The organism is Longimicrobiales bacterium, from assembly GCA_029245345.1.
Classification (GTDB): Bacteria; Gemmatimonadota; Gemmatimonadetes; order Longimicrobiales; family Gaopeijiaceae; genus CALFPJ01.
Genome location: JAQWPM010000021.1, coordinates 57,672 through 173,014, shown reverse-complemented (window position 1 = coordinate 173,014; position 115,343 = coordinate 57,672). Strand labels below are relative to the sequence as shown.

The 115,343-nt window shown below is 61.0% G+C and carries 110 protein-coding genes, 1 tRNA gene, 2 pseudogenes and 1 riboswitch (2 of these 114 cut by a window edge); of the genes and pseudogenes, 81 read left to right on the top strand and 32 right to left on the bottom strand.

The features are described from left to right. Nucleotides 1-334, top strand: partial view of a class I SAM-dependent methyltransferase gene (locus P8L30_11930; GenBank protein MDG2240901.1) — the 3' portion only. 398 nt of this gene lie to the left of the window's left edge; 334 of the gene's 732 nt are visible here — the last part of the coding sequence; its start codon lies off the left edge, out of view; its stop codon occupies nucleotides 332-334. 13 nt (nucleotides 335-347) lie between these two features. Here P8L30_11930 and P8L30_11925 read toward each other — a convergent pair whose 3' ends face one another. From P8L30_11925 to P8L30_11895, 7 genes are all read right to left on the bottom strand, one after another. Continuing rightward, a complete protein-coding gene (locus tag P8L30_11925; GenBank protein MDG2240900.1) occupies nucleotides 348-1,790 on the bottom strand; it encodes a pitrilysin family protein in 1,443 nt (480 codons plus the stop codon). Then, nucleotides 1,787-3,292 carry a pitrilysin family protein gene (locus P8L30_11920; protein MDG2240899.1) on the bottom strand — a complete coding sequence of 502 codons (1,506 nt, stop codon included), beginning with the start codon at nucleotides 3,290-3,292 and terminating at the stop codon, nucleotides 1,787-1,789. The genes P8L30_11925 and P8L30_11920 overlap by 4 nt, the downstream gene beginning before the upstream one ends. Continuing rightward, nucleotides 3,289-4,116, bottom strand: a complete 828-nt coding sequence (gene mutM, locus P8L30_11915; protein MDG2240898.1) for a DNA-formamidopyrimidine glycosylase — start codon at nucleotides 4,114-4,116, stop codon at nucleotides 3,289-3,291. The genes P8L30_11920 and mutM overlap by 4 nt, the downstream gene beginning before the upstream one ends. Before the next feature lie 18 nt (nucleotides 4,117-4,134). Further along, nucleotides 4,135-4,455: a heavy metal-binding domain-containing protein gene (locus tag P8L30_11910; protein MDG2240897.1), complete on the bottom strand. Its 321-nt coding sequence runs from the start codon at nucleotides 4,453-4,455 to the stop codon at nucleotides 4,135-4,137. Further along, nucleotides 4,452-5,735 (bottom strand): phosphoribosylamine--glycine ligase, encoded by a 1,284-nt coding sequence (gene purD / locus P8L30_11905; protein MDG2240896.1) that lies wholly within the window; start codon nucleotides 5,733-5,735, stop codon nucleotides 4,452-4,454. Before purD ends, P8L30_11910 begins: the two co-directional genes overlap by 4 nt. 84 nt (nucleotides 5,736-5,819) lie before the next feature. Then, nucleotides 5,820-6,827, bottom strand: a complete 1,008-nt coding sequence (locus tag P8L30_11900; protein MDG2240895.1) for a M48 family metallopeptidase — start codon at nucleotides 6,825-6,827, stop codon at nucleotides 5,820-5,822. Between the two features lie 119 nt (nucleotides 6,828-6,946). Further along, the gene (locus P8L30_11895; GenBank protein ID MDG2240894.1) at nucleotides 6,947-8,110 is read right to left on the bottom strand and encodes a PLP-dependent aspartate aminotransferase family protein; all 1,164 of its coding nucleotides are present in this window, start codon (nucleotides 8,108-8,110) and stop codon (nucleotides 6,947-6,949) included. 175 nt (nucleotides 8,111-8,285) lie between these two features. Here P8L30_11895 and glmM point away from each other — a divergent pair, with 175 nt between their 5' ends. From glmM to aroF, 40 genes and pseudogenes are all read left to right on the top strand, one after another. Continuing rightward, nucleotides 8,286-9,671 carry a phosphoglucosamine mutase gene (gene glmM, locus P8L30_11890; GenBank protein MDG2240893.1) on the top strand — a complete coding sequence of 462 codons (1,386 nt, stop codon included), beginning with the start codon at nucleotides 8,286-8,288 and terminating at the stop codon, nucleotides 9,669-9,671. A gap of 23 nt (nucleotides 9,672-9,694) precedes the next feature. Continuing rightward, nucleotides 9,695-11,530, top strand: a complete 1,836-nt coding sequence (gene glmS, locus P8L30_11885) for a glutamine--fructose-6-phosphate transaminase (isomerizing) (protein MDG2240892.1) — start codon at nucleotides 9,695-9,697, stop codon at nucleotides 11,528-11,530. After that, nucleotides 11,527-11,970, top strand: coding sequence for a D-aminoacyl-tRNA deacylase (gene dtd, locus P8L30_11880; GenBank protein ID MDG2240891.1), 444 nt, complete (start codon nucleotides 11,527-11,529; stop codon nucleotides 11,968-11,970). Before glmS ends, dtd begins: the two co-directional genes overlap by 4 nt. Continuing rightward, nucleotides 11,967-12,566: a Maf family protein gene (locus P8L30_11875; GenBank protein MDG2240890.1), complete on the top strand. Its 600-nt coding sequence runs from the start codon at nucleotides 11,967-11,969 to the stop codon at nucleotides 12,564-12,566. The genes dtd and P8L30_11875 overlap by 4 nt, the downstream gene beginning before the upstream one ends. A 159-nt stretch (nucleotides 12,567-12,725) precedes the next feature. Further along, entirely contained in the window at nucleotides 12,726-13,166 is a 441-nt protein-coding gene (locus tag P8L30_11870) for a cytochrome c maturation protein CcmE (protein ID MDG2240889.1), read from the top strand. After that, nucleotides 13,163-15,229: a heme lyase CcmF/NrfE family subunit gene (locus P8L30_11865; protein ID MDG2240888.1), complete on the top strand. Its 2,067-nt coding sequence runs from the start codon at nucleotides 13,163-13,165 to the stop codon at nucleotides 15,227-15,229. The genes P8L30_11870 and P8L30_11865 overlap by 4 nt, the downstream gene beginning before the upstream one ends. Nucleotides 15,230-15,238: 9 nt before the next feature. Further along, nucleotides 15,239-15,676, top strand: a complete 438-nt coding sequence (locus P8L30_11860; protein MDG2240887.1) for a zinc ribbon domain-containing protein — start codon at nucleotides 15,239-15,241, stop codon at nucleotides 15,674-15,676. 62 nt (nucleotides 15,677-15,738) lie between these two features. After that, complete coding sequence (ccmA, locus tag P8L30_11855) at nucleotides 15,739-16,443, top strand: heme ABC exporter ATP-binding protein CcmA (protein MDG2240886.1); 705 nt, start codon at nucleotides 15,739-15,741, stop codon at nucleotides 16,441-16,443. Continuing rightward, entirely contained in the window at nucleotides 16,443-17,120 is a 678-nt protein-coding gene (locus tag P8L30_11850) for a heme exporter protein CcmB (protein ID MDG2240885.1), read from the top strand. Before ccmA ends, P8L30_11850 begins: the two co-directional genes overlap by 1 nt. After that, nucleotides 17,120-17,815, top strand: a complete 696-nt coding sequence (gene ccsA / locus P8L30_11845; GenBank protein MDG2240884.1) for a cytochrome c biogenesis protein CcsA — start codon at nucleotides 17,120-17,122, stop codon at nucleotides 17,813-17,815. Before P8L30_11850 ends, ccsA begins: the two co-directional genes overlap by 1 nt. A gap of 1 nt (nucleotide 17,816) precedes the next feature. Further along, nucleotides 17,817-18,059 (top strand): CcmD family protein, encoded by a 243-nt coding sequence (locus P8L30_11840; GenBank protein MDG2240883.1) that lies wholly within the window; start codon nucleotides 17,817-17,819, stop codon nucleotides 18,057-18,059. 261 nt (nucleotides 18,060-18,320) lie between these two features. Then, on the top strand, nucleotides 18,321-19,760 hold the full coding sequence (locus P8L30_11835) for a hypothetical protein (GenBank protein MDG2240882.1): 1,440 nt from the start codon (nucleotides 18,321-18,323) through the stop codon (nucleotides 19,758-19,760). A 706-nt stretch (nucleotides 19,761-20,466) separates the two neighbouring features. After that, on the top strand, nucleotides 20,467-21,588 hold the full coding sequence (gene recA, locus P8L30_11830) for a recombinase RecA (protein MDG2240881.1): 1,122 nt from the start codon (nucleotides 20,467-20,469) through the stop codon (nucleotides 21,586-21,588). A gap of 164 nt (nucleotides 21,589-21,752) precedes the next feature. Continuing rightward, nucleotides 21,753-24,389, top strand: a complete 2,637-nt coding sequence (gene alaS, locus P8L30_11825; GenBank protein MDG2240880.1) for an alanine--tRNA ligase — start codon at nucleotides 21,753-21,755, stop codon at nucleotides 24,387-24,389. Nucleotides 24,390-24,433: 44 nt separating this feature from the next. Then, complete coding sequence (locus P8L30_11820; GenBank protein ID MDG2240879.1) at nucleotides 24,434-24,670, top strand: hypothetical protein; 237 nt, start codon at nucleotides 24,434-24,436, stop codon at nucleotides 24,668-24,670. Next, nucleotides 24,667-25,494, top strand: coding sequence for a hypothetical protein (locus P8L30_11815; GenBank protein MDG2240878.1), 828 nt, complete (start codon nucleotides 24,667-24,669; stop codon nucleotides 25,492-25,494). Before P8L30_11820 ends, P8L30_11815 begins: the two co-directional genes overlap by 4 nt. Then, nucleotides 25,491-26,075, top strand: a complete 585-nt coding sequence (locus P8L30_11810; GenBank protein ID MDG2240877.1) for an SIS domain-containing protein — start codon at nucleotides 25,491-25,493, stop codon at nucleotides 26,073-26,075. The genes P8L30_11815 and P8L30_11810 overlap by 4 nt, the downstream gene beginning before the upstream one ends. Nucleotides 26,076-26,106: 31 nt before the next feature. Then, nucleotides 26,107-26,871: an SDR family NAD(P)-dependent oxidoreductase gene (locus P8L30_11805; GenBank protein MDG2240876.1), complete on the top strand. Its 765-nt coding sequence runs from the start codon at nucleotides 26,107-26,109 to the stop codon at nucleotides 26,869-26,871. Beyond that, nucleotides 26,868-28,136 (top strand): hypothetical protein, encoded by a 1,269-nt coding sequence (locus P8L30_11800; protein ID MDG2240875.1) that lies wholly within the window; start codon nucleotides 26,868-26,870, stop codon nucleotides 28,134-28,136. Before P8L30_11805 ends, P8L30_11800 begins: the two co-directional genes overlap by 4 nt. Beyond that, a complete protein-coding gene (locus P8L30_11795) occupies nucleotides 28,133-28,567 on the top strand; it encodes an AAA family ATPase (protein MDG2240874.1) in 435 nt (144 codons plus the stop codon). Before P8L30_11800 ends, P8L30_11795 begins: the two co-directional genes overlap by 4 nt. 90 nt (nucleotides 28,568-28,657) lie before the next feature. Then, a complete protein-coding gene (locus P8L30_11790; GenBank protein ID MDG2240873.1) occupies nucleotides 28,658-29,515 on the top strand; it encodes a hypothetical protein in 858 nt (285 codons plus the stop codon). Then, nucleotides 29,463-30,815: a GTPase HflX gene (gene hflX / locus P8L30_11785; protein ID MDG2240872.1), complete on the top strand. Its 1,353-nt coding sequence runs from the start codon at nucleotides 29,463-29,465 to the stop codon at nucleotides 30,813-30,815. Before P8L30_11790 ends, hflX begins: the two co-directional genes overlap by 53 nt. Nucleotides 30,816-30,939: 124 nt before the next feature. Next, nucleotides 30,940-31,665 (top strand): pyridoxine 5'-phosphate synthase, encoded by a 726-nt coding sequence (locus tag P8L30_11780; protein MDG2240871.1) that lies wholly within the window; start codon nucleotides 30,940-30,942, stop codon nucleotides 31,663-31,665. Next, on the top strand, nucleotides 31,662-32,732 hold the full coding sequence (locus P8L30_11775) for a lysylphosphatidylglycerol synthase transmembrane domain-containing protein (protein MDG2240870.1): 1,071 nt from the start codon (nucleotides 31,662-31,664) through the stop codon (nucleotides 32,730-32,732). The genes P8L30_11780 and P8L30_11775 overlap by 4 nt, the downstream gene beginning before the upstream one ends. Next, nucleotides 32,729-33,604 (top strand): 4-(cytidine 5'-diphospho)-2-C-methyl-D-erythritol kinase, encoded by an 876-nt coding sequence (ispE, locus tag P8L30_11770; protein ID MDG2240869.1) that lies wholly within the window; start codon nucleotides 32,729-32,731, stop codon nucleotides 33,602-33,604. Before P8L30_11775 ends, ispE begins: the two co-directional genes overlap by 4 nt. A gap of 48 nt (nucleotides 33,605-33,652) precedes the next feature. Then, nucleotides 33,653-33,723 (top strand) — tRNA-Gln (locus P8L30_11765). 42 nt (nucleotides 33,724-33,765) lie between these two features. Further along, entirely contained in the window at nucleotides 33,766-35,574 is a 1,809-nt protein-coding gene (locus P8L30_11760) for a hypothetical protein (GenBank protein ID MDG2240868.1), read from the top strand. A gap of 79 nt (nucleotides 35,575-35,653) precedes the next feature. Beyond that, nucleotides 35,654-36,664, top strand: coding sequence for a ribose-phosphate pyrophosphokinase (locus tag P8L30_11755; protein ID MDG2240867.1), 1,011 nt, complete (start codon nucleotides 35,654-35,656; stop codon nucleotides 36,662-36,664). 60 nt (nucleotides 36,665-36,724) lie between these two features. After that, nucleotides 36,725-37,387 carry a 50S ribosomal protein L25 gene (locus P8L30_11750; GenBank protein MDG2240866.1) on the top strand — a complete coding sequence of 221 codons (663 nt, stop codon included), beginning with the start codon at nucleotides 36,725-36,727 and terminating at the stop codon, nucleotides 37,385-37,387. Between the two features lie 15 nt (nucleotides 37,388-37,402). Then, a complete protein-coding gene (pth, locus tag P8L30_11745; GenBank protein MDG2240865.1) occupies nucleotides 37,403-37,972 on the top strand; it encodes an aminoacyl-tRNA hydrolase in 570 nt (189 codons plus the stop codon). A gap of 70 nt (nucleotides 37,973-38,042) precedes the next feature. Next, nucleotides 38,043-40,166, top strand: a complete 2,124-nt coding sequence (locus tag P8L30_11740) for a sodium-translocating pyrophosphatase (GenBank protein MDG2240864.1) — start codon at nucleotides 38,043-38,045, stop codon at nucleotides 40,164-40,166. 110 nt (nucleotides 40,167-40,276) lie between these two features. Continuing rightward, nucleotides 40,277-41,473, top strand: coding sequence for a M20/M25/M40 family metallo-hydrolase (locus P8L30_11735; protein ID MDG2240863.1), 1,197 nt, complete (start codon nucleotides 40,277-40,279; stop codon nucleotides 41,471-41,473). Between the two features lie 303 nt (nucleotides 41,474-41,776). Beyond that, nucleotides 41,777-42,037: pseudogene (gene rpsF, locus P8L30_11730) on the top strand (30S ribosomal protein S6). 219 nt (nucleotides 42,038-42,256) lie between these two features. Further along, a complete protein-coding gene (gene rpsR / locus P8L30_11725) occupies nucleotides 42,257-42,451 on the top strand; it encodes a 30S ribosomal protein S18 (protein ID MDG2240862.1) in 195 nt (64 codons plus the stop codon). A 4-nt stretch (nucleotides 42,452-42,455) separates the two neighbouring features. After that, entirely contained in the window at nucleotides 42,456-43,391 is a 936-nt protein-coding gene (locus P8L30_11720) for a hypothetical protein (protein MDG2240861.1), read from the top strand. A gap of 25 nt (nucleotides 43,392-43,416) precedes the next feature. Beyond that, the gene (gene rplI / locus P8L30_11715; protein ID MDG2240860.1) at nucleotides 43,417-43,872 is read left to right on the top strand and encodes a 50S ribosomal protein L9; all 456 of its coding nucleotides are present in this window, start codon (nucleotides 43,417-43,419) and stop codon (nucleotides 43,870-43,872) included. A gap of 7 nt (nucleotides 43,873-43,879) precedes the next feature. Continuing rightward, nucleotides 43,880-44,260, top strand: a complete 381-nt coding sequence (gene rsfS / locus P8L30_11710) for a ribosome silencing factor (GenBank protein MDG2240859.1) — start codon at nucleotides 43,880-43,882, stop codon at nucleotides 44,258-44,260. 181 nt (nucleotides 44,261-44,441) lie between these two features. Further along, nucleotides 44,442-45,950 (top strand): SPOR domain-containing protein, encoded by a 1,509-nt coding sequence (locus P8L30_11705; GenBank protein MDG2240858.1) that lies wholly within the window; start codon nucleotides 44,442-44,444, stop codon nucleotides 45,948-45,950. A 16-nt stretch (nucleotides 45,951-45,966) separates the two neighbouring features. Next, nucleotides 45,967-49,446: an AAA family ATPase gene (locus P8L30_11700; protein ID MDG2240857.1), complete on the top strand. Its 3,480-nt coding sequence runs from the start codon at nucleotides 45,967-45,969 to the stop codon at nucleotides 49,444-49,446. A 183-nt stretch (nucleotides 49,447-49,629) separates the two neighbouring features. Beyond that, nucleotides 49,630-50,676, top strand: a complete 1,047-nt coding sequence (gene aroF / locus P8L30_11695) for a 3-deoxy-7-phosphoheptulonate synthase (GenBank protein ID MDG2240856.1) — start codon at nucleotides 49,630-49,632, stop codon at nucleotides 50,674-50,676. 131 nt (nucleotides 50,677-50,807) lie between these two features. Here aroF and P8L30_11690 read toward each other — a convergent pair whose 3' ends face one another. After that, complete coding sequence (locus P8L30_11690) at nucleotides 50,808-51,374, bottom strand: hypothetical protein (GenBank protein ID MDG2240855.1); 567 nt, start codon at nucleotides 51,372-51,374, stop codon at nucleotides 50,808-50,810. On the opposite strand from P8L30_11690, the gene dnaX reads away from it, so the two are divergent. The 9 genes from dnaX (at nucleotide 51,366) to dnaJ (ending at nucleotide 58,825) form a co-directional block, all read left to right on the top strand. Next, nucleotides 51,366-53,078 (top strand): DNA polymerase III subunit gamma/tau, encoded by a 1,713-nt coding sequence (gene dnaX, locus P8L30_11685; GenBank protein ID MDG2240854.1) that lies wholly within the window; start codon nucleotides 51,366-51,368, stop codon nucleotides 53,076-53,078. The genes P8L30_11690 and dnaX overlap by 9 nt on opposite strands. A gap of 23 nt (nucleotides 53,079-53,101) precedes the next feature. Beyond that, the gene (locus P8L30_11680; protein ID MDG2240853.1) at nucleotides 53,102-53,428 is read left to right on the top strand and encodes a YbaB/EbfC family nucleoid-associated protein; all 327 of its coding nucleotides are present in this window, start codon (nucleotides 53,102-53,104) and stop codon (nucleotides 53,426-53,428) included. A 19-nt stretch (nucleotides 53,429-53,447) separates the two neighbouring features. Next, the gene (gene recR / locus P8L30_11675) at nucleotides 53,448-54,041 is read left to right on the top strand and encodes a recombination mediator RecR (GenBank protein ID MDG2240852.1); all 594 of its coding nucleotides are present in this window, start codon (nucleotides 53,448-53,450) and stop codon (nucleotides 54,039-54,041) included. Nucleotide 54,042: 1 nt separating this feature from the next. Continuing rightward, on the top strand, nucleotides 54,043-54,333 hold the full coding sequence (locus P8L30_11670) for a hypothetical protein (protein MDG2240851.1): 291 nt from the start codon (nucleotides 54,043-54,045) through the stop codon (nucleotides 54,331-54,333). Nucleotides 54,334-54,504: 171 nt separating this feature from the next. Next, nucleotides 54,505-55,083, top strand: coding sequence for a hypothetical protein (locus P8L30_11665; protein ID MDG2240850.1), 579 nt, complete (start codon nucleotides 54,505-54,507; stop codon nucleotides 55,081-55,083). 19 nt (nucleotides 55,084-55,102) lie between these two features. Continuing rightward, nucleotides 55,103-55,747, top strand: a complete 645-nt coding sequence (gene pgsA, locus P8L30_11660; GenBank protein MDG2240849.1) for a CDP-diacylglycerol--glycerol-3-phosphate 3-phosphatidyltransferase — start codon at nucleotides 55,103-55,105, stop codon at nucleotides 55,745-55,747. Nucleotides 55,748-55,757: 10 nt separating this feature from the next. Further along, nucleotides 55,758-56,957 (top strand): nicotinamide-nucleotide amidohydrolase family protein, encoded by a 1,200-nt coding sequence (locus tag P8L30_11655; GenBank protein MDG2240848.1) that lies wholly within the window; start codon nucleotides 55,758-55,760, stop codon nucleotides 56,955-56,957. Nucleotides 56,958-57,017: 60 nt separating this feature from the next. Beyond that, nucleotides 57,018-57,701 carry a nucleotide exchange factor GrpE gene (locus P8L30_11650; protein ID MDG2240847.1) on the top strand — a complete coding sequence of 228 codons (684 nt, stop codon included), beginning with the start codon at nucleotides 57,018-57,020 and terminating at the stop codon, nucleotides 57,699-57,701. An 8-nt stretch (nucleotides 57,702-57,709) separates the two neighbouring features. Further along, nucleotides 57,710-58,825, top strand: a complete 1,116-nt coding sequence (gene dnaJ, locus P8L30_11645) for a molecular chaperone DnaJ (protein ID MDG2240846.1) — start codon at nucleotides 57,710-57,712, stop codon at nucleotides 58,823-58,825. 26 nt (nucleotides 58,826-58,851) lie between these two features. On the opposite strand, the gene mnmA is transcribed toward dnaJ, so the two are convergent. The 10 genes from mnmA to P8L30_11595 form a co-directional block, all read right to left on the bottom strand. Then, entirely contained in the window at nucleotides 58,852-59,943 is a 1,092-nt protein-coding gene (mnmA, locus tag P8L30_11640; GenBank protein MDG2240845.1) for a tRNA 2-thiouridine(34) synthase MnmA, read from the bottom strand. Then, nucleotides 59,940-61,103: a cysteine desulfurase family protein gene (locus P8L30_11635; protein MDG2240844.1), complete on the bottom strand. Its 1,164-nt coding sequence runs from the start codon at nucleotides 61,101-61,103 to the stop codon at nucleotides 59,940-59,942. Before P8L30_11635 ends, mnmA begins: the two co-directional genes overlap by 4 nt. Before the next feature lie 78 nt (nucleotides 61,104-61,181). Then, a complete protein-coding gene (locus P8L30_11630; protein ID MDG2240843.1) occupies nucleotides 61,182-61,400 on the bottom strand; it encodes a hypothetical protein in 219 nt (72 codons plus the stop codon). Nucleotides 61,401-61,548: 148 nt separating this feature from the next. Then, nucleotides 61,549-62,274, bottom strand: a complete 726-nt coding sequence (bshB1, locus tag P8L30_11625) for a bacillithiol biosynthesis deacetylase BshB1 (protein ID MDG2240842.1) — start codon at nucleotides 62,272-62,274, stop codon at nucleotides 61,549-61,551. Beyond that, nucleotides 62,271-63,560 carry an ABC transporter permease gene (locus P8L30_11620; protein MDG2240841.1) on the bottom strand — a complete coding sequence of 430 codons (1,290 nt, stop codon included), beginning with the start codon at nucleotides 63,558-63,560 and terminating at the stop codon, nucleotides 62,271-62,273. The genes bshB1 and P8L30_11620 overlap by 4 nt, the downstream gene beginning before the upstream one ends. Continuing rightward, nucleotides 63,553-64,740 (bottom strand): ABC transporter permease, encoded by a 1,188-nt coding sequence (locus P8L30_11615; protein ID MDG2240840.1) that lies wholly within the window; start codon nucleotides 64,738-64,740, stop codon nucleotides 63,553-63,555. The genes P8L30_11620 and P8L30_11615 overlap by 8 nt, the downstream gene beginning before the upstream one ends. Before the next feature lie 73 nt (nucleotides 64,741-64,813). Further along, the gene (locus P8L30_11610; protein MDG2240839.1) at nucleotides 64,814-66,061 is read right to left on the bottom strand and encodes an efflux RND transporter periplasmic adaptor subunit; all 1,248 of its coding nucleotides are present in this window, start codon (nucleotides 66,059-66,061) and stop codon (nucleotides 64,814-64,816) included. Between the two features lie 14 nt (nucleotides 66,062-66,075). After that, entirely contained in the window at nucleotides 66,076-67,569 is a 1,494-nt protein-coding gene (locus P8L30_11605) for a TolC family protein (GenBank protein ID MDG2240838.1), read from the bottom strand. A gap of 197 nt (nucleotides 67,570-67,766) precedes the next feature. Then, on the bottom strand, nucleotides 67,767-68,462 hold the full coding sequence (locus P8L30_11600; protein ID MDG2240837.1) for a hypothetical protein: 696 nt from the start codon (nucleotides 68,460-68,462) through the stop codon (nucleotides 67,767-67,769). Nucleotides 68,463-68,471: 9 nt separating this feature from the next. Beyond that, nucleotides 68,472-69,203, bottom strand: a complete 732-nt coding sequence (locus tag P8L30_11595; GenBank protein MDG2240836.1) for a creatininase family protein — start codon at nucleotides 69,201-69,203, stop codon at nucleotides 68,472-68,474. Between the two features lie 191 nt (nucleotides 69,204-69,394). Between P8L30_11595 and P8L30_11590 the strand changes: the two genes are divergently transcribed. The 3 genes from P8L30_11590 to P8L30_11580 all read left to right on the top strand — a co-directional run bounded on the left by P8L30_11590 (nucleotide 69,395) and on the right by P8L30_11580 (nucleotide 75,463). Further along, nucleotides 69,395-73,261: an ATP-binding protein gene (locus P8L30_11590; GenBank protein MDG2240835.1), complete on the top strand. Its 3,867-nt coding sequence runs from the start codon at nucleotides 69,395-69,397 to the stop codon at nucleotides 73,259-73,261. A 224-nt stretch (nucleotides 73,262-73,485) separates the two neighbouring features. Further along, complete coding sequence (locus P8L30_11585) at nucleotides 73,486-74,004, top strand: hypothetical protein (protein ID MDG2240834.1); 519 nt, start codon at nucleotides 73,486-73,488, stop codon at nucleotides 74,002-74,004. Then, the gene (locus tag P8L30_11580) at nucleotides 73,991-75,463 is read left to right on the top strand and encodes a pyridoxal-dependent decarboxylase (GenBank protein ID MDG2240833.1); all 1,473 of its coding nucleotides are present in this window, start codon (nucleotides 73,991-73,993) and stop codon (nucleotides 75,461-75,463) included. Before P8L30_11585 ends, P8L30_11580 begins: the two co-directional genes overlap by 14 nt. Nucleotides 75,464-75,496: 33 nt before the next feature. Here P8L30_11580 and P8L30_11575 read toward each other — a convergent pair whose 3' ends face one another. The 3 genes from P8L30_11575 to P8L30_11565 are packed head-to-tail and all read right to left on the bottom strand — an operon-like array spanning nucleotide 75,497 to nucleotide 78,344. After that, a complete protein-coding gene (locus tag P8L30_11575; protein MDG2240832.1) occupies nucleotides 75,497-76,879 on the bottom strand; it encodes an NAD(P)(+) transhydrogenase (Re/Si-specific) subunit beta in 1,383 nt (460 codons plus the stop codon). 6 nt (nucleotides 76,880-76,885) lie between these two features. Further along, entirely contained in the window at nucleotides 76,886-77,164 is a 279-nt protein-coding gene (locus P8L30_11570; GenBank protein ID MDG2240831.1) for an NAD(P) transhydrogenase subunit alpha, read from the bottom strand. 49 nt (nucleotides 77,165-77,213) lie between these two features. Continuing rightward, nucleotides 77,214-78,344: a Re/Si-specific NAD(P)(+) transhydrogenase subunit alpha gene (locus tag P8L30_11565; GenBank protein MDG2240830.1), complete on the bottom strand. Its 1,131-nt coding sequence runs from the start codon at nucleotides 78,342-78,344 to the stop codon at nucleotides 77,214-77,216. Between the two features lie 151 nt (nucleotides 78,345-78,495). Here P8L30_11565 and P8L30_11560 point away from each other — a divergent pair, with 151 nt between their 5' ends. The 6 genes from P8L30_11560 to P8L30_11535 all read left to right on the top strand — a co-directional run bounded on the left by P8L30_11560 (nucleotide 78,496) and on the right by P8L30_11535 (nucleotide 86,204). After that, on the top strand, nucleotides 78,496-80,028 hold the full coding sequence (locus P8L30_11560) for a YifB family Mg chelatase-like AAA ATPase (protein ID MDG2240829.1): 1,533 nt from the start codon (nucleotides 78,496-78,498) through the stop codon (nucleotides 80,026-80,028). A gap of 46 nt (nucleotides 80,029-80,074) precedes the next feature. After that, the gene (gene yedA / locus P8L30_11555; protein ID MDG2240828.1) at nucleotides 80,075-81,061 is read left to right on the top strand and encodes a drug/metabolite exporter YedA; all 987 of its coding nucleotides are present in this window, start codon (nucleotides 80,075-80,077) and stop codon (nucleotides 81,059-81,061) included. A 200-nt stretch (nucleotides 81,062-81,261) separates the two neighbouring features. After that, nucleotides 81,262-81,819, top strand: a complete 558-nt coding sequence (gene thpR / locus P8L30_11550) for an RNA 2',3'-cyclic phosphodiesterase (GenBank protein ID MDG2240827.1) — start codon at nucleotides 81,262-81,264, stop codon at nucleotides 81,817-81,819. 16 nt (nucleotides 81,820-81,835) lie between these two features. Further along, nucleotides 81,836-82,507: a hypothetical protein gene (locus P8L30_11545; GenBank protein ID MDG2240826.1), complete on the top strand. Its 672-nt coding sequence runs from the start codon at nucleotides 81,836-81,838 to the stop codon at nucleotides 82,505-82,507. Continuing rightward, entirely contained in the window at nucleotides 82,507-83,868 is a 1,362-nt protein-coding gene (locus P8L30_11540; GenBank protein MDG2240825.1) for a sigma-54 dependent transcriptional regulator, read from the top strand. Before P8L30_11545 ends, P8L30_11540 begins: the two co-directional genes overlap by 1 nt. A 6-nt stretch (nucleotides 83,869-83,874) precedes the next feature. Beyond that, nucleotides 83,875-84,093, top strand: a riboswitch (cobalamin riboswitch). Nucleotides 84,094-84,254: 161 nt separating this feature from the next. Beyond that, complete coding sequence (locus P8L30_11535; GenBank protein MDG2240824.1) at nucleotides 84,255-86,204, top strand: TonB-dependent receptor; 1,950 nt, start codon at nucleotides 84,255-84,257, stop codon at nucleotides 86,202-86,204. A 27-nt stretch (nucleotides 86,205-86,231) separates the two neighbouring features. On the opposite strand, the gene P8L30_11530 is transcribed toward P8L30_11535, so the two are convergent. Continuing rightward, complete coding sequence (locus tag P8L30_11530; protein MDG2240823.1) at nucleotides 86,232-86,456, bottom strand: hypothetical protein; 225 nt, start codon at nucleotides 86,454-86,456, stop codon at nucleotides 86,232-86,234. Nucleotides 86,457-86,989: 533 nt separating this feature from the next. On the opposite strand from P8L30_11530, the gene lepB reads away from it, so the two are divergent. The 14 genes from lepB (at nucleotide 86,990) to P8L30_11460 (ending at nucleotide 98,599) form a co-directional block, all read left to right on the top strand. Continuing rightward, complete coding sequence (lepB, locus tag P8L30_11525) at nucleotides 86,990-87,793, top strand: signal peptidase I (GenBank protein MDG2240822.1); 804 nt, start codon at nucleotides 86,990-86,992, stop codon at nucleotides 87,791-87,793. Nucleotides 87,794-87,911: 118 nt separating this feature from the next. Then, nucleotides 87,912-88,763, top strand: a complete 852-nt coding sequence (locus P8L30_11520) for a sigma-70 family RNA polymerase sigma factor (GenBank protein ID MDG2240821.1) — start codon at nucleotides 87,912-87,914, stop codon at nucleotides 88,761-88,763. Nucleotides 88,764-88,952: 189 nt separating this feature from the next. Beyond that, nucleotides 88,953-89,384, top strand: coding sequence for a 50S ribosomal protein L13 (rplM, locus tag P8L30_11515; GenBank protein MDG2240820.1), 432 nt, complete (start codon nucleotides 88,953-88,955; stop codon nucleotides 89,382-89,384). 16 nt (nucleotides 89,385-89,400) lie between these two features. Next, nucleotides 89,401-89,799, top strand: coding sequence for a 30S ribosomal protein S9 (rpsI, locus tag P8L30_11510; GenBank protein MDG2240819.1), 399 nt, complete (start codon nucleotides 89,401-89,403; stop codon nucleotides 89,797-89,799). 80 nt (nucleotides 89,800-89,879) lie between these two features. After that, nucleotides 89,880-90,887, top strand: a complete 1,008-nt coding sequence (rpsB, locus tag P8L30_11505; protein MDG2240818.1) for a 30S ribosomal protein S2 — start codon at nucleotides 89,880-89,882, stop codon at nucleotides 90,885-90,887. Nucleotides 90,888-91,022: 135 nt separating this feature from the next. Then, nucleotides 91,023-91,628, top strand: coding sequence for a translation elongation factor Ts (gene tsf, locus P8L30_11500; protein ID MDG2240817.1), 606 nt, complete (start codon nucleotides 91,023-91,025; stop codon nucleotides 91,626-91,628). Nucleotides 91,629-91,677: 49 nt separating this feature from the next. Then, nucleotides 91,678-92,403, top strand: coding sequence for a UMP kinase (pyrH, locus tag P8L30_11495; GenBank protein MDG2240816.1), 726 nt, complete (start codon nucleotides 91,678-91,680; stop codon nucleotides 92,401-92,403). Between the two features lie 36 nt (nucleotides 92,404-92,439). Next, nucleotides 92,440-92,991 (top strand): ribosome recycling factor, encoded by a 552-nt coding sequence (gene frr, locus P8L30_11490; GenBank protein MDG2240815.1) that lies wholly within the window; start codon nucleotides 92,440-92,442, stop codon nucleotides 92,989-92,991. Between the two features lie 24 nt (nucleotides 92,992-93,015). Further along, a complete protein-coding gene (gene uppS / locus P8L30_11485; GenBank protein ID MDG2240814.1) occupies nucleotides 93,016-93,759 on the top strand; it encodes a polyprenyl diphosphate synthase in 744 nt (247 codons plus the stop codon). Beyond that, nucleotides 93,756-94,661, top strand: coding sequence for a phosphatidate cytidylyltransferase (locus tag P8L30_11480; GenBank protein ID MDG2240813.1), 906 nt, complete (start codon nucleotides 93,756-93,758; stop codon nucleotides 94,659-94,661). The genes uppS and P8L30_11480 overlap by 4 nt, the downstream gene beginning before the upstream one ends. Further along, nucleotides 94,658-95,827, top strand: a complete 1,170-nt coding sequence (dxr, locus tag P8L30_11475; protein ID MDG2240812.1) for a 1-deoxy-D-xylulose-5-phosphate reductoisomerase — start codon at nucleotides 94,658-94,660, stop codon at nucleotides 95,825-95,827. The genes P8L30_11480 and dxr overlap by 4 nt, the downstream gene beginning before the upstream one ends. Then, the gene (gene rseP, locus P8L30_11470; protein ID MDG2240811.1) at nucleotides 95,824-97,179 is read left to right on the top strand and encodes an RIP metalloprotease RseP; all 1,356 of its coding nucleotides are present in this window, start codon (nucleotides 95,824-95,826) and stop codon (nucleotides 97,177-97,179) included. Before dxr ends, rseP begins: the two co-directional genes overlap by 4 nt. 75 nt (nucleotides 97,180-97,254) lie before the next feature. Continuing rightward, complete coding sequence (locus P8L30_11465) at nucleotides 97,255-97,848, top strand: DUF922 domain-containing protein (GenBank protein ID MDG2240810.1); 594 nt, start codon at nucleotides 97,255-97,257, stop codon at nucleotides 97,846-97,848. A gap of 1 nt (nucleotide 97,849) precedes the next feature. Beyond that, nucleotides 97,850-98,599 (top strand): carboxypeptidase-like regulatory domain-containing protein, encoded by a 750-nt coding sequence (locus tag P8L30_11460; protein ID MDG2240809.1) that lies wholly within the window; start codon nucleotides 97,850-97,852, stop codon nucleotides 98,597-98,599. A gap of 25 nt (nucleotides 98,600-98,624) precedes the next feature. Here P8L30_11460 and P8L30_11455 read toward each other — a convergent pair whose 3' ends face one another. The 4 genes from P8L30_11455 to P8L30_11440 are packed head-to-tail and all read right to left on the bottom strand — an operon-like array spanning nucleotide 98,625 to nucleotide 102,105. Next, on the bottom strand, nucleotides 98,625-99,446 hold the full coding sequence (locus tag P8L30_11455) for an MBL fold metallo-hydrolase (GenBank protein ID MDG2240808.1): 822 nt from the start codon (nucleotides 99,444-99,446) through the stop codon (nucleotides 98,625-98,627). Between the two features lie 16 nt (nucleotides 99,447-99,462). Further along, nucleotides 99,463-100,680 carry a putative sugar nucleotidyl transferase gene (locus P8L30_11450; protein ID MDG2240807.1) on the bottom strand — a complete coding sequence of 406 codons (1,218 nt, stop codon included), beginning with the start codon at nucleotides 100,678-100,680 and terminating at the stop codon, nucleotides 99,463-99,465. Next, on the bottom strand, nucleotides 100,677-101,729 hold the full coding sequence (locus tag P8L30_11445) for a sugar phosphate nucleotidyltransferase (protein ID MDG2240806.1): 1,053 nt from the start codon (nucleotides 101,727-101,729) through the stop codon (nucleotides 100,677-100,679). Before P8L30_11445 ends, P8L30_11450 begins: the two co-directional genes overlap by 4 nt. Beyond that, nucleotides 101,707-102,105 (bottom strand): response regulator, encoded by a 399-nt coding sequence (locus tag P8L30_11440; protein MDG2240805.1) that lies wholly within the window; start codon nucleotides 102,103-102,105, stop codon nucleotides 101,707-101,709. Before P8L30_11440 ends, P8L30_11445 begins: the two co-directional genes overlap by 23 nt. 187 nt (nucleotides 102,106-102,292) lie before the next feature. On the opposite strand from P8L30_11440, the gene P8L30_11435 reads away from it, so the two are divergent. Genes P8L30_11435 through gatB form a run of 7 tightly spaced genes read left to right on the top strand, consistent with a single transcriptional unit; the run spans nucleotide 102,293 to nucleotide 110,765 of the window. After that, nucleotides 102,293-102,889 carry a hypothetical protein gene (locus P8L30_11435; GenBank protein ID MDG2240804.1) on the top strand — a complete coding sequence of 199 codons (597 nt, stop codon included), beginning with the start codon at nucleotides 102,293-102,295 and terminating at the stop codon, nucleotides 102,887-102,889. Then, nucleotides 102,889-104,169 carry a serine--tRNA ligase gene (serS, locus tag P8L30_11430; protein ID MDG2240803.1) on the top strand — a complete coding sequence of 427 codons (1,281 nt, stop codon included), beginning with the start codon at nucleotides 102,889-102,891 and terminating at the stop codon, nucleotides 104,167-104,169. The genes P8L30_11435 and serS overlap by 1 nt, the downstream gene beginning before the upstream one ends. Nucleotides 104,170-104,185: 16 nt before the next feature. Continuing rightward, a complete protein-coding gene (locus P8L30_11425; protein ID MDG2240802.1) occupies nucleotides 104,186-105,367 on the top strand; it encodes a HAMP domain-containing sensor histidine kinase in 1,182 nt (393 codons plus the stop codon). Further along, complete coding sequence (locus tag P8L30_11420) at nucleotides 105,360-107,633, top strand: UvrD-helicase domain-containing protein (protein ID MDG2240801.1); 2,274 nt, start codon at nucleotides 105,360-105,362, stop codon at nucleotides 107,631-107,633. The genes P8L30_11425 and P8L30_11420 overlap by 8 nt, the downstream gene beginning before the upstream one ends. Continuing rightward, nucleotides 107,630-107,944 carry an aspartyl/glutamyl-tRNA amidotransferase subunit C gene (locus P8L30_11415; GenBank protein ID MDG2240800.1) on the top strand — a complete coding sequence of 105 codons (315 nt, stop codon included), beginning with the start codon at nucleotides 107,630-107,632 and terminating at the stop codon, nucleotides 107,942-107,944. Before P8L30_11420 ends, P8L30_11415 begins: the two co-directional genes overlap by 4 nt. Continuing rightward, nucleotides 107,941-109,338 carry an Asp-tRNA(Asn)/Glu-tRNA(Gln) amidotransferase subunit GatA gene (gene gatA / locus P8L30_11410; protein ID MDG2240799.1) on the top strand — a complete coding sequence of 466 codons (1,398 nt, stop codon included), beginning with the start codon at nucleotides 107,941-107,943 and terminating at the stop codon, nucleotides 109,336-109,338. Before P8L30_11415 ends, gatA begins: the two co-directional genes overlap by 4 nt. Next, nucleotides 109,335-110,765 (top strand): Asp-tRNA(Asn)/Glu-tRNA(Gln) amidotransferase subunit GatB, encoded by a 1,431-nt coding sequence (gatB, locus tag P8L30_11405; GenBank protein MDG2240798.1) that lies wholly within the window; start codon nucleotides 109,335-109,337, stop codon nucleotides 110,763-110,765. The genes gatA and gatB overlap by 4 nt, the downstream gene beginning before the upstream one ends. A 70-nt stretch (nucleotides 110,766-110,835) precedes the next feature. Here the strand turns inward: gatB and P8L30_11400 are convergent, their stop codons facing one another. From P8L30_11400 to P8L30_11375, 6 genes and pseudogenes are all read right to left on the bottom strand, one after another. Continuing rightward, entirely contained in the window at nucleotides 110,836-111,096 is a 261-nt protein-coding gene (locus P8L30_11400; GenBank protein ID MDG2240797.1) for a hypothetical protein, read from the bottom strand. Between the two features lie 241 nt (nucleotides 111,097-111,337). After that, nucleotides 111,338-111,508: a hypothetical protein gene (locus tag P8L30_11395; protein MDG2240796.1), complete on the bottom strand. Its 171-nt coding sequence runs from the start codon at nucleotides 111,506-111,508 to the stop codon at nucleotides 111,338-111,340. A gap of 10 nt (nucleotides 111,509-111,518) precedes the next feature. Then, complete coding sequence (locus P8L30_11390; protein MDG2240795.1) at nucleotides 111,519-112,109, bottom strand: DUF948 domain-containing protein; 591 nt, start codon at nucleotides 112,107-112,109, stop codon at nucleotides 111,519-111,521. A gap of 8 nt (nucleotides 112,110-112,117) precedes the next feature. Continuing rightward, nucleotides 112,118-113,419: a cation:proton antiporter gene (locus P8L30_11385; GenBank protein MDG2240794.1), complete on the bottom strand. Its 1,302-nt coding sequence runs from the start codon at nucleotides 113,417-113,419 to the stop codon at nucleotides 112,118-112,120. A gap of 22 nt (nucleotides 113,420-113,441) precedes the next feature. Continuing rightward, complete coding sequence (locus P8L30_11380) at nucleotides 113,442-113,816, bottom strand: hypothetical protein (protein MDG2240793.1); 375 nt, start codon at nucleotides 113,814-113,816, stop codon at nucleotides 113,442-113,444. Beyond that, nucleotides 113,813-114,263 (bottom strand): annotated as a pseudogene (locus tag P8L30_11375) (PTS sugar transporter subunit IIA). Before P8L30_11375 ends, P8L30_11380 begins: the two are co-directional and overlap by 4 nt. A gap of 290 nt (nucleotides 114,264-114,553) precedes the next feature. Between P8L30_11375 and murA the strand changes: the two are divergent. Continuing rightward, nucleotides 114,554-115,343, top strand: partial view of a UDP-N-acetylglucosamine 1-carboxyvinyltransferase gene (murA, locus tag P8L30_11370; protein MDG2240792.1) — the 5' portion only. Its footprint extends 500 nt past the window's final position; only the first 790 of its 1,290 coding nucleotides appear in the window; it begins with the start codon at nucleotides 114,554-114,556; its stop codon lies off the right edge, out of view.

Sequence of the window (115,343 nt, the reverse complement as noted above, 5' to 3'; positions counted from 1 at the left end):
CGGGGTCCGGAACCTGAGTGACTTGCCACGGGGTTTGTCGGACCTCCACCGAGTCCTCAAGCCCGGCCGCCGCCTTGTGGTCCTCGAGTTCACCGTACCGCCGAATCCTCTGATGAGGGCCGGGTACCTCTTCTACTTCAACAGGGTGCTGCCGCTCGTCGGAAGGCTCGTTTCGGGCCACCCCTGGGCCTACACCTATCTGCCCAAATCCGTGAAGGAGTTCCCAGGGCCTGATGAACTAGGAGCGCTCTTCGAGGACGTAGGATTTGAGGACGTGGGTTGGAAGTTGCTGACCGGTGGGATCGCAGCGCTGCACTGGGGCACGGCTACTTAAGCGCGGCTCGCAATCAGCGGCTTTCGCCGATCTCGAGGTGAGTCACTGGGCCGAACTCCCTGAGAGCGTCCAACCCAATCCGCTCTGAGTCTCCTACGATCAGGATCATCATGTCCTCGGGGCGCAGGTGGCTCGCAAAAGCGTTGTGCACGCTATTCGCGTTCACTCCCTGAACACCCTCGACGTAACGCTCAAGCCAATCCTGCGGCAGGTCCTCAGCGAGATAGAACATCGTTCGCGACACGATTTGGCCGGCAGTTTCGAAGTTGAAAACAAAGCCGTTTACGACCTGATCCACCGCGGTTTCGACTTCTTCCGATTCGGGTGGAGCATCTCTCAGTTCCTGCATGGTCTCTAGAATTAGAGCGATCGCCGGTGCAGTGTTTTCCGGTCGTGTCCGAGTAACCGCGCCCAAAAGACCGTCGTACCTCCGCGGCATCGTCCATAATGAAGACGCTGAGTAGGCGTACCCTTCTTCGGTCCGCACTCTCGCCATGATGCGGCTTGAGAAGCCTCCTGCACCGAGAATGGAATTTGCGATCGTCGCCGCGAAATAGGCGGGCTCATCCGCCAGGTGGACACCGGTGGTGTGCGCCATCACGATGACGCTCTGTTCCGTTTCCTTCTCGATGAGAAAGACGCCGGGTTCTCTTCGGATGTCCGGGACTGGCGACGCAGGCAACGAGTCGGGGCATGCGGGGACCCTGTCTACAAGCGAGGCCAAAAGAGGCTGGACGGTAGGCCAGTCCGTGTCGCCACTCACGCCGAGCACCAGGTTCTCTCGACAGGCGATTCGGGCGTGAAGCTCGTGGAACCTGCTCTGATCGACGAGAGTCGGGCTAAGGTCGGCGTCTTCCATTTCCCACCCGACTGGGTGGTCGCCATAGAGAAGTCGATTGTACTCGGAGAAGGCCAGCCTCCCCGGATCATCGCTTCTGCGTCGGATGCTCTCGAGCTGACGCCCTCGCCAAACTTCGATCTCATTCTCGTCGAAGGCCGGATCGACGAGGAGAGAGCCCCACAGCTCCAGAGCTGCTGGGAGGTGCTCGGAAAGGGTGTTCATTGTCGAGGACACTGCTGCACCGGCGCCGCCGAAGGACGTTTGGATGGCGTAATACTCCAGAAGGCCATCGACGGAATCGGGAGCCATCGAAGACGTCCCACCGTATCGGAGAAGGGACGGCATCGCTGTGCCAACCGCGTAGTACTCTCGACCGAACAAACCGTAACCGCCGCGGAAACGTGCGTAGACAGAAGTCAGCGGCAGCGTGCCGTCTTCAAGGATCAGGACGAGAACGCCATCGATCGAGTATTCATCCGGCACCGGCGGATCGAAGGACAGGTCGGCAAAGCGCATCGTTTCGATGGCCTCGCGGCCGCTCGGTTGTTGGGCTATGGCCTGAGTAGGAGTCCATGCCCAAGTGGCGCAAACGCAGATTGCAGTCAGGAGTTTCACCGGGTCTCCTTTTTCACGAGCGTCGCGACGGTGCGGTTTTCACGCAGGAGGTACTGCCCGGCGACCCGCTGAATATCCCCCGTCGTCACGGTTCTCAGGCGGTCAGAGAATCGGAACGTCTCCCTCCAATCGTCGAACACGGCTTGAGATTCGGCGAGCTGGAACGCCAGTCCAAGGCTCGACTGCATACGCCTGATCGACCCAGCCGCAATTTGGTTTCTTACCCTCGTCAGCTCGATCTCCGTCGGACCGTCTGAGGCGAGCCGAGCGATCTCTTCGTAGATGGCAGTCTCGACGGTGGCGGTCGTAGCCGGGGCCAACGGGGTGGCATCGATCTGGAGGAGTTGTGGATAGAGGCTTCCTGGACCCAGAGAGGAGAAGACACCCGTTGCGATTCGGTCCTCTAGAATCATGCGGCGGTACAGCCTCGAGGTACGGCCGCCCGTCAGGAGTGAGGTGAGGATTGCGAGGGCGGGTGCATCGTCATCCATGCTTGAGGGCACGTGCCACCCGAGGCGGAGTTGCGGTTCTGCGTCCCACTCCACTTCGATTCGGCGTTCGCCTCTCTGCTCGGGTTCAACCGCCAGGACCGGGGGTGGGTCGTCACCCCGGGGGATGCTTCCCAGATACTGACGTGTCCATCCCTCTACTTGATCCGGATCCAGGTCGCCGACGATCGCCACTACCGCGTTGTTCGGCCCGTAGAAGCGACGGTAGTACGATTCGACATCACGGCGGCTGAGCGTCTCCAGGTCAGACATGTATCCCACGACTGGGACGCCATACGGATGCATCGTGAAGGCAGTCGCGAGGTGGGTCTCGTAGAGCACCCCTCCGGGCACGGATTCAATTCGCATGCGTCGCTCTTCCGTCACTACGTCACGCTCCGAGTAGTACTCTCGGAACACTGGATTCGACATGCGGTCAGCTTCGAGTGCGAACCAGAGTTCGGTGCGATTCGACGGCAGTTCCACGAAGTAGATCGTTGCTTCGTTCGTTGTCGTGGCGTTTAGTCCCTGGGCCCCGGCCCGTGACAGAATGCGATCGAACTCGTTGCTCTCAACGAAAGCCCGGGCACTGTCTTCCAGAGCATCAACGCGGGCTACTAGGCGCTCTTTTTCTGCTCGGTCATCACGGACTCTCGCAAGCAGCAGAGAATCATGAGCGGCATCCATCAAGGGGAAGAGGCGCTGTTCGGCCTCCGGATCTCGAGTCCCGATGGTGGTAGTGCCCTTGAAGAGCATGTGTTCGAGAAGATGGGCGATGCCCGTCGTCCCGAGTCGTTCGTGCACTCCGCCTAGGCCAAAACGCACAGTAAAGGAGACCGTGGGGGCTCCTTCGCGAGGCAGGATCAGAATCCGCATCCCGTTCTCGAGCAGAATTTCTCGCACTTCGAGATTCTCGCCGGGGGTCGCTTGGCCTCCAGCCGGTGCCGCGAGACATGCCGAGACGAGCAGCGCCAAGATGCCCAGCCGTGGCCATCGCGCGTGGAAGCGTATCATTGAGGCTGGCACCTGGGACAGAAGAAGGCGGATCGATTGCTGAACACGACCCGCACGATGGTTTCGCCGCAGGTCAGGCACGGCTCACCGTCGCGGCCATAGACCCACAGTTTTCTCGCGTATTCGCCACTTCCCCCCTCAGCGTTCCGATAATCCTTGATCGTGGTGCCCCCAGCGTCGATCGCGGCGTTCAAGACGTCGCGAAGATGGCCATGTAGCGCGCCCGCCCGCTCGGGCGGGACATTACGCGCCGGCTCTTGCGGGTGCACGCCGGATAAGAAGAGCGCTTCGGCCGCATAAATGTTCCCGACACCCGCGATCTTCTTTTGATCCAGCAACCAGGACCGCATGGGAGCCCGGGATCGCTGCGTTCTCTCAAAGAGGTGCTCGGGCGTGAAGTCTGCAGACAGCGGTTCGGGGCCCATACGACCTGACCGCTCGGCCCACTCATCGGTGGTAAGCACCTCCACAGTCCCAAAGCGCCGGGTGTCGTTGAACACCAGGATGCCGCCGGATTCGAATGTAAAGACGACCGCCTGGTGAGACGGGCGGGCGTTCCTCTTGGGGGGGGAGGGGAAGGGCAGCAGGCCACCTGTCATCCCTAGGTTGACTGCGATCAACCCCCTCTCGCCTACTTCGATGAGAACGTTCTTCCCTCGGCGGCCTACGCCTGAGATGGTCGCGCCGATCGCTCTGCTGCGTACGAGTCGAGTAGGCTGCCGGAGGACGTCCGAATGAATGACCCGCACGCGTTGGATGGTTCTGCCAACGACGGGTGTTCTGATGCCTCGAACGATCGTCTCAGCCTCAGGGAGTTCAGGCATTTCTTACGCGTCTCGGACTCACCCGAGTTTCACGGCCGTCCCGGCTGAGGTCACCATCAACATGCTGCCAGCTTTTCCAAGGACTTCGTAATCGATGTCCACTCCGATCACCGCGTATGCGCCGAGTTCCTGAGCTTTGGGCGACATCTCTCGGAGGGCGCGCGCTCTCGCGGTGCGCAACGCCTCTTCGCACGCGCCCGTGCGTCCACGAACGACGTCGCGTACCCCCGCGAAAAGATCCTTGATGATGTTGGCTCCGATAATGGCTTCACCCACGACGATCCCAAGATAAGCTGTGACCACCGTTCCTTCGATCGAATGGGTTGTTGTTGTGATCATCTTTCTCCCCGGCGTTCGAGTTCTCTCCACCCAATGTCGTTACGGTGGAAGGCTCCCTCGAATTCAATCGCATTGGCACCTGCACGACTGTTGGTGCTCGCTTCTGCGAGCGTGGCTGCAACCGAGGTCACCGCGAGGACTCTGCCGCCTGACGTGAGCAGGCCCTCCTCGCTTGGCTTGGTTCCCGCATGGAATACCACCAAGTCGTCGGACTCCAGATCGGAGGGCAGCGTGATGGGTTTGCCTTTTTCGTACGATCCGGGATAGCCACCGGAGGCGACGACGGTCGATACCGCTGCACCAGATCGGGCTGGCGCGAAGCCTGAGTGGAGGAGGCTGCCACGGGCGACAGCCAGCATCGGTTCAAGGAGTGAGCCCTCCATCATGGGGAGCACCACTTGAGTTTCAGGGTCACCGAACCGGCAGTTGAACTCGACGACCTTGATGCCGTCGGCTGTCTGCATGAGCCCCGCGTACAGGAGCCCTTTGAACGGAGAGCCCTCAGCCGCCATCGCCCGGAGCGTGGGGAGGATCACGACGTTGCGCGCCTCCTCCATCAGTTCTTTAGTGGCGATGGATACAGGAGCGTAGGCGCCCATACCTCCGGTGTTCGGTCCGGTGTCTCCCTCTCCCACCCGTTTGTGATCTTGGGACGGGGGGAGGATGAGAGCGTTGACTCCGTCCGTTACTGCGAAGACGGAAATCTCTTCACCCTCCATGAACGCCTCGATCACCACTTCGCGCCCAGCTTCGCCGAAAGTGAGGTCGCCCAACATCGACCGGAGTGTTTCCAACGCCTCGCCCTCGGTCATGCACACTACGGCGCCTTTCCCTGCCGCCAAGCCGGAGGCTTTGACAACGATAGGTGCTCCCTGGCTCCGCACCCATTCCTCTGCGCCTGCGAGGTTCGTGAAGGTCCGGTACTCCGCGGTCGGGATCCCTGAGGTGCGCATCAGGTCCTTAGAGAACGCTTTGCTCGATTCGATACGAGCGGCCGCCTGCGAAGGCCCGAAAATCGGGAGACCTTTTCGCTCGAAGCGGTCGACGATACCCGCCGCCAACGGCGCTTCCGGACCGACCACGGTAAGGTCGATGTGGTGTGCCGCCGCCCAGCCGGAAAGGGCTGTGATGTCCCCAGGGGCGATCTCCACCGGGGTGCACAGGTCGGCCATGCCGCCGTTCGGTTGAGTTGCGAAGAACTCGGCGCTCGGGGCATCCCGGCGGAGTTTCCAAAGAAGGGCGTGTTCGCGCCCGCCATTACCAACGATAAGAATGCGCATGGGCCAGAGTCTACGCTTCGGCGGACGAAAAAAAAGGGGTGGCCGGGCTCTTACCCGGTCACCCCTCACCTTGGCCTGTCACGCCTACTGCTTGAAGCCGCTCACGAAGTCCGAGCCCATACGCTTCGCGGCGTCGCCGATAGTGTCCAGGAAGTCCTTGGCGTCCTCTGCGTAGGCAGACGCGGCCTGTTTCAGGTCCTCCTGGTAAGCGGGATCTGCCTCGCCCCGACGTGCGTACTCCCCTCGGATGATCCGGTCGTAATCGCCCGATTCGATCCACGCACGTAGCTCGTTCACACGGATCGTGTAGAAGGGGTGGGTCTGGGCCAGGAGATTCAAGACTTTGAAGACCTGGTCGACGACGTCGCCGCCCTCGCGGTACTCCTCCGCCTGAACGATGTACTCCTGGAGGTCTGTCTCTGCATCGTCTCCGCCACCGGCCATCTTGAGCATGGTACCGAGTACGATCTCGGGATCCTGCACGGTGAGGAGGCCGGCGCGATCCGAAGACAGCTCTGATTTACGCTGCCATTCAAGAAGCGCAACCAAGATGGCACGTGCCGCCAGGCCGACAATGGGGAAGCCCATTGTCGCCAGGTTGAGCAGGATCACGGTCATCGACTTGTAGAGAACGTGATCGCTGACGATGTGACCGATCTCGTGCCCGATCACGTATGCGAGTTGGTCGTCGTCGAGAAGGCGGACGGTACCCGAGTTCAAAATGATGAACGGCTTTTCCATGCCCCATGCCCCAGCGTTTACGATCGGGGTTTGGGAGATGAAGAGCGGATACTCCTCGTGGACGTCGAGCGTCTTGAGGCTCTCCTTGTAGATCTGATAAACCTTCGGAAACTGCTTCTCGCTGACCTGTACTGCACTTGCCTGAAACGCGAGTCGAAACGCGCGTTCGGTCATAAAGCCGAAGATCTTACGAAGGATGTCGTCGAATACAGGAATGCGCCTGAGCGCCTGCAACGCGGCCTTGTCGGCCGGGTGCTCCCATGAATGTGGGGCAATGTCGGTCAGGATTCGGCGAGCCTTCGCTCCGCCGTTCTCTACCTGCTCCACAGTGCCGTCCTGGTCTTCCGCCATGTCTATAATCCTCTTGCGTTTGATTTCCCTCACGCGCCTGGTGGGAGGGATGCCGACGCTCGCAGCCCCCTACGGGGCCTATACGGTGTCAGTTTCAGGCGCTGAGCGCCGTGCTGCAACTAGCTGAGCACCCGGTCTAAGTCGTTGATCAAATCCGCCTCGTCCTCGACCCCCACGGAGAGCCGCACGAGTCCCTGGGTGATCCCCATCGCTTCACGTCGGTCCTCCGGTACAGAGCCATGGGTCATGAGCGCCGGAACACTGATCAGGGATTCGACACCGCCGAGACTCTCTGCGAGTGCGAAGAAGCGGAGGTGTTCGGTAAGGGCCTTTGCACGTTCGAGCGTGCCGACGTCGACGGATACCATTCCGGTGAACCCGGTCATCTGTCGCTTTGCGAGATCGTGTTGGGGGTGTGACTCGAGACCGGGGTAGTGCACGGCGTCGACCGCACTGTGGGCTTCGAGGAACTTCGCAATGGCCATTCCGTTCGCATTGTGTTGCCGCATGCGGAGGTGGAGGGTCTTGGTTCCGCGGAGGGTTAGCCAGCAGTCCATCGGGCCGGGTACCGCACCCGAGGATTTTCGGATGAACATCAGCTCGTCATAGAGCGTCTCGTCTCGGACGGACACCAGTCCGCCGATGACGTCGGAGTGACCGTTGATGTACTTGGTCGACGAATGGACCGTGAAGTCCGCGCCGAGTCCCAGTGGCTGCTGGTTGTAGGGGGAGGCGAACGTGTTGTCGACCGACAACAGTGCCCCCGCACCATGAGCAAGCTCCGCCGTCGCGCGAATGTCGCACAGGCGCATCATTGGATTGGTCGGCGTCTCGACGTGGATCAGCTTCGTCTCCGGGCGGAGCGCGGCCGCGATCGCGTCCTGATCGCGTGTGTCCACATAGGAGAATTCGATCCCGAACCGACTCAGCACGTGGTTGAACATGCGCGTCGTGCCGCCGTAGGTGTTTTCCTCACTGACGACGTGATCGCCCGCCGACAGCCGTTTGACGATGGCTTCGATGGCCGCGAGTCCGGACGCGAAGGCGACTCCCTGTGCGCCTCCCTCCAGTGCAGCAAAATTAGCCTCGAGCGCTTCCCGCGTAGGATTCGCTGTTCTTCCGTAGTCGTAGCTCCCACCAAGTGGTTCGCCCACGGCTGGTTGCACGTACGTGGACGTTTGGAAAATGGGCGTCATGATCGCGCCAGTGGTCGGCTCTGGGGAGACGCCGGCGTGCACCGCGCGGGTGCCGAATCCGAGGCCTTCGAAGGACCGTTTGCTCATGGATGCTATCCTGGGAGGTTGGGGCTATGTGGCGCGCCCAATCTACCCCATCTCCGCGCCCTCGCCAGCGGCTTCGATCCGTGTCTGTTGACGCCGTCTGCTGGGTTGCGTGAAGTTCTCGTGTCGGGCGCAACTCCTGAAACAATGCGCATTTCCAGCGAATTCGAGACATCCCGTGCCAATCGATCTCCCCGAGAATCTCATGGTCAGCGTCTCCGGCGTTCGAGGCCGTGTCGCCGACCCACTGACGCCGGAACTCATGGCGGGTATTGCTGCTTCTTTCGGGACATTCATGCTGGGCGAACGTGGTGACGGTCCGATCTGCGTCGCTCGCGACTCCCGCACTTCTGGCCCGATGTTCTCAAGGGCTGTCATCGCGGGTCTCCAGTCGGTTGGTGTCGACGTCGTCGACTTGGGCGTGGTGCCTACGCCCACCTTGTTATTGGCCGTAGAGGACAGTGAGGCGATCGGCGGCATGTGTGTTACTGCGAGCCACAACCCGGCGCAGTGGAACGCGCTCAAGCTCGTCGATAGTGAGGGCATCTTTCTGGATGCTGATCTGTCCGGACGTTTCCGGGTGGCGTTGACGTCGAGGGAACCGAAGCGAGCTGCGTGGGATGCCTTGGGCGAAGTCACCACCGACGCTGATGCATGGGCGCGTCATCTCGAAGAGATCTTGGCTCTGCCGCATCTAGACGTGCCAGCGCTACAGGCGCGCAAGCTGAAGGTCGCCGTTGATTGCGTCAGAGGTGCCGGCGGCCCTGCGATGCAGGATCTGCTGGAAAGACTCGGCTGCGAGTTCGAAGGAATCGGGATGGAGCCGGATGGCCGTTTCCCCAGAGATCCGGAGCCGACTGCCGCGAACTTGGCGGATCTGGGAGCATTGGTCCGAGACATTGGGGCCGACATCGGTTTGGCGGTGGACCCGGATGCCGACCGTCTCTCGTTGGTGGACGAAACCGGCACTGCGATGGGCGAGGACCTCACGTTGGCGCTTGCTTCTGCTGCCGTGCTACGTCGCTCGCCGGGGCCGGTTGTGACGAATCTTTCTACGAGTCAGGTGGTGGAAGACGTGGCCCGCGCCTTTCATGCCCCGATCTTTCGGTCGCCGGTCGGCGAGGTCAACGTCGCCCGCCGCATGCAGGCCGAAGATGCGGTCGTGGGGGGTGAAGGGAATGGCGGTGTGATTCTGTCCGCGCTACACCACACTAGGGATGCACCCCTTGCAGCGGCCCTCGTCTTGCAGCACTTGGTTGATGAAAACGTGACGGCCTCGGAAGCCGCCGCACGGTGGCCGAATTATGAGATCGTCAAAGTGAAGGTGGACTTCCCGCGCGAAGCCTTGGCATCGGCTTACGAAGCGCTTGAAGCCGATTTGTCGGGCAGTACCGTGGACCGGGCCGACGGACTCCGGCTCGCGTGGGAGGACCGATCGGCCTGGCTTCACGTGAGGCCTTCGGGTACCGAGCCGATCGTCAGGCTGATTGCGGAGGCGCGCGAGCGCTCGGTCGCCCAGGAACTCGTCGACCGGGCTGCTCAGTTGCTCGACGGCGTGGCCTAACCAGCCCCTTAGGAGAACCAAACATGTGTGGAATCGTTGGATACATCGGGCCGAAGGCCGCGGCGCCGGTCCTCCTCGAAGGCTTGAAGCGTCTGGAGTATCGTGGATACGACTCAGCAGGGGTCGCGCTCCTCGATAGCGACGGGTTGAAGGTCGTGAAGCGGACCGGGAAGCTGGGGGTCTTGGAAGCGGCGCTCGGGGCGTTACCTCTGAACTGTGGCTGCGGCATCGGCCACACACGTTGGGCGACACACGGAGCGCCCACCCAGCCCAACGCACACCCCCACACCTCGCGTGCCGGTGACATTGCGATGGTCCACAACGGGATCTTCGAAAACGCCGAGAGTATCCGAGCCCAACTCCTCGCTGAGGGCTTCGCGTTCGTGTCGGAGACCGACACGGAAGTCATCGTCCATCTCATTGATCATCTGTGGGTTGACGGTGACCCAATGGAGGACGCAGTGGCTGCTGCGCTGCGGCTGGTCGAGGGCGCCTACGGTATTGCGGTCGTTTCGAGCCGCGATCCCGACAAGATCGTTGTCGCGCGCAACGGAAGCCCTCTTCTGATCGGGGTGGGGCACAACGGTGAAATGCTCGCCGGTTCGGATGCTGCAGCCGTTATCGCCCACACGCGGGAAGTCGTCTATCTGGACGATGGTGACTACGCGGTTCTCACATCCGACGGGTATCGCACTTATCGGCTAGAAGGATCCGAGGTCGATCGGGGTAGCCATCAGGTGACCTGGGATCTGGAATCGATCGAGAAGGGTGGGTACGAGCACTTCATGTTGAAGGAGATCTTCGAGCAGCCCTCCTCGCTGCGAGATGTGATGCGAGGACGACTACTCGAAGATGAAGGTGACGCGCGGCTCGGGGGGATCGTGGACCACCATTTCGAGCTGGACCAGATGCGTCGAATCGTGGTGACCGCGTGCGGGACGAGTTGGCACGCGGGACTCGTCGGCGAGTACATGCTTGAAGAGCTTGCCCGTATTCCGGTGGACGTCGAGTACGCGTCAGAATTTCGCTACCGAAATTCGGTTCTCGAAGAGGGCACGATGGCCCTCGCGATCAGTCAGTCGGGTGAGACCGCGGACACTCTGGCGGCGATGAGGGAAGCGGCCCAACGCGGCGTACCGACCATGGGGGTCGTGAATGCGGTTGGGTCGACGATCGCTCGAGACACGGACTTCGGGGTGTACCTCCACGCGGGCCCGGAAATCGGGGTCGCGTCGACTAAGGCCTTCACCAGTCAGATTGTGGCGCTTGCGCTCTTCACGCTTTACATAGGCCGCCGCCGGCACATGTCGGTGCTGCAGGGTCGAGAGATGGTCCAGGCGCTGAAGGCGCTTCCTGATCAGGTGGAGGAGGTTCTCGCCCTCAACGATGAACTCCGCGACTTGGCCGCAGTGTACTCGGACGCCCGCAACTTCCTCTATCTCGGCCGAGGGTATCAGTTCCCTGTCGCGCTCGAGGGGGCGTTGAAGTTGAAGGAGGTCAGCTACATCCATGCGGAGGGTTACCCTGCGGCGGAGATGAAGCACGGGCCGATCGCGCTCATCGACAACGACATGCCGGTAGTCGTCTTGGCCCCGCGCGATGCGGTGTATCAGAAGGTGGTATCGAACATCGAAGAGCTTAAGGCGAGGAACGGTCGGATCATTGCTGTGGTGAGTGATGACGCCCCGGAGTTGGCGGGGAAGGTGGATCACCTGATTCGGGTACCGCAGACGATCCCGTCGTTGCTACCGGTCCTGACGACGGTGCCCCTCCAACTGCTGGCCTACCACATGGCGATCTTGCGAGGCACTGACGTCGACCAGCCGCGAAACCTCGCGAAGTCGGTCACAGTGGAGTGAGGGTCGTACTCCAACGAGTAGAGAAAGCCTCGGTCTCTGTGGGCGGGGTCCGTATTGGTGAGGTGGGTCGAGGGCACCTTCTCCTCGTCGGGTTCACTCAGGGTGACGGGCCGGATCAAATCGCGTGGATGACCGAGAAGATCATGGGTCTGAGAGTGTTTCCCGACGATGCCGAAAAAATGAACCTCTCTCTGGATGACATTTCCGGAGATCTCCTCGTGGTCAGCCAGTTCACCTTGTACGGCGACACGACCAAGGGTCGGCGGCCGAGCTTCGTGCGAGCGGCTCCGCCTGATATAGCGATTCCCTTGTACGAGTCCTTTGTGCAGCAGTTGAAAGGCAGGAGCTTTGGGCGAGTCGAGACGGGTGAGTTTGGTGCGAACATGGCTGTCGAGCTTGTCAACGATGGTCCAGTCACCCTCGTGTTGGAGCGCGAATGACCGGCCCCAGACTCGTACTGGCCTCGGCCTCACCACGCCGGGCGGCCGTTCTACGCCAGCTCGGACTCGATCCGGTGATTCGCCCCGCGGACGTCGACGAGACGTACGAGCCCGGTGAGGCACCCTCTAAGCACGTTGAGCGACTCGCACGTGCGAAGGCAGACGCCCTTGTTGTTGTGGAATCAGATGCGCTCATCATCGCAGGGGACACTGTTGTCGTAGATGGGGATGTGGTCCTGGGGAAACCCGCGGGGCCGGAAGAAGCCGTTGAGATGCTGCTCTCTCTGTCGGGGAGAAGCCACGTCGTCATGAGCGGGATCGCGATCGCCGGTGCTCACGGCGTCGTGAGCCGAGTCGTCGAAACCGTCGTGCGATTTCGAGAGCTCTCAGCCGAGGACGCCGCGCGTTATGTGGCGACCGAGGAGCCGCTCGATAAAGCCGGCGCCTACGGAATCCAGGGACTTGGAGCCGCGTTGGTGACGGGTCTCGAGGGAGACTACTATTCGGTTGTGGGCTTCCCGGTGGTAGCGTTCGTTGATCTCTTGGCCGAAGCTGGTTGGAGGTACGACTTCGGAAGGCTCACCCCGACGGCTTGAATTCCCCGCGCACTGCGACGCGATGGCTTTCCCGCTGCCTGTGGGGAATACGCCTCGCTTGGTCGGGAGGTCTGTGTAGGTGATTTTCCGGACTGGTAGTGGCTCCAGTGACTCGACTAGATTCCGGGCTTGAGAACAAGCCCTGGCAAGGATTGAGAGATGAAAAAGCACGGACGATTCATGGTGGGTCTGGTGGGTGTGGCTGCCATTGTGTCCTATCTGATGTGGACGGGGGTCAGTCAGAGCATGGTCTACTACCTCACTCCCATCGAACTCCTAGCGCGAGTCGAGGTCGACCCGACGTTCCACGAGGTGGGGGTAAAGGTGAGTGGCGAGGTCATTCCTGGGAGCTACGCCAGGGTGGATGGCGAACTGCTTCACACCTTCTTGGTGCGAGACCTCGTCGACGAATCGGTGAGCTTCCCGGTCGAGTACCGTGACGCGCTCCCAGACACGTTTTCCGACGACGTGGAGGTTGTGCTCGAAGGGCGGCTCCGCCCCGACGGAGTGTTTGCGGCCGCGACGCTCCTCACTAAGTGTGGCAGTCGTTATGAAGCGGCTCCAGAAGATCTCGAGCGGCAACAGGACCTGATCGGGTGACCACCCTCGGCGAGTTCGCCCTATGGGTCGCGCTTCCCGTGGCGGCTTGGGGTACGGTGCTCGGATTCGCAGGAGGACGGTCGCAAAGGGGCGACTTGGTCCTGAGCGCAGAACGCAGCATTTACGCCGTGTTCTTCTTACTCGTTCTGGCAGCCGCGGGCGTAATGAACGCCTTCCTGACGGATCAGTTCCAATACTGGTACGTGGCCAGCTACTCGAACCGTGAACTTGAGCTCTTTTACAAGATCACGGGGCTGTGGGCCGGGCAGCGGGGTTCGTTGTTGTTCTGGGCTCTGTTGTTGGGCTTCTTTTCCAGCATCGCTGTGTTTGGGAATCGGAAGAAGCACCGTGAGTTCATGCCCTATGTGGCCGCTGTCCTCCAAGCAGTACTCCTGTTTTTCATTGTGGTGCTTCTGTTCGCTAACGTGAATCCGTTCGAGCAGCTCGCATTCACGCCTGCCAATGGGCAGGGTCTGAATCCACAGCTCCAGAACTACTGGATGACGATTCACCCGCCCACGCTTTATCTCGGCTTCACCGCGTTCACGATTCCGTTCGCGTTCGCAGTGGCGGCCCTGCTCAATGGTCGACTGGACGCTCGCTGGATTCAGCTGACTCGACGGTGGATTCTCACGTCGTGGCTGTTCCTGTCGGTCGGAATCATCTTTGGAATGCGGTGGGCATACCTTGAGTTAGGGTGGGGTGGCTACTGGTTCTGGGATCCGGTCGAGAACGCGTCGCTCTTGCCGTGGCTGACCGCGACGGCGTTTCTGCACTCCATACAGATCCAAGAAACACGTGGGATGCTGAAGGTCTGGAACATGTCATTGGTGCTCATGACGTTCCTCCTCACCCTCTTCGCAACGTTCCTGACCCGCTCAGGGCTTATCGAGTCGGTGCATTCGTTCGCAGAGGAACTGACGATCGCCTTCATCTTCCTCGGGTTCATGGGGTCGGTGCTGGCGGGATGTATCATTCTTATCCTTTACCGACTTCCGGAGCTGCGGAGTGAGAACCGGATCGAGTCGTTCTTGTCTCGAGAGTCTGCGTTCCTCTTCAACAACCTGATGCTGATCGGTGCGGCCTTTGCCGTCTTCTGGGGCACCATCTTCCCGCTCGTGGCAGAAGCAGTGACCGGAGAGAAAATCAGCGTGGGGCCTCCGTTCTTCGAGAAGGTGAATTTCCCCATTGGACTGGTCTTGCTCGCCCTGGCCGGCATCGGGCCGGTGATTGCCTGGCGAAGGGCCTCAAAGCGCAACCTGCAGAAGAACTTCTTTCTGCCTACCGCGATCGGTCTGGTGGTCGCGATCGGCTTGTGGATTGCGAATGCTCGACACCCCCTTGCGCTCATTACGTGGAGCATATGCGCGTTCGTGACCGCGGTCATCGCAATCGAGTTCTGGAAGGGCACAAGAGCGAGGGCCCGAATCGAAGGTGAAGGGCACGTGCTCGCCTTGTTCCACCTCGTGTCGCGCAACCGGCGCCGGTGGGGTGGCTACGTCGTTCACATCGGAATGGTGATGCTGTACTTCGGGTTCGCCGGGTCAGCGTACAATGTGGACGAACGTGCGCATCTCAGCCCTGGTGAGATGATCCAGGTAGCTTCGCCGTTCGGGCATGTGTACGACCTGACGTATGAGGGGATCTCAATATCGGTCGGGCGTGGTCAGCGGAATCTCATGTGGCAGGCGATCGCCACGGTGTCGGTGGTTCGTGAAGGCAAGTCCTTAGGCATTCTCACGACCGAGAAACGCCAGTATGTCACGGCGGACAATCTCATGACGGAGGTAGGCGTCCGATCGACCGTCCAGGAGGATCTGTACCTGATTCTCTCTGCAATGGACGACATCAACGGGGCGCTGAGTGCCGACTCGGACGCCCAGGGCATCGACCTCCAGGTGCTCATCAAGCCGTTTGTGAGATGGATCTGGTACGGCGGCTTGATGCTCACTGGGGGCACCATCATCGCCCTTTGGCCGAGCGTGGATAAGAAACGGCTCGCTCTCGAAGAAGCTACGGACGAACAGGAAGCCGAGCCCGCGCTGGCTGGCGCTGGCGACTAGGTTCAGCCCATGACCCTCCTGATTGGTGCCCTACTCGTTTCTGCCGCAGTCGTGCTGTTTATCTTGCAGCCGATCGTGAAGGGACTGCACGCCTCGCTCGATCGCGACGAGGACGAGCTCACGGATACGGAGGCCCGCAAGCGAGTGGCGCTGCTGGCGCTTCGTGATGTCGAGTATGACTACCTCGCAGGTAAGCTCGACGAAGAGGATTATCGCGCATTGAAGAGCGAGTTGACGGCAGAGGCGTTGGCTGCACTCGAAGCTGATGAAGCTGCGCGCGACGGATCGGACGCGACCGCTGAAGAGGACCTCGAGGCCGAGATTGCTCAGATTCGGGCAGGGCTCAATAGCGGTGATGCATGCACCACCTGCGGGTTCGCCAACGAGCCCGGCAGTCGTTTCTGCTCGTCGTGCGGCACGTCCGTCGGCGCCGGAGTATCGGGCTGAACGGCCCGGGCGTCGCAACCCTACCCGAAGCGGCCTCGCCCTCTAAGACCGTATCGGAGGTCGTGATCAAGGCGACGGGGTTGGTGCGAGAATTCGGCTCCGTCGTAGCGGTGGCGGGGATCGACCTGGAGTTAGGGGCAGGAGAATTCCTCACGGTCTTTGGGCCGAACGGAGCAGGGAAGTCTTCGCTACTGGGGCTATTGGGCGGTTCGGCGAGGCCCACTCGGGGGACTGTATCCGTGCGGGGCGAGGAACTCGACTTCGGCGTTGAGAGTTGGCGTCACCGAATCGGGGTACTTTCTCACAAGAGCTTCCTCTACTCCGAGTTGACGGCCGCCGAGAACCTCCGGTTTTTCGGTCGCCTCTTCGGCCTGACCGATCTCGCGACCCGTGTTCCGGAGCGGCTGGAGCAAGTGGGATTGACGAGTCGGGCCCATCTCATGGTCAGCCAACTCTCGCACGGTATGCGACAGAGGTTGGCGCTTGCGCGGGCCCTTCTCCACGACCCCGACGTCGTCCTCTTAGACGAGCCCTACACCGGCCTGGATCCTTCAGCTGCGGCGGTGCTGCGCGGTGTGCTCACTGAACTCAAGGATGGACGACGCACTGTGATTATGGTGACGCACAACCTTGGTGAAGGACTTCACCTCGCCTCGCGCGTGGGGATTCAAGTCAGCGGACGATTCGCCTGGGAGGGCGAGGTCGCCGAGTTGGATGCGGCGAACTTCGAGCGTTTCTACCACTGTGTGGTCGAGGGACGGACGTGATGGCCTATCTCGGTCAGATCCGCGCGATCGTGTGGAAGGACTTGCTGCTCGAGTTGAGGACACGCGAACGGTTGGTTTCCATGGGGGCGTTCGCTGTGCTAGCAGCGGTCCTGTTCAACTATGCGATCGACAAAACGATCGTGAGGCCTCAGGACGTGGCGGCTGGCTTGATTTGGATGACGATCATCTTCGGGGGGCTCCTCGGAGTCGGCCGGACGTTCCACCTAGAGGCGCAGAATGGGGCGTTCCAAGGCGTACTGATGAGCCCCACCCCCAAGGACGCGGTGTTTCTTGGAAAGGCTATCTCGAATTTTCTCCTCCTCTACCTCGTGTCGCTGCTCGTGGTTGCGGTCTTCATGCTGTTCTTTGACCTGGAGTTGGGGTCGAGTCCGACCGCTCTCGCGTTGGCGCTTGGCTTCGGGTCCTTGGGTTTCGTTTCGCTGGGGACGCTGTTTGCCGCAGTCTCTTCAGGGACGCGCATGGGGGAAACACTACTCCCCGTTCTTGTTTTTCCGCTTTTGGTGCCTATGGTGATCTACGGCGTCGGTGCGACCGGACGCCTCCTAGCACTGAGGCCGGTCACTGAAGTAGCGGGGAGCATTCGCATGCTTGCAGCATTCGCCGTTATGGCGCTCGGTGCGGGTGCCTTTCTTTTTCGATTCGTCTTGGAGGACTGATGTCAGGCAACGGACTCCGAAAGGGGGGCGTGGCGCTGACGGTGCTAGGCCTGACCGGACTGCTGGCTGTGTACTGGCTTGCGTTTTTTTGGGTCTCGACCGAGATCCGTCAGGGTGTCGCCCAACGCATTTTCTATGTGCACGTCCCGGCCGCATGGACCGCCTTCCTGGCTTTCGGGATCGCGGCGCTCACGAGCGCCATGTACCTATGGTTGCGGGATGAGCGTTTGGACCGAGCGGCCGTTTCGGCTGCTGAAGGTGGCATGGTCTTTGGTACGATCATGCTCATCACGGGCCCGTTGTGGGGGAAAATCGCTTGGGGGACCTACTGGAATTGGGAGCCCAGACTGACGCTTACACTCCTGCTGTGGTTCATCTTTTTGGGGTACTTCATGGTGCGCAGTGCCACGGACAATCCTGAGAAAGGCAAACGATTCGCGGCGGTCGTGGCCATTGTAGGGGCTCTAGATATTCCATTCATCCACCTGAGCGTGGTGTGGTTCCGGTCTCTTCACCCTGAGCCAGTGGTTCTGAAGCCAGAGGGACCGTCTCTCCCGGGGGACATGCTGATCCTGCTGCTGGCGAGCGTGGCGGTGTTCCAGATTCTGTTCTTTGGGCTCTTTCTCTTCCGGTATTCCATCGAAAACGTACGCGGGGAAGTTGAGTCCCGTGCCCGCGAAGCCACGGTAGCGTGATATGAAATCGACGATACAATCTGCATTATCTGTGTTCGTTCTGCTCCTTGCCGCAGGCGCCCTGGGTGCGCTCGGCGCCCAAGAGATGACTAATCTCCCGCAAGGCACACGGATCGCGGCGCAGAGCCTCAAGCCGTATTGGCACGTTTTTATTGCCTATTCGGTCGTGATCTTGGCTGTCCTCGGGTGGGTGATTTCCATGTCTCGACGCTTGGCTCGTCTCGAGGCGCAGCTCAGCGACTAGACGGACCGGACGCCGGGAAACTTACTTTCGAAGGAATTCGACATTTCTTCCTCACTGCTGTGGCTCGTGGGTAGGCACAGATCGCTCCCTAGGTATAGGCTTTAGCTCCCTTTGGGTCCTCGGGCGTGATGCTGTAAACATTTGATTATTCTGTTGGCACAATTCTCGCATTACCCTAGTTTTAAGGAGATTTACGCCATCGATGGGTCCGAACGCGCCGGAGCCGTCGGGCGCCAAACCAACTCAGGAGGCATCCTCATCATGAAGACAGTACGGGGTCGCACCGGATGGCTCGCTGGACTCGGACTCGCTGCCCTCGTCAGCGCACCGGCACTCGAGGCCCAGACGACCAACTCGCCCAGCACACTTCGCTACGGCTCGGGACTGATAGACATCCCCGTCGCGAGTGTCCTGTCGCATTTGACGGTTACAGGCACGTACTCAGGCTTCTTCATGGACCTGGGTCGCACGCTCGAAATCGACGGCGGCGGAAACGGCGTTGGCCTTGGGGCGGGATACGACAAGTTTTACTCGGATGCGTCAGTGGCTGTTGGCCTCTTCGACCGTGCTGAGTTCGGGCTTTCTGTCCAATCTCTCAACGATGCCGCCGCGGGCGGTAACGTCTGGGGTCTCTTCGGACGTGTGCAGTTGGTGCAGCCCACGAACCAGGGCATTGGGTTCGCGGTGGGTGGTCGATATGTCACCGCGCCTGGGTTCGGCGACGGTACTGCGTATCAGCCGAACCGACTGGGCTTTGCGGACAGGCGCGTGCGCGAGTCCTACACTGGACTCTCGGACCTGAACACTGAGTTATCCCTGTACGGTGTCGCCAGCGCCCACATTCGCGGTTTCGATGAGGGCTTCCTGCCCGAGCACGACATGACGTTCGCGCTTGGTTACGGCACCGGCATGTTCCAGGACGGGGACGCGCTACCCTTCTACAACTTCGCCGATTCGGAAGGTTGGTTCTTCGGCTCTGCGATCCACATGCTTCTCGGTGGCTCGTCGGTTCTCACGCTGATGGGTGAATACAACGGCTTCGACGTGAACATCGGTGCGCAGCTCGATGCTGGCGGCATCCGGCTTGGGGTTCACTACTTGGCGGTGAACTATGGTGAGCCAACGGGTGGCTACTTCTCGGAGTACCGGAAGCCGAAGTTCGGCATTCTTGCATCCATCGCTGTGAATCCAGAGAGCGATCAGGGCTTGATGTCCAGGCCGCGGCTCATGGAACGCCCGGCGCCAGACACCATCATGCTGCCCGCACCGCCGCCTGACACGATTCGTATCACGCGTGAGGTCGGGACGCCTCTGCCGGATGGCGCACCGGCCAGTGTCTGTCTCGCTACAGGGGAAGCGGTTCAGGTTCGGATCTCCGCCCAGGGCGACACGCTTGTGGGCCCGAGTCGGGTGTCCATCGAGTCGCTCCGACCGGGTGTCGTGTTCGCGGGCAACTATGCCGGCGCAGCGCCGTGGTTCCGGAACGACGAGGCGGTCACGTTCGAGGAGCGTCGCTACGACAAGTCAGGCAACGAGTCACGCCTGGACTGTGGACAGATCATGCGCGTGGGTGAGCACATGAGCGTAGGACTGTTCGCCATGAGGAATGCCGACAGGCCTTTCGAGATGGTGTACGTTGCGGTGCGGCCTGGCGTGTGGCAGGCGTACCAGTACGGATTGCGGAGGACGCGCGGTCAGTAGCCGCTCAACTCGGCGCGATTTTGACGGGAGGCCCGTCCGGCGAAAGCCGGGCGGGCCTTCTCGCATTATACGAAGTGGGCTCGGCGGGCACTTGGCCCATGCGTAGAAGCCACCTTTCGATACACTACACCCCGGCCAGTTCCCGCTAAAGCGCCAGGAGTTCCTGGCGCTCGAGGTACACCGGACCCTGTAAAGGCTTTCCCACCACCCTCGTACTTGCGCCGCCATCGAGCAGCAGCTTCGAGCCGACGCCGATATCCCGGGCGACCTGACTCATGCCCGCACCGGCCTGCCGCGTCAGGCCTACCGCCTCTCGCTTGAACTCCTCGCTCTACTTCCTTCGCGTTGCTATGACACTCCTCCATAGCCTCCAATGGGCCCTCTCTGAAGTGTCCGCACTCTCGGGGTAAGAACCACGCGGGCAGTTCAGCGTTCGAGGGATTCTCCCCGGGATGCAGTCGATTGTTGTGACGGTCGGGGGCCAAGAGCTCTTTCGGCGATCGGACTCAATCGGCTCGAGCCCGACTTGCGCGGGCGGTAGCCCTGTCAGGCAGGTTGTCTCATTGGGCCATCGGCCTGTTGGGATACCCTCACTAACGTTCCCGTCGTGAACATGGGGCCCGGAGGGACTTTCGCTTTCTCTTCGGGTTCTGTACTTTGAGAGCTGAACCCCCGATTATCGGGGCATCGCAAGGACGGAGGCCATATGACCACGGCGCAAATGACCGAAAATAAGAAGACCGACAGTAAGAAAGTCGACCAGAAGCAAAAGGCTCTGGATACAGCTCTCACCCAGATTGAACGCTCGTACGGCAAGGGCTCGATCATGCGGATGGGCGAAGACGGCGGGTTCACTAAGATCGAGGCGATCTCCACCGGTGCCATCAACCTCGACGCTGCCATCGGTATCGGTGGCGTGCCTCGCGGTCGGATCAGCGAGATCTATGGTCCAGAGTCGTCTGGTAAGACAACGCTTTGCCTCCAGGTCATCGCTAATGCTCAGGCAGGGGGTGGGGTTGCTGCCTTCATCGATGCCGAGCATGCGCTGGATATTGGATACGCCCGAAAGCTCGGCGTCGACGTGGACAATCTCCTCGTGTCGCAGCCAGACACGGGCGAACAGGGTCTTGAGATCGCTGAGGTCCTCATCCGCAGCAATGCCGTGGACGTCGTAGTGATCGATTCCGTCGCCGCACTCGTGCCGAGGGCTGAGATCGAAGGCGAGATGGGTGATACGCACGTCGGGCTTCAGGCCCGGCTCATGAGTCAGGCACTCCGCAAACTCACCGGAGCGGTCAACCGGTCGCACGCGTCTGTCATCTTCACCAATCAGATCCGTGAGAAGATCGGCGTCATGTTCGGGAGCCCCGAAACGACATCGGGTGGGCGAGCTTTGAAGTTCTATGCTTCACTCCGACTCGATATTCGTCGTATTGGGGCGATCAAGGACGGGCAGGACGTGATCGGGAACAGGACACGTGTAAAGGTCGTGAAGAACAAGTGCGCTCCGCCGTTCAAGCAGGCCGAGTTCGACATCATGTATAACGAGGGCGTGAGTCACGCTGCGCTGCTTGTGGACATCGGGTCGGAGCATGAGATCGTGGATAAGTCGGGTTCGTGGTTCTCCTACGGAGATCTGCGCCTGGGCCAGGGTAAGGAGAACTCGAAGCAGTTCCTCCTGGACAACCAGGATATTGCGGACGAAATCGAGGCGAGGGTGCGTGTCGTACTCGGACTCGACGAGGAGCCTTCGAGTGACCTGACTGAAGGTGAAGATCCGGCTGGAGCGGCGGCTGCAACGGCACCTGATGAAGCGGCGACCGACTGATTTGCGAGCTGTTCAGAGGGAAGGCCCCGGACCCTTGGGTCCGGGGCCTTTGTCGTAGATACACGGGCCGGCATACGCCACACCTCGCCGGACCCTCCATCGGCGCGCGATGCGGCGTTATCCTTAGCATTGCCCAATAACCACGCGGGTTCCCGAGCAGAGTCATGAAGACCGCAGAAATCCGACAGAGATTCATCGACTACTTCGAAGAGAGGGGTCACGAGATCCGCCCGAGTTCGTCCCTGGTACCGGGAGACGACCCGACGCTGCTGTTCACGAATGCCGGGATGGTGCAGTTCAAACGCATCTTCCTGGGTCACGACCAGGTGGGCTACAATCGCGCGGTGACGTCGCAGAAGTGCGTCCGGGCCGGTGGGAAGCACAACGATCTGGAAGAAGTCGGACGGACGACGCGCCACCACACGTTCTTCGAGATGTTGGGCAACTTCTCGTTCGGGGACTACTTCAAGCGGGACGCGATCGCTTTCGCTTGGGAGCTGATGACCGACGTGTACGGGCTCGATCCCGAGCGCTTCTATGCCACGGTACACCATACCGATGATGAAGCAGCGGACCTTTGGGCGACCGAAATCGGCCTCCCTGCGAATCGGATCTACCGGCTTGGTGACAAAGACAATTTCTGGCAGATGGCCGACACCGGGCCGTGCGGTCCGTGCTCGGAACTGCACTATGACATGCGGGATGATCGTGCACCCATCACCAGCACTGAAGAATTCGTAGAACTCAATGAGTCCGGAATCATCATTGAGCTGTGGAATCTCGTCTTCATGCAGTTCGATCGAGACGCCTCGGGTGAATTGACGCCTCTGCCTGCGCAATCTGTGGATACTGGTGCTGGACTCGAGCGGATCGCCTCCGTGCTCCAAGGAGTCGATTCGAACTTCCACATCGATCTGTTCGAACCAATGCTCGAACGAGTGGCGGAGTTGGTCGGCCGCCCATACGACCGCGACTCAGAAGAGGGTGTCAGCTACCGAGTGCTTGCAGATCACGCCCGGTCCGTTGCCTTCCTGTTGGCTGATGGTGTTTTTCCGGCGAACGACGGACGCGGATACGTGCTACGCAGGATTCTCCGGCGCGCGGTCCGACATGCATGGCTCATGGACCGACGTGAGCCGACGCTCGTCGGGGTCGTGGAAGCCGTAATCGATTCGATGTCAGAAGTGTATCCGGATCTCGGTCGGCGTCGGGAGCATATCCTACGAACCACCCGGGCCGAGGAGGAGCGCTTCCTCGACACCATCGAAGGCGGCATGAGCCGCTTCGACGAGCTGGCCTCGGGAGAGGAGAGGATGATCCCCGGGAGTGAAGCGTTCAAGTTGTATGACACGTTCGGCTTTCCGCTCGACCTCACGCAGTTGATGGCGGAGGAGCGCGGTTATTCGGTGGATATTTCAGGGTTCGAGTCGGCCCTGGATGAGCAACGTGAGCGATCCCGCGCCAATCGGAGAGCCTCCGGTCCAGTGGTGGACGGTGCCTCCAACGAAGAAGGATGGACCCACGTCTCCGATGGGGATTATGCATTCGTTGGGTATGACGAATTGCGGGTGGAAACCAATGTCCTCGCGTATCGTCAAGACGCTGATGTGACTGGACTGATCCTTCAGCGAAACCCCTTTTACGTGGAGAGCGGTGGCCAGATCTCAGACTTGGGGTCGGTAACAGGTGAAGGGTGGAGCCTCGATGTGACGAGCCTCGCCAAGGTCGGTAACCGGACAGCCGTATTCGGCGCCGTGGGAGAGGGCTTTCCTTCGGATTTCTCCGAACTGACCGTCCTGGCTGAGGTCCCAACTCGGGTTCGCCGTGACACGGTCCGGAATCACACCGCCACACATCTTCTGCATGCCGCGCTGCGCCAGGTGCTCGGTGAGCATGTCGTGCAGCGAGGCTCACTGGTCTCGGCGGAGAAATTGCGTTTCGATTTCGCCCACACGGCTCCGATGACCGAGGAAGAGCGGGGCCGGGTCGAGAAGATCGTGAATGAGGGTATTTGGGCCGATCATCCCGTAGAAATCGCCCAGCGGAGCTACGACCAAGCCGTCGAGTCCGGGGCGATGGCTCTTTTCGGGGAAAAGTACGGCGACGAAGTGCGTGTGGTGAACATCCCGGGTGTCAGCATGGAACTGTGCGGTGGAACCCACGCGCGTCACACTGGTGAAATCGGACTCTTCCGCATGGTTGGGGAGTCAGGAGTGGCCGCGGGCGTGCGTCGCGTCGAGGGGCTGACGGGTCGAGGCGCATACGACTATCTGCGTGGGCGTGAAGACGCACTTGGGCACGCTGCGGCCGTCCTCAAGACGCAGCCAGACAATTTGAGCCACCGCGCTGAGCAGTTACTTGAAGAAAAGGCAGAACTTGAGGGCTTGCTTGACGAACTCCGGTCTGATGCCGGATCGGGTGAGACGAGGGTCGTTTCCGAGTCTCTCAGTGCCGAAGAAGGCGGCCCACGATACCTCGGGATCCGCCTGAAGGCACGAGATGCGGACGATGCCCGGAAGTGGGGTGACCGATTCGTTTCCCAAGGCTCGGGCGTTGCCGTACTGGTGGCTGAGATGCCTGGTGACAAACGATCGATGTTCACGTTTGTGACCGATGATCTGATCTCGAAGGGTGTGCGCGCGGATGCGGTCGTGCGAGAGGTCGCCGCCGTGGTTGGCGGTCGAGGTGGCGGGCGCCCGCATATGGCGCAGGCCGGCGTCGAGGAACCGGAGCGCATCGATGAAGCACTCGAGGCCGGACTGTCTGTGGTGCGCGATCTCATGGCGAGCCCGAAGGCATGAACCGTCCCCGGGCCTGGCTCCGTCAACGCATTCCCCTAGCCCCTATGGATCTGGCCCCATGGCTGGGTGCGTGGGACGACCCAGCCGGCGTGCATCTCACGCAAACAGGGCGTGAGGCGTTGAAACGGGCGCGGGCGAATCCGGGTCGGGTGCGGCAGAGTGCGTTTGATCTTCTCGCGGCTGACGCGGTACTCAGCTACGCATGCGAAGCGGCTCTGGAAGCTGCGGACCCGAACGAGGCGTTGCTGACTCTGGTGCGAACAGTGGCGGAGGCCGAGTGACTGAGCAGGACGCGGCAGCTTACGTCGACTTCCACAGTCACCTTGTTCCAGGTGTGGACGACGGCGCTCGGACAATCGAGGACACCTTGGCTGCGGTACAGCGAATGACCCGGATGGGCATTCGCAAGATCCTGACAACACCCCACCTCGATGGCTCGATCACCAAAGACCCAGAGGCTCTCGAGGCACGCCTGACCGAGGTCACGCGAGCGTGGGAAGAGGCTGCCGATGCGATCGGGCGTGACTTCCCGGAGGTAGAATTCAAGTGTGGCCACGAGGTCATGCTCAACATTCCCGACGTCGACTTCTCGGACCCCCGAGTACGGTTGGACGGGACGTCGTTTGTTCTGATCGAATGGCCCCGACTCCAGGTTCCGCCTGGGACGGTTCAGGTGCTCGAGCGGATAATCGCCGAGGGTTATAAACCCATCGTTGCACATCCCGAGCGGTATATTGGGATTGACCGATCCGCTGACGTGATCCGTGAATGGCGCGAGACAGGCGCCCATCTGCAAGTCAATTATGGGTCGCTGTTTGGGCGCTACGGAGCGGCGGCGCGCTCGATTGCAGGGCACATTCTAAAGCGGGGGTGGGCGGATTACCTCGCGTCAGATTTCCATGGGCAGGGGGAGCAGAAAATCTACTTCGAAGAGATTGCGACGCGACTCGAGGATCTTGGAGCCGCGGAAGCGCTCAAGGCGCTGTGCGTCACGAATCCGGGTCGCATCTTTCGTGACGAGGAGCCCCTTCCTGTTCCTCTTCTTCCGCCCGAGACGGGATTCTGGGCGAAGATGAAGGGCATCGTGAACCAGGGGGGAGTGTGAATGACGCGACTTTGACCATCCGGGATCACCTGACCTCTTTAGCTGACCTGTCTGTTCTCGTCTCAGACGAAATGAGCGAAGACATAGCGGCACTGGCCGCCTTGGTCCTCTCTACAGTAGAGGCAGGCGGGAAGATCATGTTCTGCGGGAACGGCGGGTCCGCGGCCAACGCCCAGCACCTCGCGACCGAATATGTGGTTCGTTTCGCTCGCGAACGCAGAGCTGTCGCGGCGCTCGCGCTAACGACGGACACGTCGTTGTTGACCGCAGGAGCGAACGACTACGGCTTTGACACGATCTTCTCGAGGCAAATCGAGGCGTTAGGGCGGCCCGGTGACATCCTTGTGTTGCACTCGACGAGTGGGGATTCTGAGAACCTGATCGCCGCGGTCGAAGCTGCGAAGGTACTGGACATCCGGACTGTGGCGTTGCTCGCCAAGGGTGGAGGTCGGCTGAAGTCGGTCGTTGATCAGGCGCTCGTTGTGCCTACCCAATCGACGGCACGCGCCCAGGAACTCCACCTGGCAATTGGACATATCGTCTGCGAGATCGTCGACAAAGCGGTCGCAGGCGACAGCTAGCTTTTCATGTGATACGAACGACTGGACTCAAATGAACAACCTGATTGATCTGACCGGGAAGAACGCACTCGTGACGGGTGGTTCCAGGGGTGTCGGCCGAGCGACGGCGCTCATGCTCGCTCGAGCCGGAGCCGGTGTTGGAATCGCCTATCGGAGCCGCGCGGAGGAGGCTGCCGGTGTGGTCGAAGAACTCCGTGCTCTGGGTGTGCATGCTTGGGCCCAGGCCGGGGACTTGTCGTCTCCTGATGCTGCGAACGCGCTCTTCGAACGCGCACAGGAGGAGTTCGATGGCCTAGATCTTTTTGTGGGCAACCACGGAATTTGGCCCCCAGTAGATGCGCCGGTGTCGGAAATGACGGATGAGCAGTGGCACAGCACCATCGGTGCGAATCTGCATTCCGTCTTCTACACGTGCAGAGCCGCGGCGCGTGTCCTGCGGGACCATGGCCGGGTCGTATTGGTCGGCTCCACAGCGGGGCAGCGAGGCGAGTCGTTCCACGCGGATTATGCTTCGACGAAGGGAGCGATGATCTCGTTCGTTAAAGGCTTTTGCCTCGAGCTCGCGCCGAGAGGGATCACAGTGAACTGCGTGGCGCCTGGTTGGATTGACACGGAAATGTCCGAGAGTGCGTATCGAGGTGATGAGCGCGATCGTGTGGCAGCGGCGATCCCGATCGGCCGGATTGCGACGGCTGATGACGTCGCGGGACCGATCGTGTTCTTGTGCTCCGAACTTGGGCGCCACCTGACAGGAGAGATCATGAACGTGAATGGGGGCGCGGTACTCGTGGGGTGACCACTTTACGCCCCTCTCCGCCCGATTCAGTTCTCTGGATCGTAAAGACCCTCGAAGAAGCAGGCCACGAGACTTGGGCTGTCGGTGGTGCTGTCAGGGACACCTTCGCGCGTCGTCCGGCGGGCGATTGGGACCTGACTACACATGCACGACCTCAGGAAGTACGGAAGATATTCAAGCGTACTGTGCCCATCGGAATTGAGCACGGAACGGTTGGGGTGCTCGACCGAGATGGGACCATGTTCGAGGTGACAACGTTCAGAAAGGACGTGGAAACGGACGGGCGTCACGCCGTGGTTGCGTTTGCCGAGTCAGTCGAGGAAGACCTCGCCCGACGCGACTTCACGATGAACGCCATCGCGTGGCATCCGCTTCGCGGTGAACATCTCGACCCTTTCGGTGGGCTTGCGGATCTCGAGGCCGGGATCCTACGAACCGTCGGTGAACCGGAGGAACGCTTCTCCGAGGACTATCTCAGGATCTTGCGAGCGTTTCGGTTCGCCGGGCGATTCGGTCTGGATATCGATCCACTGACGTGGGCTGCGATGACGTCGTTCGCCGAGTACCTCAGCGGGTTGTCTGCGGAACGGATACGCGAGGAGTTACTCAAGGTCTTATCTGCAGACCCTTCACCGTCTGTCACGCTTGGGCTGTATGCGGAAGCCGGCGCGATTGCGGTGCTCTATCCGGAGTGGGAAAACATCCGCCGAGACCGACCCGGGGAGTGGAAAGCCGCGATGGCGACGGTGGACCGTTTGCCGCTCGGCAATGCGCCATTGCGACTCGCAGCGCTCCTGCGTGGAGTGGATCGCTCGGCAGCTGCTCATCTACTAGGGCGACTCAAACTTTCCAACGCTCAAACGGACGAGGTGGCCCATCGAGCGGCCGCGGACCCATTGCCGGGGCCTGGAGAGGACGACGAGGTCTTCCGACGCTGGCTGTCTCGGACAGGACCCGAGCGGCTGGGCGTCGTGGCTCGACTGGACCTGGCTGGCGCGCGCACTCAGGTATCTGGAGAAGCGGCTTACGAGACGGTGGCGTCGTGGCAGCGAGCCCGCCACGTGCGCAGAAGCGGGGTGCCGTTGTGCACCGCGGATCTTGCAGTCGACGGACGCGACTTGATCGCTTCGGGACTCCGGCCGGGGCCCCGATTCGGCGAGCTTCTCGATCAGGCCCTGGACGTGGTGTTAAGAGATCCGGACCAGAACACTCGTGAGGCGCTTCTATCGCACATCCGTGAGTGGACTCGGGAGCCGACGGCGTGAGCGACCTGAGCCTGTTTGAGGACTCTGAGGAAACGGAAGCGACCGTCGGTGTGACGTCGGGGGAAGCCGAGGGCGCGGCTGACCCCATCGATCTCACCGCGCCCCTGGCTGCACGTATGAGGCCTCGAGCGATGACGGAGTTTCGGGGTCAAGAGCACCTACTCGGTAAGGGCCGTGCCATCCGGGCGATGCTGGATCAAGCGGCTCCGAAGAGCATGATCCTCTGGGGACCGCCGGGGAGCGGAAAGACCACGCTTGCTCGCATTATCGCGCGGGAGACGGGCGTCAGATTCGTGCCGTTCAGTGCGGTGACGGAGGGGATCGCCCGAGTGCGGGAGATCATCAAGGAGGCGGCAGCGCGCCTGAAGACCACCGGACGGCGCACGATTCTGTTCTGTGATGAAATCCATCGTTTCAACAAGGCTCAGTAGGACGCGTTCCTTCCGCATGTCGAGGCGGGGACGGTCATTCTCATTGGCGCGACCACGGAGAACCCGTCGTTCGAGATTGTCCGTCCGCTGTTGTCGCGGGCTCCAGTCTACGTGTTGAATGCCCTCACTGAGGATGATCTGCGGGTCATCCTAACGGACGCAGTCGAAACCTCAGATCGGGGGCTTAAGGACTCAGGGGTGATATTCGATGCGGAGGCACTCGACTTCATCGCGGTGGCCTCTGACGGAGATGCTCGCCGCGCGCTCGGAGTCCTCGAAGCCGCATGCGACCTCGTCGGAAACGGCGGTGCTGTGGGGTTGGAGGAGGCAAAGGAATCGCTTCAGCATCGGTTCGCCACATACGATAAGGGTGGCGAGGAGCACTTCAACCTCATCTCGGCGCTTCACAAATCGATACGGGGTAGCGATCCGGACGCGGCGCTCTATTGGTTCGCTCGCATGATCGAGGGAGGAGAGGATCCTCTCTACATCGCTCGGCGCCTAGTCAGAATGTCCGCAGAAGACATCGGGATGGCGGATCCACAAGCCTTGCAGGTGACCATCGCGGCCCGGGACGCGTTTCACTTTCTCGGCAGTCCTGAAGGGGACTTGGCGCTTGCGGAGGCGATCATCTATTTAGCGACCGCTCCCAAGTCGAACCGGGCTTATGCTGCCTGGGGTGCGGCGCTCGCGAAGGCCCGGGATACGCCCAGTGCCGGAGTGCCGCTGCACATCCGAAACGCGCCGACGGGGCTCATGAAGGACTTGGGCTACGGGAAGGGGTATCAGTACGACCCGTCGGAAGAAGACGGCATCTCGTCCCAATCCTATCTGCCCGAGGGGTTGGAAGAGACGCACTTCTACGAGCCAGGGCACTTCGGTTACGAGAAGACGGTTGCAGAACGACTCAAATGGTGGGCCGAGCGCCGCTCGCGCGGAGGGGACTGACATTCCGACTCAACTGATCGACTTACAGACTCCCGTGGACCGCACGGTGCTCGTGGGGGCGCCACCTCGTGGTATGGACCAGAGGTTGGTTGATGAACATCTCATTGAGATGGAGCGGCTTACTGACACGGCAGGCGGCGAAGTCGTGGGTACGCTCACGCAAAGGGTTGACCGGCCCCACCCTCGCTTTTTCATAGGGAAGGGGAAGGCCGAGGAATTGAAGACCCTCGTGGATGAGAGCGAGGGGGATCTAGTGATCTTCGATGAGGAACTCAGTCCGGCTCAAGGGAAGAACCTCGAAGAACTACTCGGTGTTCGTGTCATGGACCGCTCGGAGTTGATCCTCGACATCTTCGCGACTCGGGCTCGCTCGCATGAGGCGCGAATGCAGGTCGAGCTCGCTCAGCTCGAATACTTGTTGCCGCGGCTGCGCAGGATGTGGAGTCACCTCTCACGAATCCGCGGAGGAATCGGACTGCGGGGGCCCGGAGAAACTCAGCTGGAGACTGACCGTCGACTCATCGGAAAACGAATCGGGGATCTCAAGTCGAATCTCCGTGACGTTGCCAAGGCCCGTGAGATCCAACGCCGGGTACGTCAGGGCGCGTTCCGGGCGGCGCTGGTCGGATACACGAACGCGGGAAAATCATCACTTTTGCGCGCGCTGTCGGGGGCGGACCTCTTCGTGGAAGATCGCCTCTTCGCCACTCTGGATTCAGCCACCCGAGCGGTCGATCTCGGGTCCGGGCATGAGGCGTTAATAACGGATACGGTTGGGTTTATCCGCAAGCTTCCACACCACTTGGTGGCCTCGTTCCGGTCCACGCTCGAGGAAGCGCGAGAGGCCGATGTGCTGATGCACGTGATCGACGCCTCCCATACGGATTGGGAGGAGCAACGCGAGGTCGTGATCGGGGTGCTTGAGAGTCTCGACCTTGGTGAAGCGAACAAGATTCTGGTGTTCAACAAGGTCGACCGGATCACCCACGCCGAACAGGACGCCCTGCAGGCGAGGATCCGCGCCCTTGAAGGCATTCCCGCGGTTTTTGTGTCCGCTCACGATCCACAGAGCCTTGATGCGATCCGTGAGACGCTCACGGCGCGTATCCGAGCGAAGCTGTCGGAGGTCGTCGTTCGGATTCCGGTAGCCGACGGCAGTACAATCGCGGCCCTGTATCGGGAGGCCGAGGTCATTGAACGCGTGGATGATGCCACAACGGTTGCACTGACTGCCCGGGTCCCCGTCCCATTCCTTGGACGCCTGCGTTCTAAAGACGGAATCCGAATTGAAGAGGCCTAATCGTTGCTATTCTTTGGAGCACTGGCCCGGAGCAATCGGGGCCTATCCGCTAGCGAACCCGGCGCAGCAACTTTGCCGCGCCCGACCACATCATAGGGTCTGACCCTAAAACACTGCCGACATCATGCGCCTTTACGTCAATATTGATCATGTGGCCACCGTCCGTGAGGCCCGTAAAACGGATGAGCCCGACCCGGTACTCGCCGCCGCTGCTGCGGAGGCAGGTGGGGCGGATGGGATCACGGTCCACCTTCGCGAGGATCGTCGTCACATTCAGGACCGTGACGTCGAGCTCCTCATGAAGTCAGTGTGGACGGTGGTGAACCTCGAACTTGCGGCGGTTCCAGAGATGGTCGGTCTCGCCTGTGCCTGGCAGCCCATGCAGGCGACTCTCGTTCCAGAAAAGCGAGAAGAAATCACGACTGAGGGCGGTCTCGACCTCATGAATGATGGGCCCCGGTCGGCCTTGGTAGCGGGACTTGAGCGGCTCAGGCAGTCGGGGATCCGCACGGCCCTTTTCATCGACCCTGACGAAGAGTCCATCCGGGCCTCTCATGATCTTGGGGTTGATGCAGTAGAGCTTCACACGGGCGAGTTCGCGAACACACGCGGCAGTGAGCGCGATGAGCAGGTGGCGCGGCTGCGGGCTGCTGCGGAATTGGGCAGACACCTCGGACTCGCGGTGCATGCCGGCCATGGGCTTACCTATGAGAACGTGATGCCGCTCGCCGCCATTTCGGAGATCGAAGAACTGAACATCGGACACAGTATCGTATCGCGCGCGGTTTTCGTGGGAATGGAGTCTGCCGTGAGAGAAATGGCCGGCATCCTGGCTGAGGTCCGTGGGTGAAGCACTGGGGAAAGGCACTCATCGGTGGCGGAGTCACGGTTGTCGCTCTCTGGTGGGCGCTTCACGATGTGCCGGTGGCCGATGTGGGCGAGAGCATGCGGAGAGCCGACCTTACCCTGCTCGCGGCCGCGACTTTCGTCGCGACCTTCGGCTTCTTGATCCGAGCGCTGCGTTGGAGGTTCCTCCTGACGCCGGTGGCTCCCGGCACCACCTTGCGATCCCGCTTCGGCAGTGTCTCGATCGGATTCATGGGGAACAACATCCTGCCCGCACGAGCGGGGGAATTCGCCCGGCCCTACGCGCTTAGCAAGATGGAGCCGGTGAGTATGAGTGCTGCGTTCGGAACCCTCGTGGTCGAACGCTTCCTTGATGGCATCATGCTTCTAGTGTTTCTAGTGATTCCTGTGCTGACGCCAGGGTTCCCCTCGTCGGAAGCGCTCACCAGCGGTACAGGCGCATTGGTATTAAAGGGTGGTATCGCGGGGGTCATCGTGGTGCTTCTCGCGTTGGTGTTTATGGCGGCTATGCCGAGCCGTTTCGTTCGGGTGGCAGAGTACTGCGCACGGTTCCTGCCGAGTCGCATCGCGGGGCCACTCGTGGAGGCGCTCCAGTCGTTCCTCGACGCGATGGCGATCATGCGCGACCCGAAGCTTCTGACGTACGCCATGGTGTGGACCGCCATCTTCTGGACGTGGCACGGGCTGTCGTTCTGGTTAGGTATGATGGCGTTCGGAATCGATACCGGCTTCGTCTCCGCGATCTTTACGGAGGCCGTGGTCGGCTTCGCCGTGGCAGTCCCGGCCGCCCCAGGGTTTCTCGGCACGTTTCAGGTCGGGGCCGACTTCGCGTTGGGCACCGTGTACGGAGTGGATGCCGGAGACTCACTCGCATTCGGCTTCGGATATTGGGCGGCTGGCTGGTTCCCGATCACAGCAATCGGACTGTACTACGCGTGGTCCATCGGTATGTCGTTCGGCGACATGGGTGCTGCGGAAGAACGGGTTCAGGATGTCGTTGAACTCGAGGGTCCCCACGCGACAGAAATTCTAGGTGGAGGGGACGAGTGATACGAAGTGCTTCCCTGCTCGCGCCCGCAAAGGTCAACCTTCTTCTGCAGGTACTCGGGCGCCGGGCGGACGGCTTCCATGAGATACGGACTGAGTTCCAGTCGGTGAACTTCGGCGACCGGGTCAGTGTTTCCCTGGAGGGAATCGGGATCACGTTGGACGTTGACGGGCCGGATCTCGGGCCTCTCGATGAAAACTTGGCGCACCGTGCGGCTGTGGAATTCGCGGAAGTGGCTGGACTCAGCAGTGGGATACGAGTGCGACTGGAGAAGCACATCCCGGCCGGGGCTGGCCTCGGCGGCGGGTCCTCTGACGCATCCGCCGTTCTCCGTCTTCTCAATCATCTCACGGGTCATCCGCTGAGCATTAAGACGCTGATGGAAATTGGTGCGCATCTCGGATCTGACGTCCCGTTTTTTCTTACGAACAGCCCGCGCGCACGAGCTTTTGGAAGGGGCGATGCACTAAGGTCGCTTGCGCCGCTCCCGGCATGTGCGGTCACTCTGCTCGTGCCCCCCACGCACGTAGCGACTGGGCCCGCGTACGAAGCACTGGGAAGAGGGCCGGTCCCCGAAGGGGACTCACAGATGGATACGAATCATGCGGATTCGTGGGCCGAGGTGATCGTCCGGGCGAAGAACGATTTCGAGGTGGTGGTGTCCGGGCTTCACACCGAGGTTCGACGAGCTCTGGATCGGCTCGCGGCGGAACGTCATGCCCTCGTGATGCTGTCTGGGAGTGGAGGCGCTTGCTTCGCGCTCGATCCGGCGGCCGGGGTTCCGGTCGAGGCAGAAGTGACCGCGGACGCCGCCGACGGCTGGCTGTTGGTCAAGACGAGTACGCTGATGACGGTGCCTTCCGTCATGGAGTAACTGTAGGGACTTGAATCCGCCCCCCCACAGCGGGTAGGATTGGCGCGCTGGCCCGTCGTCCAATGGCAGGACACCGCTCTTTGGCAGCGGCGATGATGGTTCGAATCCATCCGGGCCAATGGTAGGACTCAGAGAGGGGGCGGCGACGCTTCTCGTACCGAATGAACGGTCCGCTTTTCGCAGGCGCGCTAATCGCGTTGGGGCTTCCAGCCGCACCCATGGGCCAAGTCGCGACAGGTGCGCGCGACACCACCATCCTGGTAGCGGACTCATCGGACCTCAGAAGCCAGGCCAGGGCTGCGCAGGCGCGATTCGAGCGGAGTCGTACCCGGCATTTGCCCGCCACCATCGAGACGTTCGGATCGGTGTGCGACGAGCATGTGGGCCGTTTCTGTTCGTGGTACGAAGAGGGGGACTGGTATCCCACCCCAGAATCTCCCCAGATCCGAGAGCTCAGAGCCGATCTCCTCGCGACGCTCGACTCGATTCAGGCGGGACTTCCCGGCGACGATTGGGTGCTCGGGCAGCGCGTCTGGTATCTGTCGGAAGGGGGGCAGTGGGATAAGGCTCTGCACGCGGCTTCCGAGTGTGGTGGTGCCCAGCCTTGGTGGTGTGCCGCACTCGAGGGATTCGCACTGCATGGGCTTCAGCGCATTCCAGAAGCGGAGTCTGCTTTCGCCCGCGCTCTCCGACAAATGGAGCCGGGACAGGCTCTCGAATGGCGACTTCCTCGGAGGGCAGTGGACTCTGAAAGCAGTGGCCTCCTTTCCGATCTAGGAGACATTGCTGAGGTCGCCCCGGATTCGATCGATGGGGTCTTAGGTCGCATGTGGCGCCTGGCGGATCCTCTTTACCTGGTGGACGGGAATGACCGCCTGACAGCCCACTACGCTCGATGGACGGTCTCCACCCTCCGGGAACGAGCCCGAAATCCTTTCCATATCGCGTGGGGGAGGGATATGGAGGAGCTGACAATTCGGCATGGATGGGAGATCGGTTGGGAGCGCTCTCCGCGGGGGAACTTCGCTTCTCTCGATAATGTCATCGGGCACAAGCACCCGGAGGGCCGTGATTTTATGCCGTCGGCCGGGGCGCTCAGGGAGCCAGGACTCGCTTCGTCCGAAGACCTCCGCCCAGATCGATCCAGGCCTCGGAGTCTCTACGCTCCTGCATATGCACCCGTCATGCTCCCCATGAACGGGCAGGTCGCGATTTTTCCGCGGGGCCCAGAAATGGTCGTCGTGTCTTCCTACTTCCTGCCGGAAGACACGACCCGGCACGCAGAGCATCGGCATGCCATCCCGTGGCTCGAAGCAGGGGATCAAGCGGGGCAGCCCCAGCGCGCGGGGCTCTATCTGATCCCGGTGGATGGCGGGCGTCCCCGAAACGTCAGGGATATTGGGAGCGATTCTGGCGTTCTCTCCGTCACCGTTCCGGTTGGAGCCTACGTCGTCTCAGTAGAGGCATTCAGCCCCGAACTCCGACGCGCGGGCAGGGAGCGGTTTGGCTTGGCGCGAAGTACCGTACCGGACGACGTCGCAGCACTCTCAGACATACTCCTCTTGGCACCGATGTCCACGCCACCCGAACAGCTGGAGGAGGCCCTCCTGTTCGCGCTCCTAAAGACAGAATTCCTACCTGGGCAGAGCTTCGCGATCGGTTGGGAGGTGTCTGGCTTGGGGTTTCGGCCGGAGCGTATGCGGTTTACGGCATCGGTCCGACGGTCCGACCGGAACCCGCTGAAGCGTATCGGGGACTTCCTCGGAATCACGAATCGACCCGAGCCGCTTAGGGTCTCATGGGAAGAGCTTGGGCCGGACCAGCCGACCCACGTCTTTCGGTATTTGAACTTGGACTTGCCGCGCCTCGATCCAGGCGACTACCAGATCACACTGACTCTAGAGACGTCGGGTCGTTCGACATCCACCACGACTCGGTCGTTCAAGGTTCGTGCCCGTCTGGGCACGTGAATACGAAATCCGCCCGTTGTCACGAGTCGTCAGATGGCGCGTTGACCAAGATCGGCGTTACTTCTAGCTTTTCGGGCTATTGATCGCTTGCACAATCCGCCCCGAACTCTCTGCCGAGACCATGGACGACACCTACCAGCGGGGCCCCCTACTCCTGCTCAGCGGACGGGCCAACCGGCCTTTGGCGGCAGACATCGGGGAGTTGATCGGAAAGTCGCCAGATGGGGCGACGATCAAACAGTTTGCCGACGGAGAGATCTTCGTCCGCATCGACCGGAATGCACGGGGGCGGGACGTCTACATCGTCCAGAGTACCCCGGCTCCAGCAGAGAACATGATGGAGATGCTGCTGCTGATCGATGCAGCCAAGCGAGCTTCTGCGGCACGAGTCACGGCCGTTATCCCGTATTTCGGTTACGGACGACAGGACCGTAAGGACCAGCCACGGGTGGCGATCGGAGCCAAGCTGTGTGCCAACCTCGTCGTGGCGGCGGGTGTCGATCGGGTCATCTCGATCGACTTCCATCAGCACCAGATCCAGGGTTTCTTCGACATTCCTGTGGATCACCTTTATGCGGCGCCGGTCTTTACCAAGTACTTCCGAGACAAAGCGCTCGAAGACTTGGTTGTGGTCGCGCCCGATGTTGGCGCAGCGAAAATGGCCCGCGGGTATGCGAAGCGACTCGAGGCCAGCTTTGCGATCATCGACAAGCGTCGCCCACAGGCGAACATGTCGGAGGTATTGAACGTGGTCGGTGAGGTGGAAGGCAAGACGTGCCTCCTCGTCGACGACATGGTGGACACCGGTGGCTCCTTGGCCAACGCGGTGCACGCCTTGAAGGATCGCGGATCCAAAGCGATTTACGCTGCGGTGACGCATGCACTGCTCTCAGGACCGGCCTCGGAGCGCCTGCAGAACTCCCCACTCGAGGAGATGGTGGTGACGAATACCATCCACACTCCCGAGGAAAAGCACTTCGACAAGCTCCGGGTCCTGTCTGTGGCCGATCTGCTTGCGAAGGCGATCGACCACGTACACTCGAACGAGTCCGTCAGTCAGCTGTTCGAGATTCCGCCGGAAGAAGACTGAATTCACTGAGGGAAAGGGCCCCGGGATCAGCCTGGGGGCCGATAATCAGGAGACTATAGAATGGCAGATGTAACACTCAACGCTCAGAAGCGAGAAGGCACCGGAAAGGGCGTAGCGCGCCAGCTCCGTCTGGCCGGTCGCGTTCCCGCTGTCCTGTACGGTCGCGAGTTCGACGCAGTTCACCTTTCGGTGGATGCGCATGAGGCGAAAAGACTCTTTCAGTCGATCAGCACCGAGAACACGATTCTGGCGCTCGACGTCGAAGGCGACAAAGAGCCCTACCGGACGCTCGTTCGTGAGATCCAGACCCACCCGTGGAAGGGCTCACTCGTCCACATCGACTTCTTACGCATCCAGAAGGGTGTCATGGTCGACGTCGAGGTCCCGATCCATCTGATCGGAACGCCCACGGGTGTGAAGAACGGCGGCGGTATCGTGGAACAGGTCATCCACGAGATTGCGGTCAGGTGCATTCCGTCCAAGATCCCGCAGTCGATCGACGTCGATATCTCGCACTTGGATGTCAACGAATCGCTGCATGTGTCCGACGTTGAGTTCGGCGAAGGCGTCGAGGTCATGATCGACGAGGCGAACACGATCTGTGCCGTTGCGATTCCGAGGGCAGTAGCCGCCGCCGATGAAGTTGAAGAAGGCGAAGAAGGCGAGAAGCTCGACGAAGATGGAGTGCCTCTCGAAGGCGACGCCGGCGGAGACGAGGCTTAGACCTCGTCGTCTAGCATGCGTCTGAAAATTGTACTCGGGCTCGGAAACCCCGGGCCCGAGTACGATGCCAGCAGGCACAACGTGGGATGGTGGGTTGTGGACCGGCTCGCGTACGATTGGGGCTTCGATTCGTTCGAGAGAGACGGTCGGGCCTTTCTCACGGAAGGCGACGTGGGTGAGTCCAGGGTGAAGCTCGTGAAGCCCGCGACATATATGAACCGGAGTGGCTTGGCGATGCGGCCCCTTAAGGCGATGGAAGACTTCAACGCCTCAGAGGACCTCTTGGTCATTGTAGACGATGCGGCGCTCGATGTGGGTCGGGTGCGGTTTCGGCCAGAGGGCGGGGCAGGTGGCCACAACGGATTGAAATCGATATCGGGTGCTTTGCAGTCGAATGAGTACGCCCGGCTGCGGGTAGGGGTTGGCATTAAGCCGGAGGGGGAAGACCTCGCTGACTGGGTGCTCGCTGAAATGCCTCACACAGACGAGGAAGTGGTGGTTGGGTTGTTGCCCGGACTTACAGAGGCCGTCGAACACTGGCTTCTCGAGGGCACGGAGGCGGCCATGAACCGCTTCAATCGATAGCTGGCGTGACCCAATGTGGGATCACGCATCATGACGTTCATGCAAGACGCATAACAGGAAGACCAATTCCATGACCGACTTCGTTGCAATGACCGGATTTGCTTGGATCCTCGGGATCCTGGGACTCGGCACAGCGGCCGGTATTTACGGCTACGTGAAGAAGCAGGACCCAGGTAACGAGACCATGGTAGATATCGGCGAACAGATTCACGACGGTGCCATGACGTTCCTACGCCGTGAGTACACAGTGCTCTCGGTGTTCGTGGTGGTGGTGGCGATTTTGTTGAGCATCACGATCGGAACGACGCCCGCAATCGCGTATGTCTTCGGGGCCTTGAGTTCCGTGGCAGCGGGTTTCTTCGGGATGAAGGCCGCGACGCGCGCGAACACACGTACCGCCGCTGCAGCGAACGACTTCGGTCAGGGTAAGGCACTCCGCATCGCCTTCTTTGGTGGTTCCGTGATGGGGCTCGCCGTTGCGGCGCTCGGCCTCATCGGCCTTGGAGTCCTGTTCGTGATGTTTGGAGCGGATGCGGTCGTCGATTCCGAGTTTGCGAACTTCGCCGAGATCGTCGCAGGCTTCGCGATGGGTGCCAGCTCGATCGCGCTGTTCGCGCGTGTCGGTGGAGGTATCTTCACCAAGGCCGCCGACGTTGGTGCTGATTTGGTCGGTAAGGTCGAGGTGGGGATTCCTGAGGATGACCCGCGGAACCCCGCGACCATCGCAGACAACGTGGGCGACAACGTCGGTGACGTAGCCGGTATGGGCGCGGACATCTTCGAGTCCTACGTGGGATCCATTGTGGCGACGATCGCGATTGGGGCGACAGCGCCGGCCCTGATGGCTCACCGGGCGGCGGCGATTTCGCTGCCGATCGTGACGGTCATGGTGGGAATGCTTGCCTCGCTGGTCGGCATCTCCGCCATGAAAGCCCTCGAGAAGCGGGATCCGGCGCAAGCGCTCCACGGCACCACATGGATCGCGGGTGGATTGTTTCTGGCCGCGATGTACTTCGTAGTCCAGAGCATGGGCATCACGTACACGGGCGCCGACGGCGCGGTCTACGGGGTGAACGGCCCCTGGATCGCGATCGTCGCGGGTACGCTGGCAGGGATCCTGATCGGAACGGTTACCCAGTACTACACTGCTGCCGGTCCGGTGAAGAAGATTGCGCAGGCAAGTGAGACGGGCGCCGGCACCAACCTCATCACCGGCCTTGCGGTTGGAATGGAGTCGGCGGCGATTCCGGTCATCTTGATTTGTATCGCGATCGGTGTCGCGTTTGGGTTCGCCGGCCTATACGGCATCGGTATCGCTGCGGTCGGAATGCTCGCAACTGTGGGTGTCACGATGTCAGTAGACGCCTACGGTCCCATCGCTGACAACGCGGGTGGTATCAGTGAGATGAGTGGGCTCGGACCGGAGACGCGTGAGATCACCGACTCCCTCGACGCCATCGGTAACACGACCGCAGCGATCGGTAAGGGCTTCGCCATCGGTTCTGCGGCTCTGACGGCACTGGCGCTCTTCTCGGCCTACTCGTCCAAGGTTGGGCTGCAGGAAACCGGCATCGATCTGGTCGACCCGATCGTTGTGATAGGTCTGTTCATTGGTGGAGCGCTTCCGTTCTTCGTAGCGGCACTCACCATGACGGCTGTCGGCCGTGCAGCGGAGGGTATGGTGGACGAAGTTCGACGTCAGTTCCGGGAAATTCCCGGGATCATGGAGGGGACGGCAAAGCCGGATTCCGGCCGGTGTATCGACATTTCTACGAAAGCCGCGTTGCGCGAGATGATTCTCCCCGGAATCACCGCAGTTTTTGCGCCGGTTGTTGTGGGTTACTTCCTCGGTGTTGAGGCCCTCGGCGGTATGCTGGCTGGTGCGACCGTTACGGGTGTGTTGATGGCCCTCTTCATGGCCAACGCTGGTGGCGCATGGGACAACGCGAAGAAGTACATCGAGGCTGGTGCACACGGGGGTAAGGGATCTGAAGCCCACAAGGCTTCTGTCGTCGGTGACACCGTTGGCGATCCGTTTAAGGACACTTCGGGGCCGTCACTCAATATCCTGATCAAGCTGATGAGTGTCGTATCTCTCGTGCTCGCGCCGTGGTTCCTGCAGGTACACGGAATCGATGTCGATCCTGCGACGACCTCGTGGCTCGTCGAGATGGTGCAGGGAATCTTCGGTTGATGGTTGGAACTAGGCGCGCAGTCGTCACTCTCCTCGTAACACAACCGCACTAGATAAGACGGGGTCTGCCTACTACGGGCAGGCCCCGTCGTTCATTAAGGGGACGTACCATGGCCAAAGCACCGACCTTCGAGAATGCACTCCAATTTGCTTCAGACCTGATCGCCACGCCGGGATTATCGGGCCAGGAGGGCGATGTAGCCCAACGTCTCCAGCAAGAGATGGAAGCTCTCGGACTGGAAGACATCCGTGTGGACGCGGCAGGAAATGTCATTGGTGTCGCGCGCGGGCGTGGTGATGCCCCTGCGGCCATGCTCAACTGCCACCTCGATGTGGTAGCGGAGGGTGATCATTCAGAATGGGAGGTGCCGCCCTTCAGCGGAGCGGTCCAAGACGGCTTTCTCCACGGGCGGGGCGCCATGGACATCAAAGGTCCTCTCGCGCTTCAGACGTATGCGGCCGCATCCATGATCGGTGAAGCTCCCGGAGATGTGATCGTCGCACATACGGTGTTCGAGGAACGAGGTGGCCTGGGCATGAAATACCTGCTCGAGTCGGGCGATGTTGAGCCGGCCATCGTGATCATCGGTGAAGCGACGCAGGGAGACGTTTGCATCGGGCATCGAGGGAGGGCGGAGTTGGAGGTCGTGCTCAGCGGTGAAGCGGGCCACGCGAGCGTCCCCGATCGTGCGGCGAATGCTCTCGATCTGCTGGGCGATGCCCTGGCCGCCGTGCATGACTTGGCGGAGGCGCAGGGGTCCGATGAAGTCCTAGGTGCGTCGAGTCTCGTTACAACGATGGTCAACGTGCTACCTGAGACCCGCAACGTGATCCCGGACCAGGTGGTGATGGCCATCGATTGGCGAATTCTGCCAACTGATTCGGACGAGTCGCTGGTTGCCAGAGTCCGTGCGGCGGTTGAACAGCGGATCCCGGAGCTCCCCAGCGGACTGTCCTTTGAGGTCAGGATGGCGACGGAGCATCAGGTCACGTACACCGGACTCGTCGCGGACCGCAATCTGTTCACGCCGGGGTTCCTTATGGACCCTGAGCACCCAGTGGTGCAAGCCGCAGCTGGGGCTGTTGGCCGAAGAGGAGCGGAAGGCGATGCCAAAGTCCGCCCGTGGCAGTTCGCGACCGACGGCGGTTGGTCATGCGGCGTGAACGGCATCCCCACGATCGGCTTCGCGCCGGGTGAGGAGCGTTTCGCCCACACCAATCGCGAGCGGTTGAACGTCGAGGCGGCCGCGTGGGGCTTTGAGCGGTATCCGCACTTGATTCGGGCTGTGCAGTTGGCGGCTAGGTAGGATTCGGCGGCGGCCAGGGGATACGCCGCTTTTCTGGGCCGCTCGTCTACACGGGCTCCGGGCTCGCTAAGCGACGGCGCGCGTCTTGTTCGTCGCGTCTTCTTTCTCTTTCCGCTTCGGCCTCCGCGTGACCCGCGAAGCCCCAGACGCGAGAGGTTCCAAGCCGCACCACGTTGTAGTAGGTTTGCGACTGCCCAATAGGGGCACAAGACAATGATCCCGCTTCGTGAGTTCACCGGCGTCGCACGCCAGGGAACAGCTTTCACGGAGCCCGTGACTAACCTACGGACCGAGGGAAGATCTATGCGGACCTACGAGGTCGTGTACATCCTCGACCCGGCGCTCGACGAGAGCGCGGTCAACAGCAAGCTCGAGAAGCTCCACTCGCTCGCCATCGCAATGGGCGGCGAAGTCAGCGCTATCGACCACTGGGGCCTTCGCCAACTGGCGTACCCAGTCAACAAGCAAACAGCAGGCTACTACGTCGTAGGTCACTTCACGGCCGTGGCGGAAGCTTTGCCGGAGTACGAGCGTCTGATTAGGCTCGACGGCGAAGTCATGCGTTATCTGTTGGTCCTCAACGAGGGTGAGCCGACCGATGGCGACTCACTTTTAGGTGAACCTCGCCCGGAGCGCGCCCGTAAGGAGGACGACGAGGACGAGGACGAGGACGAGGACGACGATGACGATCGCGATCGTCGCCCCGAATCCGAGGAGGAGGTCCAGGATTCGGACCGTCCCGGGCCGCCGGAGTACACGGGTCCCCGAGGTCGCCGTCGTCGCATTGAAGGCCCTCCGATCATCCTGCTCAACTACAAGGATGTCGGTACGCTTTCTCACTTTGTGACGGAGCAGGGAAAAATTATCCCGCGCCGCACCACGAAGGTCAGTGCTGGATTCCAGCGTCAGCTGGGTCGGGCCGTGAAGCGCGCGCGTTACCTCGCGCTGATTCCCTACACGCGTAACGACGAAGGCTAGTCGCGTGCAGGAGGCCCAAGTACCGGTTCGCGAAGGCCGCGAGTGGCTTCGTGCTGCTGCGCTCTTCGGACTCGCCGCGACGACCTCGGTCTTTCAGCCCGCCGTGTTAATCGGCGTGCCGTTTCTTCTCTTTGTAGGTATGAGAGGGGTGCGCGGCACGCCGATGTTCGTGGCGGCAGCGCTGGCCGTGTTGATCGCAAGTTCAGGTGTTCGCGACGGGTTTTGGTATGTCGAGCGTGCTTGGGCAGTGATCGTGGCGGGTTGGTTCTTAGCCTTTGTCGTCGCGCGCCCGGAGTGGCGGTTTTTCACTCGCGCGGTGGGCGCGGTGCTCAGTGCGGGTGTGAGCGTCGCGGTTTTGATATCTGTCCGAGCCGGTGCGTGGAGTGCTTTGGACTGGACGATCACAGACCGTGTCCGAGGTGGCATCGCCACGTTAGTGGATTCCGCGGCGGTATTGCGGGGCGGGGAGGCACTCTCCCCGGCGTTCGTGACAGCGATGTACGAGATGGCAGAGTCTCAGTTGGAGATTTTTCCGGCTTTGACCGGTATGGCTTCGATCGCGGGGCTGGGAGTTGCGTGGTGGTTGTACGCGCGCCTCAATCGTCAGACTTCGGATGTGATCGGGCCTTTGCGAGACTTTCGATTTAATGACCACTATGTGTGGATCTTCATCGGGGGCGTGATGCTCTTGGCCACGACGTTGAGCGATCCGCTCGACCGAGTGGGGTCGAACGCTGTGGCGTTTATGGGTGCGCTCTACGCTTTGCGTGGGGCAGCCGTGTTCGTGTTTGTAAGTGGCGGCTTCTCGTGGTTCGGATACGTGATGACGGCTTTGGGACTGTTTCTGTTGACCCCCGTGGTACTTGGTGCCGCGATGGTGATCGGGATCGGTGATACCTGGCTCGACTTGCGTCGACGCGCTCGTGAAGTGGCCGCCTGACCTCAATAGGACGTTTGGAGGAATAATGAAGCTGATCTTGAAGCAGTCCGTCGATCGACTCGGTGAGGCTGGCGATGTGGTTCAGGTGAAGGCCGGCTACGGGCGGAACTACCTGCTCCCACAGGGCCTTGCCTATGTCGCGAGCGAGGCCAACATGGTGAAGATCGAGGCAGAACGGACGAAGGCAGATGAAGTCGCGCGTCGCGATCGCCTCGAAGGGAGCCGCAGAGCGTCTCAACTCGAAGGGCTGTCGTTGGTGTTTAACGAGAGGGCTGGCGAGGACGGAAAGCTGTTTGGTTCGGTGACGGCTGCTGACATCGCCGAGAGCGCCAACGCAGGAGACCTCGACTTTGAGCTCGATCGTCGCACGATCGTGCTGGAAGAGCCGATCAAGTCGATTGGAGTTGTGTCCGTCGCGGTGAAGCTGCATGCCGAGGTGGAGTCTGTGATCGAAGTTCGGGTCGAGAGAGAAGAAGGCTGATCTGCGAGTGATAGACGCTAAGCCGGAGGAATTTCCGCCTGAGGTACGGCGGGCTGCCGAGTTGGCGTTGGAGCGAAAGGCCCGTGACGTCGTGGTGCTCGACTTGCGAGGTATTTCCACGGCTACCGACTATTTCGTTGTTGCCTCCGGGCAATCCGACGTGCAAGTGAAGGCAGTCACGGACAACGTGGTGGAAGAGCTCAAGAAGGAGGGCCATCGGCCGGTGCACGTCGAGGGCAAGAGCGGTGGCCGATGGGTGCTCGTGGATTACATCGATTTCGTGGTGCACGTGTTCCACCCCCAAGCCAGAGACTTCTATCAGCTCGAGAATCTCTGGGGTGACGCACCGCGCTGGGAAGCTCCAGAAGAAGCCGAAGAGCCGGGGTAAACAGGAAGCGAGCCATCGTCAGATAAGCATTGGGATGCTTAGTTTTTTGAGGCGACAGCGCGTTTGCTCACCCGGAGTGCGTGGTCTAACTTGTCACGGACGCGGGCAGGTGGCCGAGCCCCCGGAACCAACTTAGAAGCCCCGCAGACACGGGGTCCAAACGACAGCCGCCCCGCCGCCTATGGTCGACCTTCCCAACTGGAGTCAACACGACGCGAGTCGGACTCCCTCGCTGCCGGAGCACGCCGAGCGTCCTGGTAGGTTGGTGGTGGTGCTTACGACTCGAGGTGCAAGGCGAGACGGCTTCGCGATCGATGCTGTCCTCGGGATGGTGACGGGTTGGAGCGCCGAGGGAAGACGCGTCGTTCTTGCTGACGTGGGACTGGATGAGCCGTCCCTTCATGCCGCTGTGGACGCCCCGAATGCCGAGGGCGTCGGAGACGTCGTGTTGTTTGGCTCCTCCGTTCGTAGAGTGGCTCGTGCTGCTCCTCATGGCGGCTACTTCTTCATCGGAGCCGGCACCGGAGCGGCTGATCCATCACAGGTTCTTGGACACGGGCGTTGGGACAGGCTGTGCAGGGGTTTTCTCGATGCCGGAGTAACTCTGGTTGCTTTTGCGCACGCGGAGTGCCCGGGCACGGAACACGTACTTCGCGTCGCGACAGATATCGTCGTTCTCGCGAACGAAGATGAGGATGTTTCCGGGCAGTTGGCTGAAGCCGCCGGAGTGGTTTGCCTCGTGTCCGGACCCTCAACGGCCGTATCTGGGCAAGCGTCGCTGGCGGTGCTAGAGACTGACTCCGATCTGGAGGCTCATCTCTTCGAAACCTTGGAGGTCCCGGAGGACGAGGGTGAAGGGAACCATCCGGAGGTCGGCCCCCGGGACGAACCGTCCGACATCGAATTTCTGCCCGATGCAGAGTCGATGGCGCCAGAGCTGGAGCCTCCGCTAGCGCCTGAGGTGGACGAGGCTGTGGTCAGCGGATCCATACTGGGTGACGAAGGCGCCGGTGAAGTTGCGGCACCAGGTTCGAGGAATCGAGTGCTGCTCGGGTTGAGTACCCTCATGCTAGCCATGGTGGGCGCGGCTGTGATGGGTTGGGTCCAAATTCCTGGACTGTCCCCTGAAGTGCCGATAGTGCCGTCCGCAGAGGGTCCGCTTCAGGTCGCTCGGTCGGTGCCGCTCGCGGAGTCGACGCTCATGTTGAGCCACTCCGTGGCGGTGGGCGCGTTTCAGGACGAGACGGTGGCCATGAGCCGCCTGACTGGTCTCCAAGCGGCCGCGGGCGTGTTCGCCATCCTCGCACCCGTGCGTGTAGACGGCACCGTCTACTATCGCGTGCTCGTTGGGCCGGCGACAGACTCAATGTCGGCGGAGACCCTCGCGGATCGTCTGGCGCTCGAAACCGCTGTGAGCAGTGCTTCGTGGGTCGTGCGAACGACGCCCCTCGCGTTTGAACTCGGTGAGCTTCTCGACGAAGAGGCGACTGCTCAGCGGGTCGAGGTGCTGCGCGGTCTCGGTGTCCCTGCCTACTCGCTCGCAATCGACTTCTCGGACGGGACGACGCGGTACCGCGTGTACGCGGGTGCATACGTGGATGAGCAAGAAGCCTCGTATCTACAGAGCCACCTGATAGCTCAGGGCCTCGACAACGCAACGCTTACGACTCGCATAGGCCGCGTTCAGTGACAACTCCAAACACTACATGAAGCTTCGCTCTCTCAAGGTGCACGGGTTCAAGTCCTTCGCGGACTCGACCACGATCGAATTCCACGACGGCATCACCGCGATCGTCGGCCCCAACGGGTGCGGCAAGTCAAACATCAGCGACGCGATTCGGTGGGTCCTCGGAGAACAGCGGCCGACCGCCATCCGCGGTGCGAAGATGGAGGAGGCGATCTTCCAAGGCACCGTGGGGCGCCGACCCGTCAACCGAGGCTCGGTCTCGTTGACAGTCAGCAACGAAGACGGCGCGCTCCCGGTTCCCTTCGAAGAGGTGGAGGTGGGGCGCCAGGTTTTCCGTGACGGTGGCAGTGAATACTCGATCAATCGTTCGGCGTGTCGCTTACGGGACGTTGTCGACCTATGCCGAGATACAGGTTTAGGCGCAAACGCATATTCGATGATCGAGAATCGAATGATTGACGCCATTCTCTCGGACCGTACCGATGAGCGCCGAGGCCTATTCGAGGAAGCCGCCGGGATCGGCAAGTACAAGGATCGGCGGAAGGCCGCGACGAGACGGTTGGAGCGGGCAGAGATGGACCTGCAGCGCCTCGAGGACGTGATCGCGGAAGTTCAGACGAAGGTCCGATCGCTGTCTCGGCAGAAGGGGAAAGCGGAGCGTTATCTGGAGTACCGCCAGAGGCGATTGGACGTTGAAGTCTCCGTCGTGCGGCATCAACTGGATACGCTCCGCAAACGTCTTGCTGGAGTCGAGAAGGAGTTGGAGGGGGACATCCACACCGGTGAGGGGAAGGTCGCGGAACTCACTTCTGCTGAGGCTCAATATGAGTCTCTTCGCCTCCGGGAAGTCAGCGCGGAAAAGGAACGTACGGAAGCTGCCAAGGCACTCGAGCAGGTTCGCGAGGCGCTGGTGAAATGGGAGCGAGACCTCGCGGTTGCGGATGAACGGGCGGCCTACGCCGAACGCCGCCTCGCGAAGATCGATGAAGAGCGCGCCCTTGCCCGTGAGCAGTCAGAGTCTCTTGCCCGCGATGAAAGTGTCCTCGGTGCCGACAGGGATCGGGTAGCAGAAGAACTCGATCAAATTCGGAAGGTTGCTGGCGAACGTGCGGTGGACGTGCAAGAGATCCGGACGAGACTGCAGGAGGCCCGGGGGCGGCTCGATGAGGTAGAGACGCGTGAGCGGGACCTCGCTCGACGTGGAGCGCAGCTTGAAGGGGATGCTCAGTCTTCGGATGCGCAGGCCGAAGAACTGGAGCACCGACTTTCTTCGGTGTCCGAAGAACTCGATGGCGCGGCTGAGGCCCTCTCGGATCTGGAGTCGCAGGGGGACCTCTTTTCCGGCCGACTTGAGGACCTCACCGATCGCCTTGATGAAGCGCGTGCCGGGGTCGAAAAGGCCGGTGCCGATGTCGCTACGGCCAAAGCCGAGTTGGAATCAGCGCGTGCTCAGCAGCGTGTTGCGGCGGAGCAGGCGGCCTCACTCGCCGCGCGGCACTCCGCGCTTGAGAGACTCGAGCGTGATCGGGAGGGGTTCGATCCTGCGGTGAAGGCGGCGCTGGCTTCTGGAATAGACGGTGTGCTTGGCACTTTGGCGGACTTTATGGAGGGCGGCGCGGAGTCGGCTTCTGCCGTGGAGGCGTACCTGGGTGCCCTCACACGCGCGTTGGTCGTCCGGGACTCCGCTGTCGTCGACGCTGTCGTCGAGTGGTTCACGTCTTCCTGGGAAGGTGGGGGGGGCTTGATCCTCCTATCGCTGGATTCCGTCCCCTACACCGGCTCGGCGAGCGGCAATCTGCTGGACGGGGTGCGTGCGCATGGTGAAGGCGCGACATGGGTGAAGGCACTCCTTGACGGTGCGGATCGTCCACAGGGTGGAGATGCCATCGTCACGCGAGCGAAGGGCGTAGTTCGTGTCGGGAATCCTTCGGGTGCCTCGGGCGTGCTCGAACGGAAAGAAGAAATCAAAGAAGTCGCGGAACATCTCCACGCGGCGCGTGCAGCTGAGAGCACAGCCCGCGCAGCCCAGGTGGCTGCCGAGGAATCCCTCACTGCCACGGAATCGGGACTCGAGCAGGCGCGTGAAGCGATGCGGGGTGCCGAAGACGATCTGAGGAAGGTCCAGAGCCAGGTCGATGCCCAGTCTGATCGGCAGGGAAGAATGGATCGACTCCGGGACGAATTGTCCCGGCAGGTAAAGGGGACCAAGGCCGCCCGAGTCCGAGCGCTTCAGCGTGCCCAAGAGGCCCGCAGTGATCGTGAGATTCTCCTCCAGCAGGAGGAGGGCCTGAACCAGGAGCGTAGCGAAGCGCGCGCGGCAATGGAGGCGGTTCAGGAGGAGTGGGAAACAGCACGTGCGGAGGAAGCACGTCTCGCCGTCGACGTGGCCCGACTCGAAGGCGATGTGAAGCGTCTGAGCGAGCGCCTCGAGTCCATCGGGACCGCCCACGCTCAAGCCATTGAACGAATGAAGGCGTTGGATCAAGAAGAAAAGACGCTGCGAGAAGAGCAGGCCGCGGCGCAACGGATTCGATCTGAGGGTGACGTTGCCACTGAGCGCCTTTTCGGTGAGCGGACCGTTGCCGAGACCGTAGTGCGTGAACGTGACGAGGTACTTCAGTCCGTTGCTGCCTCACTGGCGGACGCAGAACGTCGGGTTCGTGAAGCACGCACGGCAGAACGCGCCGCTTCAGATCGTCGACACGAACTTGAGCTCGAACGCCAGGAACTGGGTGGGCGCATTGATCGAATTCGGGAACGCCTAGAGGGAGAGTGGGGGCGTTCGCTCGAAGCTCTGTTGGAAGAGGCTTCGCCGGTTCAGGGCGAACAGGAGGACCTACAGGCGGAATTGCGCGAGATCGTCATCGCACTCGATAAGATCGGGCCGGTGAACATGCTGGCCGTAGAGGAGCACGAGGAGGAGAGCCAACGCCTTGAGTTCCTCACGGAGCAGAGAGCGGACTTGGTCGAGGCTCGGAATGATCTTCGGTCTGCAATTCGTGAGATCAACAAGACGGCGACCGAACTCTTCATGGGCACCTTCGACGCCATTCGAGTGAACTTCCGCGAGACCTTTCTCCGGCTGTTCGAAGGTGGAGAAGCCGACATCTGGCTCCAGGAAGGGGAAGATCCCCTAGAAGCCCCGATCGAAATTCATGCTTCTCCAAAGGGAAAGAAGACTCAGCGTATTGATCTGCTTTCGGGTGGAGAGCGGGCTCTGACCGCCCTTTCGCTGCTCTTCGGGATCTACCTGGTCAAACCGAGCCCGTTTTGTGTTCTAGACGAAGTCGATGCCCCGTTGGACGAGAACAACATCGGGCGATTCATCAGATTACTACAGGACTTCAAGGGTGAAAGCCAATTCGTGATCATCACCCACAATCCGCGCACGATTGAGGCGGCGGACTGGATCTACGGTGTGACTATGGAAGAGCCCGGCGTGAGTACGATCGTTGGTGTGAAACTCCAGGAAGCACTGCAGGCAGCCGGACTCGCCTAAGAAGACATACTGCAAGCCTACCCTCCGGCTCACACCGGAAGCCGGGGTACAAGTAAGTGAGCAGAGGATATGAAGGCCGGTGCTTAGCCGCCTGGGACGGCAGGGGCATCTCCGTGAGGACACAACGGGCGGTAGGCAACACCCGTTTAGGCATAGGCCCGCCTCCAATACTGAGAGAATGTAATGCTCGTCGTGATGAAGAACTCGGCCTCTGCAGACCAGATTGAATCGGTCGTCGGGGTCATAAAGGATATGGGTTACGATGCCCGCCCGATTCCGGGCGGACAGCGCACTGCTGTTGGTCTCATTGGCAATGATGGTGGTGTGGACGCAGGGAGGCTACAAGGGCTCGACGGCGTGCTAGAGGTGATCCCGGTCACCCATCCGTACAAGCAGGTGTCGAGGGAGTGGCAGGCTGATGACACCCTAGTGCGTTTGACGAACGCCACGGTCTTCGGCGGATCTGATTTGGTCATTATCGCGGGCCCCTGCGCCGTAGAGAGTGAAGGCCAGATCCTAGGCGTCGCCCATCAATTGAAGGAGATGGGGGCCACCGTGTTACGCGGAGGAGCTTTCAAACCCCGCACTTCGCCATACTCGTTCCAGGGCTTGGGAGAGGATGGACTCGTGCTTCTCGCCAAGGCAAGAGAAGAGACGGGCATGGCGATTGTGACCGAGGCGCTCGATCCGGACGGCGCGGACTTGGTGGCTGAGTATGCAGACATCGTACAGATCGGCGCCCGCAATATGCAGAACTACCCACTGCTCCGACGCGCTGGCCGTACAGGCAAACCGGTACTCTTGAAGCGTGGCATGGCGGCGACGATCGAAGAGTTCTTGCTGGCCGCGGAGTATGTTCTCGCTGAAGGGAATCCGAATGTGATTCTGTGCGAGCGAGGCGTGCGCAGCTTCGATACTCACACGAGAAACGTCCTCGACCTCGCGGCGATCCCCGTGGTTCAGGCGCTCTCCCATTTGCCGATCGTGGCTGACCCGAGCCACGGGACCGGAATTCGGTCCATGGTCACACCCATGGGACGTGCGGCGGTGGCCGCCGGAGCCGACGGGTTGATTGTTGAGGTGCACCCAGATCCGACGAAGGCGATGTCTGACGGCGCTCAATCGTTGTATCCCGACCAATTTGGCGCGTTGATGGACCAGGTCCGGGTCATCGCCAACTCCATCGGCCGGGACGTGTGTGCCCCTTTGGGCGAAGTCACCGCAGCGTGAGCTAGCGGGTTCTAGATGGCTCGTTGGACCATTCCGTGATGTCGTTTGATCGACGTTTGTCTTCGATGACCACGTCCGAATATCCGCCGCACTCCCTCGGGGCGCGAGGCGAAGCCCTCGCCCGAGAATGCCTAGAGGGTCGGGGGTGGGAGGTCCTTGTCCAAAATGTCCGGTTCGGAAGAAGAGAAGTCGACCTCGTTGTGCGGAAGAGAGATCTTGTAGCGTTTGTTGAGGTCAAGACTAGAACTGGCCGCGCCTTCGGCGTTCCCGAGTTGGCGGTCAATCTGCGCAAGCGTCGTGAAATTGAGCTCGTCGCTGCCGACTTTCTCTTCCGCATGGGCTTGTCGGAAGTGGATGTCAGGTTCGATGTCGTTGCCGTTGAGGTCGATACCGCGGGGCTCACTACGCGTCTCGAGCATATTGAAGACGCATGGAGGCCTGGCTGGCGCTAATTGAACGAGTTTGAGGTCGGTTGCGCGTTGACCGACCCGACGCCCCAGAATAGCTTCGTGGTGCCCCAGGTCCGTAGGGTGAAAGCCCATGAATTCCGTCAGGACCTCGCCGGTAGCAGCGGTAAGTGTGGTGATCGTCGCTGCGGGTCGCCTGGGGCACTTTTCCTTCCTTACTAGCGGAGTCCCAATCGCTACGGGAGGGATCAGCTCCTGGGGCTCTCGCAATGTGGTAATTCCTTGGCGCATACTGCCTTAGCTAGAAAGTACCGGCCGCGCTCGTTCGCCGACGTGGCGACCCAGGAGCACGTTTCTGAGACTCTGCGCCGAGCGGTGTCCGGGGGGCGTGTTGGACACGCCTACCTGTTCTGCGGCCCTAGAGGCGTCGGAAAGACGACGCTGGCCCGCGTTCTTGCCATGGCGCTCAACTGCTCCGAGAGAACCGACGGCGGCGAACCGTGTGGAGAGTGCGACAGTTGCGGTCGGATCTGGGCAGGGCACACGGCTCTCGACGTAGTCGAGATCGACGCGGCGTCGAATCGAGGTGTCGACGATGCGAGGGATCTGCGAGAGCGCGCGATGTATGCTCCGTCGAGCGATGGGCGTTTCAAGATTTATATCGTGGATGAGGCGCACATGCTTACCCGCGAGGCCTGGAACGCCCTCCTCAAGATCCTCGAGGAGCCGCCCCCGCGGGTCATCTTCGTGTTCGCGACCACAGAGCCGCAGAAGATCCAGCAATCCGCAGCGCCAATTCTCTCGCGGTGCCAGAGATTCGATTTTCGACGTATCGGTGTCGCAGACATCATGCGTCAGCTTGCCAAGGTCCTGGAGCGGGAAGGTGCGAAGGCGCCCGAGGACGCGTTGCGCCTCATCGCCCGCAAGGCAGACGGCGGAATGCGCGATGCACTGTCGCTTCTCGACCAGGTCATTTCCCTCACGGGTGGAGACGTCGAAGCCGATTCGGTTCGCCGAGTACTCGGCCTAGTGGAGGAGGAGAGATACCTCGATCTCCTCGATATTCTCTCTGAAGATCGTCACGCTGAGATCTTCGACTTGGTCGAGCGGTTGGTCGACGAAGGATACGATCTCGTCGAGTTCTATCACGGCCTATTGGACACGCTCCGAGCACTGCTCCGGCTGCGCTTGGCTCCAGATACGGCGATGGATATTCGACCGGAATTGAAGGGCGAGTTCGCTGCGCGTGCCCAACTATTCGAGTCGGGCGATCTCGTGAGGATGCTGGCCGCGGCAGCTGAACTCGAGGCGCAGGGTAGCCTTCGCCGCAGTCCCAATCCACGTGTACTGATCGAGATGCTTCTGTTACGGCTCGGCTACCTCGATCGCACTGTCGCGCTCGAGGAGCTGATTCACGCGCTCGGGGGAGCTCCGCCTTCTGAGGGTGGCGCGGCGGGTGGAAGCAGCGGCGGTTCAAGAGCCTCCACCACCGTCGCAGCATCGCCGCCGCCGGAAGAAGTGGCGAGCGTGTCGGCGTCGCAGGCAACGCCGGTGAATGGAGTGATCGAGGAGGCCCCAGAGGCCGTTGTGCTCTCCGAGATCCCGGAGGATGACATCGTGCCATCAACTCGGGTGGAAGAAGCCTGGACGAGATGGCTCGATTCGGGCAACCACGTACCCCGAGGTCTGAGCGCGTTCCTGCGGTCCGCGACGGTCCGCGAACTCGACGACGGCGCCGTAGAAATCACGTTGTTGCCGGGGCCTGCCTCGGAACGCATCGGGGAAGCGACGGTCCGGGCTACGATCATCCGAGGACTGAGCCCTTACCTAGGCCGTCCGGTGGCATTGGCGGCCCCGAGCTCGGAAAGTCCCGTGGAAGGTCCCGCTCGGGTCACTGAAGATGAGGTCCGCGAAGACACATTGAAGGCCCTTTATCGCCAGGAACCCCGCCTAGAGAAGGCGGTACAAGAACTCGACCTAGAGCTGATGGATTAACCAGTCCAACTTCGACCGAACCTATGACAGATCTTTCGCAGCTGATGCAACTCGGCCAGCAGATGCAGGCCAAGATGACGGAACTCCAGCAGTCCTTGGAGGCAAAGAAGATTTCGGCTTCTTCGGGTGGTGGGATGGTCACCGCTACGGTCGATGGAAAGGGGTCTGTGAAGCAGGTGCAAATCGATCCCACTTGTGTGGACTCAAGCGATGTCGAGATGCTTGAGGATTTGGTCCTAGCGGCGGTAAACAAGGCTCAGACAAAGGCCCAGGCCGAGTATGAGGGTGAGATGAAGAAGGTCACGGGCGGGCTGCCGATGAATATTCCCGGCCTCCCGAAACTCTTCTGATTCGGAAAAGGATTGCCACATGTCGGTGATTGATCGTCTCACCGGCGAGTTTTCTCGCCTTCCTGGCGTCGGCCCAAAGACGGCCCTTCGACTCGTCCATCACCTAATGAAGGGCACCAAGGAGGACACTCGTCGACTCGCACGTGCCATGAGTGACGTCGCGGATCGGGTGCGTCCTTGCGACGTGTGTGGGAATTTCTCAGAACACGAATTGTGCGAAGTGTGCGCGGATCCGAAACGGGATCGCAGCGTGCTCTGTGTGGTGGAGGAGGCTTATGAGGTAGGTGCCATCGAGCGGACAGGGCAGTTCAGAGGGCTCTTTCACGTCTTGGGCGGCAGGCTATCCCCGTTGGACGGAATCGGACCGGATGAGTTGCATATGGAGTCGCTGATGGACCGCATCAACGGGTCGGGCGGCGAAGTCAGAGAAGTGATTGTGGCCACGAACTCCAGTGTGGAGGGTGAGGCCACCGCCGTGTATCTGGAGCAGGAGATTCGGCCGTTGGGGCCGACGGTCACTCGATTGGCCCGTGGCATCCCGGTCGGGAGTGACCTCGAATACGTGGACGGGACGACCATTGCTCAGGCGTTGGTCGGAAGGCGGGAGATGTGAGATGAACAAGAAGATCCGAAGCGCAGGGCTCACTGTGCTCGCGGCAGCTGCGGCGGGGGCGATCGCAGCCCTGATTATTCGTGACCAGATCACACGTCACCAGCGAGATCTATTCAATCCACGAGCGCTCCGCCGGCTCGCCGCGCTCGGGCATGTAAGCAAAGAGCCTGCATCTGTGGACATGATCCGCCTGCTCAGAGACTTCGTTGCCTGGGAGCCGCGCAAGATGCTTAGGGAGAGAGCCGCCGCCATCGTTGAGCGGATGGAGGGTGAGGTGGCACATGTCGGATGAGTACCCCCATCTTGCCCTCGAACCGGCCGGACTCGACCTTGCCGACCGCCCGGGGAGACAGGATTTTCCGTCGGTCACTTTCAGGGTTAGCTTGTAGGCCCTCAGTGCCGGATGCGTTGTACGGTCCGGCTGACTTCCCAACCGTCCAGCGAGAAGAGGTAGCGTCGACCCATGTCGATGATCAACTACGCCTCGCGTGAGATCAACTGCAAAATCGTCTACTACGGGACTGGTCTCGGGGGTAAGACTACGAACTTGGAATACATCTATTCCAGGGTGAACCCCGATACGACGGGGAAGATGATCTCGCTCGCAACGGAGACGGAGCGAACGCTCTTTTTTGATTTTCTGCCTATCGACCTGGGCGAAGTAAGAGGTTTCAAGACCCGCTTCCATCTCTACACTGTCCCTGGCCAGGTGTACTACAACGCCAGCAGGCGGCTGATCTTGAAGGGTGTGGATGGCCTGATCTTTGTAGGGGATTCTCAGGCGACGCGCGCTGAAGCGAACATCGAGTCGATGCACAACCTGTATGACAACCTCGAGGCCTATGGTTACGACCTCGAGACGATCCCGTTTTCGATCCAGTACAACAAGCGCGATATGCCCAACATCCTTTCAGTGGAAGAACTCCGTGCTCAGATCAACCCAATGGGTGTGCCGGACTTCGAGGGTGTAGCGATCGAGGGGAAGGGTGTCTTTGAGACCCTCTCCTGCGTGAGTAAGCTGGTCATCAAAGCGCTCTCGTGAATAGTTAGGGGGAGACTCAGTGTCTGAGAATCGCTTCACCCTTCCCAACGTCATCACGGTCGTGCGGATTATCGTGGCGCCTGCGGTCGCATATATGGCGCTGGCTCCGGACATGAGCACTCGCGTTTGGGCGTTTGTCCTTTTCGTCGCGGCCGCGCTCTCTGACGTCTACGACGGGTACTTGGCGAGGCGCTACGACCTTATCACGGACATGGGTAAGCTCCTTGACCCTCTCGCTGACAAGTTGCTCATGGCGGCGGCGTTCGTGCCCTTCTATATCATCTCGCATCGCGGGGTTGAGGGAGACTTGATCCCGTGGTTGGGTCCCATGCCGATCTGGGTACTTGTCGTCATTTTTGGCCGAGAGGTTTTCATCACGATCTTCCGCAGTTATGCGGCGGCGAGAGGCGTGATCATACCGGCTGGGAAATCGGGCAAACAAAAGGCACTGCTGCAGGCACTTTTCATGGGCGGACTGCTCTTGTGGTACCCCGTCCGGATGGCCGCCGAGGCGAATGCTTGGGATGGACCGTTTTGGACTTTCTGGGAGCAATTCCATACGGGATGGATCGGCGTGACGCTCGTCTTGGCCCTGATCCTCACGGTTTACTCAATGCTGGACTATCTGTGGTCCTACCGGTCCCTGGTCGGTCTTCGAAGCTGAGGAAGCAGCCGTGAGTTCCAAACCACACACCGGGCCGCTTCGAGCGGCCGTCGTCTCGGTAGGAAACGAACTCCTATTCGGGGAGACGGTAGACACCAACGCTGCGTGGCTCGGTCGGCGACTCACCTCCGAGGGAGTGACGGTTGTCCGACGATTCACCGCCCCAGACGACGTCGGGGCGATCCAGGAGTGCGTCACTTCAGCCATGCGGAGCGCTGAACTCGTCGTGATCACTGGCGGCCTCGGGCCGACCCCCGACGATGTGACCCGAGATGCGGTTGCCACTCTGTTCGAGAGCCCGGAAGGCGCACGCGTCTTGAAAAACCCGATCGGCACGGCTCCGGGGATAGCAATGGACGTCGAAGGCGGCGCGGTAGTACTCTTTCCGGGGGTGCCGCGTGAGATGAAAGCCATCTTCGATGGGGACTTCTTGGCGCTGTTACGCGAACGCTATGCGGATCAGATGGTACCCACATGGCATCGGCTGATCCACACCAGTGGAGTCCCTGAGTCCCAGCTCGCGGAGTTGATCGGAGAGGCGTTTCCCGATCTTGATCGAGAGTTGGGCGACCGGATCTCGCTCGCTTATCTGCCCGACCTTCGTGGGGTGGACATGAGGGTGAGTGCCCATTCGTCTTCCCGCGCTCTGGCTGAGCGCGAGCTTGATCGAGCGGAGGCGCTCTTGGCTCCTGTTGTTGCGCCGTGGCGTTTCCGCGCCGCCAGTGGAGACATGGCCGAAGCGGTGCTCGACGCCTTACGCGAGTCGGGAGAAACGCTGGCGGTTGCCGAGAGCTGCACGGCAGGGATGGTCTCCGCCCGCCTGACAGGGCAGGCTGGCGCTTCCGATGTCTTTTTGGGTGGTGTGGTCTCCTATGCCAACGAGGTGAAGGAGGCATTGTTGGGGGTTCCACGGCCAGTGATGGTCGAATTTGGTGCGGTGTCCGAGCCTGTAGCCCGCCATATGGCTGAGGGTGCGCGCATGACCCTTGGCGCTTCGATCGGCGTTGGTATCACGGGGGTTGCGGGACCCGGCGGCGGGACGGAAGAAAAGCCGGTGGGGACCGTATGGTTGGCGGTTGCCGGGCCCCGTGGGATTGTGTCAGAAACGGCCTGCTTCTCTGGGGACCGACACGCAGTGAGGGAACGCACAACGCAGGCAGCGCTAGTGCTGGCCCAGAAGTATCTCTTGCATATGGGTGAGGGGCTCTGAACGCCGCCGCCTGCCTGTAGTATCTTCTACGCCGCAGCTTGAACTCAGAAGAACAAAACGATGATGGATTCTGTATCCCAGCAGGACACGTCGGAGGGAGATGTGACGGACGCGATGGCCGAAGATGTAGAACAGACCGGTGGAGCCCCTGACGGTGACGTCGTGGATGGCGATGCGGTTGATTTCGAGGCTGGAGACGACATTGGTCCAGTGGCAGCCAACGAGGCATCTGAAGACGACGATGGCGCGGAGACAGCTGACGCGTATGTAGACGATTCGGAGCCCGAATCGGAGCTCGACGCCCTGAAGGGCGACTACGCGGCTCTGAATGACCGCCACCTGCGGCTCGCGGCGGAGTTCAACAACTTCCGTCGGCGTACGGAACAAGAGAAACTCGAGGCGTGGTCGAGGGCCCGTTCAGACCTGGTCGGGGGTTTCCTCAGCGTCTTGGACGATCTTCATCGGGTCGCAGAGTTGGACCTTAGTAACGCGACGGTCGAGGCCATTATGGAGGGCATCGATCTGGTCGAGAAGAAGTTCGTGCGGGAAATTACCGATGTCGGCGTGGAAATGCTCGACCCGGTTGGGGAGGCTTTCGATCCTGAGCGGATGGAAGCGATGATGCGTGTGCCAACCGATGATGAGACCCTAGATGACACGGTGGCAGCCGTCTTCCAGAAGGGCTACTCGCTTAAGGGTATTCTCGTCCGGCCTGCCCGGGTGAGTGTCCACAAGCACGGGTAGGGGCAGGTATGGCGGCGCCGAAGAAGGACTTCTACAAGATCTTGGGTGTGGATGAAAAAGCCACACCCGATGAAGTCAAGAAGGCGTATCGGAAGCTCGCCAAGAAGTACCACCCTGATGCCAACCAAGGTGATACCAAAGCATCTGAGCGTTTCAAGGGCATTGGTGAGGCCTATGCTGTCCTGAGTAATCCCGCGAAGCGGAAGCAGTACGATCAGATGCGGCGTTTGGGCTCGTTCGGCCTCGGAAGCACGCGGCGCCCAGGGCCTGGAGGAGTGGGTGCCGACCCTGGATTGTCTTTCGAAGACCTTCAGGGTGGTTTCGGCAACATTTCGGATCTCTTTAGCTCTCTCTTCGACAACATTGGCAAGAAGGGCCCAGAAGCTCCTCAGAGGGGCCGAGCGAAGGGACCCAACGTCGAGTATGTCGTCGAGATCCCGTTCCTTACGGCGGTCCGTGGCGGGAAAGTCTCAGTCGACGTCTCGATCACCGAGGACTGCGCCACCTGTGGGGGCGCCGGGGCCAAGCCCGGCACCGACCTTCGGACTTGCGCTGAATGCAAAGGCACTGGACATGTGTCGTTCGGACAAGGCGGTTTTGCGGTTAAAAGACCGTGTCCCGCATGTTTCGGGCGAGCGATGATTCCCGAGACCCCCTGCGGGTCATGTACAGGTCGCGGGACGGTGCGGCAGCAACGCAAACTGCAGATCAATGTCCCGACGGGTGTGGATACGGGATCGAAGGTCCGTCTGTCAGGGCAGGGTGAGCGCGGCAAGAGCGGAGGCGCCGCCGGTGACCTGATTCTCACCTACAAGGTGAAGTCGCACCGCTTCTTCAAGCGTGATGGCCTGGATATCCACGTCAGTGTCCCGATCAACATCGTGCAGGCCACGTTGGGATCGAAGGTTCGGGTCCGCACCGTGAGCGGCAAGAAGGTCGTCCTCAGAGTGCCGAAGGGTACTCAGTCCGGCACCAAATTTCGCGTTCGCGGACAAGGCGTTGAAAAAGGTGAACGGAGAGGGGATCAGTTGGTAGAGGTCTTCGTCGAGGTCCCCGACGAACTCAGCGACGATGAACGCCAAGCCATGGAAGAATTCGCGGAGGCGACGGGCCTGAAGCACTAGGCCGTTTGCTGCACCCAGGAGTAGGGCTACGCCGTGGTTCGAGTGTAGGCCCTGCTGACTCGGCCTCCACCAAGAACGCGCTCTTCGTCGTCGAATATGACGGCCGACTGTCCAGGTGTGATGGCCGCGAACGGTTCACAGAGGGCGATGATCAGCGTGTCGTCCAGCCGCTCCACTGTCCCGGAAGCCGCGGGCGCACGGTATCGCATTTGCACGTGGACGATGGAGCCAGCTTCGGGAGCTTCTTGTAGCCAATTGAGTCCAGCGATTTCTACGACGTCCTCATACAGCTCTTCGTGGGTTCCCACTACGACCTCACGCGTCTCGGCTCGTACTTCCAGCACGAATAGAGGCTCAGGAAACCCCCCACCGAGCCCTTTCCGTTGCCCGACCGTGAAGCCTGCGTACCCGTGATGTTCACCCACCACGTCTCCGTTCCGCCGAACGATGGGACCGGGTAGAAGGGCGGGGTGGGTCGCCACGAGTCTCTTTTCGAGCAGGTCGCGGTAGTTCCCCGACGGCACGAAGCAGATCTCTTGGGATTCCGGCTTTTCCGCTGTGACAAGCTCCAACGTTCGGGCTCGATCGCGCACTTCGGCTTTGGTGAGTTCTCCGACGGGGAAGAGGAGCTTTGGAAGCATCTCTCGTGGCATAGCCCAGAGGAAGTACGACTGGTCCTTGTCCGGGTCTAGGCCTCGGAGTAGGGATGACCCGTTGTCGCCGTGCTGCACGCGCACGTAGTGGCCGGAAGCGATTTGATCGCAGCCCAGAGCACGCCCGCGCTCCAGGAGCTCAGGGAACTTCGTATTGCTGTTGCAACTGACGCATGGGTTCGGAGTTCGCCCCACGGCATACTCAGAGACGAAGTCGTCGATGACATCCCTTGTGAAGTCTTCCTCCACATCGAATACGTAGTGCGGAATATCGAGTGCAGCAGCGACCCGTTTGGCGTCCATAATTCCATCGAGTCCACAACAGGTCTTGGAGTGCGCAGGGGTTCCGTCGTAGCAGAAGGTCTTCATCGTTACCCCGATGACATCGTGACCCTCTTCGACGAGGAGCGCAGCGGCGACCGAAGAATCGACACCGCCCGACATGGCAACGAGTACCCTGCTCATGCGGGTGCTCCGAGGCCCCGGAGTCGCTCCACGACCGCTGCGAACGTCGTCGCAGCCCGGTCGAGTTCTTCCTTCGTACTGAGCCGGCCGAGCGAAAAGCGTACCGTCGCGGTCGGGTCGTCGTCCCCGTAAAGCGCGGCGATCACGTGGCTGCCACCTGTGCTGCCACTCGCACAAGCGGACCCGCCAGAGACTGCGATCCCCTCTAGGTCGAGAGCCATCAGAAGCTGTTGTCCGTCGACGCCCGGTACGCCGAAGCTGCTGACGTGCGGACCGCGCTGAGCCATGCCGCCATTGATTCGCACGTGGGGTACCAGCTTCGTGACCCTGGTCTCAAGATGACTCTGGAGCGCGTGGAGGCGCGCGCTTAGATCTCCCTGCTCATCGACCCCAAGCCGCATCGCCGTGGCGAGGCCGACCGCGCCCGCCACGTCCTCCGTGCCTGGACGCAGGGCACGTTCCTGGCCTCCGCCAAAGAGCAGAGGCGAGATCTTAGTGCCCGCACGAACGAAGAGCAGTCCTGTCCCCTTGGGGCCGTAGATCTTGTGACCTGTCACAGACAGTAGGTCGATGGGCACTGCGTCCACTGATACGGGAAGTTTCCCGAACGCTTGGACTGCATCGGAATGCATCGTGCCTCCTGCCGCAGATACACGATCGACCATCTCAGGGATCGGAAGGACGATTCCGGTTTCGTTGTTGACCCACATGGCGGAGACGACGCAGTGCCCCTCGGCGAGTACTTCATCGAGTCGATCCATATCGACGGTCCCCTCGGGGGAGACGTCGAGGACCACTCTCCGGAGCTGTCCCGCGCTTTCCGCCTTCTCCGCAGCGTCGTGAACTGCGTGGTGCTCCACCGAGGTAACAATGAGGGTCGGGATCTGGCCTTCGTCGGCCAGAGCCCGTGTGCTTCCCAGTACAGCCAAATTGTCCGACTCCGTGCCTCCCCTCGTAAAGAAGATCTCTGCGGGGGTGGCCCCGAGGGCCTGCGCAGCGGTCGCCCGGGCGTCCGAGAGGGCTTCAGCGGCCTTGCGGCCCCAACGGTGCGGGCTGGACGGATTCCCAAACGTCTCCGTCAAAAGTGGGAGCATCGCCTCCCGGACCTCTGCCCTAACGGGTGTGGTCGCCGCGTAGTCGAGATATACCGGATCCATCATCTGTGGCTTGGGCAGAGCGAGTTGCTGGAGAAACGTAGGTACCTAAGTTAATCGACGCCGACCTTGGACCGTACCGCCTCAGCCCGGAGTCCCAATCGGATGCACTTCTCTCCACCGTTTCCCGACGGGCAACCCAAGTGCTTCCGGTCGACCGTTCACGGTACGGTCTTCGGAGGACGTGTCGTACACGTGGGCCAGGTAAGCGAAGGGGAGCCCCTTCAGTTGGTGGCGGATCCACCGGTTCAAGACGCGCCCGAAGTATGGGTCCATCGCAGGTCTGGAGATCCGATCGGACATCTTCCTCCTGAGATCGGGATGTGGCTTTGGCCCTGGTTGTGTGCGGGCGGTGTCGCGGAAGCGAGGGCCGTGCGAGTTCGCGGAGTCGATACCCCTTCGTGGCGACGCGTGCTCCTCGAGGTCGTCTGTCGACCCTAGTCCACCAGACCTAGAAGGTCGAGACGCCGAGGGCGGCAACGTCTTCGACCTCTAGGGTCTCATCGACGCGGTAGGGTTCGCCGTAGGCGACCCGAATGAGCGAACCATAGTGCGCGAGCTGCGCCTTGATCTGCTGGTCGAGTGGGCGTGTCCCCCCGGGGAAGACTTCTCCCGCCTGATGGACCATCGCGAACTGAGAACCGTAGGCGGCGATCGCGTCCATCCGGGCGTCGATATGAGACGATACGTCGACCACGAAGTCTGGCGGGCCTGCGTCTTCTCTGAACGCGGTGGCGTACACCAGTTTTGAAGGCCGGAACGGATCTCCTGGCACGTCCAGCTTCTTGAGCCCACTCAAGAAACATGCATCTCTCACGAGCTCCGATGTGATCCGGTGATCTCGGTGGCGGCCGACCTTCCAGTGTGTGATCACGACTCTGGGCCGGAGGGCCCGGAGATGCTCGGCGACCACATGGCGGGCCTCGTTGTCGTTCTCGAGACCGGAGTCGGGTAGGCCTGCACATCGCCGTTCAGCGAGCCCCATGATTTCTGCTGCGGTGCCTGCCTCGATCGCTCGTTGTTCAGGAGAGCCCGCGCTTCCCATTTCTCCTGCAGTGAGGTCCAGGACTCCGACCCGGTGGCCCGCTGCGGCGCTCTTGATCAGGGCGCCTCCACAGAGGAGTTCCGCATCGTCCGGGTGGGCCATGATCGCCAGGACGTCCAACGGAGCTGTCATTCGTATCTCAGAGCGTCTACGGGATCAAGTCGACTCGCCCGCATGGCGGGCAGGAGGCCGAACAACATCCCTGTGAACGAAGCCATGCCGAGGGCTGCAAATACAGCCCACAGGGGGATTTTTGCGGGCAGGGGAGTCCAGGCCGCCACTCCTGACGCCAGACCCCATCCCATAAGCATCCCTACCATGGCCCCGACCGCGGTGAGCGCGGAAGCTTCCACAAGGAATTGCCAGAGGATCTCACGTCTCGTCGCTCCGAGGGCTTTTCGAATCCCGATCTCTCGAGTTCGCTCCGTCACGCTGATGAGCATGATCCCGATGACGCCCACTCCACCCACCAGGAGACCCGCCGAAGAGAGAGCGAGCATCACGAGGAAGAACACAGCCGTGAGTTGGTTGAACAGATCAAGGATCTGAGCGCTCGCCAGCAGAGCGAAGTTGTTCTCATCCCTCGGCCCCAGACTTCGCATTCTGCGTAACGCCGCCATCACGTCGTCCTGTGCCCGCGACATGGATACCGAGTCTTTCGGCACGACCTGGATCTGAGCCTGCCACATGGACTGTCGTAATCGCCGGCTGGCCGCGGTCCACGGGACTACAGTCCAGTGCTTGATTGCGCTCGTGAAGATGTTGTCTTTCAGTTGGTACACCCCAATGACCGTGAACGGCTCCTGCGTGCCCCGGAACACATTCAGCATCCGGATGCGACGGCCGATAGGATCGCGTTCACCGAAGAGCTCTAGGGCCAGCTCGGCGGACACGACCACTACAGCCCGGTTCTGGTCCACCTCGGTAGGTGTAAAGTCACGCCCCGCGATAAAGTCTCCGGTCTGATAGGCAGGCCAGCCCGCATCAGACGCGGAAGACTGAACATTGCGCACCTCATGGCCCTCGTAATCCAAGTCGATCTGGAATCCGAAGTTGAACATTGCAGCCTCGATGGAGGGCAATTGGTCCAAGCGACGGGCCTCAGACGCCTCCAGTTGCGGCTTGTTCCACCAGGGAGGCCGGTTGTTACCGTCGTCCGAGATTCGCACGGCTGTGAAGTCGAAGCGCATGACCAGGAAGTTGTTCGGTCCACCGGACTCGAAGGCCTCCATGACGCTGCTGCGAATCCCAGTGATGAGTGCGGAGAGTGCAACCACGACCGATACACCAACCGCCACGCCCAAGATGGTGAGCGCCGAGCGGATCGTATTGGCTCTCATGGCATCGAAGGCGATGATGAGGCCCTCGCCCAGCGCCGTCATGCCCGAAGCGCCCCGCTGCCCCGACCGATCACTCATAGCGGAGCGCATCCACGGGATCGAGCTTAGAAGCCTGCGTGGCGGGGTAGACCCCGGCCATGATCCCGACGGACATGCCGAGGGTTACCCCGATCACAATCCACTTCGCGCTGACCGCGGCAGGCATCGGCGAAATCGCCGCCACCAACATGGCGAGCATGACCCCCATGGCTACTCCCAAGATCGCCCCTGCGGTGGACAGCGTTGTCGACTCTATGAGGACCTGGGTCAGAATATCTCGACGCCGTGCCCCCAGCGCCTTTCTGACGCCGATCTCGCGGGTACGTTCCATCACGGACACCAGCATGATGTTCATGATCACGATGCCACCCACAACGAGTGAAATCGCGACTAGGCCGGGTAGGGCGGTGAACAAGATCTTAGAGATGTTGTCCCAGAAACTGATCGCGTCGTCCGCCGTCTCGACCGCAAAATTGTTCGGCTCGCTCGGGTGCAGTTGACGCCGCGTCCGCATGATGCCTTCGAGTTCCGCCTGAGCTTCTCTGATCTGGTCTGGATCCAGGGTCTGCACGATGATCTCGTCGATCACACCGCGTGGGTTAGTGATCGATTGAATCGGTGACCGCGCCGGGGCCACCGCAAAATTGTCGAGGGACTGACCGAACAAAGAGCCTCGCTCTTCGAGGACCCCGATCACTCGATAGGGGAATCCTCTGAGTCGAACGACCCGACCCAGGGGATCGACTTCCTCGAACAAGACCTCGGCAGTTTCCTTCCCGAGGACGAGAACGGGAATGCCCGCCGAAGCTTCTAGGTCGCTGAAAATCCGGCCACGACTCACGTTCAGGTCACGGATTTCGAATATCTCGATGCTGGCGCCGACCACGTTAACCCCGGTCGCTGTGCGGCCGTTGTCCGCAACGGCCGATGCGTTCGTGTCGCTCTCGACCCCGATCAACGCGGGAATGGTAAGACGTTCACGGATGGCTTCGGCGTCTTCATAACGGAGTCGTGGCGCCCGCAACCGTGCCCGCCATGCTTCGCGATCGTTGTCGACTCCTGACTCGCCCCATCGGCGGACTGTGACCGTGTTGATCCCGAAGACCTGGGAGGTCACTTCCACACGCACGTATTGGTCGAGTCCTTCGACGATCGTCACGACGACGATGAGGAACATGACGCCCATGATCACACCCAGGAGGCTGAAGAAGCTCTTCATCTTCTCGCTCCGGATCTGATGCATCGCCAGGGCGACGCCCTCCCAAAGGTGCATAGTCAGTTAGCCCGTCGTTCTAGTTGTTGTTGTTATCGTCGGACTCCTCAGACGACTTGACGGCATCACCGTCACGAAGCTGACGAATTCTCTGATACGGGCCCGCAACCACGGTGTCACCCACATTGACGCCGGAGATGATTTCGAAGTACTCCTGACCGGCGATGCCGTACTCAACTTGAATGAAGGAGACCACACCTTCGATGACAACGAAGACTCCGTCGATGTCTTCGAGCGGCTCGTCCTCATCGGCCGTTACGCTGGAATCACGTTCCTCTTCTCGGACCGTGAGCGCGATGATCGGCACTGCAACCACCCCGACGCGCATCTCTGTCACGATGTCTGCCGTAGCTGAGAGGTCGGGCCGCAGCCCGATGTCCGTCCCATCGAGAGTGATGACGACTTCGAAGTCGATCGCAGCCTGCTGGCCTGCGGCCTGTTGAGACGGAGGGTTGATCGCGGAGTTGCCGATCTCCGTGACACGCCCAATGAACTCGTCGCCTGGAAAGGCATCGATACGGATTGTTGTGCTATCGCCGAGGGCGATTGCGGGCACATCCGTCTCGTCGACCTGCACCACAACCTCCATGACGGAGAGGTCAGAGATCGTGAGGACCAGACTTCCCGGGTTGTTCATCGTCCCGATCATGACGGTCTCGCCCTCTTCGATATTGAGGCGTGTGATCTTCCCGTCCATGGGGGCGGTGAAGATCGTCTTTGACAGCTGCTCTTTGGCCTCATCAACTGCAGCTCGCGCCTGTGCCACACCGTGCCCAGCGGATGTGAGGTTGGCCTCTGCGACGTCGACATTCGTGTGCGCGTCATCGACCTGCTGCCCGCTCACTAAGAGCGAGTCCCTCGCCCGGAGGTTCAGAAGTCGGTCTAGATCACGCTGGGAACGAAGCATGTTGGCCTGCTGGGAGGCCATTTGGGCCTGCGCCTGAGCCATCGACGCCTCGTTTCTTGACAGCGAAGCTTGGTACTGGTCGGGATCGAGGCGTAGAAGAACCTGTCCTCGGACCACGTCGTCACCTTCTTTGACGAGGAGTTCCGCGACCTTTGCCGAGACATCCGAGCTTACGTCGACGGTGCGCCGAGCACGGATGTTTCCGCTAGCCGTAGCGATCTCGACGAGATCGCGGGCTTCGATCTCTTCCATTCGGACTTCGGCGCCGCGGTCGTTCCCGCGGGTAGCGGAGAGGGCTGCCGCCGTGCCGAGAACGGCGACGACGATGACTCCGATAATGACCTTAGTACGGGTCTGCATGGTCAGTCAGTCTCTCAGTTTCTAAGGGGGGCGCCGACGAGCGCCTCCAGGCTGGTCACGGTGTCATGGTAGGCGAATATCGCGATGGTTCGATCACGATCTGCCTGAGCGAACAGCGTCTGCGCGTCTACCAATTCCACAAAAGTGATGGCTCCGAGTTGGTACCGTTCCCGGGCCAAGCGGAGCTGTTGTTCCGCCAATACGCGGTTTCTCTCTTCGAGTTCAGCGCTTTGGAACGCGGTACGAACGTTGGCCAAGCCGATCGCGAGATCAGCTTGAAGACTCAGTTCCTGTTCGCGGACCTGCTGAGTGATGTCGTCTCTTTGCAGTCGGGCAGCCTCGAGATTCCTCTGGCGGGAGAGCCCTTGGAAGATCGGGATGCTGATCCCGAACGAGAGGCTCGGCGGGGACTTGTCGAAATTGAACGGGAAAGCATTGTTTCCGTCCTCGATCGCCTGCCGCTGCGTGTCGGTGAAGGCAAAGCGGGAACAATCCTGCCCCGGAAGTGGGTCCGCTAATCGGCTGTATAGATCGTTTGTGAATTGACAATTTGCGACGGATCCGGCGATCTGACCTTGGGCCTGTGCCACCTGCGACGCTGTACTGCTGGCCTGGCGCGTGAAGCCGCTCAGGCCGGTGGACATAGAGATCGACGGGTAGTACGCGGAGCGGGCCGTGCTGACCCCGATGTCTGCGGATGCTTTGCTGCTACGTCGCGCCTGAAGGGTCGGGTTCTGACCCAGCGCCATATCGATGAGTTCGTCCAGATCCCAGCTCGGCTCGGTCAACACGAAGATCGTGCCAAGCTCAAATACTTGGTCTACGCCGAGCCCGAGCTGCTGGAGAAGGCGCATGCGGCCGGTTTCCAGTGCATTCCGAGCCTGTAGCACACCCACTTCAGACCGTCCGACCTGGATCTCAGCGAGGCCGACGTCGATCGGGGTCACCGACCCGACCTCGAGCTGACCTTGAGCGAGTCTGTAGTTGAACTGGGTATTCTCGAGCTGTTGCTCTGTGAGGCGTACAGCCTCCTGCTGGCGGAGCATCTCGAGGTAGGCGTTTGTCACTTGAGCTACGAGGTTCGATTCGGCCACCCTGATTTGGGCGACGGTCGTGCCGCGATTGGCCTTCGCCTGCGCCGGCCCCTTTAGGGTGGCCCAGCTCAACGAGTAGTTGAAGTTGACGCTGTAGTTGGAGAAGTAGTACGACGGTTGCCCGCCGAATCCGAGGTCTCCCAGCGTCAGGCTCCCAAAGCGCTGTTCGCCAGCACCTTGCCACGAGACACCGGAATTTGCGCTGGCCGTGGGAAGGAGCTGGCCGTAGGCCTGCTTGACGTCCCAATCCGCGAGTCGCTCGTCATTCCGTGTCTGCAGGAAGCTCGGGTTGTTCTCTTGGGCGATATCGAGCGCATCGGCCAAAGAAAGTGTACTAGGCACCGTCACTTGTCCTGCCAGTGGCGATGCGATGAGCGCGGCCATGATGGCCAACGCGCGCAAACTGTTCCTCATCCTCACGAACCCCTCGTTGGAAGTCGGGCTGCTACCGCCCGTACGCCACCAGAGCATCGGTAGTTTCGGGTATCGAAGCGGTCTGTGATGAAGTCCATGGGTGCGACGACGCACCGGGGTGGTGGATGCTTCACCAGTCACGCATTTCGGGCGTCAAGAAAGCTAATTCGAAGGCCTTCCGCTCCAAGGCCCTGCTTCTATTCGCCGACGAGGTCGGTGCGAGTCGCCACGTATCCAAGGTCAGGTATTTCGACACGGAGTACGCGCCCTTGGCGGTCGAACCATACGCGATGCTCGGAGGCATCGTCCATGAATGAGACGCGACGTGCGGCGACTCGGTTCCGCCCCAAACGCAATTCCTCCTCCACGATGGAGCCGGTGCTGATTGTGCCCTCACGTCGATCTCTCGGCACAATGATCGGAGCAGACTCTCCCTCCTGAAGATCGCGAACGAAGTAGTAGTGATGCGCGACCATCACTTCAATGATCCGTGTTTCCTCTCTAGCCCTGAACTCGCGCTCTTCTTGCCCTTCCGGCGATTCGAACCGAGAAACGAATCGAGGGCGAGCGAGATTCATCGTGATCTCTAGCGGTTCGGCGCCGCTCAGAGTGAGCTCGTATGCTTCGGCCGCTCCGGCTGAGCCTGATACGCGGAGCAGGTGCCGTATCTCCTGGCTGCCTGACTCGTCCCCCAGCGCCACGACTCCGTCGGCGATGAAGATGGCGCTCCGGTTGAACCCCACGCGGCGAATTTTGAATTCCTCAGTCCCGACAACTGAACCGTCGATCTCGATAGAGAACGTCCCTTGATCGACGACGCTTTGCGCCGCCGCAGGGGACGAAAGGGAAGCAAGGGTGAGCAGCGTCAAGCCAGCATTTCTCAGAATCGTCATGGGCATCTGCTACACCAAGTTTCGTGCCGCGTTCGCACCGCTCTTGACGATGTCAGTCCGAGGTGAGCGCCTCTCGATCGAGTCGAGGTGCCGATCGAAGACGACACGCCCCTTTTCTTTCGTGCCCCGGCGAGGGTATCTCCCCACGCCTCGGGACTTTGCCGGGGGTGTCGGCACTCTACCCCGAGTGTATCTTCGAAGCCAACGTTCCTCTGGGAGAGACTCTTCGGTCTCTTCCATGTGGACCAACTTCGGAGCCAGGTGGAGTAGCAGTGACGTCTCCAACTCCCCTCTGTGTTCGAATTCTGGGTTCGATTCGAGCACATCAGCGACATGGACCTGGCATAGGTCGTAAACGCTGTTGCTTGATGTCGCGGTGAGGGCCATGAGCAGTGCCTCCAAATGCGGTTCGAACCGGTGCGCCGTGATGATGACAAAGTCCTCGACGCCATCGTTCTCGCATTGAGCCAGAAGTTCATTTGCGGCACGGTGGAGGGTTTTACGTCTCAGCCCGGTGGCTCCGGCGAATGGACCTCCACCGACACTGATACCGTACGAGAAGGTCGGAGCGCGGAGTATCCCGAGGTGATCGGAAACGGCGTGCGAGACAGCTTCCGCGCCCAAGGGTAAGTGAGGCCCGTGTTGATCCATCGCACCAACTGGGAAGATGAGTCGAGGATCTCGTGCGAGCGCACGTCCGACCTCTGGCCAACTCATCACATCGAGTGCGAATGACGTCACCTTCCTTCCTATACAAACGACTTCGGCAGACTAGGCGAGCCTCCGGATGGCTCGGGCCGTGGACCTCTCTGGCGTCCTTGGCTTTGTGGGCCGCATCTCCTGGGTTCGCCCCATTACTCCTCGCCGCTGCCGGCGTTACATGTGCAGCTCTTTGGGGCCCCAAGCGTCGAGGTCGATCTTGGGGAGGCGGTGTGTCCGTTCTCGTTCTCGCCATCCTCGCCGGATTCGGAGCTCACCGCCAGGTATCCCAGCTCGCTAACGGGTGGGAAGGATATTGGGACGACCGTGAGGCGGAGGTCGGACAGAGGCTCGACGAGTCTCTCCAACAACGACTCGAAAGCGCAGAGTTGGCAGCGGATTCCCTCGCATCGCTCGCGCCTGGATTGAGGGAGGACCCCGAGTTGACTGAACTCGGCACCGTGAGAAGGCTCCGATCGCGGTTCGGAGCTGCGGCCGTCGCCCTGTATGACTCGCGAGGATCTTTGCTGGTGTGGGATGGCGTTCACCGGGGTGGGGTACCTGAAGATGCCCAACAAGGCGCTGAGCGGTACATGTATAGAGATACGCCGTTGTTCGGGTATCTCTATGTCACTGCCCACGGCGCGGACGGCAGCATTGCCGTGGTCGCGCACCTGCTTCGGTCGGATGTGTCCCCTGCGTTGGAAGCGCCCCTCGGTGATTTCGCTTCCCAGTTCTCGCGCGCGACAGGTGAGGCGATCACGATCTCGCGGGAGTCACCGACACAAAGTGCCGGCGTTTTCGACCTCGAGACTGAGGACGGAGTGCGGTTGCTGAGCGTTACCGTCGATCGGCCGGTGGCTGCAGACCGCATCGACGAAGTGATGGGTCGTTGGCGAGGGGTTGTGTCGGCGGCCGTCGTCATCGCGTGGCTTTTGTTGGCAATGGGGGGGGCCGCTCGCATGGCTTCCGGCACCATGGCTTCGGGAGGGCTCCTCTTCATTGCGGGGCTTCTTCCGTTCGAGCGGATCGATGGGCTCGCGCATTTGTTCGCCCCATCTTTGTTCACCTTGCCGGGCCCCATCCCGATATCCCTGGGACGGCTGGCGCTGTTGACCTTGGCGGGGTTCACCACCGTGGCCGTTCTCCCTCGTCCTCGTGTCGAAGTGCCTGCGTGGGTGGCCGGCCTGTTCGTTGGGGTTGGGTTCCCCTTGGTGACCAACACGGTCTCAGGCGGAGTCCTGCCGCTTGGGCTTGCTGAGGGGCGACTCGGTTATGTCGTGTACAATGTCGCCATGGCTGGGCTCCTCACCCTGCTGGCGGGATCGGCACTGGCGTTCTGTCGCGCCAAGCCGGAGTCGAGGACGTATGCGGCGACCGCCGGGGTCGTCGTAGCGGTTCTTCTTAGTGCGGTGGGTGGGGTCTTCGTGCAGCGGACGACGGGACTGCCGGCATGGTGGCCGGCGTTGTGGGCTCTCCCGACCGCGGCCGTCGCTGTGTCGATGGGAGCGTGGCCAGGATGGCAGCGTCCACTCGTCGGATGGCTAGCAGCGGGCGTTCTCGCGTCGAGTGCGGCACTGCCAGCGACTTGGGCCCATCGGACCGAATCCCGAATCGAGGCCGGGTCACATCTTCTTTCCGGCCTCGCCTCTTCGACGGATACCGAGCTCGAGCGGGGACTCCAACGACTCGGAGCAGTCGCCGACACCCTGGAACGCGCGGGGAAATCCCCCGTCGACATCATGTATGGAGCTTGGAGGCGCAGCGGTCTCTCGGAAGGAGGCGCTCCCCTTCGACTCACCATGTGGGACGCTGACGGACAGCAGGGTGAGGAACTCAGAATTGGGGTCGGAGCCGAACCACCCGCCTTCATGACGGACTTGGTCATGCGCGCGCTGGGGGAGGACGCCCAGATGATTTTTCCCTACAACCGTTATGACGCCCGGTACGTGATGTCGATTCCGCTCTCGGGTGGGAGCGTTCTGACCGTGATTGCGCCACCGATCGACCTGGATCCCTCTCGTTCACCGCTTGCAGCGCTGATGGGCGCAGCGACGGGAGAACTCTCCGCTGCTGTGACCTTGATCCCATTGCTCCCGGGTGACCCACGCGGCGGTGAGTCCTTGGCCTGGCAGCGGACCGGCTCAGGGTGGCAGGGCCAGATCGCCCTGCAGTTCGACGACGCCACGTACCACGCTCACCACTTGGTGGAAATGCCGGTAGCCATACTCGCCACAGCGCGTGGCGCGCTGTTGTTGGTATTGAACCTGGCCATCTTCTTCGCGTTCTGGCTCGGTGGAAGAGCGTTACTGCGCGATGTGGCGCCTCCGGAAATGAGGCTGTCCGGACTCGTGATTTCGTTCCGTGCTCGCGTCACGCTGGCACTCTTCGGATTCTTTCTGCTGGCGAACGCTTTGTTCGGCACACTCGCGTACCGGACGTTGGCTCAGGCATCTGCCCGGTCTGCCCGGGTAATCGCAGAGCGGGTCGTCGAAGATGCGGCGGGTTGGTATTTGTCTCTCGATGTCCCCCCGGGTACACGCATGGATCGCCTGGCACGCCAGGTGAGAGCAGAACTCCTTGAGTACAGAGATGGCGAGCTGAGAGGCGGCGGGTCCGTGGCGGAACTCGTCGAGATCGGTTTGTACGAGGGGTGGATGCCGATGACCCAACACAGGTTGCTGGACGGCCGTGAGGGCATCAGCGAGTTCACCGAAACCTCATTGGGTCGCTGGCGCTACGTCACTGCATATCGGCGCCTCCCCGATGGAGACATCTTGGGGGCGCAGGTGCCGATTCAGGCGGGGACGACGGCCATCCGCACCACCGACATGATCGAACTCCTGGGCTTGGCCGTGCTCGTGGGTGCGGCTCTTTCATTGGTGCTGGCGTGGGTCGCCGGACGGGCCCTGACGAGCCCAATTCGAGCGCTCCAGACGGCGTCGGAAGGCGTCGGAGCCGGGAATCTCGCGATGAGGCTTCCAAGTTCGCGCACCGATGAGTTCGGGGCGGTGTTCCGAGCCTTCAACCGAATGGTCGGCAGAGTTCGACGGGCCCGAAGACAGCTCGTCAGGACATCTCGACGCACACAGGCCATCATGGACGAGGCCGCCGTCGGGATGATCGCCCTTGATCCCGCAGGGCGTGTCCTGCTCGTGAATCCGTCCGCCGAAGATCTGCTCGATACCGAGGTTCTTGTAGGCCGCAACGTTCCGGCCGAAGGGGCTATGTCCGAAGCTCTCTCGGATTGGGTGGCTCTGTTTGTTGACGGGACCGCCGAGGAGGCGACCACAGAACTTCACTCAGGCGACCGGCGTGTCAGGGTGCGCGCGAGACGACTGGGGAGTCTCGGTACTCGCCGGGGTGTCGTCGTCGCCATGGACGATGTGACGGACGAACTCCGAACGGAGCGCGTTTTAGCCTGGGGTGAGATGGCGCGACAGGTCGCACATGAAGTGAAGAACCCCCTCACTCCGATCAAGCTCAGCATCCAGCACATCCGAAGGGCGTGGAACGACGGTCGTTCCGATTTCGACGAGATCCTCATCAAAAACGCTGACGCCATGTTGTCTGAGATCGACAGATTGGCGGCGATCGCGTCCAGTTTCTCTAGGTTTGGCGCGCCGGGTGGCGCCGGCGAAACGCCCCTTTCACCAGTGTCGGTCGAGTTTGTCGCCGACGATGTCATGACCCTATACGGTGGCGAGCAATCGGTGTCACCGTTCTCGCAGCATGTCGCTCAGAACTTGCCCGCTGTGCGATGCCGCCAGGAGGAACTCAAAGAGGTGTTGATCAACCTGCTCGAGAATGCCCGAGAGGCGATCGGAGAGGGCGGATCTGTGACCATCGAGGGACGTCTGGAAGACAACTCGATGGTCAGCGTGGACGTGGTGGACGACGGTGCCGGCATCCCTGAAGAGGTCCTGACTCGAATTTTCGAACCGCGATTCTCGACCCGTTCCAAGGGGGCGGGCCTCGGGCTGCCTATCGTTCAGCGGCTCGTGGCCACCTGGGGCGGCACCGTGACAGTGGCGAGTGAAGTTGGTGTGGGCACTACTGTCACGCTCCACATCCCGGTTTGGCTCGAGGAATCTACCTAGGGCTGGTCCCCCGTCGCAGGACGCGGCATCTTGTTCCCGACCCGAGGTGACCCGCCGGCCTCGAAGCACGAGCCCCTGTTCCGCACCGGATGCCGAACTACTCAACAGACCTATCCGCTTCTCCCGAATCCGCTGAGCGCCCGCCTCAAGTGGGTCCCAATGCGGCACCGGTCGAATTGACTCGTTGGCTGCGCATGCGGCTGCCGTCGATCAGCAGCCGGTGGATGTCCCGCCTGGAGGCTCGCGAGTCCATCGGAGGCTCGGACTGGCACGATGTTGTTCGCAGTTTCGTGGACGTGATCTCTTCGATGCTGGTTCCGGTGCTCGGACCATTGCGGCGTGAGGTTGAGCCCCTTTGGGTGCGCATCGCCGAGTTGTTTGGGCATACCGCTGCTGGACGCGGTCTCGCAGCAGGCGAAGTAATCGAAGAGCTCCAGATCTTGCGTGAGTTGGTCATTCGGGATCTTTACAGAGATCCACCGGGCTCAGGTGTCGCCCCTCTCTCCCTACGGGATGTTCTGTTGTTGAACCGCGCAGTCGATCGGATCGTGACGCACGGAAGCGTGGGACATACGGACGCTTTGTTCTTTCAGTTGTTCGACGACGGGGATCGAGAGCGCGAACCGGAAGCCGTCCGGACGGCCGAAGCAGTGCTCGCTCAGATCACGTCGCTCCGGGACGAACTGAAGGGCGTCCTCGCACTTGGGGCTGACCCGTCGTTCGCGGGTGATGCTGAGCACTGAGGAGACTGCGGTGCCACACGATGATCTCAAATTGGGTGACATGCCGCCGGAGCAGTTTCGGGCCTACGCCCACGAGGTTGCGGACTGGATGGCCGACTACCTCTCCGACGTCGAGGACCTTCCTGTTCTGTCGTCAGTCGAACCCGGGTACCTGCACGAAGCGCTTCCAGCTTCACCACCTGAGGTAGGCGAGTCGTTAGATGCGGCGCTTTCTGATTTCCGAGAGTTGATCGTGCCCGGAATCACACACTGGAACCATCCGGGCTTCATGGCCTTCTTCTCCATCACCGGTTCGGGACCGGGGGTGCTTGGGGAGATGCTGGCGGCTGTGCTGAACGTGAACGCGATGGTCTGGCGCAGCTCTCCAGCGGCGACAGAGCTAGAGGAGGTCACCACCGACTGGCTGCGCCAGTTGATGGGACTTCCCGATGGTTTCGACGGGGTCATCAATGACACTGCATCTTCATCCTCCTTGTATGCCTTGGCCGCGGCACGCGAAGTCGCGTATCCCGGCGCCCACGAGGCCGGACTTTTTGGCCAGCCGGTGGGCCGTGTGTATGCCTCGGACCAGACCCATTCTTCAGTCGAGAAGAGCGTCCTGACGCTCGGCTTCGGGAAAGATGGATACCGGAAGATCCGTTCTGACGAACACTTCCGAATGAGTGTGTCCGAACTACGAGCGGCCATCGAAGAGGACCTCGCCGCAGGGGTTGTGCCTGTGGCCGTAGTGGCGACGCTGGGCACGACGTCTACTTCTTCCATTGATCCGGTTGCAGAGATCGCGGACATCGCTGAGGAGTTCGGTCTTTGGCTGCACGTCGATGCCGCATACGGCGGGCCGGCTGCGATCGTCCCGGAACTCAGGCCCCTCCTAGATGGATGGGAGAGGGCAGACTCCATTGTCGTGAATCCGCACAAGTGGCTTTTCACTCCGGTGGATTGCTCCGTGCTCTACTGCAGTAGACCTGAAGTGTTGGTGCAAGCCTTCTCGATCGTGCCTGAGTATCTCCGGGCCCCAGATGACTCGGCGCCGCGCAGTTTGATGGACTATGGTGTCTCGCTAGGCAGGCGCTTCCGGTCCTTGAAGCTCTGGTTCGTCCTGCGTTATTTCGGTCGGCAGGGGCTCATCGCCCGGCTGCGTGCTCACGTGGCGATTACGCAGGATTTGGTCGCGCGGATCGACGACTCGCCTCGCTGGCAGCGCGTTGCACCCGCTCCATTGTCCACGGTTGCATTCCGGTACGAAGATCCCGTACTCGACGGTCGCGAGAACGATGCCCTAAACCTGGCGATTCTCGACGCCGTGAATCAGGACGGGGCGGTCTTCCTCTCCCACACGGAATTGGCAGGGCGCGTGGCGTTGCGCGTCGCGGTCGGCAATCTGCGGACTACGGGTGCTCACGTCGCGGAGGCGTGGCGCCTTCTGGAAGAGGCCGCCACAGAGCTGTCGCGGGACTGACCCGATGACCTCGGACCAGCCCCGCGCTATGCCCTAGGGGAGGTCGCGAACCTCTCGCACCAGCTCAGACATCTGTTCCTTCGCGTCGCCGAAGAACATGAGCGTGTTGTCCATGTAGAACAGATCGTTGTCGATCCCAGCGAAGCCAGGGGACAGCGAACGCTTCATCACGATGACTCGGCGTGCCTTGTCTACGTTGAGGATCGGCATGCCGGCGATGATTGACTCTGGATCACGTGCTGCCGGATTCACGACGTCGTTCGCCCCGACGATCAGGACCACATCCGTGTTGGAGAAGTCGTCGTTGACCTCCTCCAGATCGTACAGCTTGTCATAGCTGACGTCGGCTTCTGCGAGGAGCACGTTCATGTGACCTGGCATGCGTCCCGCGACAGGGTGGACAGCGTACTTCACATCCACACCGCGCTCCTCAAGCAGGTCCCCGACCTTCCGGAGTTCGTGCTGTGCCTGTGCGACCGCGAGGCCGTAGCCCGGCACCACCACCAGTGAGTTCACATACCCGAGTTCTAACGCAACCGCTTCCGCGTCAGCCCGCTTCACCGGCCGCTTGCCGATCTGTGACCGATCCACATTGGCCGATCCACCGAAGCCGCCGAACGCAACGTTGGCGAGAGAACGGTTCATGCCTTTGCACATCAACTGCGTGAGGATCAGGCCCGAGGCGCCGACCAACGCGCCCGAGATGATCAAAACCATGTTGCCTATAACGAATCCCGCTGCGCTAGCGGCGAGGCCCGAATAAGAGTTCAGAAGTGATATGACCACGGGCATGTCCGCGCCGCCGATCGGGATCACGAGCAACACCCCCATCAGCATGGCCAGCCCGCAGAACACGTAGAACATCGTGAGCGGATCTTGTCCGCCGAACGCACCCAAGGTCATGGCTCCGACCGCGAGTACCCCGAGGAAAAGGAGCGCGTTTAAAATGTTCTGGCCGGGGAAAGTGATCGGATCCCCGGTCATGAGCCCCTGCAGTTTGGCGAAGGCAAGGAAGGAGCCTGTGAACGTCACGCCACCAATCGCGGTGCCGATCAGGATGGTGACCCCCGTCGTGCCCACCCCGATGGTCGGTGTGCCTAGGAACTCCGCGACCGCTACAAGGGCCGAGGCCGCACCACCGAAGCCGTTGAAGATCCCGACCAGCTGTGGCATGTCGGTCATCTCGACTCGCCGGGCGGTAATCCCACCGACGAGCCCGCCGATCGCGACCCCGATGAGGATGCCGTTCCAAGTGAGAATCTCTGTGTCCACGACCGTGGCGACGATCGCCAAGAACATCGCGAACGCTGCGATCGCGTTACCTGCCCGCGCGGTTGCGGGGGACTGAAGACGTTTTAGGCCAACGACAAAGAGTGTGGCTGACAGGAGGTAGATTACCTCGACCATAGTATCCATGGTAGCCTACCTCTTCCTGAACATGGCGAGCATACGGTCGGTGACCATGAAGCCCCCGATCACGTTGACCGTCGCCATTGCGATGGCGGCGATGCCCAAGACGGTCTGCAGCGTGCCATCTGCATTCGCCGCAACCACGATGGCACCGACAATGGCGATCCCCGAGACCGCGTTGGCGCCGGACATCAGGGGCGTATGAAGGGTGGGTGGCACCTTCGTGATCACCTCGCGGCCTGCGAGGGTCGCGAGTACGAACACGTACAGACCAATCATCAAATCGCCCATGGGGTCTCCCGAGAGGCTGCTGTAGGGGTGTGCTGTGTCGTGAGGGCTCTCAACCGATGCTGCCCATTGCATCACGGACACGCTCATTTCGGATTTCGCCGGCGTGCGTGACGGTCGACGGCCCGACGACGTCGTTCTCAAAGTCGAGCGCGAGCTTGCCCTCTTCGTCGATGAACTCAGAGATGAGCGTCACGATGTTCTTCGAGTACATCTGGCTTGCATGGACCGGGAGCAATGTGGCGATGTTCGCGGGTCCGAGAACCTGCACACCGTGGGCAACAACGGTTTCACCGCTCCTAGTAAGTGCGCAGTTCCCTCCGCTTTCCGACGCGAGGTCGACGATCACAGAGCCGGCCTTCATGGACTTGACCATGTCCTCCGTGATCAACAGCGGAGCGTCACGTCCGGGGATCTGAGCCGTCGTGATGACGATGTCCGACTCCACGATGGCTCCCGCGATCAAGTCGAGTTCCTTTTGATGTTGATCCGCGGAGAGCTCCTTGGCGTAACCACCCTCGCCCTCGGCCACCACTTCCTCTTCAGACTCGAGGAATTTGGCGCCAAGGCTCTCCACTTGCTCCTTCACAGCCGGCCGGACGTCGAACGCTTCGACGATGGCACCCAGGCGTCGCGCCGTCGCGATAGCCTGAAGACCTGCCACGCCGGCGCCCAGAATGAGGGCCCTTCCTGGTCGGATCGTTCCAGCCGCGGTCGTGAACATGGGCAGGAACTTCGGTAGGTGGTCGGCCGCCATGAGCACGGCCTTGTAGCCGGCGACGGTCGCCTGGGAAGACAGAGCGTCCATGGATTGGGCTCGGGTGATCCGTGGCACCATCTCCATCGAGATCCCGGTGATCTTCCCGCTCGCCATACCACGAACCAAGTCAGAATCTCCTAGCGGATTCATGAACGACACGAGGATCGTGCCCTCCGCGATTCCGGTGAGCGCGGGTGCGTTGACGCCGAGAACGATCTGAGCGCCGCTCGCGGCGTCCGATGCATTGCCCGCGATCGTCGCTCCGGCCTCTATATATTCGGAGTCGGACGCGGCGGACGAATCGCCCGCTCCACTCTCGACGACGACTTCAAGGCCGTTCTTGACGAGTGTCCGGACGCCCATCGGAACTAGGGCGACCCTCCGTTCGTCAGTGCGTGTTTCCTTTAGGACAGCGACCTTCATTAAGGCTCTCCGGATAGGTTCTGGAGGGGTAAGGCACCTCGTGACGCCCACATCCTAGGGGTCCGCTGTTGACCGCACAAGCGGCCGATGTGGAGGGATGTAGGACCCATCGAAACATCGCGCATTGCGGCCTTCGTCACGAGCCTTCGCGATGCTTACCAATGTCCGAACAGCAGCGGTTCACGGGGTCGAACCGTTCGTAGTGAATGTGGAGGTGAACATGACCTCAGGGCTCCCATCTTTCATGGTGGTGGGCCTGCCTCAAGGCGCTGTCCGGGAGGGCCGAGAACGTGTGGCCACGGCACTCTCCAACAGTGGGTGGCCGCTCCCGCCCAAGCGGGTCACGGTCAACCTAGCCCCGGCCGATGTCAGGAAAGACGGCACAGCGTTCGACCTCGCCATCGCCGTGGGTCTCCTTGCTGCTTCGGGTGTGCTCGCCCCAGAGGTGCTGTCGGGATGGGCGTTTCTCGGCGAACTCGGCCTGGACGGGGGACTCCGGCCCGTTCGCGGGGCCCTTCCGGCAGCCTCGGCTCTGGCAGCCGCGGGCGTGTCGGATCTATTTGTGCCGAGGGACAACGCAGCTGAGGCTGGGGTGGTCCATGGCCTGAGTGTATATGGTGCCGTTTCGCTGCTCGATGTGGTTCATCACCTGAGGGGCGGCACGCGCCTGGCATGCGTGCAGACGGATCTGACACCGCTCCTCTCCGGCCCTTTGAAGGATGGCCCTGACTTCTCGGAGGTTCGGGGTCAGGGGGCCGCCAAACGCGTTCTCGAGGTAGCGGCCGCCGGCTCACACAACGCCCTGCTGATTGGTCCGCCAGGTTCCGGGAAGACGATGTTGGCGCGAAGGTTGCCGGGCATTCTCCCCTCCTTGACCGTTGAGGAGGCGCTCGAGGCTACTCGCGTGCACTCGGTGGCCGGACGGATGGGGAAGGGGGGCTCGCTCATTACAAGGCGCCCCTTCAGGGCTCCCCATCACACGGTGAGCGACGCCGGGCTGGTCGGCGGCGGGGTGCCCATTCGTCCCGGCGAAGTGAGCCTCGCACATCACGGTGTCCTGTTCCTCGACGAGCTCGCAGAGTTCAAGCGGAACGTTCTCGATGTGCTTCGGCAGCCGTTGGAGGAGGGCGTTATTCATCTGTCTCGAGCTATGGGATCGGTCCGTTTCCCCGCTCAAATTCTGTTGCTGGCAGCAATGAACCCTTGTCCGTGTGGGTATTGGGGAGACGGCACGGACCGCTGCGTGTGTGACCCGTCCCAGGTGCGGCGATACCTGGGGAGAGTGTCCGGTCCCCTGCTGGACAGAATTGACCTTCACGTGCAGGTGCCGCCGGTCGCCTTCCAACATTTGACGAAGACCGGTGATGGGGATTCGACTCACGACATACGTGAACGAGTCGTCGAGGCTCGGGCCCTCCAGGCTAGGCGGTTCGAGGGGACGCCCGGAGTCTTCGCGAATGGGCACATGACCGTGAGGGAGCTCAGGCAGTGGTGCCATCCGTCTAGGGACGTCGCCCGGCTCCTTCAACGAGCGGTGGACGGATTGGGACTATCAGCCCGTTCGTATCATCGAGTATTGAAGGTTGCGAGGACGGTCGCGGACCTGGGCGGGAGTGAGACCATTAAGCAGCATCATGTCGCAGAGGCCCTGCAGTATCGGTATCTGGATCGGGTTGTGCAGTAGGCCGGACTGGGATTGAACGGAAGGCTGTCCAACGTGAGCTTTGCGGATGTCTCCTCCCGACCGTGCCGAGACCGGTGTGCCCGCGTCGAAGGACGTCCCCCGGCTGGCCTCCGTTTTGCTCGCCTTCGCGGCGGTCTATCTCATTTGGGGGTCGACGTATCTTGCGATCCGCTGGGCCATCGAGACGATGCCGCCTCTGCTCATGGCGGCTGCCCGCTTTCTGGTGGCGGGCGCACTCCTATATGCGTGGCAGCTGGCGAAGGGTGTCCCGATACCGACGAGGGCTCAGTGGAAGGCCGCGGCGATCGGTGGTGCTTTTCTGCTTGTTGGGGGAAACGGGGCTGTGGTTATTGCCCAACAGTGGGTACCGTCTGGAATCGCGGCCCTCGTGGTCGCTTCGGTTCCGCTGTGGATGGTGCTGATGGATTGGTTCTTCGGATCCCGTGTCGCCCCAAGCGTGCGAGCTTGGGCTGGCCTGGCGATCGGATTCGTAGGGGTCGCGCTGCTCGCGGGATCGCCCGGCGTTGGCGCCGGAGGGAGCGAGGAACTCATTGGGGCACTTTTCCTGCTTGTCGCGGCAATGTCTTGGGCAGCCGGTTCGATCTATACGCGATATGCACAGGGGCTTCCGGAGCCGCTGTCTCTCGTGTCCATGCAGATGCTTACTGGGGGCACGATCCTCCTCATGTTATCCCTTGCGTTCGGGGACCTCGCTCGATTGGACGTGGCGAGTATTTCAATGAAGTCGTCCCTTGCGTTGATGTACCTGATCCTCTTCGGAGCACTCGTTGGGTATGGGTCCTACATCTGGTTGCTACGGGTGGTGACGCCAGCAAGGGTAGCGACCTACGCGTATGTCAATCCGGTTGTTGCGATGCTTCTTGGGTGGGCCTTGGCGGACGAGCCACTCACCCTTCGCTCACTGGCTGCGGCAGCGATCATCTTGGGAGCGGTCGTCTTGATTACGACGGAGTCATGGGGCTCGCGCGGGACAGGCGGCCGGCGGCGCGCGGGTCCGGCGGGGAAGATATGATGACAATTGAGATCTTCGGCACACCTGCGTGCCCAAGGCAAATCACGCCGACACGAGGGGACCTGCTTGACCGTGAGTGGGGTGTTATGACCGGGTGGGGGCTACAATGTGGTCCCAATGCCTAAGGTAGATCCCGCGTGCGAGGCTGTAGTCGCTGTGGTACGCTCCGCTCTATCCATAGACTTGCACTCCGAGAAGATATGCGCCTGTTCATTGGTTTGAATCTCCCTAAGAAGGAGCGCCAGTGGATTCGTCGCAGGGCGAAGGCCCTTCGCGAGAGGGAACTGCCTGTGCGCTGGGTCGACATCGACAGCTATCATGTCACGCTGAAATTTTTGGGAGACGTGCGGTCGGATCGACTCGCGGGAATCGAAGAGGCGATCACCAAGGTTGGGCAAGCGACCAAGACCTTTTCGATTCGCCTGAGTGGTTTCGGGGCATTCCCCACGATCCGCCGCCCCAGGCTCATCTGGCTCGGTGTCGGCGCGAGCCCCGAACTCCGGTGTCTGAAACAAGATCTCGAATGGGCGCTCGGTGACCACGGGTTCGAAGCTGAAACACGTGCCTTCCATCCGCATATTACATTGGGGCGGGCCGACGAACGCGGAGCGGGAGAGTTTAGAGGACTTGATGAGGTCATGGCAGGCCTAGAGTTCAGCGGGGACGTAAAGGTCCGAACGATCGACTTGATGCGCAGCCAGATGTCCAAGGATGGCGCGCGGTATTCAGTGCTTTCAAGAGCCAAACTCGCCACCTGACGCGACGGGATATTCATTGATCAAGAAGCTGCTCACGATAGTCGTCCTTGTAGGCGTGGCCTACGCAGGATTCCGGTGGGGCCCGGTGTTCTTCCCCGCCATGGAGCGCGTGCTCGGGGTCGGTCCGCCTGCGGCGGTCGAAGAAGAGCTGGGACCGACTCCCGAAATGGCCGAGGCGACACTCGATTTGTTCGAAGAGTTTCGGGCAGGAGAGATCGGTGACCGACTCGCCTTGGGAGGAACAGAGTTGTCCTCTATCCTGCGGTATGCGATGCCTGGAATTATCCCTCCAGGTGTCTCTCAGCCGACGGTCGACCTCGAAGACGGGAAGGTCCACGTCTCTGCCCGCGTCGCAGTGGACGCGTTTCCGCGCCTCCCGCGCCTGGATCAGATCTTGGGTCTCCTGCCCGATACGATATTGATCGAAATGCGTGGATCCTTAATCTCAGTGGACCAGGGTGTGCTGGCGCTCCAGATCGACCGGGTCCAGGCGGCGAATATTCCCATTCCCTCTCGTATGGTGGCAGGGGTCCTGGACGGCCTGGGCCGTCAGGGACCCGCGAGCCTGCCTGAGGATGCTCTCATAGTCCCGATGCCAGACGGACTCGAGTCGATTTTCGTCCAGCGAGACAGCCTTGTTCTGCTGGCGAAGAACGACGACGAGTCTGCCCAAGGCGAAGGCAACTAATGGCGCGGCTTCTGGTCGTCGACGACGAAAAAGGCATCCGCGAAGCGCTCGTCCAGGTTTTCGAGTATGAAGGACATGAGGTGAGGGCGGCCGAGGACGGTCCGGATGGGCTGCTGGCTGCGGCAGCCTACCATCCTGATGTGATCTTCCTCGACGTGAAGATGCCCGGCATGGATGGACTGGACGTGTTGGCCCGCTTGGGCGACGAAGCCCCAGGTGCGGTCGTAGTGATGATCTCCGGGCACGGTACGATTGAGACAGCGATCGACGCGACGCGTCGTGGGGCCTACGACTTTCTGGAGAAGCCGCTCGACACTGACCGGCTCCTTGTGACGCTCCGCCGGGCGCTAGAACTAAAAGGACTCACCGAGAACATTGCTGATCTCCGGAGCCAGGTTGAAAGCCGGTACGAGATCGTCGGCGTTTCCTATCAAATCAGGCAGGTGCTCGACCGTGTGGAGAAGGTGTCTCCCACCGAAGCGCGCGTGTTGGTCACCGGAGAGAATGGGACCGGGAAGGAGCTCGTGGCGCGAGCCGTCCATCGGTTGTCTCCAAGAGCAGACGAGGCCTTCATCGAGGTCAACTGTGCTGCCATCCCCACCGAGTTGATCGAGTCCGCGCTGTTCGGGCACATGAAGGGTTCCTTCACCGGAGCTGTGGCCGACCGGGCGGGGAAGTTCGAGCTCGCGGACGGCGGAACTCTCTTTCTTGATGAGATCGGGGATATGTCCCTTGATGCTCAGGCGAAAGTTCTCAGAGTCCTCGAGGAAGGCGTTCTGACCAGGGTTGGAGGATCGAAAGCGATCCAGGTCGACGTGCGGGTCGTGGCTGCCACGAACAAGGACCTGGAGAAGGCGATTGAAGACGGGACCTTCCGAGAGGACCTCTTCTACCGGCTGAACGTGGTTCCCATTCGGGTGCCTCCTTTGCGAGGACGTAGGGAGGACATCCCCATGCTTATCACTCACTTCACCGAGAAGATGGCGAACCGAGAAGGGGCGGCACCACGCCCGTTTAGCGCCGATGCGATCGACCGACTCAGCTCGCTCTCCTGGCCAGGTAATGTCCGTGAACTGCGGAACACCGTAGAGCGGTTGGTCATCCTGTGCAGCGGGGATGAGGTGCGTGCTGAGGACGTCGACTTACTCGCCTCCGGGCGCACTGGGGGCCCCGCCTCAGGTGGAGAGCTTATGGGGTACGAGACGTTCGCCGACTTCAAGGAACATGCGGAGCGCGCATACATCGTGCACAAGTTGCATGAGAATGATTGGAACGTCGCTGAGACGTCGCGACGCATCGACATGCCGCGGTCCAACCTCTACAAAAAGATCGAAAAGTACGGACTCGTGAGGGACAGCTAGCCGCCGTTTTTTGCGCGCGCTGTCCGTGCCCGTTAGGGTAAAGCCACAATCGATGTAACGGGTGGGCCATCAAGGAAGCCGGTGTGATTCCGGCGCGGCCCCGCCACTGTGAGAGGTCCGAGTTTATCTCGGAACGTACACTCGGATAGCCACTGGAGGATGATCCTCTGGGAAGGCGAGTGAATCGGCCTCGAGCCAGGAGACCTGGACCACCCGTCCATGCCAATATCTCCGTGGGGGGATGGGCGGGTGTTTCGGCACATGCCCCGTCCTTTCGTCGGAGAAGGACGGGGAATTTTATGCACCAGATAGGTTCCAGTACGGATCTCGGCGAGGGACCGAGACGGCAGGAGGCCGGAACGAAGAGGTCCCGACCGGGGGCAGTCGTGCTTGCCGGGCTCCTCATCGGGGTGGGACTATTGCCTGTGGCAGCTTCGGCCCAGGAAGAGGTCTTCCCTCTTGATGGGCTCATCGTCACCGCGAGCCCCACTCCTCGTGCTGTGGGCGCTGTCGCCACGAACGTGACCGTGATTGACGGAGCGGATGTGCGTGCGCGCGGGCTAACGACGGTGGGAGACGCACTCCGCGGTAGCGCCGGGGTCGCGATTGTCCAGAACGGATCGTTCGGAGCCACCACCTCGGTCTTCATGAGAGGGGGGGAGAGCGACTATGTCTTGGTCTTGGTTGACGGCGTTCAGGTCAACCAGCCCGGGGGCTCCTTCGATTTTTCGTCACTCACCCTGACCAACGTCGCGCGGATCGAGATCGTTCGGGGGCCATCCAGTGCACTGCATGGATCTGACGCGGTTGCTGGAGTGATTCATGTGATCACGGAGTCGGGCGGAGGTGCGACGCGAGGAAGCGTATCAAGTCGGTTCGGTTCTTATGGACGGCGCGATTGGTCCGCTAGCATGGCCGGTGGTGGAGCCCGAGCGGGGTATTCGTTGTCCGTGACGCGCTTGGATACAGACGGCATTCTCGCTTTCAACAATCAGCACACGAATACCGTACTCAATGGGCGGGCGCGCTTCGCACCGAGCGTCGCCTCAGAGGCGGATATCTCGTTCCGGATCGGAGATCGGTCGTTCCATTTTCCTACGGACGGCTCCGGGAATGTAGTAGACAGGAATGCACGTTCCTTCGGAGATGAAGCGTTGGTTGGGGTCAAGGTTGTCCACACGCTGACGCCGCGCCTTTCCGTCGAGGCCCGAGCTGCCGTTTCCGACACGGATGGAGGCTCGGAGGATGCCCAAGACGATGCCGCGGACTCCATTGGGTTCTTCGGGTTTGCGAGCTTCAATCATATTCGCCGTGCTTCGATGGATGCTCGTGCGCATTGGCAAACTGATCAGTTGACTCTCACGGGCGGGTGGGAGTTCGAAGAAGAGCGCCAGCGGTCGTTCACGGAGTCGTTGAGCCAGTGGGGGAATTCGACCGGACGAAGCGAGAACTCGCGGCTCAATCGTGCGTATTTTGTCCATGCGACAGGGGGGAATGGTGAAGTCGCCTTCAACCTCGGTGGACGCATCGAAGACAACGAGCACTTCGGCACGTTTCGGACGTGGCAGCTGGGTGCCACATGGGTCGTCCCAAGCGCTCCTGGTCTTCGCGTTCGAGTATCTGCAGGCCGGGCCATGAAAGAGCCCACCTTCTTCGAAATATTTGCGACTGGCTTCGCGATCGGGAATCCGGCGTTGCAGCCCGAGATCGCGACGTCCTGGGAAGTCGGCGCAGATGGGTCGCTGTTTGGGGGGCGGATCCACGTCCGCGGCACCTGGTTCGATCAGTCGTTTCGCAACTTGATTCAGTACACGCTCGCACCCGCGGCGCCCGGTGATCCGAACTACTTCAACGTTGCCGCCGCCACGGGGCGTGGTGCGGAATTGGAGGCGAGGGTCAAGGGCGGAAGACTAACCGGTGGGATCTCGTGGACCTTGCTCGCTTCCGAAGTGACGGACTCGGGCTTCGATCAAGGGCCAGCCGCCGCCTTCGTAGTAGGTGAGCCACTGCTCCGCCGGCCGCGTCATACCGTTCATGCCAGTGCAAATGCACGGGTGGGTGGGCGGCTCAACGTGTTCGCCGACGTGTCTGTCGTGGGCGTGAGAGCAGATCGTGACTTCTCGAGTTTTCCGGCGACCCCCGTGGTGCTGCGCCGATACTCCGATGTTGGAATCGGAGCCTCGGTCGACGTGCTCCCGGCACAAGTGGGGCGGCCCGGTCTTGTGTTGACTGTCCGCGTCGATAATGTGCTCGACCGCGAGATACAGCAGGTCTTCGGATTCGATGCGCCCGGTCGCGGGGTGTATCTCGGCGGCTCCCTCGCGTTCGGGCGCTGATCCAGTGACGGTGAGCCCCCGGTCCGGCTACCGGATGATGCGAGTACCGTCCGCGAGGCTGTGGAGGACCTCCATCGTCAGGTAGTCCTGGGGGCTGAGCGAGGTCGCGGTGTTCGTGTGATTTATGACGTCGCGTTCAGAATCGCTTCGCATCAGGATCTCTAACGTGTGGCCCATCTCGTGTGCGGCGGTGAGCCTGACCTGTTGTGGGTCGATGACTTGGTTTTGTCGATACGTGCTATGCGTGGCCAACTGAAGTTCTACGACCTCCAGCCCAGTGTCCGGCGGCGACTGTGTTCTTGCGAGTCCGATTTGTCGGCCTCGCAGTGAGTAGGACCATCGAACTGAGAAGTGTGCCTCCCGATGGCCGCGTTCATCGACCGAGACGGGAAAGGGCTGCCCGTTCCATGCTCAGATTCCGGCAGCCGCAGCGTTCTCTAGCCGTCGCGTGTCCCCAGCGGATTCGGAGGTGGGCAGGGGGACATGGTTGATCGAAGCCTGAGCGGAGGTAGCCCGCGCGTACGCAAGCTTCCTCGGCCTGAACCGTGGGCACCGTGAAGCCGCCCCCGAGTGCTTGGCCTACTCCGCGGCGAGCAGACGCTCCGTCTAGGGGGGGCCGCACATCACGGCAAGAAAGGACATCGGGTTGAACGGGCGACCGCTGGAAGGCATGTGGGTTTTTGGTGAAGGCGAATTTCAGGCAGGACGGCCCTCGTCCAAGACTAGGTGGCGACGTCGGGGTCGGAAACTTTCAAGACGGGGAACGAGCCTCTGCGACATCGTGTATGTTGACATCGCTGCGGCGGGTCACTGATGGATCCAAGAGTGAGGATGGCGTGCGCGGGGTATCGGATCGAGATCGAGGCATTGTCACGGAACTCCTAGTTGACCAGGACCGTGTAGCGAACGGAGTCATGGCCGGCGTGCGCGAATGGACCAAGTCCCTCGTCGTCGCTTTTTTGATATTCTTAGTGATTCGTGCCTTTGTGGTCGAGGCTTTCCAGATTCCGACGTCGTCCATGGAGAACACCCTCCTCGTCGGTGATTTCCTGTTGGTGAATAAGTCCGTTTATGGGACACGAATCCCAGGGACGGACTACCGACTCCCCGCGTTCGCAGAGCCGACGCGTGGCGATGTCGTAGTCTTCAACCCGCCGCACGAGCCGAACAAGAACTATGTAAAGCGGCTCATCGGGCAGCCGGGTGATACCCTCGAGATGCGGGACAAAAACGTCTTCCTCAACGGGTCCCCACTGTACGAACCCTACGTTCAGTTCATCGACCGGCGTGGCGACATGGAGCACCGGGACATGAGGTGGCAGTCGAACCATCTCATCGCCTCTGCGTCGTCCAGGTACCGTCCCACCCGGGATAACTGGGGGCCCATCGTCGTGCCCCGAGAACGCTTTTTTGTTCTGGGTGACAATCGGGATAACAGCGAAGATTCGAGATATTGGGGCTTCGTCCGGCGCGATGCGATCCGGGGGCAGCCGTGGTTCGTGTATTACTCGTTCGATCCGAGTGAGGAGGAGCCCGCGCCTTGGCTTCGGTACATTCGTTGGCGTCGAGTCGGTCGGGCGATCCGGTAATTGCTGCATCCCAGTAGGCCTGACCCGGGCGAGTCCGGTTGCGTAGTCGCCTCGCGGTGCCGATTCTTCGCCGTCCGCCACGGATTTCATATGCCTCCGACAACGCTCCCCAGCTAGAATGACCTTCTCCGCCAAACGCGGGGCTTTCAAGGAAGGCTCGCTGGATCAGTACCTGAAGGAGATCAGCAGATATCCGCTGATTGATAGGGCTGAGGAAGCGCGCCTGGCCAAGCTGATCCGTAGGGGTCAGGAAGAGGGGTTGGACAAGTTGGTGCGGTCCAACCTGCGCTTCGTGGTATCTGTCGCGAAGAAGTACCAGAACCAGGGAGTGCCACTCTCTGATGTGATCAATGAGGGTAATCTCGGCCTCATTCGCGCGGCGCATAAATTCGATGAAACCAAGGGCATCAAGTTCATCAGTTATGCCGTCTGGTGGATTCGACAAGCGATCCTGCAGGCCCTCGCAGAACAGAGTCGGATTGTCCGGGTGCCGTTGAATCGGGCGGGCGCGCTTCATCGAATAGGGCGACGCAGCTCCACGCTCTTACAGGAGCTCGGACGTGAGCCGACGGTGGAGGAGCTCGCTGACGACCTCGATATCACGCAGGACGAAGTGGAGCGGACCCTCGCCATATCCCAGTCCCACCTGTCTCTCGACGCCCCTATGACCCCTGGGGAAGACAACCGGCTGCTGGACTACCTCCCAGACCAGTATGCTCCTGGACCGGAGGACGCGGCATACGAACAGGCACTCAAGCATACGATCGAAGAGGCGTTGCACTCGTTGAAGGAACGCGAGGCCAAAATCTTGCGTCTCTACTTCGGTCTCGACGGTCAGGAACCGATGACTCTCGAGGAGATCGGGACCATTCTAGGCGTCACTCGAGAGCGGATCCGCCAGATCAAAGAAAAGGCCCTGGTGCGACTTCGTCACGCGTCCCGGGCGCGCTTCCTGGAGACCTACCGCTAGCTCGAAAGAACGTTCGGCGGGGGCAGGCAGAGGAGGCCGGCATAGCGCGGGTTTGGCGTGCGATGAGGCAGTCTGGGAAAGACTCCGAAGAGCCCTGTCACATAAGGCCGATCGCCCGTTGACACCCCTGAAGGCCTCGGATATCATTTAAGGCTCTGTTCTAGAACCGCGCTTTATTGAGTAGTGGGAATGCGAACGTATACACCGAAGGCCAACGAGATTGAGCATCATTGGTGGCTCGTCGACGCGGCAGATAAGCCGTTGGGACGCCTCGCCACCGAGATCGCTACGATCCTTCGCGGCAAACACAAGCCGATGTACACGCCCCATCTCGACACGGGTGATTATGTTGTCGTCATCAATGCCGAGAAAGTGGCGCTTACCGGAAACAAAGCCGACCAGAAGACGTACTTCCGCCATTCTGGCTACATGGGTGGTGAAAAGCACATTCCCTTCCGGCGCATGATCGCGTCGCACCCCGAGCGCGTTATTGAGCTTGCGGTGAAGGGCATGATTCCGAAGAACGCCCTGGGTCGTGCAATGAGATTGAAACTGAAGGTTTACGCGGGCGCGGATCATCCGCATCAGGGCCAAGCGCCCGAGCCCCTGACATTCGAATAGGAATTCGAGCGAAATAATGTCCGAGAACCAGGACCAGATCCAGACCGTAGGACGCCGTAAGACGTCCGTCGCACGTGTGATGCTCCGCCCAGGCAAAGGCGAGTGGAGGGTGAACGGTCGCACGATGGCAGACTACTTCCCCCGCCCGACGCATCAGATTCGTATCGAGGAACCACTCAAGCTTACGGAACTCGACGGGCAGTTCGACGTCACGATCCGTGTGCACGGCGGTGGCCTGACGGGCCAGTCCGATGCGGTTCGTATGGGCCTTGCCCGTGCGATCGTCGTGCACGACGAAGAGTTGCGTCCCGTCCTGCGAGGGAAGGGCATGCTGACGCGTGACGCGCGTCAGGTAGAACGGAAGAAGCCTGGTAGGCCCAAGGCACGTAAGCGGTTCCAATTCTCCAAGCGTTAAGAGTTGTTTTACCCGGTTGGCGCCAGCCTTCCGGTATCCTGATCGGGGCGTAATCAGCCCCACTAAAAAGAGAATCCAGAATGTCTGAAGTAGGCCTCAGTCAACTATTGGAGGCCGGAGTTCACTTCGGCCACCAGACACGCCGTTGGAATCCGAAGATGAAGCCGTTCATCTTCACGGAACGAAACGGCATCCATATCATCGACCTCCGCAAGACGCTGGATCGGCTCACGGTCGCTCAGCAGGCTGTGCGTGAAGTCGTCCTCCGTGGTGACCGAATTCTCTTCGTCTGCACGAAGAAGCAGCTCCGGTCCATCGTTGAGCAGGAAGCACTGGCGTCTAACTCCTTCTTCGTCACGGAGCGTTGGCTGGGAGGCATGCTGACCAACTTCCAGACCATCCGGAAGCAGATTCGTCGGCTCAAAGAGCTCGAGCGTGGCCAGGAAGAGAACGTGTACGAGTTCTACACGAAGAAAGAGCGCCTCATGCTCGACCGCGAGCGGATCAAGCTCGACAAGTATCTGTCCGGCGTGAAGGACATGGGTCGACTCCCGGGTGCTGTGTTCATTGTCGACGCGAAACGCGAGACGATCGCGGTGAAGGAAGCGGCGAAGCTTGGCATCCCGATCATCGCAATAACGGATACCAACGCGGACCCTGATCTCGTCGACTATCCCATTCCGGGTAACGACGACGCAATGCGATCGGTTGGACTGATCGCGAACGCGATAGCGAACACGATCGATACCGCCCGCCTCGAAGTTCCGGATGAGGAGCGGCGCCGTGTCGATGCGATGGAAGCCACGACGTACTCCACTGAAACCGGTGAGAAGACGACCGAGAAGCCGGAGCCGCAGCGTCGCCGTCCGCGCCGCAAGCGTCGCCCCCAGCCTGAGGTTATCGGGGTAGTTCTTGGAGAAGACGGTAAGCCTGTCGAAGGTGCTGCAGAGGGCGCCGAGTCCGCAGTTCCTGCCGATGCTGAAACTCCGGCAGAGGGTGAAGCTCCGGAGGCACTCGTCGAAGAGGCCGCGGCAGCCGAGGCTACACCGGCACCGGAAACGAACGAAGAAGAGAAGTCTGAGGGGTAGTCACCCTCGTTACCGAGCCTTTGTGCTCGGTCTGTCCCCGGTTTAGGTCGGGGTCGGAGAGAGGCGGCAGACGAACCGGCGCTCCCGGTCCGCTCCGCCTCTTTGCGCAGCCAAGAACGATCAACGAGGATGACAATGAGTGAAGTCACAATGATCAGTGCGAAGGACGTAAAGATGCTCCGCGACATGACAGGCGCGGGGATGATGGATTGCAAGAGAGCCCTCACGGAGACCGACGGTGACATCGAGAAAGCCGTCGATCTGCTCCGTGCCAAGGGTGCTTCGAAGGCCGCGAAGCGTGCCGAAAAGTCCACCGATGAGGGGACGATCGGGAGCTATGTGCACTTCGACAATAGGACTGCGGTCATCGTCGAGCTCAACTGTGAGACCGACTTTGTCGCCAACACGGACGACTTTAAGGCTCTCGCCAAGGACATCGCTCTGCACGTTGCGTCCATGGCGCCTATTGCGGTTTCGAGTGATGACATCGCGCAAGACGTCATCGACCGTGAACGTGCGGTTTACCTCGAGCAGGTGAAGGAAGAGGGGAAGCCGGAGCACATTGCGGAGAAGATCGTTGAGGGTAAGCTCAACAAGTTCTTCAAGGAGAGCACGCTAATGGCGCAGCCCTTCGTGAAGGATTCGGACAAGACCATTGAGCAGTTGATTACCGAACTGTCTGCTCGCACCGGTGAGAAGATGCAGGTAGCGCGTTTCTACCGTATCAAGATCGGCGGATAACGTCACAGTGCGTCAACGGCCTGGACATAGGCCGTACCAAAGGAATCGCATGAGCGAAAGCGGCCCGGGTCTCAAGTATAAGAGAGTACTTCTCAAGCTTTCGGGTGAGGCTTTGGCCGGCGACCGAGGGTTTGGAATCGAGCCCTCGGTGGTTGACCGTCTCACGGATGAGATTCGGTCGATCGTCGAGATGGGTGTTTCACTCGGCGTGGTGATTGGCGGTGGAAACATCGTCCGAGGTGCGATGGCCTCAAAGGAAGGGATGGATCGGGTCCAGGCGGACTATATGGGCATGCTCTCGACGGTCATCAATGCACTGGCCGTCCAGGACCTGTTGGAGCACAAGGGCGTCGAGACGCGAGTGATGACCGCGATCCGCATGGAAGAAATTGCGGAACCCTATATCCGGCGACGGGCCATGCGTCACATCGAAAAGGGCCGTGTCGTGCTCTTTGCGGGGGGCACCGGGAATCCCTACTTCTCGACCGACACAGCCGCGGTCCTCCGCGCGATCGAAATGGACTCAGACGTCGTGATCAAGGCGACGAAAGTCCAGGGCGTCTATACGGCGGATCCTGTGAAGGACCCCGGCGCTGAGTTCATTCCGTCGATCTCGTTTCAAGAGGTTATGCAGCGGGAACTTGCAGTGATGGACGCTGCTGCCGTCTCGCTCTGCAAAGAGAACGGCTTGCCCATTATCGTTCTCAACCTTGAGAATCGTGGGGCTGTTGGGAATGCAATCCGTGGTGAGCGTATCGGAACGCTTGTATCGTAACAAAGTCGAATCTGTTCAGAGATACCGGAGGTAGTGATGCCGACCGTTGAGGAAGCCAGAAGTCCTATGGATGCTGCTCTCGACTCTCTCCGTCGTGAGTTCGCCACCGTTCGGACAGGAAAAGCGAGCCCAGCCCTCCTCGACACGATCCGTGTCGAGGTGTATGGCTCGAAGATGCCCATCAATCAGGTCGCGACGGTGTCGACACCCGAGGCGAGTTTGCTGATGGTGCAGCCGTTCGACAAATCCATCCTCCCGGACATCGAGCGCGCCATCATGATCGGGGATCTTGGCTTGAATCCTGCAAACGATGGAAATGTGATCCGAATCCCCATTCCGCCCCTCAATGAGGAGCGACGCAGAGAATACGTGAAGATCCTCCACAAGATGGCGGAAGATGCGAAGGTGTCGGTGCGGCACGCGCGCCGACTCGTACGCGAGGCATTGCACCAACTCGTGAAGGATCACGAGTTGAGTGAGGACGACGGTCGACGTCGCGAGGACTCGATCGAGAAGGTCACGCATGAGTACTCGAACAAAATTGACGAGTTACTCAAGCACAAAGAAGAAGAGGTCATGGCCATTTAGGGAGCACCTCCCGGGCCAACACACATGGCGTCAGAGCGGCTGGACCAGATTCTTGTGAGTGGCGACGTGCCTAGGCACGTGGCTGTGATCATGGACGGCAACGGTCGCTGGGCGCAGCAGCGCGGCCTACCACGCCACCTGGGTCATCGCGAGGGTATGAAATCCGTACGCGAGGCCATTGAGGGCGCAGTCGAGGCGGGTGTGGAAATTCTCACGCTCTTTGCGTTCTCCACCGAGAACTGGAATCGCCCGGTGCAGGAAGTCTCTGCGCTCATGGGGCTCCTCCAATTGTACGCCCGCAGAGAACGGGCGGAGCTCAAGCGCCGGGGCGTCGAGGTACACGTACTGGGCCAGCTCGACCGGATCGACGGGTCCACTCGGAAGGCCATCGACACAATCGTAAACGGGACGCGCGGTGGAACAGAACTCCGCCTGAACCTGATGATTTCTTATGGCGGTCGTGAAGAAATCGTTCGATCGGCCCGAATTTTGGCAGAACGGGTGGCCCGTGGCGAAATGGACCCGAGCGAAATTGATAAGGACGCCCTCTCCGCGACCCTTTTTACCGAAGGCTTGCCTGATCCCGATCTTCTGATCCGGACCTCGGGCGAATACCGCATCAGCAACTTCATGCTTTGGCAGCTCGCCTATACCGAACTACACATCAGTCCGGTGTTGTGGCCCGAGTTCGGCAGGGAGCATCTGTTCGAAGCGGTTCGCGATTACCAACGCCGCGAGCGCCGCTTTGGGCGTGTCGAGGTTCCATGACCAAAGCCTCGAGACCCAAGAACGGGGAACTGAAGAGCCGATGGACCGTGACGATCATCGGGATTCCAACGGTTCTTGGTCTCCTCTACTCGGGTGGGTGGATCCTCGGAGTTCCGGTGGCCTTCGCGGCTTGGATCGGGGCTACGGAGACGTATCGCCTGGGAGAGCAGTCCGACATCAAGCCATTTAGGATCCTGGGTGGGACAGCGGCTGCCGCGCTGACGCTTTTCGCTGTGCGCTTCCCGACCTTTACGGGTCTGGCGCCTTGGGCGGTGGTGATCTTCCTCGGGCTTTTCGTCACCAGCGCCTTTTCCGCGATGATGTGGCGATGGCCAAAGGGTAAACCCCTCTCAGCGGTGTCGCACACGCTGTTCGGCGCCATGTACGTCGGATTCGCGCTGGCGTGCATTCCGCTGCTACACGCGGCTCCTGCGGTGTATGGCTGGGGGCCGTTGATGGCTGATCCGCGGAGTGGCTTGGCGATGGTCGCCTTACCTCTCGCTTGTACGTGGGTGGGAGACTCGGCGGCATTCTTCGCTGGAATCAAGTGGGGGCGGTCAAAAATTCTGCCCAAGATCAGCCCGAAGAAGAGTTGGGTCGGTTCTTGGACCGGACTTGTGGCTGCTGCTGCGGCTGGCATGCTGTGGTACCTGCTCGCACAACCGTACTTGCCCGGGCTGCCTATTCGTGGCCTGGCGACCGCGGCCGGGGTGGGTGTGTTACTCGGTGCCGGCGCACAGATAGGCGATTTCTTTGAATCCCTTCTGAAGCGCGAAGCTGGAGTGAAGGACTCGGGCACTATCTTCGGCGGCCACGGCGGGATGTTGGACCGACTGGACGCGCTCACCGTTACGCTTCCCTTAGCCTACGCCTTGGTCCTCGTCTTGGAGCGGTGGGCTTGATTCGTATCGCAATCTTGGGCTCCACCGGTTCTATCGGACGCAGCACACTACAGGTGGTATCCCGACATCCGGAACGATTCGAAGTTGTTTCGCTCGCGGCGAATCGTCGGGTGGACGTGCTTGCTGATCAGGTATCTCGCTTCTCTCCGAAACGCGCTGTGCTGGCAGATCTGGACGTCGCTCGTCCGTCGGGTGGGGGAGTTGATTGGCAGAGCGGTAGGGAGGCACTGATCGCCTTGGCCGCTGACCCGGAAGTCGATGTCGTTGTGAACGCGTTGGTCGGCGCGGCCGGCCTTGAACCGACACTGACTGCGCTCGAGGCCGGACATCGACTCGCACTCGCGAACAAAGAATCACTCGTGGCTGGCGGGGATCTCGTGCTCGAGGCGGCTGCCCGTGGTGGCGGGGAACTCGTGCCCATCGATTCCGAACACAGCGCGATTCTGCAGTGCATGGAGGGACAGCCGAGAGAGGCGGTCCAGCGCGTCATCCTAACCGCCTCCGGCGGCCCGTTTCGGGGTCGGAACTCCGACGACCTGTGGCACGTAGGACCTGAGGAAGCGCTAAGGCACCCCACCTGGGATATGGGGTCGAAGATCACGATCGACTCAGCGACCTTGGCCAACAAGGCCTTGGAGGTGATCGAGGCTCACTTTCTCTACCGACTGGGGTATGACCGCATCGATGCAGTGATACACCCGCAGTCGGTCGTCCACTCCTTCGTGGAGTTCGTCGACGGGTCCGTATTGGCGCAACTCGGCTTTCCGACCATGGAGCTGCCGATTTTGTACGCGCTCAGTCACCCTGAACGGATCACTGACGGGGTGCTTCAAACGTACGATCCTGTGCGTTCGTCGCCGATGACGTTCGAAGAGATCGACCATGCCGTGTTCCCGCTCTTTGGTCTGGGTGTGGAGGCGGGCGCCGCGGGTGGTGTTTCACCTGCTGTGTACAATGCGGGGAACGAGATCGCCGTTCAGGCGTTCTTAAAGGGTGGGATTCGCTTTCCGGAGATGGCGGATGTCGTGAACGAAGCGATCACCCGAGTAGGTTCGAGCCAACTAACCAATACAGATGACGTGATAGCCGTGGATGCGGCGGCGCGAGTGATCGCGGCGGAGGCAGCCGAACGGCTTGGCGATGCAAGGATAGAAACAACTCAATGACGATTCTCGCGACAGTCATCGTTTTGGGCGTGCTGATCTTCGTGCACGAACTAGGGCACTTCTGGGCCGCCAAGGCCGTAGGGGTGGAAGTTCAGTGCTTCTCCATCGGGTTCGGTCCCAAGGTCCTCGGGTTCAAATATGGTGAGACTGAGTATGTCCTGAGCCTGCTCCCGTTGGGGGGCTACGTGAAGATGGGCGGGATGGACGATGAGGTGATGGAGCGGCTCGAGGGCGGCACCGAAGTCACCCGCGAACCCAGTGATCGCGACTTCGATTCCAAGTCGATTTGGGCACGCACCCTCGTGATCTCGGCTGGCGTGATCATGAACATGTTGTTCGCCTTCGGCGTCTACACGTTCGTGATCGCGAAGTGGGGTGTCCCCGAGCTCAGCACAACGAGGATGGGTCTCGTGAGGGCGGAGACGCTCCCAGCCGGTACAGAGGAACTCGCCTCGATCATGCCCGGGAGCCGCTTCGTCAGTTTCGGGGAGATGCCGGTCGAGGATTGGGGGGACGTAAGGGGAGGACTCTTGTCCTCTGCTCCCGGCCCCCTCGAGGTGCGGTTTGTCGAACCATCCGCAACGGTCCAGATCCGAATTCCTACGGATGAACTGGAGCGACGCGCCCTCGCGGGTTCAGTCGCGAGCTGGGTTGAGGCAGGCGTTGGGGCCGTGAACCCGGGCTCCCCGGCGGACAAGGCAGGCCTGGAGGCGGGGGACCGGGTCACCGCCGTTTCTGACGTACCCGTAGCGAATTGGTTTGAGTTCGTCGCACAAGTCGAATCGAAACCGGGCGAGAGGGTCGAGCTGACTGTGGTGCGCGAAGATCGCGAGATCATTCGGGCGGTAACGCTCGATGCTGAGGACGCAGAGCGCGCGGATGGCTCCATCATGCAGGTGGGGAAGATCGGTATCTATCCCCCGATCGGAGATCTCACCTACGCTCGTGTCGGCCTCGGGGAGTCCGCTCGATATGGATATCGTGAGACCAAAGCCGTCGCGGGCGCCATTTTCGGCTTTCTAGGGCAGCTGGTGACCGGCGGGGTTTCCCCTCGTTCCGTGGGGAGCATCGTCACGATTGGTGAAGCCTCAGGACAAGCAGCGGCTGCCGGTATGGATTCGTTCCTTCGCTTCATGGGGATGTTCAGCGTCAACCTCGCGATTCTGAACCTCCTGCCGATCCCAGTGTTGGATGGCGGGCATTTGGTCTTTCTGGGCATCGAGGCGATTCGCGGTGGGCGCGGATTGACGCTCGAGCAAAAACTTCGATGGAGTAACGTGGGCTTCTTGATCGTTGTCGCGATCATGCTTTGGGCCCTATCGAACGACTTCCTCAGACTGCTCGGGATCTAACCCGCCCCTCGGTTGAGGAGCGACCGACGTCGCGCAGCCTGTAGCTCAGCCGCGGCAGCGCCGTATGTGTTCGTCATGAAGACGCGGACATGTGCTCAAATCTTGTCGTGTACGGCGTTGATTCTGTTCGCCGTCCCAGTGGCAGGTCAATCCGTACGTCCCCCAGGTGTCCCGGAGGGACTCAACGTTGTTTCCCGGGAGGAGCGGTACGAGCTAGTGGCTGAGCGTCTGGGGCAGGTAGTTGAACTCCTGAACGAGATGCGGCTCGAGGGAGAGGGCGCCGCGTTTAGCCAGGGCCTCACCGACTACCGCGTAACCCCGCAGTGGAAGTTCGAGGTGCTTGGGGAGGGTTGTGGGATCACCGCGGTGAGTGTGGATGTGGATATCACAATCACCCTTCCACGGTGGCGGGCCGCAGTTCACTCCGTCGCGGATGAGCAACTCCGGTGGAGGGAGGTCCTCCTGCGCATTACACGTCATGAGTATCGCCATCGCGATATCACGATCGAGGTCGCCGCCGAGCTGCTCACGGTCCTAGAGGGCCTCGAAGCGGGGACATGCACGGCGGTCAGGCGGGCTGCCGAATCAGCGCTGGCTTTGGCTAGAGCTGAATTAAAACGCCGACATGCTGCCTTCGATGCGATCGACGGTCGGACCTTGGACGCGTAGCATGAGTCTCATGGACACCGCGATTCGACGATCTGGAACTGTATCTGCGCTCGTTCTCATAGGGCTGTTCGGGGGAGCTGGTGGGGCCATGTCCCAGGATGCCCCCACGGCCATTCGGGGCAGGGTGCTCGACGAGGCCACACGAGTACCACTCGAAGGGGCGATTGTCATGCTGTTGGGTGGAGTAACCGGGTATATGACGGACTCGCTCGGCCATTTCCGATTGGATGTATATCCTGATGATTTCGGATACCGTTTGTCCGTCGAGCAACTCGGGTATGCGACTATAGAAGTGTCGGTACCGGCTTCGGCTCTCACTGACTTCACAACGATCAACCTTCCGGTAAATCCGATTGCTCTAGAGGGACTCGAAGTGTTGGTCGATCGATTCGAACGGAGGCGACGGTTCTTCAACGGGACCGTCCGGATCCTCGACCAAGCGCTGCTCATGCGTTCAGCGGGTACGGCGTATGACGCCGTCCGGAGAATCATCCCGTTCGCTCGCCCGTGCCGGTCGGATCTCACCGATCTGTGTGCGTACAGAAGAGGTGGGCGAAGAAGGGTCTCAATCTGTATCGATGAGGTCCCGGCGTACGCAGGAATCAGTGAGTTAGACCAGTATGATCCTTTGGAGTTGTATCTGGTCGAGGTCTTCGACGTGACGCAGGTCCGGGTCTACACACGTTCGTTCGTACAACGCGCGATGCGGGAGGGCCGTCGACTACAGCCGCTGTCCTGGGGCTGCGCCTGACCGTGCACACGCTCGCTAGAAGAAGCTAGAGGAGGCTCAGTTGAGTCGGGCCCGTTCGATATCGGAGTTCTTCGACATCGAAGAGTTGGGTCGGTCGGTCCTGACGAGCGACCTCCAGATGCCCAGACCATCCCGCGTTCTTCAGAGCATCGCCTACCACCTGTAAGGCCATGGCGGGACGATTGCATTCATTGGATAGGTGGGCGAGCACTACGGCAGTCAGGCGAGGGTGGAGAAGTTCCAGGACGAACCCTGCCGCCGCTTGGTTCGATAGGTGCCCGTGGCTCGACGCGATCCTCCGCCGGACGGACACGGGGTAGGCGCTCGTGTGGAGAAGCACTTCGTCGTGATTGGCTTCTAGGACGAGAAAGTCACACTCCGAAAGTGCATGGCGAATTTGTGCGGTCGGGCGGCCGAGGTCTGTGGCGACACCGAGGCGTAAGCCTGTGCATTCATCTACGACGGCGACCCCGACCGGATCTACTGCATCGTGGACGGTGATAAACGGCTCGATTCGGACGTCGCCAATATTGAACGGACGCCCGGCCCGATAGGTGATGACGTCCTCTTCTCCTTTTAGGAGTTTTGAGCAAGCGTCACGGGTCGGCTCGGTCATATACAACGGCGTGCCGTGGCGACGTGCGAAGACACCCATGCCCTTTGTGTGGTCACCATGGTCGTGTGTGATCACGATGGCATCCACCGACTCAGGGTCGATGGACAAGACAGCCATTCGGCGGGCGAGGTCCTTGCCGCTGAAGCCTGCGTCGATCAATACGCGGGTGTTTCCGGCCCAAACCAGTGTGGCGTTGCCCGCGCTCCCACTGCCGAGAACGGAGACCCTCACTGTTGGTTGTCTCGCGTCATTCTGGTCGCTGGGTTGCCGTCACCGACCATGCTCGCTTGAAGAGGGCCTTCATCGAATCATCGAGCTCCAGTGAGCGCCGAGACATCACGCGTTCCGTAGTCTCGAGAAACCTCTCGATCTTGTGGGTCGCGAGATTCGCTCCTGAGCCCCAACTGAATGGCGGAACAGCTGTCGGGGGCATCGCTCCACCAAAAACGTTGCTTCCCGCGCCGATGACGGTTCCGGTATTGAGGAGCGTGCCGATTCCTGTCTTCACGTGGTCGCCTATGAAGCACCCGACCTTGATTCGACCTGTGTCCACATCGCCGTCGGGTGTCCAGACCGTCACCGTCCCGTAGTTGTTCTTGAGGTCTGAGTTGGTCGTTCCGGCCCCGAGGTTGACCCAGGCCCCGATGACGGCCCGCCCTATGTGGCCTTCATGGGCCTTGTTAACACGATCTCCCAAGAGGCTACCCCACAATTCGCCGCGGACCTTGCAGTCGCGGCCTATGGAACTCCCGCCGATGGATCCACCCAGTAGAATCGTGCCTTCACCCACCGCGAGCGGGCCGACCAAGCGGGCTGGCCCTTCGACCCGGACGGAGTCAGCGAGGCGAATGGGCCCCGCGCGGGTGTCCAACACGACACCCGGTTCGATCACCGCACTCTCTGCGATCGAAAGACCGCCGTCGCCGATCATCACGACACCTACGGGTGGTGGGCTCGTCGCGCCAAGGGCCGCAATGTCTGCTGAGATTGCATCGGGATTGTGTTCCACGAGGTCCCAGGGATGAGCCAGTAGTGCTCCCTCCCAACTCAAGGATTCACCGTCGCGGGGGGCGGCAGCAGGGTCGCGGAGCCACAGGTCGGACGGGGTGTCTCCCCCCGGCGGGATGACCCAACCCACGGTGACGCCGGCAACTTCGATTCGGGAAACGCCTTCCCGAATGGCGTCGACAGGGGCGGTCAACACCACACGGGAAGAGATGAGCACTGCGCCCGACTCCGTGTTGACCTCCTCGGTCGATACAACAGGAGGTGACCCGGCCTCTTTGAAGCCGGCCAAGGCCCTTCGGGACAAGTGCCCCGCACATTCGAGTCCTAGTGCCGATTCCGTCCGAGTGCGGAGCAGACCGCAACCGAAACTGATTTCCGCGATAGGACGGGTCAGCGAGAACGGCGCCCACCGGCGTGCCCGACCATCGTCGAAGATATAGAGGGCGGGCGTGCTCATGTCTGGGCGCCGTCCAGTTTCGCGAGTAGCGCCTTGATGTCGCCGGCGCGCTCCCTGGGGAGGACCAACGTGGTGGTATCGGTTCGCACGACCACGAGGTCATCCACATCAAAGAGCACGATCCGCCCGCCGTCAGCGAATACGATGTTGCCCGTACCGTCTACAACAACCGCATCCCCGTAGCCCACGTTTCCGGTGGCGTCCGGGGTCCGCGTTCGGGACAGCGCCTCCCAGCCCCCGACGTCGTCCCATGAGAACGTGGCCCGGACCGTGGCTACGCGATCGGATCGTTCCATGACAGCCTTGTCGACGACGCACACCGGCACGGCGGAGAAGAATGCCTCTGGACTGTCTTCCAGTAACGGCAGATGCTGAGCTACCTCGGGGGCATGCTTGGCGACTTCCTCGAGGAAGGTTGAAGCCTTCCAGACGAAGATCCCCGTGTTCCACAGGTACCCGTCGGCGACGTACCTCGCGGCTGTCTGTGCATCCGGCTTTTCATGGAAGGCGGTCACTCGGTGTGCGTCGACGCCGAATCCCTCGATCGGTGAGCCCGGTTCTACATGACCGAAGGCGGGTTCCACCCTGTCGGGGACAGCACCAATGCATAACAACAAATCTTGGTCCCGGGCGATTCGAGCCGCGGACCATAGGGTGTCTTGGAATGCGGACAGCGGCTCGATTTGGTGATCCGAATGGAGCGAGATCATGACGCCATCGGGATCTTGTTTGTGGATCTCCCAAGCGGCCCAGGCGAGGACCGGACAGGTCCCACGCGCCTCGGGCTCAACCCAGTAACTCGTTGACGGCACCTCAGGAAGCACGGTCTTGAAGGGCGCAGCGAGGTGGTCACCAGCAAGGATCCGGATTCGCTCCAAGTCGGTAATGCCCGTCGCTCGCTCAACTGTGTCAACGATGAGCGGGCGTTCGCTGGCCAGCGGGAGGAGCTGCTTAGGCCGTTCGCGGGTGCTGACTGGCCAGAAACGAGAGCCGATCCCTCCGGCTAACACGACGGCCCACAGGCCGTCAGGCCTGGTCGAGGATCTCATGGATTCGGGCAACGAGTTTCTTCGGGCTGAATGGTTTCGTCAGGAAGTCGTTGGCACCGCCAGCCAGAGCGGCCTGTCGGTCGGCGTCTTGGCCTTTTGCGGTCAGGATAATGACCGGAATGTCCGCCCGACGGGGATGAGATCGGATTCGTGCCAAGACCTCGAGGCCCGTGGCGCCCGGCATCATGAAATCCAACAAGATGAAGTCGAAATCCTGGTCCGAGTTGATCGCCTCCATTCCCTCTACTCCGTCGGAGGCTTCATACGCCTGAAAACCGTCGTTTCTAAGAATGGTTGCCAGGACACGGCGGATGTGGGGCTCGTCGTCAACTACGAGGATGCATCCGCCTCTTTGGGTGGATGAGGGGTTGGGCACCGGTGCACCTCACTCGCTGTGCGTCGGGCTACCCCACGGTAGCTGGGCTGATAAAGACGACGACGGCGGCAAACCTACCCGGCACGCGGGGTAAAGTCAAGGAATTACAGGTCTTTTTGGGCTTGACACTCCTATCCGAGATCAGGCACCTTTCGCTCCTTCTTCGGTCTTCGTGAGGACATGTAACGTGACACCAAGTAATAACCTGGAACGTCTTGCCCACCGCGGCTCTCGCCGCGCGGCGTTGGCGGTCACGCTTCTGCTTTCTGCCGTGGTCCTGGCGTGTAGCAGCGACCCGTTTGCGATTCCTTGGCAATCGTCGCCGGACACAGTGCTTCTGTATTCCTTAGCCCGCCCGGAGCTGAACCTCGAATCTGGGTTCAATTTCCACACGGGAAGGAGCCATCGGATTGAGTCCGCGAATGCGACCGGCAATTGGGATGTAGCGCTCGACACTCGCGGTGGGCAGTTGGTGTTTCTGCCGCCGGGGGCTCTGGGCATTCGCTCTCGGGCCAGAATCACGACGTTCCCTGGCGAAGCCTTCGCAGACGTCTTGCGCGCGCCGGAGGACACGCTGGTGTACTCCGCGAATGAGCCCGTGCCTATTCAGGCGGGGACGGTCTATGTGTTCCGCACCGACCAGAGCATGGGCGTATTCGGGACGAACTGCGTGTACTACGCTAAGCTGGAGCCCATTGATATCGACGTCGCGGGCGGTACGCTCAGCTTCGTATTCGAGGCGAGTCCTGTTTGCAACGATTTTCGACTCGTCCCGCCTGACTGATGCTCGACATTCGCCGGCTGCGGGCCGAGCCCGATGAGGTGAAGGTCGCCCTGATAAAGCGGGACCCTGATCTTCCTCCGCTCGTGGACCGCATTCTCGAATTGGATGAGATCCGTCGCGATGCATTGGGTGTGGTCAACGATCTCAAGGCAAAACGGAACGAGGCCTCAAAACGGATCGGCGCACTCAAGCGTGAGGGCGGGGACGCCGACGCGTTGATCCTGAAAATGCGTGAGGTGGGCGACCGAATCGCGGAGTTGGACGAGAAGGTACGGGAGGCGGATGAGGAGATCGCGGATCTCTTGCTGGCGATCCCGAACACACCCTTGGACCGAGTGTGTGCGGGTGGTGAAGAAGCCAATGAAGTCCTGATGACTTGGGGTGAACCGGTCACGTTCGACTTCACGCCGCTCCCCCACTGGGAGCTAGGAGAACAACTCGGTCTCTTTGATCTCGCTCGGGGATCTAAAATCAGCGGATCAGGGTTCCCGGTGATGAAGGGGCTCGGCGCGCGGCTACAGCGTGGCTTGATCAACTTCTTTCTCGACGTACACACGACTGAGCATGGGTACACGGAACTTCGCGTGCCGTACCTGGTGACCTCGGACTCCATGACTGGAACGGGCCAACTACCGAAGTTCTCGGAGGAGTCCTATCAGTCAGAGCGAGACGATCTGTGGCTGATCCCGACTGCAGAGGTCCCGATGACCAACATGCACCGTGACGAACTCCTGTCCGGCGACGACATGCCGTTGCAGTACACCGCGTATTCTCCGTGTTTTCGGAGAGAGGCAGGAGCGGCCGGTAAGGACACACGAGGCCTACTGAGGGTGCACCAGTTCGACAAAGTCGAGATGGTCCGGTATGTGCGTCCGGAGCGTAGCTTAGAGGCTCTAGAGGAACTGACCCGGAATGCCGAGGTCCTTCTCGAACGGCTCGGACTTCATTATCGACGGGTCCTGTTAGCCGCGGATGATACGGGTGCCAGCGGTGCGCTCACCTACGATCTCGAGGTATGGGCTCCCGGGGTCGAACGATGGCTCGAAGTCTCGAGCTGCACGACGTTCACGGATTACCAAGCGCGGCGTGCCAACATTCGCTTTCGCGAGGCGCAGAGTGAAAAGCCGCAGTTCGTGCACACATTGAACGGTTCCGGCCTCGCGCTGCCGCGTATCGTCGCGGCTATTCTCGAGACCTTCCAAGAAGCCGACGGCAGCATCTCGTTGCCGGAAGTTCTGCACTCGTACGTGGGGTGTGATCGGCTGGCGGCGCCGTCCTGAGCACGGGCCGGTCCGCATGATGCGCATCAAGTGGCCGATCGCTCTAGCGACGATGTTCTTCCTTCTCCTTGGATGGTATCTGGTCTACACCCAAGGCATTGTCAGGCAGGTCCAGGACAGTTCTAGGCGCCTGTCCGAGATCTTCGTCGAGGTTCATGGGGGCCTCGCAACCGAGGATCCAACGGAGGAAACCCAGGCGCTGGCCAACCTCCAGCGCATCATCAACGAGTCCCAGGTGCCGCTCATTCTTATGGGTGCGGCGGATACCGTCATCAGCGTGGTGAACCTTCCGTTCGAGGTGGACCTAGAGACTGTGGAGGGGCAGGCCGAGGTCCGGGCCTATGCGCGCCGTCTCGATGAGCGAAATGCGCCGGTGGGGAACCCCGACCTCCAACACATCCACTTCGGAGACACACCCGAGGTACGGAATCTCCGGTGGGTGCCGTATCTCCAGGCAGGTGGCCTGTCGCTCGTGGTTTTCATCGGCTTCTCGGTGATTCGATACCAGCGCCGGGCCGAAAGCGAGAAGGCGTGGACTTCTATGGCCCGGGAATTGGCGCATCAACTCGGCACTCCGTTGTCCTCATTGGCCGGATGGCTCGAAGTGCTGAGGCTCGCTCCCCAGGAGCGGCCAGGGAATCTCAATGACGCTGAGATCGCTGGCTCGATCGGTGAGGACCTGGAACGACTGGAGCGCATCAGTCATCGCTTCGAGTTGATTGGCCGCGAGCCCGATCTCGAATCGCTTTCCGTCAGGCAAGTTGTTGGAGACTTGGAGCGTTATCTTGCGGCCCGCATCCCGCGACTCACCAGAAAAGGCGTCGATCTCGTCGTAGATATGCCAACCGGTCTTCCCCGCATCATGGGGAACGAAGTGCTTCTGATTTGGGCCTTGGAGAACGTGGTGAAAAACGCGCTCGACGCCCTAGCGGGCCGGGGCGGCAAGATCACGATCTACGCGCGTGAAGTGAGCGGTCAATGGGTGTCCGTTCGAATTCGCGACACTGGCCCCGGCGTGGACCCTGAGATCCGCGACAAGATCTTCGAGCCCGGCATTACCTCCAAAGCGAGGGGTTGGGGTGTGGGACTGGCCCTCTCAAGGCGCATCGTCGAGGGCGTGCACAAAGGCCGGATCGAGCTCCTCGAAGGCTTCGAGGGCACCACCTTCCAAATCCGACTCCCGGTAGCGGATGCTTGATCTCAAGGGCGGGGCCCACCTGAACGGGCTCAATCCAGAACAACTCGAAGCGACGACACATTTCGAGGGACCCATCTTGGTCTTGGCCGGAGCTGGGTCCGGAAAGACACGAGTGTTGACTGCGCGTGTGTGCAATCTGGTCGAAGAGCACGGTGTGGCGCCCGACCGCATTCTTGCGGTCACATTCACCAACAAGGCAGCCGGTGAAATGAAGGAGCGCATCACTAGGCTCCTGGGTAGTGAGCCGAAGGGGATGTGGATGGGTACGTTCCACTCACTTGGGGCCCGGTTGCTACGACGCCACGCCGACCGGCTCGGATGGGATCGCAACTTCTCGATCTTTGACGCAGACCAGTCCTTGAGGCTGGTTAAGAACGTCCAAGACTCGGTCGGGCTCGATCCCAAAAAGTGGAGCCCCAAGGCTCTGCGGTCAGAGATGAGCAACGCGAAGAACCAACTCATCGACGGGGACACGTTCGCCCGAGAAACGGAAGGGTCGTTCGACCTCTTCCTACGCAACGTAGGGAAGGTATTTCCGGAATATCAGAAGGCGCTGAAAAACCAAAATGCCTTCGACTTCGACGACCTCCTCATGAAGCCCGTCCAGTTGTTCGAGGACCACCCGGACCTGCTCGAGAGATACCGAAATCGCTTCTCGTTTATCCTCGTCGACGAGTACCAGGACACGAACAAGGCGCAGTACCGGTTCGTAGAGTTGCTCGCTCAGAAGCACGAAAACTTGATGGTCGTGGGTGATCCGGATCAATCCATCTATGGGTGGAGAGGGGCTGATATCCGCAACATCTTGGACTTCGAAGTGAGCTTTCCCCGCGCGTCCATCGTGCCGCTGGAGATCAACTATCGATCTACAGCCAAGATTCTCGACGCAGCGAATGCCGTCATCGAAGAGAACACCGACCGCCCCGAGAAGACGCTGCGTACGAACCGTGAGGGCGGCGAACTGATCACCATGGTCGAGACCTTCGACGAGAACGACGAGGCACGCTGGATCGTGGGTGAGATCGAGGCCCGTGTTCAGGACACACCGACTCTTTCGCACGGTGGGTGTGCCGTTCTTTACCGCACGAACGCCCAGGCACGAGCGATGGAAGACGCCTTCCGCCGTGAGGGTGTGCCGTATCAGGTGGTTGGCGGCGTGCGTTTTTACGAGCGTAGGGAAATCCAAGACGTTTTGGCCTACCTCCGCTTGATCTCGAATCCGAAAGATGCCGTGGCGTTTGGTCGAGTTGTCAATTATCCGAGGCGCAGCGTCGGATTGACGTCGCAGGAGCACCTCAAGCGTTGGGCTGGGGTCCAGGGCGTCACATTGCTTGAAGCGGCCGCCCGCGCTGCGGAAATTCCAGAAATCAGAGCGGCCGGTGCCAAAGGGCTCGTGGGCTTCGCTGAATTGATTCAGCGATTCAGTGTTCGAGCGGTCCATGCGACTATCGGTGAATTGCTCGAAGAACTCGTCGATGATCTGGATCTTGTGCGTCACCTTCACGACGAGGGTCCGGACGGAGAGGACCGTGCGCGCAACGTGTCGGAGCTCATTGCGGGTGCGCTCGATTTCGATGCTGCGCTAATGCAGACGATGGACGAAGAAGAGATCGACACGTTCTCCGAACTCGATCTTTTCCTTCAACAGGTCGCATTGGTGGCCGACGTGGATCGACTTGATCCGGACGCAGAGACGGTCACTATAATGACCTTGCACAATGCCAAGGGACTTGAGTTTGCGGTCGTATTTATTGCCGGCTTGGAAGAGGGCCTGTTCCCGTTAAGCCGGTCCTACGACGACCCGAAGTCTCTTGAAGAGGAGCGGCGACTCTTCTACGTCGGCATCACCCGGGCAGAAGACAAGTTGTGCTTCACGTGGGCTCGCCAGCGCCGAAGGGCCGGAGACTTCACATACGGAACTCTCTCGACATTCGTCGAATCGGTTCCGGAGGAGTTGGTCGACCGGAGGCGGAGTCGTCAGTTGACGAGTGCCCGGACCTCGACACCCCACCGTGGCGGGAGAAGTGGCTACCGCCGGCGCGACGCTGTCCAGGTCGATCAGGAGCCGGATGATGACGATACTCTCAATCAAGACATGCCGCGGTTCGTCAAAGGCGAGAGAGTGGTGCACCCCACGTTCGGGTCCGGGTCCGTCGTTGAGCTCAGCGGTTTCGGCCGGGATCTCAAAGTCACGGTCGATTTCGATGCTGCCGGCAGGAAGAAACTCCTTATTCGGTATGCCAGCTTGGAGAAGGATTGGCCGTGAGTGTAGATCCGCAGGATGTAGCCCGCGTCGCGTCGTTGGCGCACATCAGCCTTTCGGCTGACGAGGCGGGAGATCTCACTGGGGAACTCAATCGGATTCTCGAACACGTCGACGGCCTTCGTGGCCTGGAACTCGCAGAGCTTTCGGATCTCACTCCTCAGATTCGCACGCCACTTCCATCGACCCGGTCCGCCGACCGCGAAGAGCGTGACCGACTGACGGTGACACTCGAAGACTTCGCCCCCGATGTCCGCGATGGCTTTTTCGTCGTGCCCCCACCTCCTGGATTGGAGGGGGAGGGCTCGAAATGAGCGCTTTCCAGATTGCGGAATGTGTTAGGGATGGCGAGACACCGCTTGGCCCCGCTCGTTCTGCCCTCGTCGCGATCTCAGAAGCCGAGTCCGGACCGGAAGCTCTGAACGCCTTCGTGTCCTTGAATCCTGAGTCCGCCCTGACCGGGGCCTCATCAGGGCTGCTGGCTGGCGTGCCGGTAGCCATCAAGGACAATCTCGCGACAACGGACCTGCCCACTACGTGCGGATCGAAGATTCTTGACGGGCACGTTTCCCCGTTTGAAGCCACCGTGGTGCGTCGGCTCAGGGAAGCGGGTGGGGTCATCGTTGGAAAGACCAATCTGGACGAGTTCGCGATGGGGTCGTCGACCGAGAATTCGGCGTTTGGCCCGACGTTGAACCCTCACGATCGCGACCGTGTGCCGGGGGGGAGTTCGGGCGGGTCTGCCGCCGCCGTCGCTGCCGGGTATACGCCGATCGCTCTAGGGTCGGACACCGGAGGCTCGGTGAGACAACCGGCGTCCTTCTGTGGTGTTGTGGGCATTAAGCCGACGTATGGCCGTGTTAGCCGTTACGGCCTGGTCGCCTTCGCCTCGTCGCTGGACCAGGTCGGGACCTTCGGACGGACCGTCCGGGATGCGTCTCTCGCTCTCGAAGTGATCTCTGGACACGATCCTCGCGACTCGACGTCTGTTCAACGAGAGGTCCCTGACTTCTCCGGAGCCGGAAAGAGAGGGGTGGCGGGGCTTAGGATCGGCGTGCCAGACGAGTACTTGCCGGCGGCGCTCGACCCGGGTGTGCGGCGTCTCATTGACGAGGCTCTGGAACGCTTGGTGGATCGCGGGGCTGTGGTCTCGCGGGTATCGCTGCCGCACACGAATTACGCGATCCCGACGTACTATGTGCTCGCACCAGCCGAGGCATCTAGCAATTTGGCTCGATACGACGGTGCGAGGTTTGGTGTGAGAGGGGAGGGACGCGATATCGGAGACATGTATCGTGCGACACGAGATGCCTTCGGGAGGGAGGTAAAGCGCAGGATCATGCTTGGGACGTACGTACTGTCGGCAGGCTACTACCATGAGTACTACGGGACCGCTCAAAGAGCTCGTGGCCTGATCGCGCAGGACTTCGAAGCCGTTTTCAAAGATGTCGATGTGCTCTTCACACCCACCGCGCCGACGCCGGCGTTCAACCTCGGCGAGAACACGGACGATCCGGTCGCGATGTATCTATCCGACGTCTTTACGGTGACTGCCAACCTCGCTGGTATTCCGGGCATGTCGGTTCCGATCGGCGAGTTGGGGGGACTTCCGGTAGGCGGGCAGTTCCTCGCTCCTTGGTGGGAAGAACAAACCATGATTGCGGCTGCGGGCGCGCTAGAGGCGTCGTTCGCGGAGGAATCGACATGACATGGGAAGCCGTGATCGGCATCGAGGTGCATGCCCAACTTCGAACCGACCGGAAGCTGTTTTGCGCCGACGAAGTCGTCTTTGGGGACGCGCCCAACACCCACGTGTGCCCGGTATGCCTCGGGCTTCCTGGAGCCCTGCCTGCGACCAATCCGGAGGCTGTCAGACTCGCTGTGAGATCGGCGCTGTCTCTCGGCTGCACGGTTCACACCGAGAGTGTTTGGGCCCGCAAGAACTACTTCTACCCGGACCTGCCAAAGGGATATCAGGTCACCCAGTTCGATCGTCCGATCGCGACCGGTGGCACGGTGGTCTTCGATACCGACGATGGAGAAAAGTCCGTGCGAATCCGAAGGGTTCACATGGAGGAAGACGCCGGGAAGTCACTACACGATCGGATTCCTGGATCGACGGCTGTCGACCTCAATCGGGCGGGGACTCCGCTGGTCGAGATCGTGACCGAACCCGATCTCCATTCTCCTGCGGACACCCGTGCGTTTTTGAGTGCGCTCAAGCAGACACTCGAGTACGTGGAAGTCAGCGATTGCAACATGGAGGAAGGATCGCTTCGAGCCGATGCGAACATCTCGCTACGTCCTACGGGTTCTTCAGAGTTGGGAGTGAAGACCGAGATCAAGAACGTCAACTCGTTCTCGGGCATTCAGCGTGCTCTCGAAATTGAGATTGAACGCCAGAGGCACGTTCTTGATGGGGGAGGCACGATCCAACAGCAGACGCTTTTATGGGACGATCACAAGGGTGAGGTTCGCCCCATGCGATCCAAGGAAGAGAGTCACGACTATCGCTACTTCCCTGATCCCGACCTCCCTCCTCTGCGGGTGGCGCCAGAGGCCATTCGCGAGGCGAAGAAGGCCCTCCCAGAACTCCCCCGTGCGCGCCGGCATCGTCTACAGAATCAGTTGGGCCTCGTGCCGTATGACGCGGGTGTGCTCACGCAGTCCCGTGTGACCGCCGATTATTTCGAGAACGTCTCGGCGCAGGTAGGTGACGCGAAGGTGGCGGCCAACTGGATGATGGGCCCGGTGCAGGCGCTCATGAACGACCGCGGCTGCGACGCGATCACATTACCTGTGCGGCCCGCGCAACTTGCTGACCTGATTGGCCTCGTTCTGGACGGGACGGTGTCCGAAGGTGGAGCGAAGAAGGTACTCGCCGCGATCGCGGAACAGGGCGGTGAGCCTCGCGCTGTTGTCCAAGCCATGGGGCTCCTTCAGGTCCGTGACGAAGGACCACTCTTGTCTTGGGTGGACGCGACCCTCGAGGCACATCCAGCTGAGGCAGATCGCTACCGTGGGGGAGAAAAGAAAATCTTGGGCTTCCTCATGGGACAGGTCATGAAGCGATCCAAGGGGCAGGCTGATCCTCGACGAGTGAACGAACTACTTGTTGGCCGGTTGGACAGATAGCGCCCAGCGCGTGCTTAGCGGCCCTGCGCGATGTGACGCCCGCGCCGAAGTCCGGGTCCTTTATGCGTGGTCAATGGACCAATGGTGTGTCGGGGAAGGGGAAGAATGCGTCGGCCAGATCTTTGAGGGCCTCAGGGTGGTCCGCCGTACCGTCCGAGAGTGCGCGCCGGCGCACCTTCTTGGCCAACTCGAGACTCAACTCGCCGACCGGATCTAGTTCGTCAGGTGCGGAAGTCGGCTCACGGGTGAGGTGCTCGGCCACGGACTCGAAGGAGCGTTCGAAGTAGCGGTCGACCTCGGCATCCGGGAGGTCAAATCGTGATTTGGCCAATACTTGTTCGATTGGGCCTGACGCAGGAACTCTCCCCCAAGTGCAAATCCATTCTGTGTTCCCAGTACGTGTGGCCTAGTGCCCAGGTCGTACTGGTCATCAGGAGCTGACGCAGAACGAAGATGTTGTGCGCCACGCTCTCCGCGGAATTGAAGATCTCCTCCCCGACAGGCTAGCTGGGACAATGTCGACCCTCGGAGACGTACTTCTTCGCGAACGAGATGTCGGCAGCGATCGAGCCCTAGAGGAAGTGCAGAGGGTGGTGCTCCAGGATCATCCGGGTGGCGGGCGGCAGTAGGTAGAGCAATCCCAGGACGGCTTGTCCAAGCGCGACGTGTGCGCGTCCCCACGCGGCTGCCGGTGCAGCTGTCAGTGCCAGCCACGCGAGCGCAATGAGGATTGTCGATGCCACTGGGAAAACCCTAGGCTCCGCCTTCTCCCACCGGGACAATCACGGGATTGGCAGTGATCTCCTCGGCAGTGTCAGGCGACTCAGGTGACTCAGGCGTTTGGGCTTCGGTCTCGGTGGGAGGCGCCGGGGCCGCTTTGGTCTCCGATCGAACGATCGAGAGGGCTCCTTCTTTCACACCTCGAACGGTCGCGGCTGTGTCTATGAAGATGTCCTCCGCCTCGCCTTGGACGACTTCCATGAGGGCGTTGAATTCCTCGATTCGTTCTTCCATGCGTTCTGACGCGAGATGGAGACGGTCAGTCAGTCCCCGGACGGAGGCATTCAACCGCTCGACATCGGTGCGCAAAGCCTGTGTGATGAACTCCACGTTGTCTGAGATCGATTTGGCCCGGTCCGAAACCGGGCCGAGGCTCTGATTCACTCCGGTTCGGACGCTGTCGAGCGTCCTGTTCACCTTTAGGAGGAGGAAGATCAGAACGGCCGCGAGGATGAGGATCGAGACGCCGACGACGACCATGGAGACATCTGCCGCTAAGGCGAGATTGTCCCGTGCGGCCGCAGGGCTTTGAAGTGTCACGACGAAAAGTGGGAAGATGACCATACTCAAGTCTAACCCGTCGGCGTGTCGCGTCGGAATGCCTCACGCCGCGCTTTGTCTGCGTCGCCCTCCGCCAGCGCTTGCTCAACCCGTGGGGTGATCTCACCGGCTCGTCGGAGGAGTTGGACCGTTAGGAAGGGGCCGGAGAGTTCCGAGATCATCACCCCGATGACGATGATCGTGAAGAGGGTCGCCCCCGCGTCTAGGCCCCGGACGACAAGGTCCGAGTACATCAGTACTCCTGACACAGCCATTGTCAGTGAGATGCCACCCTGCGGGATCAGCCCAAGGCCCACTCGACGAGGGACGTGGTGGTCGAACGTTACGAGTGTCGCCATCGCGGCCCCGCCCGCGGACTTGGCAACGAACCTCAGGGCAGCGTATCCAAGTGCCAACGGAAACACCCACCACGTGGGCACCTGAAGTAATGCCCCAGCTAACAGGAGGAACGTCACATAGATCATCTTCTCCCATCGTTGCAGGACCGCGAGGATGCGCTGGGTGGATCGCCCGAGGTTTGCCACCACTGCGCCCATCGTCACAGAGACGAAGAGCGGCGAGACGCCCCATTGGAGGGCGGCGCCGGCAGCAAACGCGCACATACCGAGCAGGAAGAGGACCAACTCTTCGCCGGGTGGTCGGACTCGCACGAGCCACACGAAGACGATGCCACACACGAGCCCGAGACCTGTAGCAAGCCCGATGAGCGCGAGTTGGGGTGTCAGAGGGAGCCCGGCGCTGATCTCCTCCGGGCGATACAGCGAATACGTGACCTGGAGCGCCACAATGCCGATCCACGCGTCGAGTGACCCAACGAAAAAGAGAAGGTCCCGGACCTTCCCCTTTACGAGGAAATTCGATGAGACCATCGCGATGCCGGCGGGCGTCGAGACCGAGGCTGTGCTGGCCGCCCCGAGCAACAGGAGGCGCGACGTGTCAGTTGTGAGATCCAGCAGGTCGAGCACAATACGACCGCCGGCGTAGAACACCGCAAACGCTATCGCAGCCTGGCCCATCGCGAATAGGTGATGGCTCCTGGGAAAGCGCCGTAGGGTCGTTCGGTCTAGTTGGAGGCCGAAATGGAATCCCACCCATCCCAATCCAAGGGCGAGAAAGGGAGACAGTTGGGCGGTAGCATCTTCGGTCACCAGACCGAGTCCAGCGGGACCCAGGGCGAACCCGATCACAAGAAAGTGTGTGCCGGTCTTTAGGAGCAGGCGGGGCCCCGGGGGAACGCGGTCGGCAGAAAAAGAGACGCGGGCGCCTAAAAGCGCCACCAGGATGAGGACCAGTGGCCCGATGAGAGGATCCATTCGATCTACCGGGATGGACCCATCAAATGGGGCTGCCTTCGTCCCCCAACTCCGGAGCGAGGCCGACGACCCGATCCACGGGCAGCGTGAACACGATTCCGGTCGCTGGCGCAGCCAGGTTTCCCATGATCTCCTGCATCAACGCGATTACGGAGTCGACTCTTTCCAGGGGGACGACGCTGAAGATCATCCTATTCTGTGGTTTCGAGCCGCTAATGAGGGTCTGCAGGCCTGCGAAAATCGGGATATCGTGGGACAAGACACTCCCCATGCCCTCGCTCTGCAGGACGGTTGCGCCGGTGATGCCTAATTCGACGAACCCAGAGAGGATTTCATCGACTTTCTCTGGGTCGTTGATCACGGCAACGAGGAGGCGTGTCTCGGGTCGGTCACTCATACGAGCAATGCGTCCTCTGATTCTATGACCTCGACCACGGCGGCCTCTTCTAGTCGATCAACGAAGTTGTCTTGGCGAACCAACCGACAGATGCGGGCCAGAAGCTTCACGTGCTGGCGCTCAGTGCCCGGAGGCGACAGGAGCACAAAGAAGACCCGCACCGCGTCCATCGTCCGCTGACCCAAATGTGACGGGACTACTCGCGAGCGCCACCCCGGGGGCAGACGGGAACATGCCAGGGGCCGTCGCGTGCGGAATGGCGAGACCCGCCCCTATGGCCGTGGGATGTGAGCGCTCGCGTGCAAGGAGCTTCCCAGCAATGACTTCTTGGCTTGCAATACCGGCTTGAGCCGCGCCGAACGAGAGTTCTTCTGCGGCGCTCTCCACATCTCGACCCTGCAGGTCGGGGACGACAAAATCGGATCGTAGAAAGTCGCTGAGGCGCATGGGCGTCGGCAGTTGAGTGGGGGCAGGACAAGCGATCTTAAGACGGTAGCGTGACACCGAGCAAGACAGCTTCGGCACGCATCCTGCACTTATTCAGAAACATGGAGAGGGTCTCCATAGGCGGCTTCGGGATCCGTGCCGTCAGGCATATGAATTCGGTGGGGGAGGGGATGATGAGTCGGTTGGTATGGAAGGGCGACGAGCGGTATCTTCCGGGGCCCGCGTGGGCGCCTCAAGCGATCCAGCCCAAGGCTCCGCACGCCTCTGCACCACCCCGATTTTCGGAGACTATGGGGACATTTGCGGTCGAAGGGGGACTTCGCCTTGAAGGACGAATCCGCCCAGCCGGTAATAAGAACGCAGCTCTTCCGTGTCTCGCGGCGACAGTGCTCGCATCCGAGCCGGTCACACTGCACAACATTCCGCGCATTCGGGATGTTCTGACCTTCCTCGAGATCGTCACCTCATTGGGTGCTGATGTGCGTTGGGACGGGCCCAACACCGTCGTGGTCGACGCATCAGGTGTGCGAACAGGCGCGGTGGACCGAGACCTGGCAGAGCGCATTCGTGCGTCCCTCCTCTTGGCGGGCCCACTTTTGGCGCGCTTCGGTCACGTCCAGCTTCCGCCGCCGGGTGGTGATGTCATCGGGCGAAGGCGAATGGACACACACTTCCTCGCGTTCGAGGCCCTCGGGGCCACGGTCGAGTTGAGCGGTGATTTCACGATCTTTGCGGATCGGCTGGCCGGCGCGGACATATTCCTTGATGAGCCGTCGGTCACGGGGAGCGAGAACGCGATCATGGCCGCCGTCGGCGCCAAGGGGATGACGCGCATTCGGAACACGGCATCTGAGCCACACGTTCAGGATTTGTGTCACCTCCTGAATGCCATGGGCGCTCGAATCAGCGGTATCGGAACGCACATCCTCGAAATCGAGGGTGTGGATGAGATCCATGGTGCAGAGTACACCATCGGAGCGGACCACATCGAAACGGGATCGTTCATCGGCTTGGCCGCGGTGACTGGCAGCGATCTCATCATCGAGGGTGCTCCAATTGAGCATCTCGACTCGACGCTCT

Coding starts and splice junctions, on each gene's coding strand:
- dnaJ (MDG2240846.1), top strand. CDS start 57,710: ATGGCGGCGCCGAAGAAGGACTTCTACAAGATCTTGGGTGTGGATGAA.
- rseP (MDG2240811.1), top strand. CDS start 95,824: ATGACGATTCTCGCGACAGTCATCGTTTTGGGCGTGCTGATCTTCGTG.
- P8L30_11460 (MDG2240809.1), top strand. CDS start 97,850: ATGAGTCTCATGGACACCGCGATTCGACGATCTGGAACTGTATCTGCG.
- rplI (MDG2240860.1), top strand. CDS start 43,417: ATGAAGCTGATCTTGAAGCAGTCCGTCGATCGACTCGGTGAGGCTGGC.
- P8L30_11870 (MDG2240889.1), top strand. CDS start 12,726: ATGAAAAAGCACGGACGATTCATGGTGGGTCTGGTGGGTGTGGCTGCC.
- P8L30_11670 (MDG2240851.1), top strand. CDS start 54,043: ATGAACAAGAAGATCCGAAGCGCAGGGCTCACTGTGCTCGCGGCAGCT.
- P8L30_11920 (MDG2240899.1), bottom strand. CDS start 3,292: ATGATACGCTTCCACGCGCGATGGCCACGGCTGGGCATCTTGGCGCTG.
- P8L30_11580 (MDG2240833.1), top strand. CDS start 73,991: ATGCTGAGCACTGAGGAGACTGCGGTGCCACACGATGATCTCAAATTG.
- uppS (MDG2240814.1), top strand. CDS start 93,016: ATGGCGTCAGAGCGGCTGGACCAGATTCTTGTGAGTGGCGACGTGCCT.
- P8L30_11650 (MDG2240847.1), top strand. CDS start 57,018: ATGATGGATTCTGTATCCCAGCAGGACACGTCGGAGGGAGATGTGACG.
- P8L30_11805 (MDG2240876.1), top strand. CDS start 26,107: ATGAACAACCTGATTGATCTGACCGGGAAGAACGCACTCGTGACGGGT.
- P8L30_11690 (MDG2240855.1), bottom strand. CDS start 51,374: ATGCGCCAAGGAATTACCACATTGCGAGAGCCCCAGGAGCTGATCCCT.
- P8L30_11560 (MDG2240829.1), top strand. CDS start 78,496: ATGCTTACCAATGTCCGAACAGCAGCGGTTCACGGGGTCGAACCGTTC.
- P8L30_11620 (MDG2240841.1), bottom strand. CDS start 63,560: ATGAGTGATCGGTCGGGGCAGCGGGGCGCTTCGGGCATGACGGCGCTG.
- P8L30_11610 (MDG2240839.1), bottom strand. CDS start 66,061: ATGCAGACCCGTACTAAGGTCATTATCGGAGTCATCGTCGTCGCCGTT.
- P8L30_11380 (MDG2240793.1), bottom strand. CDS start 113,816: ATGAGTGACCGACCCGAGACACGCCTCCTCGTTGCCGTGATCAACGAC.
- P8L30_11570 (MDG2240831.1), bottom strand. CDS start 77,164: ATGGGCGATTTGATGATTGGTCTGTACGTGTTCGTACTCGCGACCCTC.
- P8L30_11895 (MDG2240894.1), bottom strand. CDS start 8,110: ATGAGCAAACGGTCCTTCGAAGGCCTCGGATTCGGCACCCGCGCGGTG.
- P8L30_11385 (MDG2240794.1), bottom strand. CDS start 113,419: ATGGATCCTCTCATCGGGCCACTGGTCCTCATCCTGGTGGCGCTTTTA.
- P8L30_11445 (MDG2240806.1), bottom strand. CDS start 101,729: ATGAGATCCTCGACCAGGCCTGACGGCCTGTGGGCCGTCGTGTTAGCC.
- P8L30_11390 (MDG2240795.1), bottom strand. CDS start 112,109: ATGGTCATCTTCCCACTTTTCGTCGTGACACTTCAAAGCCCTGCGGCC.
- tsf (MDG2240817.1), top strand. CDS start 91,023: ATGAGTGAAGTCACAATGATCAGTGCGAAGGACGTAAAGATGCTCCGC.
- P8L30_11910 (MDG2240897.1), bottom strand. CDS start 4,455: ATGATCACAACAACAACCCATTCGATCGAAGGAACGGTGGTCACAGCT.
- P8L30_11835 (MDG2240882.1), top strand. CDS start 18,321: ATGAAGACAGTACGGGGTCGCACCGGATGGCTCGCTGGACTCGGACTC.
- P8L30_11425 (MDG2240802.1), top strand. CDS start 104,186: ATGATGCGCATCAAGTGGCCGATCGCTCTAGCGACGATGTTCTTCCTT.
- mutM (MDG2240898.1), bottom strand. CDS start 4,116: ATGCCTGAACTCCCTGAGGCTGAGACGATCGTTCGAGGCATCAGAACA.
- P8L30_11565 (MDG2240830.1), bottom strand. CDS start 78,344: ATGAAGGTCGCTGTCCTAAAGGAAACACGCACTGACGAACGGAGGGTC.
- frr (MDG2240815.1), top strand. CDS start 92,440: ATGCCGACCGTTGAGGAAGCCAGAAGTCCTATGGATGCTGCTCTCGAC.
- P8L30_11520 (MDG2240821.1), top strand. CDS start 87,912: ATGACCTTCTCCGCCAAACGCGGGGCTTTCAAGGAAGGCTCGCTGGAT.
- P8L30_11740 (MDG2240864.1), top strand. CDS start 38,043: ATGACCGACTTCGTTGCAATGACCGGATTTGCTTGGATCCTCGGGATC.
- P8L30_11735 (MDG2240863.1), top strand. CDS start 40,277: ATGGCCAAAGCACCGACCTTCGAGAATGCACTCCAATTTGCTTCAGAC.
- P8L30_11420 (MDG2240801.1), top strand. CDS start 105,360: ATGCTTGATCTCAAGGGCGGGGCCCACCTGAACGGGCTCAATCCAGAA.
- P8L30_11450 (MDG2240807.1), bottom strand. CDS start 100,680: ATGAGCACGCCCGCCCTCTATATCTTCGACGATGGTCGGGCACGCCGG.
- rplM (MDG2240820.1), top strand. CDS start 88,953: ATGCGAACGTATACACCGAAGGCCAACGAGATTGAGCATCATTGGTGG.
- P8L30_11540 (MDG2240825.1), top strand. CDS start 82,507: ATGGCGCGGCTTCTGGTCGTCGACGACGAAAAAGGCATCCGCGAAGCG.
- aroF (MDG2240856.1), top strand. CDS start 49,630: ATGCTCGTCGTGATGAAGAACTCGGCCTCTGCAGACCAGATTGAATCG.
- glmS (MDG2240892.1), top strand. CDS start 9,695: ATGTGTGGAATCGTTGGATACATCGGGCCGAAGGCCGCGGCGCCGGTC.
- pth (MDG2240865.1), top strand. CDS start 37,403: ATGCGTCTGAAAATTGTACTCGGGCTCGGAAACCCCGGGCCCGAGTAC.
- ccsA (MDG2240884.1), top strand. CDS start 17,120: ATGTCAGGCAACGGACTCCGAAAGGGGGGCGTGGCGCTGACGGTGCTA.
- P8L30_11635 (MDG2240844.1), bottom strand. CDS start 61,103: ATGATGGATCCGGTATATCTCGACTACGCGGCGACCACACCCGTTAGG.
- P8L30_11850 (MDG2240885.1), top strand. CDS start 16,443: ATGGCCTATCTCGGTCAGATCCGCGCGATCGTGTGGAAGGACTTGCTG.
- P8L30_11600 (MDG2240837.1), bottom strand. CDS start 68,462: ATGACGATTCTGAGAAATGCTGGCTTGACGCTGCTCACCCTTGCTTCC.
- P8L30_11665 (MDG2240850.1), top strand. CDS start 54,505: ATGTCGATGATCAACTACGCCTCGCGTGAGATCAACTGCAAAATCGTC.
- P8L30_11700 (MDG2240857.1), top strand. CDS start 45,967: ATGAAGCTTCGCTCTCTCAAGGTGCACGGGTTCAAGTCCTTCGCGGAC.
- bshB1 (MDG2240842.1), bottom strand. CDS start 62,274: ATGACAGCTCCGTTGGACGTCCTGGCGATCATGGCCCACCCGGACGAT.
- gatA (MDG2240799.1), top strand. CDS start 107,941: ATGAGCGCTTTCCAGATTGCGGAATGTGTTAGGGATGGCGAGACACCG.
- thpR (MDG2240827.1), top strand. CDS start 81,262: ATGCGCCTGTTCATTGGTTTGAATCTCCCTAAGAAGGAGCGCCAGTGG.
- lepB (MDG2240822.1), top strand. CDS start 86,990: ATGTTGACATCGCTGCGGCGGGTCACTGATGGATCCAAGAGTGAGGAT.
- P8L30_11760 (MDG2240868.1), top strand. CDS start 33,766: ATGAACGGTCCGCTTTTCGCAGGCGCGCTAATCGCGTTGGGGCTTCCA.
- P8L30_11875 (MDG2240890.1), top strand. CDS start 11,967: ATGACCGGCCCCAGACTCGTACTGGCCTCGGCCTCACCACGCCGGGCG.
- P8L30_11465 (MDG2240810.1), top strand. CDS start 97,255: ATGAAGACGCGGACATGTGCTCAAATCTTGTCGTGTACGGCGTTGATT.
- recA (MDG2240881.1), top strand. CDS start 20,467: ATGACCACGGCGCAAATGACCGAAAATAAGAAGACCGACAGTAAGAAA.
- purD (MDG2240896.1), bottom strand. CDS start 5,735: ATGCGCATTCTTATCGTTGGTAATGGCGGGCGCGAACACGCCCTTCTT.
- P8L30_11820 (MDG2240879.1), top strand. CDS start 24,434: ATGGATCTGGCCCCATGGCTGGGTGCGTGGGACGACCCAGCCGGCGTG.
- yedA (MDG2240828.1), top strand. CDS start 80,075: ATGTCTCCTCCCGACCGTGCCGAGACCGGTGTGCCCGCGTCGAAGGAC.
- P8L30_11605 (MDG2240838.1), bottom strand. CDS start 67,569: ATGAGGAACAGTTTGCGCGCGTTGGCCATCATGGCCGCGCTCATCGCA.
- rpsI (MDG2240819.1), top strand. CDS start 89,401: ATGTCCGAGAACCAGGACCAGATCCAGACCGTAGGACGCCGTAAGACG.
- P8L30_11780 (MDG2240871.1), top strand. CDS start 30,940: ATGCGCCTTTACGTCAATATTGATCATGTGGCCACCGTCCGTGAGGCC.
- pyrH (MDG2240816.1), top strand. CDS start 91,678: ATGAGCGAAAGCGGCCCGGGTCTCAAGTATAAGAGAGTACTTCTCAAG.
- mnmA (MDG2240845.1), bottom strand. CDS start 59,943: ATGAGCAGGGTACTCGTTGCCATGTCGGGCGGTGTCGATTCTTCGGTC.
- P8L30_11680 (MDG2240853.1), top strand. CDS start 53,102: ATGACAGATCTTTCGCAGCTGATGCAACTCGGCCAGCAGATGCAGGCC.
- P8L30_11630 (MDG2240843.1), bottom strand. CDS start 61,400: ATGTCCGATCGGATCTCCAGACCTGCGATGGACCCATACTTCGGGCGC.
- P8L30_11480 (MDG2240813.1), top strand. CDS start 93,756: ATGACCAAAGCCTCGAGACCCAAGAACGGGGAACTGAAGAGCCGATGG.
- P8L30_11860 (MDG2240887.1), top strand. CDS start 15,239: ATGACCCTCCTGATTGGTGCCCTACTCGTTTCTGCCGCAGTCGTGCTG.
- gatB (MDG2240798.1), top strand. CDS start 109,335: ATGACATGGGAAGCCGTGATCGGCATCGAGGTGCATGCCCAACTTCGA.
- P8L30_11900 (MDG2240895.1), bottom strand. CDS start 6,827: ATGGCGGAAGACCAGGACGGCACTGTGGAGCAGGTAGAGAACGGCGGA.
- P8L30_11585 (MDG2240834.1), top strand. CDS start 73,486: ATGTCCCGCCTGGAGGCTCGCGAGTCCATCGGAGGCTCGGACTGGCAC.
- P8L30_11575 (MDG2240832.1), bottom strand. CDS start 76,879: ATGGATACTATGGTCGAGGTAATCTACCTCCTGTCAGCCACACTCTTT.
- serS (MDG2240803.1), top strand. CDS start 102,889: ATGCTCGACATTCGCCGGCTGCGGGCCGAGCCCGATGAGGTGAAGGTC.
- recR (MDG2240852.1), top strand. CDS start 53,448: ATGTCGGTGATTGATCGTCTCACCGGCGAGTTTTCTCGCCTTCCTGGC.
- P8L30_11705 (MDG2240858.1), top strand. CDS start 44,442: ATGGTCGACCTTCCCAACTGGAGTCAACACGACGCGAGTCGGACTCCC.
- alaS (MDG2240880.1), top strand. CDS start 21,753: ATGAAGACCGCAGAAATCCGACAGAGATTCATCGACTACTTCGAAGAG.
- rpsB (MDG2240818.1), top strand. CDS start 89,880: ATGTCTGAAGTAGGCCTCAGTCAACTATTGGAGGCCGGAGTTCACTTC.
- P8L30_11750 (MDG2240866.1), top strand. CDS start 36,725: ATGGCAGATGTAACACTCAACGCTCAGAAGCGAGAAGGCACCGGAAAG.
- P8L30_11840 (MDG2240883.1), top strand. CDS start 17,817: ATGAAATCGACGATACAATCTGCATTATCTGTGTTCGTTCTGCTCCTT.
- P8L30_11615 (MDG2240840.1), bottom strand. CDS start 64,740: ATGAAGAGCTTCTTCAGCCTCCTGGGTGTGATCATGGGCGTCATGTTC.